Annotated in this window: 98 protein-coding genes, 1 pseudogene and 1 riboswitch (2 of these 100 cut by a window edge); of the genes and pseudogenes, 63 read left to right on the top strand and 36 right to left on the bottom strand. The window is 70.6% G+C overall.

Going from position 1 to position 115343, the window contains the following annotated elements:
• A protein-coding gene (locus AB1K54_RS02465; RefSeq protein ID WP_371201106.1) for a mannose-1-phosphate guanylyltransferase crosses the window boundary here: on the bottom strand, positions 1-911 show its 5' portion. The gene continues 205 nt to the left of window position 1, outside the view; the window shows 911 of its 1116 coding nt (coding positions 1-911); its start codon is at positions 909-911; its stop codon lies off the left edge, out of view.
• A 184-nt stretch (positions 912-1095) separates the two neighbouring features.
• On the opposite strand from AB1K54_RS02465, the gene sdhC reads away from it, so the two are divergent.
• From sdhC to trpS, 8 genes are all read left to right on the top strand, one after another.
• Positions 1096-1530: a succinate dehydrogenase, cytochrome b556 subunit gene (gene sdhC, locus AB1K54_RS02460; RefSeq protein ID WP_371201105.1), complete on the top strand. Its 435-nt coding sequence runs from the start codon at positions 1096-1098 to the stop codon at positions 1528-1530.
• Positions 1530-1976 carry a succinate dehydrogenase hydrophobic membrane anchor subunit gene (locus AB1K54_RS02455; protein ID WP_371201104.1) on the top strand — a complete coding sequence of 149 codons (447 nt, stop codon included), beginning with the start codon at positions 1530-1532 and terminating at the stop codon, positions 1974-1976. Before sdhC ends, AB1K54_RS02455 begins: the two co-directional genes overlap by 1 nt.
• Before the next feature lie 39 nt (positions 1977-2015).
• On the top strand, positions 2016-3842 hold the full coding sequence (gene sdhA, locus AB1K54_RS02450) for a succinate dehydrogenase flavoprotein subunit (protein WP_371201103.1): 1827 nt from the start codon (positions 2016-2018) through the stop codon (positions 3840-3842).
• The gene (locus tag AB1K54_RS02445) at positions 3842-4621 is read left to right on the top strand and encodes a succinate dehydrogenase iron-sulfur subunit (protein WP_371201102.1); all 780 of its coding nucleotides are present in this window, start codon (positions 3842-3844) and stop codon (positions 4619-4621) included. Before sdhA ends, AB1K54_RS02445 begins: the two co-directional genes overlap by 1 nt.
• A 50-nt stretch (positions 4622-4671) precedes the next feature.
• Complete coding sequence (locus AB1K54_RS02440; protein WP_371201101.1) at positions 4672-5910, top strand: sugar MFS transporter; 1239 nt, start codon at positions 4672-4674, stop codon at positions 5908-5910.
• Between the two features lie 62 nt (positions 5911-5972).
• On the top strand, positions 5973-7214 hold the full coding sequence (locus AB1K54_RS02435; RefSeq protein WP_371201100.1) for a YihY/virulence factor BrkB family protein: 1242 nt from the start codon (positions 5973-5975) through the stop codon (positions 7212-7214).
• A 43-nt stretch (positions 7215-7257) separates the two neighbouring features.
• Positions 7258-8106 (top strand): exodeoxyribonuclease III, encoded by an 849-nt coding sequence (locus tag AB1K54_RS02430; protein ID WP_371201099.1) that lies wholly within the window; start codon positions 7258-7260, stop codon positions 8104-8106.
• A gap of 64 nt (positions 8107-8170) precedes the next feature.
• Entirely contained in the window at positions 8171-9181 is a 1011-nt protein-coding gene (gene trpS, locus AB1K54_RS02425) for a tryptophan--tRNA ligase (protein WP_371201098.1), read from the top strand.
• 206 nt (positions 9182-9387) lie between these two features.
• Here trpS and AB1K54_RS02420 read toward each other — a convergent pair whose 3' ends face one another.
• Positions 9388-10128 carry a hypothetical protein gene (locus AB1K54_RS02420; RefSeq protein WP_371201097.1) on the bottom strand — a complete coding sequence of 247 codons (741 nt, stop codon included), beginning with the start codon at positions 10126-10128 and terminating at the stop codon, positions 9388-9390.
• A gap of 401 nt (positions 10129-10529) precedes the next feature.
• Here AB1K54_RS02420 and AB1K54_RS02415 point away from each other — a divergent pair, with 401 nt between their 5' ends.
• Together AB1K54_RS02415 and AB1K54_RS02410 are read left to right on the top strand one after the other, a co-directional pair.
• Positions 10530-11114, top strand: a complete 585-nt coding sequence (locus tag AB1K54_RS02415; RefSeq protein WP_371201096.1) for a GNAT family N-acetyltransferase — start codon at positions 10530-10532, stop codon at positions 11112-11114.
• 58 nt (positions 11115-11172) lie between these two features.
• Positions 11173-12105 (top strand): Fpg/Nei family DNA glycosylase, encoded by a 933-nt coding sequence (locus tag AB1K54_RS02410; protein WP_371201095.1) that lies wholly within the window; start codon positions 11173-11175, stop codon positions 12103-12105.
• A 59-nt stretch (positions 12106-12164) separates the two neighbouring features.
• Here the strand turns inward: AB1K54_RS02410 and glpK are convergent, their stop codons facing one another.
• Both glpK and AB1K54_RS02400 read right to left on the bottom strand, forming a co-directional pair.
• A complete protein-coding gene (gene glpK, locus AB1K54_RS02405) occupies positions 12165-13697 on the bottom strand; it encodes a glycerol kinase GlpK (RefSeq protein ID WP_371201094.1) in 1533 nt (510 codons plus the stop codon).
• A 114-nt stretch (positions 13698-13811) separates the two neighbouring features.
• Entirely contained in the window at positions 13812-15533 is a 1722-nt protein-coding gene (locus AB1K54_RS02400; protein WP_371201093.1) for an FAD-dependent oxidoreductase, read from the bottom strand.
• 380 nt (positions 15534-15913) lie between these two features.
• Between AB1K54_RS02400 and ribD the strand changes: the two genes are divergently transcribed.
• The 6 genes from ribD to AB1K54_RS02370 all read left to right on the top strand — a co-directional run bounded on the left by ribD (position 15914) and on the right by AB1K54_RS02370 (position 21533).
• Positions 15914-16993, top strand: coding sequence for a bifunctional diaminohydroxyphosphoribosylaminopyrimidine deaminase/5-amino-6-(5-phosphoribosylamino)uracil reductase RibD (gene ribD / locus AB1K54_RS02395; RefSeq protein WP_371201092.1), 1080 nt, complete (start codon positions 15914-15916; stop codon positions 16991-16993).
• Positions 16993-17643: a riboflavin synthase gene (locus AB1K54_RS02390; protein ID WP_371201091.1), complete on the top strand. Its 651-nt coding sequence runs from the start codon at positions 16993-16995 to the stop codon at positions 17641-17643. The genes ribD and AB1K54_RS02390 overlap by 1 nt, the downstream gene beginning before the upstream one ends.
• Positions 17640-18923: a GTP cyclohydrolase II gene (ribA, locus tag AB1K54_RS02385; protein WP_371201090.1), complete on the top strand. Its 1284-nt coding sequence runs from the start codon at positions 17640-17642 to the stop codon at positions 18921-18923. Before AB1K54_RS02390 ends, ribA begins: the two co-directional genes overlap by 4 nt.
• Complete coding sequence (ribH, locus tag AB1K54_RS02380; protein WP_371201089.1) at positions 18920-19393, top strand: 6,7-dimethyl-8-ribityllumazine synthase; 474 nt, start codon at positions 18920-18922, stop codon at positions 19391-19393. The genes ribA and ribH overlap by 4 nt, the downstream gene beginning before the upstream one ends.
• Before the next feature lie 80 nt (positions 19394-19473).
• Positions 19474-19827 (top strand): Fe-S protein, encoded by a 354-nt coding sequence (locus AB1K54_RS02375; RefSeq protein WP_371201088.1) that lies wholly within the window; start codon positions 19474-19476, stop codon positions 19825-19827.
• Between the two features lie 242 nt (positions 19828-20069).
• Positions 20070-21533: an MFS transporter gene (locus AB1K54_RS02370; RefSeq protein WP_371201087.1), complete on the top strand. Its 1464-nt coding sequence runs from the start codon at positions 20070-20072 to the stop codon at positions 21531-21533.
• A 99-nt stretch (positions 21534-21632) separates the two neighbouring features.
• Here AB1K54_RS02370 and AB1K54_RS02365 read toward each other — a convergent pair whose 3' ends face one another.
• Genes AB1K54_RS02365 through AB1K54_RS02355 form a run of 3 tightly spaced genes read right to left on the bottom strand, consistent with a single transcriptional unit; the run spans position 21633 to position 24291 of the window.
• Entirely contained in the window at positions 21633-22457 is an 825-nt protein-coding gene (locus AB1K54_RS02365; RefSeq protein ID WP_371201086.1) for an ABC transporter permease, read from the bottom strand.
• Positions 22454-23341, bottom strand: coding sequence for an ABC transporter permease (locus tag AB1K54_RS02360; RefSeq protein ID WP_371201085.1), 888 nt, complete (start codon positions 23339-23341; stop codon positions 22454-22456). Before AB1K54_RS02360 ends, AB1K54_RS02365 begins: the two co-directional genes overlap by 4 nt.
• Positions 23342-23349: 8 nt before the next feature.
• Positions 23350-24291, bottom strand: coding sequence for an ABC transporter ATP-binding protein (locus tag AB1K54_RS02355; RefSeq protein WP_371201084.1), 942 nt, complete (start codon positions 24289-24291; stop codon positions 23350-23352).
• 193 nt (positions 24292-24484) lie between these two features.
• On the opposite strand from AB1K54_RS02355, the gene AB1K54_RS02350 reads away from it, so the two are divergent.
• Positions 24485-25603, top strand: coding sequence for a 5-methyltetrahydropteroyltriglutamate--homocysteine S-methyltransferase (locus AB1K54_RS02350; RefSeq protein ID WP_371201083.1), 1119 nt, complete (start codon positions 24485-24487; stop codon positions 25601-25603).
• Between the two features lie 265 nt (positions 25604-25868).
• On the opposite strand, the gene AB1K54_RS02345 is transcribed toward AB1K54_RS02350, so the two are convergent.
• The 4 genes from AB1K54_RS02345 to AB1K54_RS02330 are packed head-to-tail and all read right to left on the bottom strand — an operon-like array spanning position 25869 to position 29364.
• The gene (locus tag AB1K54_RS02345) at positions 25869-26816 is read right to left on the bottom strand and encodes a VOC family protein (RefSeq protein ID WP_371201082.1); all 948 of its coding nucleotides are present in this window, start codon (positions 26814-26816) and stop codon (positions 25869-25871) included.
• Between the two features lie 28 nt (positions 26817-26844).
• The gene (locus tag AB1K54_RS02340) at positions 26845-27921 is read right to left on the bottom strand and encodes a 4-oxalomesaconate tautomerase (protein ID WP_371201081.1); all 1077 of its coding nucleotides are present in this window, start codon (positions 27919-27921) and stop codon (positions 26845-26847) included.
• Positions 27908-28600 carry a 4-carboxy-4-hydroxy-2-oxoadipate aldolase/oxaloacetate decarboxylase gene (locus AB1K54_RS02335; RefSeq protein ID WP_371201080.1) on the bottom strand — a complete coding sequence of 231 codons (693 nt, stop codon included), beginning with the start codon at positions 28598-28600 and terminating at the stop codon, positions 27908-27910. Before AB1K54_RS02335 ends, AB1K54_RS02340 begins: the two co-directional genes overlap by 14 nt.
• 8 nt (positions 28601-28608) lie before the next feature.
• A complete protein-coding gene (locus AB1K54_RS02330; protein WP_371201079.1) occupies positions 28609-29364 on the bottom strand; it encodes a PIG-L deacetylase family protein in 756 nt (251 codons plus the stop codon).
• A gap of 238 nt (positions 29365-29602) precedes the next feature.
• Between AB1K54_RS02330 and AB1K54_RS02325 the strand changes: the two genes are divergently transcribed.
• Positions 29603-31009 carry an aminomethyl transferase family protein gene (locus AB1K54_RS02325; protein WP_371201078.1) on the top strand — a complete coding sequence of 469 codons (1407 nt, stop codon included), beginning with the start codon at positions 29603-29605 and terminating at the stop codon, positions 31007-31009.
• Between the two features lie 142 nt (positions 31010-31151).
• On the opposite strand, the gene AB1K54_RS02320 is transcribed toward AB1K54_RS02325, so the two are convergent.
• Positions 31152-31928: a DUF1932 domain-containing protein gene (locus AB1K54_RS02320; RefSeq protein WP_371201077.1), complete on the bottom strand. Its 777-nt coding sequence runs from the start codon at positions 31926-31928 to the stop codon at positions 31152-31154.
• Between the two features lie 204 nt (positions 31929-32132).
• Here AB1K54_RS02320 and AB1K54_RS02315 point away from each other — a divergent pair, with 204 nt between their 5' ends.
• Genes AB1K54_RS02315 through AB1K54_RS02295 form a run of 5 tightly spaced genes read left to right on the top strand, consistent with a single transcriptional unit; the run spans position 32133 to position 36833 of the window.
• Entirely contained in the window at positions 32133-32915 is a 783-nt protein-coding gene (locus AB1K54_RS02315; protein WP_371201076.1) for an ABC transporter ATP-binding protein, read from the top strand.
• A complete protein-coding gene (locus AB1K54_RS02310; protein ID WP_371201075.1) occupies positions 32902-33612 on the top strand; it encodes an ABC transporter ATP-binding protein in 711 nt (236 codons plus the stop codon). The genes AB1K54_RS02315 and AB1K54_RS02310 overlap by 14 nt, the downstream gene beginning before the upstream one ends.
• A 1-nt stretch (position 33613) precedes the next feature.
• A complete protein-coding gene (locus AB1K54_RS02305) occupies positions 33614-34495 on the top strand; it encodes a branched-chain amino acid ABC transporter permease (RefSeq protein WP_371201074.1) in 882 nt (293 codons plus the stop codon).
• Positions 34495-35562, top strand: coding sequence for a branched-chain amino acid ABC transporter permease (locus AB1K54_RS02300; protein WP_371201073.1), 1068 nt, complete (start codon positions 34495-34497; stop codon positions 35560-35562). The genes AB1K54_RS02305 and AB1K54_RS02300 overlap by 1 nt, the downstream gene beginning before the upstream one ends.
• 2 nt (positions 35563-35564) lie before the next feature.
• On the top strand, positions 35565-36833 hold the full coding sequence (locus tag AB1K54_RS02295) for an ABC transporter substrate-binding protein (RefSeq protein WP_371201072.1): 1269 nt from the start codon (positions 35565-35567) through the stop codon (positions 36831-36833).
• Between the two features lie 74 nt (positions 36834-36907).
• On the opposite strand, the gene AB1K54_RS02290 is transcribed toward AB1K54_RS02295, so the two are convergent.
• Positions 36908-37561, bottom strand: a complete 654-nt coding sequence (locus AB1K54_RS02290; protein WP_371201071.1) for a GntR family transcriptional regulator — start codon at positions 37559-37561, stop codon at positions 36908-36910.
• A gap of 243 nt (positions 37562-37804) precedes the next feature.
• Here AB1K54_RS02290 and AB1K54_RS02285 point away from each other — a divergent pair, with 243 nt between their 5' ends.
• Positions 37805-39304 (top strand): aldehyde dehydrogenase family protein, encoded by a 1500-nt coding sequence (locus AB1K54_RS02285; protein ID WP_371201070.1) that lies wholly within the window; start codon positions 37805-37807, stop codon positions 39302-39304.
• A gap of 286 nt (positions 39305-39590) precedes the next feature.
• Entirely contained in the window at positions 39591-41600 is a 2010-nt protein-coding gene (locus AB1K54_RS02280) for an ABC transporter transmembrane domain-containing protein (RefSeq protein WP_371201069.1), read from the top strand.
• 137 nt (positions 41601-41737) lie between these two features.
• Here AB1K54_RS02280 and AB1K54_RS02275 read toward each other — a convergent pair whose 3' ends face one another.
• Entirely contained in the window at positions 41738-43600 is a 1863-nt protein-coding gene (locus AB1K54_RS02275; protein WP_371201160.1) for a phosphoenolpyruvate carboxykinase (GTP), read from the bottom strand.
• Positions 43601-43712: 112 nt separating this feature from the next.
• Here AB1K54_RS02275 and AB1K54_RS02270 point away from each other — a divergent pair, with 112 nt between their 5' ends.
• A complete protein-coding gene (locus AB1K54_RS02270) occupies positions 43713-45155 on the top strand; it encodes a helix-turn-helix domain-containing protein (RefSeq protein ID WP_371201068.1) in 1443 nt (480 codons plus the stop codon).
• Positions 45156-45187: 32 nt separating this feature from the next.
• Here AB1K54_RS02270 and AB1K54_RS02265 read toward each other — a convergent pair whose 3' ends face one another.
• Both AB1K54_RS02265 and AB1K54_RS02260 read right to left on the bottom strand, forming a co-directional pair.
• The gene (locus AB1K54_RS02265; RefSeq protein ID WP_371201067.1) at positions 45188-46300 is read right to left on the bottom strand and encodes a winged helix DNA-binding domain-containing protein; all 1113 of its coding nucleotides are present in this window, start codon (positions 46298-46300) and stop codon (positions 45188-45190) included.
• A 56-nt stretch (positions 46301-46356) separates the two neighbouring features.
• A complete protein-coding gene (locus tag AB1K54_RS02260; protein WP_371201066.1) occupies positions 46357-46767 on the bottom strand; it encodes a winged helix-turn-helix transcriptional regulator in 411 nt (136 codons plus the stop codon).
• A 111-nt stretch (positions 46768-46878) separates the two neighbouring features.
• Between AB1K54_RS02260 and AB1K54_RS02255 the strand changes: the two genes are divergently transcribed.
• The 5 genes from AB1K54_RS02255 to AB1K54_RS02235 all read left to right on the top strand — a co-directional run bounded on the left by AB1K54_RS02255 (position 46879) and on the right by AB1K54_RS02235 (position 49863).
• Entirely contained in the window at positions 46879-47247 is a 369-nt protein-coding gene (locus AB1K54_RS02255) for a DoxX family protein (protein WP_371201065.1), read from the top strand.
• A gap of 141 nt (positions 47248-47388) precedes the next feature.
• Positions 47389-48048, top strand: a complete 660-nt coding sequence (gene pnuC, locus AB1K54_RS02250; RefSeq protein WP_371201064.1) for a nicotinamide riboside transporter PnuC — start codon at positions 47389-47391, stop codon at positions 48046-48048.
• On the top strand, positions 48045-49217 hold the full coding sequence (locus AB1K54_RS02245; protein WP_371201063.1) for an AAA family ATPase: 1173 nt from the start codon (positions 48045-48047) through the stop codon (positions 49215-49217). Before pnuC ends, AB1K54_RS02245 begins: the two co-directional genes overlap by 4 nt.
• Positions 49217-49435 (top strand): antitoxin, encoded by a 219-nt coding sequence (locus AB1K54_RS02240; RefSeq protein ID WP_371201062.1) that lies wholly within the window; start codon positions 49217-49219, stop codon positions 49433-49435. Before AB1K54_RS02245 ends, AB1K54_RS02240 begins: the two co-directional genes overlap by 1 nt.
• The gene (locus AB1K54_RS02235; protein ID WP_371201061.1) at positions 49435-49863 is read left to right on the top strand and encodes a TA system VapC family ribonuclease toxin; all 429 of its coding nucleotides are present in this window, start codon (positions 49435-49437) and stop codon (positions 49861-49863) included. Before AB1K54_RS02240 ends, AB1K54_RS02235 begins: the two co-directional genes overlap by 1 nt.
• 243 nt (positions 49864-50106) lie before the next feature.
• Here AB1K54_RS02235 and AB1K54_RS02230 read toward each other — a convergent pair whose 3' ends face one another.
• The 5 genes from AB1K54_RS02230 to AB1K54_RS02210 all read right to left on the bottom strand — a co-directional run bounded on the left by AB1K54_RS02230 (position 50107) and on the right by AB1K54_RS02210 (position 56523).
• Complete coding sequence (locus AB1K54_RS02230) at positions 50107-50811, bottom strand: ABC transporter ATP-binding protein (protein WP_371201060.1); 705 nt, start codon at positions 50809-50811, stop codon at positions 50107-50109.
• Entirely contained in the window at positions 50808-53738 is a 2931-nt protein-coding gene (locus AB1K54_RS02225; RefSeq protein ID WP_371201059.1) for a hypothetical protein, read from the bottom strand. Before AB1K54_RS02225 ends, AB1K54_RS02230 begins: the two co-directional genes overlap by 4 nt.
• Positions 53735-54397, bottom strand: coding sequence for a hypothetical protein (locus AB1K54_RS02220; protein ID WP_371201058.1), 663 nt, complete (start codon positions 54395-54397; stop codon positions 53735-53737). The genes AB1K54_RS02225 and AB1K54_RS02220 overlap by 4 nt, the downstream gene beginning before the upstream one ends.
• On the bottom strand, positions 54394-54924 hold the full coding sequence (locus tag AB1K54_RS02215) for an RNA polymerase sigma factor (RefSeq protein WP_371201057.1): 531 nt from the start codon (positions 54922-54924) through the stop codon (positions 54394-54396). The genes AB1K54_RS02220 and AB1K54_RS02215 overlap by 4 nt, the downstream gene beginning before the upstream one ends.
• Before the next feature lie 129 nt (positions 54925-55053).
• Complete coding sequence (locus tag AB1K54_RS02210) at positions 55054-56523, bottom strand: NAD-dependent succinate-semialdehyde dehydrogenase (protein WP_371201056.1); 1470 nt, start codon at positions 56521-56523, stop codon at positions 55054-55056.
• 278 nt (positions 56524-56801) lie between these two features.
• Here AB1K54_RS02210 and AB1K54_RS02205 point away from each other — a divergent pair, with 278 nt between their 5' ends.
• The 6 genes from AB1K54_RS02205 to AB1K54_RS02180 all read left to right on the top strand — a co-directional run bounded on the left by AB1K54_RS02205 (position 56802) and on the right by AB1K54_RS02180 (position 64785).
• A complete protein-coding gene (locus AB1K54_RS02205) occupies positions 56802-58841 on the top strand; it encodes a primary-amine oxidase (protein ID WP_371201055.1) in 2040 nt (679 codons plus the stop codon).
• A gap of 80 nt (positions 58842-58921) precedes the next feature.
• Positions 58922-59881 carry a helix-turn-helix domain-containing protein gene (locus AB1K54_RS02200; protein ID WP_371201054.1) on the top strand — a complete coding sequence of 320 codons (960 nt, stop codon included), beginning with the start codon at positions 58922-58924 and terminating at the stop codon, positions 59879-59881.
• A gap of 300 nt (positions 59882-60181) precedes the next feature.
• Positions 60182-61345 (top strand): ABC transporter substrate-binding protein, encoded by a 1164-nt coding sequence (locus AB1K54_RS02195; RefSeq protein WP_371201053.1) that lies wholly within the window; start codon positions 60182-60184, stop codon positions 61343-61345.
• Between the two features lie 104 nt (positions 61346-61449).
• The gene (locus tag AB1K54_RS02190; protein ID WP_371201052.1) at positions 61450-62310 is read left to right on the top strand and encodes a branched-chain amino acid ABC transporter permease; all 861 of its coding nucleotides are present in this window, start codon (positions 61450-61452) and stop codon (positions 62308-62310) included.
• A complete protein-coding gene (locus tag AB1K54_RS02185) occupies positions 62297-64090 on the top strand; it encodes an ATP-binding cassette domain-containing protein (protein WP_371201051.1) in 1794 nt (597 codons plus the stop codon). The genes AB1K54_RS02190 and AB1K54_RS02185 overlap by 14 nt, the downstream gene beginning before the upstream one ends.
• Positions 64087-64785: an ABC transporter ATP-binding protein gene (locus tag AB1K54_RS02180; protein WP_371201050.1), complete on the top strand. Its 699-nt coding sequence runs from the start codon at positions 64087-64089 to the stop codon at positions 64783-64785. The genes AB1K54_RS02185 and AB1K54_RS02180 overlap by 4 nt, the downstream gene beginning before the upstream one ends.
• Before the next feature lie 30 nt (positions 64786-64815).
• Here AB1K54_RS02180 and AB1K54_RS02175 read toward each other — a convergent pair whose 3' ends face one another.
• Positions 64816-65628, bottom strand: a complete 813-nt coding sequence (locus tag AB1K54_RS02175) for an SDR family NAD(P)-dependent oxidoreductase (protein WP_371201049.1) — start codon at positions 65626-65628, stop codon at positions 64816-64818.
• Between the two features lie 363 nt (positions 65629-65991).
• Between AB1K54_RS02175 and AB1K54_RS02170 the strand changes: the two genes are divergently transcribed.
• Together AB1K54_RS02170 and AB1K54_RS02165 are read left to right on the top strand one after the other, a co-directional pair.
• A complete protein-coding gene (locus AB1K54_RS02170) occupies positions 65992-66825 on the top strand; it encodes a molybdenum cofactor biosynthesis F family protein (RefSeq protein ID WP_371201048.1) in 834 nt (277 codons plus the stop codon).
• 2 nt (positions 66826-66827) lie between these two features.
• Positions 66828-68471, top strand: a complete 1644-nt coding sequence (locus AB1K54_RS02165) for an amidohydrolase (RefSeq protein ID WP_371201047.1) — start codon at positions 66828-66830, stop codon at positions 68469-68471.
• A gap of 82 nt (positions 68472-68553) precedes the next feature.
• On the opposite strand, the gene AB1K54_RS02160 is transcribed toward AB1K54_RS02165, so the two are convergent.
• Positions 68554-70104, bottom strand: a complete 1551-nt coding sequence (locus AB1K54_RS02160; RefSeq protein WP_371201046.1) for a GMC family oxidoreductase — start codon at positions 70102-70104, stop codon at positions 68554-68556.
• 198 nt (positions 70105-70302) lie between these two features.
• The gene (locus tag AB1K54_RS02155; protein WP_371201045.1) at positions 70303-72189 is read right to left on the bottom strand and encodes an FAD-binding monooxygenase; all 1887 of its coding nucleotides are present in this window, start codon (positions 72187-72189) and stop codon (positions 70303-70305) included.
• A 125-nt stretch (positions 72190-72314) separates the two neighbouring features.
• Between AB1K54_RS02155 and AB1K54_RS02150 the strand changes: the two genes are divergently transcribed.
• From AB1K54_RS02150 to AB1K54_RS02140, 3 genes are all read left to right on the top strand, one after another.
• Positions 72315-73019: an IclR family transcriptional regulator gene (locus tag AB1K54_RS02150; protein WP_371201044.1), complete on the top strand. Its 705-nt coding sequence runs from the start codon at positions 72315-72317 to the stop codon at positions 73017-73019.
• 286 nt (positions 73020-73305) lie between these two features.
• Positions 73306-74973, top strand: coding sequence for a thiamine pyrophosphate-binding protein (locus AB1K54_RS02145; RefSeq protein WP_371201043.1), 1668 nt, complete (start codon positions 73306-73308; stop codon positions 74971-74973).
• 39 nt (positions 74974-75012) lie between these two features.
• The gene (locus AB1K54_RS02140) at positions 75013-76251 is read left to right on the top strand and encodes an endo-1,4-beta-xylanase (protein WP_371201042.1); all 1239 of its coding nucleotides are present in this window, start codon (positions 75013-75015) and stop codon (positions 76249-76251) included.
• Between the two features lie 48 nt (positions 76252-76299).
• Here the strand turns inward: AB1K54_RS02140 and AB1K54_RS02135 are convergent.
• Positions 76300-77526, bottom strand: a pseudogene (locus tag AB1K54_RS02135) (MFS transporter); the annotation flags it as partial.
• Between the two features lie 123 nt (positions 77527-77649).
• Between AB1K54_RS02135 and AB1K54_RS02130 the strand changes: the two are divergent.
• The 11 genes from AB1K54_RS02130 to AB1K54_RS02080 all read left to right on the top strand — a co-directional run bounded on the left by AB1K54_RS02130 (position 77650) and on the right by AB1K54_RS02080 (position 88489).
• Positions 77650-79206 (top strand): fumarylacetoacetate hydrolase family protein, encoded by a 1557-nt coding sequence (locus tag AB1K54_RS02130; RefSeq protein WP_371201041.1) that lies wholly within the window; start codon positions 77650-77652, stop codon positions 79204-79206.
• The gene (locus AB1K54_RS02125; protein WP_371201040.1) at positions 79188-79922 is read left to right on the top strand and encodes a GntR family transcriptional regulator; all 735 of its coding nucleotides are present in this window, start codon (positions 79188-79190) and stop codon (positions 79920-79922) included. Before AB1K54_RS02130 ends, AB1K54_RS02125 begins: the two co-directional genes overlap by 19 nt.
• A gap of 26 nt (positions 79923-79948) precedes the next feature.
• A complete protein-coding gene (gene hpaE, locus AB1K54_RS02120) occupies positions 79949-81475 on the top strand; it encodes a 5-carboxymethyl-2-hydroxymuconate semialdehyde dehydrogenase (RefSeq protein ID WP_371201039.1) in 1527 nt (508 codons plus the stop codon).
• A gap of 45 nt (positions 81476-81520) precedes the next feature.
• The gene (hpaD, locus tag AB1K54_RS02115) at positions 81521-82672 is read left to right on the top strand and encodes a 3,4-dihydroxyphenylacetate 2,3-dioxygenase (RefSeq protein ID WP_371201038.1); all 1152 of its coding nucleotides are present in this window, start codon (positions 81521-81523) and stop codon (positions 82670-82672) included.
• Between the two features lie 144 nt (positions 82673-82816).
• A complete protein-coding gene (locus AB1K54_RS02110; RefSeq protein WP_371201037.1) occupies positions 82817-83602 on the top strand; it encodes a fumarylacetoacetate hydrolase family protein in 786 nt (261 codons plus the stop codon).
• The gene (locus tag AB1K54_RS02105; protein WP_371201036.1) at positions 83587-84390 is read left to right on the top strand and encodes an HpcH/HpaI aldolase/citrate lyase family protein; all 804 of its coding nucleotides are present in this window, start codon (positions 83587-83589) and stop codon (positions 84388-84390) included. Before AB1K54_RS02110 ends, AB1K54_RS02105 begins: the two co-directional genes overlap by 16 nt.
• A 60-nt stretch (positions 84391-84450) precedes the next feature.
• Positions 84451-85248 carry a transglutaminase family protein gene (locus tag AB1K54_RS02100; RefSeq protein ID WP_371201035.1) on the top strand — a complete coding sequence of 266 codons (798 nt, stop codon included), beginning with the start codon at positions 84451-84453 and terminating at the stop codon, positions 85246-85248.
• 70 nt (positions 85249-85318) lie between these two features.
• The gene (locus AB1K54_RS02095) at positions 85319-85867 is read left to right on the top strand and encodes a phage holin family protein (RefSeq protein ID WP_371201034.1); all 549 of its coding nucleotides are present in this window, start codon (positions 85319-85321) and stop codon (positions 85865-85867) included.
• A 165-nt stretch (positions 85868-86032) separates the two neighbouring features.
• Entirely contained in the window at positions 86033-86872 is an 840-nt protein-coding gene (locus AB1K54_RS02090) for a transporter substrate-binding domain-containing protein (protein WP_371201033.1), read from the top strand.
• Between the two features lie 34 nt (positions 86873-86906).
• Positions 86907-87758: an amino acid ABC transporter permease gene (locus AB1K54_RS02085; RefSeq protein WP_371201032.1), complete on the top strand. Its 852-nt coding sequence runs from the start codon at positions 86907-86909 to the stop codon at positions 87756-87758.
• Positions 87755-88489 (top strand): amino acid ABC transporter ATP-binding protein, encoded by a 735-nt coding sequence (locus AB1K54_RS02080; RefSeq protein WP_371201031.1) that lies wholly within the window; start codon positions 87755-87757, stop codon positions 88487-88489. The genes AB1K54_RS02085 and AB1K54_RS02080 overlap by 4 nt, the downstream gene beginning before the upstream one ends.
• 54 nt (positions 88490-88543) lie before the next feature.
• Here the strand turns inward: AB1K54_RS02080 and AB1K54_RS02075 are convergent, their stop codons facing one another.
• Positions 88544-89431 (bottom strand): bifunctional methylenetetrahydrofolate dehydrogenase/methenyltetrahydrofolate cyclohydrolase, encoded by an 888-nt coding sequence (locus tag AB1K54_RS02075; RefSeq protein ID WP_371201030.1) that lies wholly within the window; start codon positions 89429-89431, stop codon positions 88544-88546.
• Positions 89432-89547: 116 nt separating this feature from the next.
• A complete protein-coding gene (gene glyA / locus AB1K54_RS02070; protein ID WP_371201029.1) occupies positions 89548-90822 on the bottom strand; it encodes a serine hydroxymethyltransferase in 1275 nt (424 codons plus the stop codon).
• Positions 90823-90886: 64 nt separating this feature from the next.
• A riboswitch (ZMP/ZTP riboswitch) is annotated at positions 90887-90969 on the bottom strand.
• 58 nt (positions 90970-91027) lie between these two features.
• Between glyA and AB1K54_RS02065 the strand changes: the two genes are divergently transcribed.
• The 6 genes from AB1K54_RS02065 (at position 91028) to AB1K54_RS02040 (ending at position 98324) form a co-directional block, all read left to right on the top strand.
• Positions 91028-92641, top strand: a complete 1614-nt coding sequence (locus AB1K54_RS02065; RefSeq protein ID WP_371201028.1) for a family 20 glycosylhydrolase — start codon at positions 91028-91030, stop codon at positions 92639-92641.
• Positions 92638-93765, top strand: a complete 1128-nt coding sequence (locus AB1K54_RS02060; protein ID WP_371201027.1) for an N-acetylglucosamine-6-phosphate deacetylase — start codon at positions 92638-92640, stop codon at positions 93763-93765. Before AB1K54_RS02065 ends, AB1K54_RS02060 begins: the two co-directional genes overlap by 4 nt.
• A gap of 383 nt (positions 93766-94148) precedes the next feature.
• Positions 94149-95963 (top strand): sigma-70 family RNA polymerase sigma factor, encoded by a 1815-nt coding sequence (locus tag AB1K54_RS02055; protein ID WP_371201026.1) that lies wholly within the window; start codon positions 94149-94151, stop codon positions 95961-95963.
• 161 nt (positions 95964-96124) lie between these two features.
• Complete coding sequence (locus AB1K54_RS02050; RefSeq protein WP_371201025.1) at positions 96125-96502, top strand: YrdB family protein; 378 nt, start codon at positions 96125-96127, stop codon at positions 96500-96502.
• Positions 96499-97929 (top strand): FAD-binding oxidoreductase, encoded by a 1431-nt coding sequence (locus tag AB1K54_RS02045; RefSeq protein ID WP_371201024.1) that lies wholly within the window; start codon positions 96499-96501, stop codon positions 97927-97929. The genes AB1K54_RS02050 and AB1K54_RS02045 overlap by 4 nt, the downstream gene beginning before the upstream one ends.
• Positions 97926-98324: an NUDIX domain-containing protein gene (locus tag AB1K54_RS02040; protein ID WP_371201023.1), complete on the top strand. Its 399-nt coding sequence runs from the start codon at positions 97926-97928 to the stop codon at positions 98322-98324. The genes AB1K54_RS02045 and AB1K54_RS02040 overlap by 4 nt, the downstream gene beginning before the upstream one ends.
• 122 nt (positions 98325-98446) lie before the next feature.
• Here AB1K54_RS02040 and AB1K54_RS02035 read toward each other — a convergent pair whose 3' ends face one another.
• The 6 genes from AB1K54_RS02035 to AB1K54_RS02010 form a co-directional block, all read right to left on the bottom strand.
• Positions 98447-99226 carry a glucosamine-6-phosphate deaminase gene (locus AB1K54_RS02035; protein WP_371201022.1) on the bottom strand — a complete coding sequence of 260 codons (780 nt, stop codon included), beginning with the start codon at positions 99224-99226 and terminating at the stop codon, positions 98447-98449.
• Positions 99227-99273: 47 nt separating this feature from the next.
• Entirely contained in the window at positions 99274-100182 is a 909-nt protein-coding gene (locus AB1K54_RS02030) for an ROK family protein (protein ID WP_371201021.1), read from the bottom strand.
• A 43-nt stretch (positions 100183-100225) separates the two neighbouring features.
• Positions 100226-101137: a carbohydrate ABC transporter permease gene (locus tag AB1K54_RS02025; RefSeq protein ID WP_371201159.1), complete on the bottom strand. Its 912-nt coding sequence runs from the start codon at positions 101135-101137 to the stop codon at positions 100226-100228.
• A gap of 14 nt (positions 101138-101151) precedes the next feature.
• Positions 101152-102150: a carbohydrate ABC transporter permease gene (locus tag AB1K54_RS02020; RefSeq protein ID WP_371201020.1), complete on the bottom strand. Its 999-nt coding sequence runs from the start codon at positions 102148-102150 to the stop codon at positions 101152-101154.
• Between the two features lie 90 nt (positions 102151-102240).
• Entirely contained in the window at positions 102241-103482 is a 1242-nt protein-coding gene (locus tag AB1K54_RS02015) for an extracellular solute-binding protein (protein WP_371201019.1), read from the bottom strand.
• A 76-nt stretch (positions 103483-103558) separates the two neighbouring features.
• On the bottom strand, positions 103559-104758 hold the full coding sequence (locus tag AB1K54_RS02010; protein ID WP_371201018.1) for an ROK family protein: 1200 nt from the start codon (positions 104756-104758) through the stop codon (positions 103559-103561).
• 221 nt (positions 104759-104979) lie between these two features.
• On the opposite strand from AB1K54_RS02010, the gene AB1K54_RS02005 reads away from it, so the two are divergent.
• Positions 104980-106896: a L,D-transpeptidase family protein gene (locus AB1K54_RS02005; protein WP_371201017.1), complete on the top strand. Its 1917-nt coding sequence runs from the start codon at positions 104980-104982 to the stop codon at positions 106894-106896.
• Positions 106897-107143: 247 nt separating this feature from the next.
• A complete protein-coding gene (locus AB1K54_RS02000; RefSeq protein ID WP_371201016.1) occupies positions 107144-108109 on the top strand; it encodes an acetylxylan esterase in 966 nt (321 codons plus the stop codon).
• 70 nt (positions 108110-108179) lie between these two features.
• Here AB1K54_RS02000 and AB1K54_RS01995 read toward each other — a convergent pair whose 3' ends face one another.
• A complete protein-coding gene (locus AB1K54_RS01995) occupies positions 108180-110411 on the bottom strand; it encodes an NADP-dependent isocitrate dehydrogenase (protein WP_371201015.1) in 2232 nt (743 codons plus the stop codon).
• 169 nt (positions 110412-110580) lie between these two features.
• Here AB1K54_RS01995 and AB1K54_RS01990 point away from each other — a divergent pair, with 169 nt between their 5' ends.
• Positions 110581-111033, top strand: coding sequence for an N-acetyltransferase family protein (locus AB1K54_RS01990; protein ID WP_371201014.1), 453 nt, complete (start codon positions 110581-110583; stop codon positions 111031-111033).
• Positions 111030-112478, top strand: a complete 1449-nt coding sequence (locus AB1K54_RS01985) for a GH1 family beta-glucosidase (RefSeq protein ID WP_371201158.1) — start codon at positions 111030-111032, stop codon at positions 112476-112478. The genes AB1K54_RS01990 and AB1K54_RS01985 overlap by 4 nt, the downstream gene beginning before the upstream one ends.
• 49 nt (positions 112479-112527) lie before the next feature.
• On the opposite strand, the gene AB1K54_RS01980 is transcribed toward AB1K54_RS01985, so the two are convergent.
• Both AB1K54_RS01980 and AB1K54_RS01975 read right to left on the bottom strand, forming a co-directional pair.
• The gene (locus tag AB1K54_RS01980) at positions 112528-114345 is read right to left on the bottom strand and encodes an ABC transporter ATP-binding protein (protein WP_371201013.1); all 1818 of its coding nucleotides are present in this window, start codon (positions 114343-114345) and stop codon (positions 112528-112530) included.
• Positions 114342-115343: the 3' portion of an ABC transporter ATP-binding protein gene (locus tag AB1K54_RS01975; RefSeq protein WP_371201012.1), read on the bottom strand. 864 nt of this gene lie beyond the right edge of the window; 1002 of the gene's 1866 nt are visible here — the last part of the coding sequence; its start codon lies off the right edge, out of view; it ends in the stop codon at positions 114342-114344. Before AB1K54_RS01975 ends, AB1K54_RS01980 begins: the two co-directional genes overlap by 4 nt.

Below are 115343 nucleotides of genomic sequence, written 5' to 3'. Positions count from 1 at the left end.
AGCACCGCCAGGTCGTTCTTGCGGCCGTGCGAGTTGAGCTTCGCGAGGCTCGCGAAGTCGCCCACGTCGTCCCAGTCGAAGTGGCCGGGGACGACCGCCAGGCGGCCCTTGGCGGCGGCCGGCTCGGCGACGGAGTAGTCGATGGCGATCTTGTTGAGGGTCGGCCACACGCGGTCGACGACCGGCCCGCGGCGGTCGCGGTCCTCCCACGCCTCTGCGAGGTCCATGAGGCCCGCGTACAGGTGCGGCTCGCTCTCGGCGATCTCGCCCAGCAGCACGTCGGCGCGCGAGATGAACATGCCGGCGTTCCAGAGGTAGGCGCGCGAGGCGAAGTACTCCTTCGCCGTGTCGAGGTCGGGCTTCTCGACGAAGCTCTCCACGATCGCGGCCTCGGGGGCGCCGTCGATCATGAGCTGCTCGGCCTTCTTGATGTAGCCGAAACCGACCGCGGGCTCAGAGGGCTGGATGCCGATCGTGCACACGTACCCCTCGCGCGCCACCGCGACGGCCTGGCGCACCGCCCAGTCGAACAGGTGCGGGACGCGGATGACGTGGTCCGCGGCGAACGAGCCGACGATCACGTCCGGCTCACGGCGCACGAGGATCGCCGCGGCCAGGCCGATCGCGGCCGTGGAGTCCCGCGGCTCCGACTCGAGCACGACGTTGTGGTCGGCGATCTCGGGAAGCTCGGCTTCGACCGCGGCGCGGTGCGCCCGACCGGTCACCACGGCGATGCGGTCCGGCCCCGTGAGCGGCGCCAGACGCTCCCACGTGTCGCGCAGCAGCGTCTGCCCCGAACCGGTCAGGTCGTGCAGGAACTTAGGTGCGTCGGCGCGGGAGAGCGGCCACAGCCGGCTCCCGATGCCGCCGGCAGGGATCACGGCGTAGAAGTCTGGGATAGCCTCGGGCATGGAGCAAGGCTATCCGGGCACGGCGGCCGGATGGATTTATCTCGACATCGAGATAACTTAGGCTGGCCTAATCCCCTCGCCCCAAGCGACGGGAATAGGATGGGCACGCGCATCCGTGCGCCCAGGATCACCCTCGGCAAAGTACGCCCGGGGCATCTCGTATTCATCTCAGGAAGGACGAGTTGTGTCTGCTCCCACGCGCGTCACACCGTCGGTCGCCGAGACGACGTCTCGGACCCCGCGCGGAACGCTGTATCGCGGTCGAGAAGGAATGTGGTCGTGGGTGCTCCACCGCATCACGGGCATCGCGATCTTCTTCTTCCTGCTCGTGCACGTGCTCGACACGGCGCTGATCCGCGTGTCGCCCGACGCGTACGATGCGGTGATCGGCACGTACAAGAACCCGATCATGGGCATCGGCGAGGTCGTGCTCGTGGCGGCGATCGCCTACCACGCGTTCAACGGACTGCGCATCATCCTGGTCGACTTCTGGCCGTGGGCCACGCGCCACCAGCGCCAGCTGTGGTGGGGGGTCATCGGGCTGTGGGCCGTGACGCTGCTGGGCTTCGCGCCGCGACACCTGATGAATGTCTTCTCTACGATCGGAGGGGGTCACTGATGACCGCGATCGCCGATCCCCGCACCCCCGTCGCACCGCGCCGCAAGGGCGGGCCGAACCTCGAGAAGTGGGGCTGGCTCTACATGCGCGCCTCCGGTGTGCTCCTCGTGGTCCTCATCTTCGGCCACCTCTTCGTGAACCTGATGCTCGGCGAGGGCATCCACGGCATCGACTTCGCGTTCGTCGCCGGCAAGTTCGCCACTCCGTTCTGGCAGTGGTGGGACGTCCTCATGCTGTGGCTCGCGCTCATCCACGGCGCCAACGGCATGCGCACGATCGTCAACGACTACGTCACGCACAACGGCACCCGCCGCGTGATGATCTGGGCGCTGTGGATCGCCGCGGCGTTCCTGATCGTGCTGGGCACGCTGGTCGTGTTCACCTTCGACCCGTGCATCGGCCTGACCGACCAGAGCGCCGACTGGCTGCAGGAACTCTGCTCCTGACATCCGGAACCGACAAGAGAACATACGGAAGCACTTCACGTGAGCACCCAGACAGCTGAGTCCGTCGTCAAGAACGGCGTCCACTACCACGAGTTCGACATCGTCATCGTCGGCGCCGGCGGCGCCGGCATGCGCGCGGCGATCGAGGCCGGTCCCGGCGCACGCACCGCCGTCATCACGAAGCTCTACCCGACCCGCTCGCACACGGGAGCCGCGCAGGGCGGCATGGCCGCGGCGCTGGCCAACGTCGAAGAGGACTCGTGGGAGTGGCACACCTTCGACACCGTCAAGGGCGGCGACTACCTCGTCGACCAGGATGCCGCCGAGATCCTCGCGAAAGAGGCGATCGACGCGGTCATCGACCTCGAGAACATGGGTCTGCCCTTCAACCGCACGCCCGAGGGCAAGATCGACCAGCGCCGCTTCGGCGGTCACACGGCCGACCATGGCAAGACGCCGGTGCGCCGCGCGTGCTACGCGGCCGACCGCACGGGCCACATGATCCTGCAGACGCTCTTCCAGAACTGCGTCAAGCTCGGCATCAACTTCTTCAACGAGTTCTACGCCCTCGACCTCATCACGGTGAAGGATGCCGACGGCAAGACGCAGGTCGCCGGCGTCGTGGCCTACGAACTCGCCACCGGCGACCTCCACGTCTTCCACTCGAAGGCCGTCATCTTCGCCACCGGCGGCTTCGGAAAGATCTTCAAGACCACGTCCAACGCGCACACGCTCACCGGCGACGGGGTGGGCATCGTGTGGCGCAAGGGCCTCCCCCTCGAAGACATCGAGTTCTTCCAGTTCCACCCGACCGGCCTGGCCGGTCTCGGCATCCTGCTCACCGAGGGCGCCCGCGGCGAGGGCGCGATCCTGCGCAATGCGTCGGGCGAGCGTTTCATGGAGCGCTACGCGCCGACCATCAAAGACCTGGCTCCGCGTGACATCGTCGCCCGCTGCATGGTCAAAGAGGTCGCCGAGGGTCGAGGCGCCGGCCCGAACAAGGACTACGTGCTGCTGGACTGCACGCACCTGGGCGCCGAGGTGCTCGAGACGAAGCTCCCCGACATCACCGAGTTCGCGCGCACCTACCTGGGCGTGGACCCGGTCGTCGAGCCGGTGCCGGTGATGCCCACCGCGCACTACGCGATGGGCGGCATCCCGACCAACAACAACGGCGAGGTGCTCGCCGACAACGACACCGTCGTGCCCGGGCTGTACGCGGCGGGCGAGTGCGCGTGCGTGTCGGTGCACGGCGCGAACCGCCTCGGCACGAACTCGCTGCTCGACATCAACGTGTTCGGAAAGCGCTCCGGCCGAAACGCCGTCGAGTACGTGCAGAACGCCGAGTTCGTGCCGCTTCCCGAAGACCCGGCGAAGGAGGTCCGCGACATGCTCGAGGGCCTGCGGAACAACCCGGGCACCGAGCGCGTGGCGGTCCTGCGCAAGAAGCTGCAGGACGAGATGGACGCGAACGCCCAGGTGTTCCGCACCGAAGAGACGCTCACCGACGTCATGGGCACGATCCACGACCTGCGCCAGCGCTACAAGGACGTCCACGTCGACGACAAGGGCAAGCGGTACAACACCGACCTGCTCGAGGCCGTCGAACTCGGGTTCCTGCTCGATCTGGCCGAGATCGTCGCCTACGCCGCCCGCAACCGCCGCGAGAGCCGCGGCGGACACATGCGCGAAGACTACCCCGACCGCGACGACGCCAACTACATGCAGCACACGATGGCCTACCTCACCGGCGACGCGCACTCGCCCGATCCCGACGATCACATCCGGCTCGACTGGAAACCGGTCGTGTTCACGAAGAACGAGCAGGGCGAGTTCAACTACCCACCGATGGAGAGGAAGTACTGATGTCGACCGCACTCGTCGATGTGACGGATGCCATCCCGGCATCGGACGCCGTGAACGACAGCGGCATCCAGTCCTTCCTGGTCACGTTCATCATCCGCCGCTTCGACCCCGAGGTCGACGAGGAGCCGCGCTGGGTGGACTACGACGTCGAGCTCTACCCGACCGACCGCGTGCTCGACGCGCTGCACAAGATCAAATGGGAAGTCGACGGCTCGCTCACCTTCCGCCGGTCGTGCGCCCACGGCATCTGCGGCTCGGACGCCATGCGCATCAACGGCCGCAACCGCCTCGCGTGCAAGACGCTGATCAAGGACCTCGACATCTCGAAGCCGATCTACGTCGAGGCGATCAAGGGCCTGCCGCTCGAGAAGGACCTCGTCGTCGACATGGAGCCCTTCTTCGCGTCGTACCGCGAAGTGCAGCCGTTCCTCATCTCGAACACGGCGCCCCAGCCCGGCAAGGAGCGCATCCAGTCGATCGCCAACCGCGAGATCTTCGACGACACCACCAAGTGCATCCTGTGCGCCGCGTGCACGTCGTCGTGCCCGGTGTTCTGGACCGACGGCCAGTACTTCGGCCCGGCCGCGATCGTCAACGCGCACCGCTTCATCTTCGACTCGCGCGACGACGCCGCCGACGTGCGCCTGGACATCCTCAACGACAAAGAGGGCGTCTGGCGCTGCCGCACGACGTTCAACTGCACCGAGGCGTGCCCGCGCGGCATCGAGGTCACCAAGGCCATCGCCGAGGTGAAGCAGGCGGTCCTGCGCGGCCGCTGAGTGACGCACCGCCCCACCCGAAGGCTGCCGATGACGTCAACGCCGCGCGCATGAGCGACCCCGCGCCCACCTCTGCGACCCTCTTGAGGGCCAACGGGGTGCCGCGACGCGCCCGCATCGCGGTGACCGCCGCGTACGCGGCCCAGGGCCTCGGCTACGCCGTCGTCGTGACGTCGCTGCCCGCGTTCAAGCTGCAGCAGGGCATCGACGACACCGTCGTGTCGATCATCATCCTGGGCGTGTGCCTGACTGCGGCGCTCGGCTCGGTGGTCGCCAATGCCGTCGCGGTCCGACGCGGAAGCCGCACGGCGCTGGCGCTCGGACTCGGCATCCAGGCCGCGGCGTTCCTGGCGATCCTGGCCGGTGCGCCCTTTCCGCTGTTCGCCGCCGCGTTCGCCCTCTACGGCATCGGCCTCGGGTGCGTCGACGCCGCCTCGGCGATGCAGGGCGTGCTGGTGCAGCGCGCGTACGGCCGTTCCCTCCTCGGCGGCCTGTTCGCCGCCTACACCGCCGCCGCGATGGCCGGGGCCCTACTGGCGTCGTGGGTGGCGGCATCCGCTCTGCCGGTCTCTTTCGTGATCGCCGTCGCGCTGATCGTCGCGATCGGGGTCGCTTTCGCCGGTGCCCGGCTCTTCGCGCCCGAGATCCCGATCGACCAGGCGCTGGCGCCGGCGGAGCGCACGAAGCTCCCCCGCGCGGGCATCTGGGCGTTCGGCCTCGTGATCCTCGCGGCCTTCGTCGTCGACTCGGGCGTCAGCACGTGGAGCACCGTGTACCTCCACGACCACGTCGGCGCGGCCGGGTGGGCGGCGCCGCTCGGCTATGCCGCGTACCAGTTCGTCATCCTCGTGTCACGGCTTGCAACCGACCGTCTGCTGCCGCTCGCCGGGCGGCGGCGCATGATCACGATCGCCGTGATCGTGTCAGTGATCGGATGCCTCGTCGTGGCGATCCTGCCCCTTCCCGCCGCCGCCGTGGCCGGGTTCGCCCTGGCGGGCGTCGCGGTGGGGGTGCTGGTGCCGGTGACGTTCGGCGCGGCGGGCGAACTCGACCCCGCGCACAGCGACCAGATCATCGCGCGCGTGAACATCTTCAACTACGCCGGAGCCGTCCTCGGCGCCGTCGTGATCGGCCTGCTCGCGGACTGGCCGGGACTCGGTCCGGCGTTCGTGCTTCCGGCGATCGCCCTGGCCGCGGTGCTGCTGGTCGTGCCGCGCTTCCGCACGACGGCTTCGGCAGCGGCGCGGGGTGCGGGGCCGGATGACGCGGCGAGCGATCCGCGGCGCTGAATCGGGGCATCCGCCGCCCGGGCGTGCCGCGTCACGGCCGAATGCGCCGCTATCCTGACGACGTGACGCACGATGCCCCACGCGGTGCCGCGCCCGCCACGCGGGCAGAGGCCGACCGCGCGGCCCGCGAGGAGGAATCGCTGCGGCAGCGGTGGGATGCGACGCAGACAGCGCTCCGGCAGCGCTTCGACCAGCCGATCGAGCGCGCGACCGAGATCACTCGCAAGACGCTCGCCTGGTTCCCGGTGCGGGTGTGGCGGCACTTCCTGCAGCACAACGGGTTCCTCCTCGCGGCAGGTGTGAGCTATCAGGCGCTGTTCGCGGCCTTCGCCGGGGTGTACGTGGCCTTCGCCGTCGTCGGCCTCTGGCTCGGAGGCAGCCCCGAGGCCATCCAGGCGATGATCGATGCGATAAACCTGTACATCCCCGGGCTCATCAGCGAGGACGACACGGGCCTGTTCACCGTCAAGCAGGTCACGCAGATCGCCACCGGCAGCAGCGGCGTGCTGGGAGTGACGGGTCTGATCGCCCTGGGCACCGTCATCTGGACGGCGATCGGGTTCGTCACCTTCGCCCGCCGCGCGGTGCGGGACATCTTCGGGCTTCCGCCCGACCTGCGCAGCTACTTCCTGCTGAAGGCGCGCGACCTGCTCGCGGCGCTCGTCTTCGGCGTCGCGCTGATCGGAGGATCGGCGCTCACCTACGTGGGCACGTGGGCGATCTCGTGGATCTTCGGGATCTTCGGGTGGGATACGAGCTCGACCCTGTACCGCTTCCTCGGCTTCATCGCGACGGTCGCGGTGTCGTTCACCATCTTCTCGATGGCCCTCGGCGCGCTCGTGCGGTTCCTGACCGGCACGTCGCTGCAGTGGCGGCGCATCTGGCCAGGCGCCCTCCTCGGCGGCGGCGCGATCACCGTCCTGCAGCTGGGCGCGGGTCTGCTGCTCAGCTACACGCCGACGAACCCGCTGCTTGCCACCTTTGCGATCTTCATCGGTCTGCTGCTGTGGTTTCGCATCGTGGGCGTGATCATCCTGGTCGCGGCATCCTGGATCGCTGTCGCCGCGAACGACGAGCACGAGGCGCTCATCCCGCAGAGCGAGGCGGAGCGGCTCGCCGCCGAGCACCGGGCTCTCGTGGTCGCCGCGCAGGTGCGGCTGCGCACCGCGCAGCAGGCGCGCGACACGGCGCCGTGGTTTCGCGTGTGGGCCGCCGATCGCGCGGTGCGCCGCGCCGAGGAAGAGCTCGTGCAGGTCGAGGCCTCCGCTCCCCCACCCGCGGAGGGCAAGGGAGTGCGCCGCTGAGGCGGATCAGTCGATGTCGCAGGCCATCGCTAGGCTGGCACGCATGCCTCGCCGCGTACGCATCGCCTCTGTCAACGTCAACGGCATCCGTGCAGCGACCCGCAAGGGCATGCTCGCGTGGCTCGACGAGGCCGAGGTCGACGTGATGGCCCTGCAAGAGGTGCGCGCCACCGCCGACGAACTCGCGGCGGTGCTGCCGGGGTGGCAGCTCGTCAACGACGAGGCGCTGTCCAAGGGCCGGGCCGGGGTGGCGATCGCCAGCCGCGAGGCTGCGATCGACGTGCGCACGGCCCTGAGCCCCGAGCCGCTCGACTCGCACGGACGCTGGATCGAGGCCGACTTCGAGACCGGCGGAGAGCGCGTCACGATCGTTTCGGCGTATGTCCACACGGGCGAGGCCGACACGCCCCGGCAGGATGCGAAGTGGGCCTTCCTCGACGCCATGGAGAAGCGGATGCCTCTGCTCGAGGCATCCAATCCGCTCGCGCTCATCATGGGCGACCTCAACGTCGGGCATCGTGAGCTCGACATCCGCAACTGGAAGGGCAACGTCAAGAAGGCGGGGTTCCTGCCCCGCGAGCGGGCGTACTTCGACCGGTTCCTCGGTTCCGCCGGCACCGCGGTGCAGGCCGTCGACGGCACCACCGGCACCGGCCTCGGCTGGGTCGACGTCGGTCGCCGGTTCGCGGGCGAGGTCGACGGGCCCTACACCTGGTGGTCCATGCGCGGCCGCGCGTTCGACAACGACACCGGGTGGCGCATCGATTACCACCTCGCCACGCCCGCGCTCGCCGAGCGGGCGAGCAACTACCGCGTCGTGCGGGCGCCCTCGTGGGACACCCGGTGGAGCGACCACGCTCCCGTCGTCGCGGACTACAGCCTGGGTCGCTGACTGCTCAAGCCCCGCAAGCGGCGGCGGGTCGGGGCATCCGTCGCCGGTGAATAGGATTGGTCAGGTGACCAGACCGCGCCTCTATTCCGGAATGCAGCCCTCGGCCGACTCGCTTCAGGTCGGCAACTACATCGGGGCCCTGCTGCAGTGGCGCGATCTGCAGGAGTCGTACTCGGCGTTCTTCTCGGTCGTCGACCTGCACGCCCTCACCCAGCCGAACGACCCGGCTGAGCTTCGCGAGAAGACCCGCCGCACCGCCGCGCAGTACATCGCGGCGGGAATCGAGCCGTCGAAGTCCACCCTCTACGTGCAGTCCCACGTGCCCGCGCACGCCGAGCTCGCCTGGATCCTCTCGACGATCACGGGCTTCGGCGAGGCCGGACGCATGACCCAGTTCAAAGACAAGTCGCAGCGCTACGGTGCCGACGCCACCTCGGTCGGGCTCTTCACCTACCCGGTGCTGATGGCCGCCGACATCCTGCTCTATCAGACCGACATCGTGCCGGTCGGCGACGACCAGAAGCAGCACGTCGAACTCACACGCGACCTCGCCGAGCGGTTCAACTCGCGCTATGGCCAGACCTTCCGCGTGCCGATGCCGGTGATCCAGCAGGAGACCGCGCGCATCTACGACCTGCAGAACCCGACGGCGAAGATGTCGAAGTCCGCCGAGTCGGATGCGGGCGTGCTGTGGCTGCTCGACGAGCCGTCGAAGTCCGCGAAGAAGGTCATGCGGGCCGTCACCGACAGTGAGGGCTCGGTGCGCTACGACCGCGAGAACAAGCCCGGCGTCTCGAACCTGCTCGTGATCTACGCAGCCCTCACCGGCCGGCAGATCCCGGCGATCGAGGACGAGTACGCCGGTCGCGGCTACGGCGACTTCAAGAAGGGCCTCGCCGAGGTCGTGGTCTCGGAGTTCGGCCCCGTGCGCTCTCGTGCGCTGGAACTGCTCGACGACCCGGCTGAGCTCGACCGGGTGCTGGCCGTGAACGCCGGCCGCGCCGCCGAGGTCGCCGACCGCACGCTCGCCGACGTGTACGAGAAGGTCGGGCTGCTGCGCCGCGTGCGGTTGTAGTCCCCGGCTCCCCCGCCCCACCCCGTCCCGTCCCACCCGTCCCGTCCCACCCCACCCGTCCCGTCCCGCCCCACCCGTCCCGTCCCACCCGTCCCGCGTGGGGCGCGCACAACGCAGGAACTGCGCGCGTGGCCGCGCCGAGAACGACCGAATCGGCTCGCATTCGACGTTGAATCCTGCGTTGTGCGCGGCAGCCTGACGCGTGGTCATCGCAGAGCGAGAAGCCCCCGGATGGCCGCGACCAGGTCCTCGGGTCGGGTGAAGATCATGGTCGCCGTCGGTCGGATGCAGACCATGCCGAGGGCTGCCAGGGCGAGGTCGCGCGCGCGGTCGCGCTCCTGGATCTCCCAGCCGGAGTGGAACTGCCGGCTGTCGCACTCCACGACGATCCACCCGTCGATCACGAGGTCGACGCGCCCCACGCCAGGAATCTCGCGCTGCACCTCGACGCGGCATCCGAGTGAGCGTGCGATCAAACGGGCGAGCGTCTCGGAACCCGCCTCTGCCCGTCCATCGAGGTGCGCGCGAAGCCTGCCGAACCTCTTGGGCAGGAGGTCGAACAGCGCGTCCAGGTCCCGCGCGTCGATCAGCTTGCGGTTGAGAGCGCTGTCGATCGAAGCGACCAGCGCGCGCGGCGGCTGGCACAAGGCCGAATGGGCGAGCGCTTCGACGACGGGAACCGTGTGGAGGTCTGCGGGCAGGTCCAGCATCCGCCAATGGACGACCGTTCGATCGTGTGCACGATGCAGCCGGTGTCGGCGCGATCCGGGCGAGCGCAGGCGTCCGTCGTGGTGTTCCACCTGCACGTGCGTCGATCCGCTGCTCAGCACGAACACTCCGTGCTCCCGCAACGCCGACAGGCAGTCCAATCGGCCGCCCACCCGCTGCGCCCGCACGACGGCGTCGCTGACGCTGGCCGACACATAGACATCGCGACGCGCACGCACGATGGTCCCCTCGCGCAGTGCCCTCTCGATTCCTCGGCGCGATGCCCCTTGCGCCCGAAGCCACCGGTAGCTGACGGTGCGGGAGCGGGGAATCCCGTGCTCGTCCACGACATGATCCACAACCGACAGCGTCCGCCCTCCCCGAGCGTGTCGGCCCCTTGCAGCCGCGATCTGTGCACTCACCTCGTTCTCCGCGCTCCTGTGGAGGACAGGTCGCGCACCGCGTCACCGGTGCACAACGCAGGAATCGGGGTGCGGTGGGGGTCGGCGAGGCCCACGCGACCTGATCCGAAACCCGAGGTTCCTGCGTTGTGCGCGGGTCGGGGGCGGGTGGGGCGGGGCGGGGCGGGACGGGCGGGGCGGGGCGGGACGGGCGGGGCGGGGCGGGCTAGGGTGACGGGATGGAGCCCGTGGTCCTGCGCACCGAGAGACTCGAGCTGTCGATCCCGAGCGAAGCCGACATCGACCCGATGTTCGAGGCGTGCCAGGATCGAGCGATCCAGCGGTACACGACCGTCCCGTCGCCCTACCTGCGTGAGCACGCCGAGTCGTTCGTCGCCCAGATCCCGAAGGACTGGGAGGCCGGGAACAACCTGACGTGGGGCATCCACGAGGGCGGGCATCTGGTGGGCACCATCGGCCTCTACCGCATCGACGGGCGCGGCGCGGGCGAGATCGGCTACTGGATCGCGCCGTGGGCGCGCCGCCGCGGCGTGCTGAGCGAGGCGGCGGACGCCGTGATCACGTGGGGGTTCGCGGCCGACGGCTGCGGCCTGGCACGGATCGAGTGGCGTGCCGTCGTCGGCAACGCCGGGTCGGCGCGCGCGGCGCGGGCGCTGGGGTTCCGATACGAGGGGATGCTGCGCCAGGCGCTCTGGAACGCGAACGCACCCCGCGACGACGGGTGGGTCGCGGGGCTTCTCGCCGGCGACGACCGCACGCCGCAGCCGTGGCCCGTGCTCGACACCGTCGACGAGGCGGTGTGACCCCACACCCCGGACGAGCACACGAGCAGGCGTCAGCGGCCCGTGGCAGGATGACCACATGCCCGAGATGCCCGAGGTTCAGGGGCTCGTGGACTTCCTCCGCGAGCGGGTGACCGGCCTGCGCGTGGAGCGGGCGACGATCGCGAACATCGCGGCGCTGAAGACGTACGACCCGCCGATCGAGTCGTTGAAGGGCGCCGAGATCACGGGGGTCGCCCGCCACGGCAAATTCGTCGACCTCGCGACGGCGGGCTCCGCACCGGCCGGCTCCGCACCGGCCGACTCCGCACCGGCCGGCCCCGCACCGGCCGATGCCGCCTCCGGCCCGCATCTGGTGTTCCATCTCGCCAAGGCCGGATGGCTGCGATGGTACGACCGGCTGCCGCAGACGATCATCCGCCCCGGCAAGACCCCGATCGCATTGCGGGTCGCGCTGTCGGACGGGTCGGGGTTCGACCTGACCGAGGCCGGCACGAAGAAGTCGCTCGCCGTCTACGTCGTGCGGGGCCCCGCCGAGGTTGCGGGGATCGCCCGTCTCGGGCCCGATCCCCTCGACCCGGGGTTCGACCGCGATGTCTTCGCAGGTCTCATCGCCGGTCGGCGCACGCAGATCAAGGGTGTGCTGCGCGACCAGTCGATCATCGCGGGGGTCGGCAACGCGTACTCCGACGAGATCCTGCACGCGGCGAAGATGTCGCCGTACGCGTTGGCCGCGAGCCTCACCGACGAGGAGGTCGACCGGCTCCACGCCGCGATGACCGCGACGCTCGCCGAGGCGGTGGCCGAGGCATCCGGAAAGCCGCCCGCAGAGCTCAAGGACGCCAAGCGCCGCGGCATGCAGGTGCACGGCCGACGCGGCGAGACCTGCCCGGTGTGCGGCGACACGGTGCGGAGCGTGTTCTTCGCCGACAACTCGCTCGAGTACTGCGCGACGTGCCAGACCGGCGGCAAGATCCTCGCCGACCGGCGGCTGTCTCGGCTGCTGAAGTGATCTCGATACGCCGCGGCTGACGCCGCGGCACTCGATCCGCGGGACGGGCCGCCCGGCGATCAGCTCCCGACGGGCCCGGCCAGCACGTCGTCGTCGACCCAGTCGAGCGCCTTCGACACGGCCTTCTTCCACAACCGATAGCGTCGCTCGCGCTCTTCGGCCGGCATCTGCGGCTCGAAGCGCACGTCCTCGCGCCAGTGCGTGCGCAGCTCGTCGCGGTCGCGCCACACCCCGGTCGCGAGTCCGGCCGCGTACGCGGCGCCGAGCGCGGTCGTCTCGACCACCTTCGGCCGCACGACGGGAACGCCCAGGATGTCGGCCTGGAACTGCATGGCCAGCGCGTCGCGGGTCATCCCGCCGTCGACGCGCAGCTCGTGCAGCGCGCGCCCGGTGTCGGCCACGACGGCCTCGATGACGTCCCGCGTCTGCAGACCCGTGGACTCCAGCGCGGCGCGGGCGATATGCGCCTTGTTGACGTAGCGGGTCATGCCCACCAGCGCTCCGCGCGCATCCGGACGCCAGTAGGGCGCGAACAGCCCCGAGAAGGCGGGCACGAAGTAGGCGCCGCCGTTGTCGGCGACCGACGCCGCGAGCGTCTCGATGTCTTCGGAGCGCTGGATGATCCCGAGGTTGTCGCGCAACCACTGCACCAGCGACCCGGTCACCGCGATCGACCCCTCCAGCGCGTACCGCGCCGACTCGCCGGCGCACCGGTACGCGACGGTCGTGATGAGGCCGCTCGCCGAGCGCACGATCTCGGTGCCGGTGTTCACCAGCAGGAAGTTGCCCGTGCCGTACGTGTTCTTCGACTCGCCGGGGTCGAACGCGGCCTGTCCGAAGGTGGCCGCCTGCTGGTCGCCGAGAATGCCCGCGATCGGCACGCCGTGCAGGGCGTCGGGCAGCTGCGCCTCGCCGACCACCTCGGACGACGAGCGGATCTCGGGCATCATCGCCCGCGGGATGCCCCACACCTCGAGCAGCTCGTCGGACCACTCGAGGGTGCGCAGATCCATGAGCAGCGTGCGCGAGGCGTTCGTGACGTCGGTGACGTGGATGCCGCCGCGCGCGCCGCCGGTCAGGTTCCACACGACCCACGTGTCGGTGGTGCCGAACAGCAGGTCGCCCGCCTCGGCCGCAGCCCGCGCCCCCGGCACGCTGTCGAGGATCCATGCGACCTTCGACGCCGAGAAGTAGGTCGCCAGGGGAAGGCCGGTGGTCTCGGCGAACCGGTCGATCCCGCCGTCGCGCGCGAGCGCGTCGATCGCCGGCTGCGTGCGGGTGTCCTGCCACACCAGGGCGTTGTGCACGGGGCGGCCGGATCGGCGATCCCATACGATCGCGGTCTCGCGCTGATTGGTCACACCGACGGCCGCGACATCGGATGCCGTCGCCCCGGCGCGGGCCAGGGCCGCGGCGATCACCCACTCGGTGTTGGTCCAGATCTCCACCGGATCATGCTCGACGAACCCCGCGTGCGGGAAGATCTGCTCGTGCTCGCGCTGTGCGTTCGACACGATCGCTCCGGCTGCGTCGAACACGATCGCCCGTGTGGAGGTCGTTCCCTGGTCGATCGCCAGCACGTGATCCGCCATCGTTGTCCTCGCCCCCTCGCGTTACCCGGTGGCCAGGCTATCGCTCCCCGCCGCAGGAGCGATCGCGATGCGAGCCGCGGGTTCCCGGCTGTCGTCCCGTCTGGCCGCGCTCGCTCAACGACCCTCTTGCCCTGCGCCCGCCGGTCGCCACGAGGGGTCGGCGGCGTGCACCGCCGCGATGGCGCGCTCGATCTCGGCGGCGCGGGTGGCGGCATCCCACCCCAGCGTCTCTGCCACCGCGTCGGCGATCTCGGACGCGGCCGCTTCTGCACCGCCCGTGAAGGCGAGGCTGGTTCGCCGCAGCAGCAGGTCGTCGAGGTGCACGACGTGCTCGGTGCGGGCGAGGTGCCGCAGCTCGCCGGTGGAGTAGGCGGGCGCCGTCGCGAGCGGCGCGTCGTCGGGGTCGGCAGCCACCGCGGCGATCACCTCGGCCGCGACCGTGCCGTAGCGGTCGAGCAGCACGGCCGCTCTCGTGAACTCGAGGCCCGCGTCGTGTTCGGCCAGCCACGCGCGACGCGCCCGCTCCGTCATCGGGAACCCGCGGCCCCCGCCGATCGCAACCCCGCGCGTCGATCGCCGGCGAGGAACGGCGAGCGCGTCGAGCACGCGGTCGGCGACGTGCGCGGCCGACGCGCGGAAGGTCGTCCACTTGCCGCCGACGAGGCTCAGGACGACCGCTCCCGTCGGCCCGCCCAGCGATCCGCGCTCGATCCGGTAGTCGCGCGACACGAACCCGGGGGCGAGGTCGCCGTGACCGGGCAGCGGACGCACCCCCGCGAAGCGGTAGACGATGCGCGAGCGGTCGACGGCGACCGCCGGTAGCACCTGGCGGATCAGGTCGAAGAAGTAGTCGACCTCTTCCTCGGTGCACACGATCGGGTCCGACATGTCGTGCTCGAGGTCGGTCGTGCCGACGAGCACACGGCCCTTGAGGGGGTAGATGAGCACGATGCGCCCGTCGCTGTGCTCGAAGAACAGCTCTCGGCCACCGGTCGCGGCCAGCAGCTGCGGGTCGTCGAGCACGATGTGCGAGCCCTTCGTGCCGCCCATGAACCGGGTCGGCTCGCCGAGGGCCGCGCCGGTGAGGTCGGTCCAGGGGCCTGACGCGTTGACGATGACGGATGCCGCGAACGCGGTCTGTTCGCCGGACTCCGCATCGCGCAGCACGACGCGACCGCCGCGCACGCCCACCGCCTCGACGTAGTTGGCCGCCCTCGCCCACGCGCCTGCTTCGAGCGCGTCGCGCAGCACGTCCAGAGCGAGCCGTTCGGGATCGTGCAGCGAGGCGTCCCAGTAGGTCGCGGTGTAGCGGATGTCGGGGTTCAGCTGCGGGAGGTCCCGCAGCGAGCGCCGACGCCCGTCGAAGCTGTGCCGCGGCACCCTGCCGCCGCCCCGCGAGAACGAGTCGTAGATCACGAGCCCGACCTTGATGAGCAGGGCACCGCGTTCGCGCCGCTTGCCTCTGCCGTGGAGGAGGAAGCGGAGGGGGGCGGACAAGACCCCCGAGAAGGTCGAGAAGATCGGGATCGTCGTCTGCAGCGGACGCACGTAGTGCGGGGCGAGCCGCAGCAGGGCGTTGCGCTCGGTGACCGCCTCGGCGACGAGCCGGAACTCGCCGTTCTCGAGGTAGCGGATGCCGCCGTGGATCATGTGACTCGACGCGGCCGAGGCCCCGCCGGCGAAGTCGGCGCGCTCCACGAGCGCGACGTCGACGCCCTGCATCGCGAGGTCCCGCAGGATCGCGAGCCCGTTGATGCCGCCCCCGATGATCAGCACGTCCGCGTAGGGGCGCTCGGCGAGCGCCTCGAACCGTGCGGGCCCTGGTGGCTGCGGCATCCGTCGCCCTTTCTCTCCCTTTTGTCCAGGCTAGGCCCGTGAGAATCCACCTGGCCGCCGAGAATGCGGCGATCCCCCGAGGTCTCGACGGCCGATGGATTCTCGCGGCGAGGCTGCCGGGCGGAATGAATCCGCCGACGCAGCGTTTGAGTACAATCGAGAGCATCTACGTGCTCCGGGGTCGGTGAGAATCCGAACCGGCGGTGACAGTCCGCGAACCGAAGCCCTCACGGGCCGAGGCTGATCCGGTGCAATTCCGGAACCGACGGTGATGCGACGCGAAGCGTCGCTAGTCCGGATGGGAGGCAGCACGAGCGACGTCGCCGACGTCGCGGCCACGCCTTCCCGCCGGAGCCCGCGATCGATACGAAGGATCGGGCATGACGGTGGCAGCGGCGGAGCGCGACGCGATGCGTCTGGCGCTCGAGCTCTCGCGGCGCGGACCGCGGGGCCTGAATCCCCAGGTGGGCGCGGTCATGCTCTCGCCCGCGGGTGATGTGCTCGCCGAGGGCTGGCATCGCGGCGCCGGCACCGCCCACGCCGAGGTCGACGCGCTGTCGAAGCTGGCACCGGGTGCCGCACGCGGCGCCACCGCGATCGTCACCCTCGAACCGTGCAATCACACCGGGCGCACCGGCCCGTGCGCCGAGGCGCTGATCCGGGCGGGCGTCGCGCGCGTGGTGTACGCGGTCGACGATCCCGGTCCGATGTCGGCCGGCGGGGCGCGTCGCCTGCGCGAGGCGGGCGTCGAGGTCGAGGCGGGAGTGCTCGCCGAGGACGGCGAGGAACTGCTGCACGACTGGCTCACGGTGCAGCGGCTGGGCCGGCCCCACGTGAGCGTGAAGTGGGCGCAGTCCCTCGACGGCCGAGGCGCCGCCCCCGACGGCACCAGCCAGTGGATCACCGGCCCCGCCGCCCGGGCGGACGTGCACGAGCGCCGGTCCCGCGCGGACGCGATCGTGATCGGCACCGGCACGCTCCTGGCCGACGATCCCGCCCTCACCGCGCGCCGCCCGGACGGCACCCTCTACGACCGCCAGCCGCGGCCGGTCGTGCTGGGGGCGCGTGCGATCCCCGACGATGCGGCCGTGCTGCGCCATCCGCTTCCCGTCCTGCACCGCGACGGCGCGAACCTCTTCGGCGAGCACCCCGGCACCAAGCACGCCGGGTCGCTTCTGGCCGAGCTTCGCGGGCTCGGCGTGCAGCGCGTGTTCGTCGAGGGCGGCCCCACCATCGCGTCCGCGTTCGTGCGGGCGGGCCTGGCAGACGAGCTGCTCACCTACCTCGCCCCCACGCTCATCGGCTCGGGGCCCGGCGGCGCGGACCACCCCGCGCTGCGCGCGCTCGGCGTCGAGACGATCGCCGAGCAGAAGCGCCTGCGGCTGGTCGCCGTCGAGCGCCTGGGCGAGGACCTGCTGATCATCTCGCGTCCCGGCGACGCGACCGAAGGAGGCCACTGATGTTCACCGGAATCGTCGAAGAGGTCGGCGAAGTGACCGCGGTAGAGGCCTCGGGCGACGGCGTGCGGCTCACGCTGCGGGCGCCGAAGGCGGTGACGGATGCCGCGCACGGCGACTCGATCTCGGTCTCGGGCGTGTGCCTCACGGTCATCGACCAGGGCACGGACTGGTTCGCCGCCGACGTCATGAGGCAGACCCTCGACATGTCGACCCTCGCGGCGGCCGCACCCGGCGCCCCGGTGAACCTGGAGCGCGCGATGGCCGCGCACGGACGCCTGGGAGGTCACATCGTGCAGGGCCACATCGACGGCACCGGTGAGGTGCTCGAGGTGCGTCCCGGCGACCAGTGGCGGGTGCTTCGCATCGGCCTGCCGCCCGCCCTGGCCCCCCTCGTGGTCGACAAGGGCTCGATCGCGGTGGACGGCGTCTCGCTGACCGTGAGCGCGGCCAGTCCCGCAGGCGACGCCGAGCAGTGGTTCGAGGTGTCGCTCATCCCCGAGACCCTTACGGCCACCACGCTCGGCGCGCTCGCGCCCGGCTCCCGCGTCAACCTCGAGACCGACATCCTGGCGCGCCACGTGCAGCGCCTCCTCGCCTTCCCGCAGACCCCTCCGGCCCCCGCGGCCCCGAACGAAGGAGGCTCCCGATGAGCCTTTCCACCGTCCACGACGCCCTCGATGCGCTCCGTGCCGGACGCCCCGTCATCGTCGCCGACGACGAAGACCGTGAGAACGAGGGCGACATCATCATCTCGGCCGAGCTCGCCACCCCCGAGTGGCTCGCGTGGACGATCCGCTGGTCCAGCGGGTTCCTGTGCGCGCCGATGCCCGCCGAGTGGGCCGACCGGCTCGACCTGCCGCCGATGGTCGCGGTGAACCAGGACTCGCGCGGAACCGCGTACACGGTCAGCGTCGACGCCGCCGACCGCGAGTCGACCGGCATCAGCGCCTCGGACCGCGCGCACACCCTGAACGTGCTCGCCGACCCGACGTCGGGCCCGGACTCGGTCATCCGTCCCGGGCACATCATCCCGCTGCGCGCCGTCCCGGGCGGCGTGCGCGAGCGCGCCGGGCACACCGAGGCGGCCGTCGAGCTCATGCAGCTCGCGGGGCTCTCTCCTGTCGGCGCGATCGGCGAGGTCGTCGCCGAGGACGGCAGCATGATGCGCCTGGCGGGCCTCATCGAGATGGGCGAGCGCGAGGGGGTGCCGGTGATCACGATCGAGCAGCTCATCGCCCATCTCAACGGCGCGCAGCACGACCCGGCCGGGGCGGACCGCCACGCCGCGCACCGCCGCCGCGTGAGCCTGCGCGCCGAGGCGCGCGTGCCCACCTCTCACGGCGAGTTCCGCTTCCTCGCGTACAAGGACCGCGTCACCGGCACCGACCACCTCGCGGTGATCTCGGGCGGACTCGACGCCGACGCGCCGCTCGTGCGCGTGCACTCCGAGTGCCTCACCGGCGAGGCGTTCGACTCGCTCAAGTGCGAGTGCGGGCCCCAGCTGGATGCCGCCCTCGACGCGATCGAACAGGACGGCGGCATCGTCATCTACATGCGCGGGCACGAGGGGCGCGGCATCGGCCTCATCAACAAGCTGCGCGCGTACGCCCTGCAGGAGAACGGCCTGGACACCGTGGACGCGAACCTCGCGCTGGGCCTGCCCGCCGATGCGCGCGACTACGCCGCCGCGGCCGGCATCCTCGCCGACCTCGGCATCGAGCGGGTGCGACTGCTCACCAACAACACCGACAAGGTGACGCAGCTGCGCGATCTCGGACTCGACATCGTCGAGCAGGTGCCGCTGCTGGTCGGCGTCGGCCCGAACAACCACCAGTACCTCGCGACCAAGCGCGACCGCATGGGGCACCTGATCGACGAGGACGAACTGAGCGACGCGCTCGCCCAGATGAAGGAGAACGCCGGACGATGAGCGGCAAGGGAGCGCCGGTCATCGGCGGAACGGATGCCACGGGCCTTCAGATCGTGATCGTCGCCGGCACCTGGCACGAGGTCATCACCGATGGCCTCATCGCCGGCGCCGAGCGCACGCTCGAGGCATCCGGCGCCGACTACCGCCTCGTGCGGGTGCCGGGATCGTTCGAGCTGCCCGTCGTGGCCAAGGCCGCCCTCGACGCGGGGGCGGACGCCGTCGTGGCGCTCGGCGTGATCATCCGGGGCGGAACGCCGCACTTCGAGTACGTGTCGTCGGCGGCCACCGACGGGCTCACGCGGGTCGCGCTCGACACCGGCAAGCCCGTCGGCTTCGGCCTGCTGACCCTCGACGACGAGCAGCAGGGCCTCGACCGGGCCGGCCTCGACGGTTCGAAGGAGGACAAGGGCGCCGAGGCGGCGGATGCCGCCATCCGCACCGCGCTCGTGCTGCGGGAGCTGCGCGGCTGAGGTCGCTCCCCCGCGCCGCGCACTCCGGGTGAGGGCATCCTTGCTGGAATCGCCCGCCCCGCAGGCCTAGCGTGAGCGGCATGGAGATCCTGCGTCACATCGTCGTGCTCGTCCACCTCGTCGGCTTCGCGATCCTGTTCGGCGCGTGGGTCGTCGAACTGGCGACCCGCCGGTACCAGCTCACGCGCCTCATGAACGGGGGGCTTGCGATCGCGGGCGTGGCGGGCCTCATCCTCGCCGCGCCGTGGAGCTTCGCGGACGAGCCGAACTACGTCAAGATCGGCGTCAAGCTCGTGATCCTCATCGTGATCGGGGCACTCCTCGGCATCGGCGCCGGACGCCAGCGCAAGAGCGGCAGCGCCCCGCGCGCGATCTTCTGGCTCGTCGGCATTCTGACGCTCGCCAACGCCGCGATCGCGGTCATCTGGCGCTGACCCGTTCGCTGTCCGTGAGGGATGCCGTCGCGTCGGGTCGGGGCATCCGTGACCGCTCTCATCGACCATAGGCAGCGCGCGGATCAGGCGCTATACTGGCGCGGTCGTCGGGAGACCCCCCGCCCGACGTCACCGGTGCCCGCCCCCGTGTTGACCCCGTGGCACGCCACCCCTGTGCCACGCCGTCACCCGCCGGAACGTCCCAACAGGACGCGCGAGTCTTCTCCCCGACAGGTCCCCCCATGACTTCCACCGCAGCCACCTCCACTGCCACAGAATCCGCACCAGCCCCCACCAACCCCCGCTCCCGAGTCATCCTCGCGAGCCTGGTCGGCACGACGATCGAGTTCTACGACTTCTACGCGTACGCGACCGCCGCCGTCCTCGTCTTTCCCATCCTCTTCTTCCCCACCGGCGACGATACGACGGCACTGCTGGCGTCGTTCGGCGTCTTCGGCGCGGCCATGGTCGCCCGCCCCATCGGCGCGATCGTGTTCGGCCACTTCGGCGACCGGTTCGGCCGCAAAGCGACTCTCGTCGCGTCCCTTCTCACGATGGGCATCGCGACGTTCCTGATCGGGTGCCTGCCCACCTACAACGAGATCGGCTGGTGGGCGGCGCTGCTGCTGCTCGTGCTGCGTCTCTGCCAGGGCTTCGCGCTCGGCGGCGAGTGGTCGGGTGCGGCGCTGGTCGCGACCGAGAACGCGCCGAAGGGCAAGCGCGCCTGGTATGGCACGTTCCCGCAGCTGGGCGCGCCGATCGGCTTCATCATCGCGAACGGGGTCTTCCTCACGATCAACTTCGCACTGCCGCACCCCGACGGCGGCGCGCAGCGCTCCGAGGCGTTCCTGGCGTGGGGATGGCGTGTTCCGTTCCTGTTCTCGGCGATCATGGTCATCATCGGCCTGTGGGTGCGTCTGCGTCTGGTCGAGTCGAGCACCTTCGCGAAGGCCGAGGCGAAGGGCGCCCTCAAGAGGTTCCCGCTGGGCAGCGTCATCCGTCACAACTGGTGGCAGCTCATCCTCGGCACGTTCATCATGCTGGCGACCTACGTGCTCTTCTACCTGATGACCAGCTTCACGCTGTCGTACGGCACCAAGCCCACGCTCGAGGGCGCCCAGACCGCGGCCGAGACCGCCGGCACACCGTTCGACCCGGCCGCGTACGTGCCCGGCCTCGGGTTCGGCTACACCGACTTCGTGATCATGCAGATCATCGGTGTGGTGTTCTTCGGCGTGTTCACGCTGATCTCGGGCCCGCTCGCCGATTCCATCGGCCGCAAGAAGCTGCTCATCTGGGTGACGGCCGGCATCATCGTGTTCGGCCTGATGTTCACCGTGTTCCTCGTGCCGCAGGCCGACCCGAAGTTCACCGGCGCCCTCGTTCAGGCGTGCCTGGTGTTCGGCTTCGTGCTGATGGGCGTGACGTTCGGCCCGATGGGCGCGGTGCTTCCCGAGCTGTTCCCGACGAACACCCGCTACACCGGCTCGGCCATCTCGTACAACGTGTCGTCGATCCTCGGCGCGGCCCTGGCCCCGATCATCGCGGTCGCCCTGTGGGCCGCGGCGGGCGGCTCGCCGTGGCTCGTCGGCGTGTACCTCTCGGGCGCCGGCGTGCTCACCCTCGTCGCGCTGCTGCTGTCGAAAGAGACGAAGGACGTCGACTACGACGAGAACATCGGCCTCGGAGTGACCGGCTCGCTTTAACCCCGTCATCGACCGCAGAAGAGCGGATGCCTCGTGCCGGGGCATCCGCTCTTCTCTTTCGCAGTCGCAGACGACCGCCCCCGCGGCAGGCCCGTGGGCTCAGCCGAGGAAGAGCGCCCGCAGGCGCTTGGTCGTGAACACGAGGCCGAGGCCGATCATCACGACGTAGTAGAGCACGTGCCACAGCATGCCGGGATGCAGCGCCCCGGTCGTGAGGCCGCGGATCAGCTCGACACCGTGCCACAGCGGGAACGCCTGCACGATCACCTGCACCCACTCGGGGTAGACGGTGATCGGGTAGAAGGTCGCCGAGAACAGGAACATCGGCAGCAGCACGAAGTTGATGAGGTCCATCTGCTGGAAGACCTTCATGTAGCTGGTGACCGCCATGCCGACCGCGGCGAACCCGAAGGCGATCATCACCACCGCGGGCAGGGCCAGGATCGCCGTCCAGGCGAGGTTCAGGCCGAACACCTGCATGATCGCCAGGAAGCCCGACGCGTAGACCAGGCCGCGCAGCAGCGCATAGACGATCTCGCCGAGCGCGACGTCGAGCGGCCCGAGCGAGGTCGCGAGCATCGCCTCGTAGAGCTTCGCGTAGTTCATCTTGAAGAAGACGTTCCACGTCGAGTCGTAGATCGCGCCGTTCATGGCCGACACCGCGAGCAGCGCCGGTGCGATGAACGCGGCGTACGGAACGGCCAACCCCGCGGAGGTCTCGACGTCGCCGATGAGGGCGCCGAGGCCGATGCCGAGCGAGGCGAGGTAGAGCACGGGCTCGAAGAAGCCCGACAGCACCACGACCCAGCTCGACGAGCGCGCGGCCACGAGTCCGCGCTGCACGACGGCGCCGGGGTTGCCCGCGTAGAGCGCGCGCACGCCGCCGGTGCGCATCGACGTGTCGGTGGTCGCAGCCGCGGTCATTTCGCCAACCTCCTCGCGAAGACGCGCCGCGCGAGCACATAGCCCACGACGGCGAGCACGACGAGGTATGCGAGGTGCACGGCGAGGAGCGCCGGATCGGTGGGCCGGCCGTACATGAGCGTGCGGCCGAGGTCGGTCGCATGCCACAGCGGCGAGATCCAGCCGATCCACTGCAGCCAGACCGGGAGGGTGTCCAGCGCGTAGAACGTGCCCGAGAACAGGAACATCGGCATGAAGACGAACCTCTGCACCAGCGCGAACTGTCCCTTGTCCTCTTCGATCGAGGCTGCGTACGCCATGAGCGGGGCGCCGAACGCCCACCCGCCGAGCACGCCTACCGCGATCGCGATCCAGCCGGTCTCAGGGGTCAGCAGCGGCCCCGGCGGGAAGACGAGCCCGAACAGCCAGATGAACAGGTAGTAGCCGGCGGATGCCACGACGATGCGCGCGCTCGCCCCCAGCAGCACCCCCGTGGTGATCTGGCCGGGCGAGATCGGCGAGGCGCTGAAGCCGAAGAAGAAGCGCCGCCACTTGAAGCCGTCCATCACCGGGTAGGTGAACTCCTCGGTGCCGACCTGGATCGCCGCGGTCATCAGCAGCGCCGGTGCGACGAACGTCACGTACGGCACCGCCAGGCCCGAGGCATCCGTGATCGGAACCGAGATCAGCGCGGCGAGGCCGAGCGCGAGGCCGAGGAGGTAGAGCACGGGCTGCCCGATCGCGCCGATGACGATGGTCCAGCCGTAGGCGCGCATCGCGCGCACGACGTGCTCGGCGACATAGAGGGCGCCGTTCCCACGGGGTCTTCGGCCCCACTCCATCGCCTCTGCGCGCAGCTCGTCGATCGACGCGTCGACGGCGGCGCGCGGCATCCGTTCGCTCATGCCGTCGCTCATTCGATCAGCGACCTTCCGGTCAGGCGCAGGAACACGTCTTCGAGCGATGAGCGGCGCACGAGCGAGGTCAGAGGTTCCAGGCCCGCGGTCGTGACCCGCTCGAGCGCCTTCTCGCCGTTGTCGGTGTACACCAGGATGCGGTCGGGCAGCACCTCGACACGGTCGCCGATGCCCTGAAGCTGCGGTGCGACCTGTTCGTTGCGGTCGGAGCCGAAGCGCACCTCGAGCACCTCGCGGCTCGAGTGCTCGCGGATGAGCGACGCGGGCGTGCCCTCGGCCATGATGCGGCCCTTGTCTACGACGATGAGCCGGTCGCACAGCTGCTCGGCCTCGTCCATGTAGTGGGTGGTGAGCACGAGGGTCGTGCCGCGCTCTTTGAGGCGGAAGAGGCGGTCCCACAGCACGTGGCGCGCCTGCGGGTCGAGGCCGGTCGTCGGCTCGTCGAGCAGCAGGATGCGCGGGTCGTTGATGAGGCCGCGGGCGATCGTGAGGCGCCGCTTCATGCCGCCCGAGAGCTGGTCGACCTTGCTCTTGGCCTTCTCTTCGAGCTGCGCGAACGCGAGCAGCTCGTCGGCCTTCTGCGCGCAGACCTTGCCGGGCAGGCCGAAGTACCGGCCGTAGATGTAGAGGTTCTCGCGCGCGTTGAGCTCGCCGTCGAGGTTGTCCTGCTGGGGCACGACGCCCAGGCGGGAGCGGATCTCGGGGCCGTACCGGTCGGGGTCGAGCCCCAGGATCGACAGGTCGCCGCTCGTGCGCGTCGAGACGGCGCCCACCATCTTCATCGTCGTGGACTTGCCGGCGCCGTTGGGGCCCAGCAGGCCGAACGACTCGCCGGGCGCGACCTCGAACGAGAGCCCGTCGACCGCGAGGAAGTCGGGCTTGTTCTTGATCTTGTACGCCTTGACGAGGTTCTCGGCTGCGATGACAGGAGCGGGCACCGGACCACCCTAGTCCCGCCTGCCGACACTCGCCGGGCGTGCCGTGCGCTCCCCCGCCCTTCTCGCTTTCGGGCACGTCGCCGCGACGCGGCGCGCGGCGCGGCGTGTTCCGGCGGGTCGCCGGCGAGGGCGGCTGTGTCAGTGGGTGACAGATGCCTCGGCCGCGGCATCCGCCACGCAATAGACTCACGGAATGAGCGTTCGACCCCCGTACCGCGCCGATGTCGTCGGTAGCTTCCTCCGTCCCGCCGCCGTCGCCGAGGCACGGCACGACTTCGCCTCCGGCGACCTCTCCGCGCAGGCGCTGCGCGCCGTCGAAGACGACGCCATCGCAGACCTCGTGCGCAAAGAGGCCGACAACGGCCTCCAGCTCGCCACCGACGGCGAGTTCCGACGCTCGTGGTGGCACTTCGACTTCTTCGGCCTGCTGGACGGCGTCGACATCGTCGAACTCGACCACGGCATCCAGTTCCAGGGCGTGCAGACCCGCCCGCGCGGCATCGAGATCACCGGCAAGATCGGATTCTCGGGCACGCACCCGTTCCTCGACCACTTCCGCGCGCTGAAGGAGGACGCGAAGGCCACCGGCGCGCAGCCGAAGTTCACGATCCCCGCGCCCACGGTGCTCGACTTCCGCCTCGAGCCCGGCCACATCGACCCCTCCTTCTACGACGGCCGCGACGCCATCGTCGACGACCTCGTGCAGGCGTACCGCGACGCCGTCGCCGCGTTCTACGACGCCGGTGCGCGCTACCTGCAGTTCGACGACACCGCGTGGGCCTACCTGTGCTCCGAGGTCGAGCTCGACAAGGCCAAGGAGCGCGGCATCGACACCACCGGCATCGCCGACCGCTACGCGACGCTCCTGAACCGGATCCTCGACGGAAAGCCCGAAGACCTCGTCGTGACGACCCACGTGTGCCGCGGCAACTTCCGCTCCACGTGGATCTCGTCGGGCGGCTATGAGCCGGTCGCCGAGCAGCTGCTGGCGAACACGAACTACGACGGCTACTTCCTCGAGTACGACACCGACCGCGCGGGCGGCTTCGAACCGCTGCGGTTCCTGCCCGCCGGCGACAAGACCGTCGTGCTCGGACTCATCACGTCCAAGAGCGGCGACCTCGAGAACCCCGACGACGTCAAGCGCCGCATCGACGAGGCAGCGAAGTTCGCGCCGCTGGGCCAACTCGCCCTGAGCCCGCAGTGCGGCTTCGCCTCGACCGAAGAGGGCAACGTCCTGACCGAAGACCAGCAGTGGGCCAAGGTCCGCTCGGTCGTCGGCATCGCCGAGGACGTGTGGGGCGACAGCTGACCCGCATCGATCAGTGAGAGGGGCGGATGCACGCGGCATCCGCCCCTCTCTTCATTCCAGGCCCGTCGGTGTGAAGCCGCGCACGAGAACAGGAGATCTCGCGAGAGCAGGACGTTCTGGCCGGAATCGTCCTGTTCTGGTCGAATCCCCTGATTCGGTCACGGCGAAGCCGCGCCGACTCACGGCGGGAAGCCCTCGGAGGGGCAAGGGGGATGCCACGCCGCCCCGGCACCCCCCGGTCTCGGCCCCCGGTCTCGGCCCCTGGTCAGATCAGCGGCGTGCCGTGCGTGTGGAACGACTCGATCGTCTTCATGCCCCACGCCTGGCCCTTCTTGCGCTCCTGTTCGCTCCACTCGACCACAGGCTGGTCGGGATCCAGCAGCAGGCGCGCTCCGGCGTTCGCGAACTCGATGCGGTTGCCGCCCGGCTCCCACACGTAGAGGAAGAACGTCTGGTTGATAGCGTGCTTGTGCGGGCCGGACTCGATGTGGATGCCGTTTTCGAGGAAGATGTCGGCGGCCTTCAGGATGTCTTCACGCGTGTCGGGCGCGAACGCGATGTGGTGCAGGCGGTTGCCGTGCTTGGTCCAGTCGTCGGAGTACACGATGTCGTACGACTTCAGGCTGAAGTGGAACCACCACGCGGCGAACTTGCCGTTGTCCAGGCGGATGCGCTCGGACTCGCGCATGCCGAGCGCGTCGCGCAGGAACTCGCCGTTCGCCTCGACGTCCTTCGCGAGGAAGTTGATGTGGTCCAGGCGTCGGGCGTTCACGCCGTGGCCGGGAAAGCGCGAGGCCTGGTTCTTGAGCGACGGGGCGTCGTCGGTGGCGACATAGCGCTCGGTCTCGTAGTAGATGCCGAACGAGTGCCCGTCGGGGTCGCGGAACGAGTAGGTCGGGCCGGTGCCGACCTCGCCGTCGATCCAGCCCTCGCCGAGTCCGGTCGCCTCGATCGCGGCGACGCGGCGTTCGAGGGCCTCCTGCGACGAGGCGCGCACCGTCGTGCGGCCCACGCCCGCGGCATCCGATGCCGTCAGCTTGATCGTGTAGAGCTGGTACTCGTCCCACGTGCGCAGGTACACCGAGTCGCCCTCTTCGTGCACGGCGCGCATCGAAAGCAGGTCCTCGAAGAACCAGCGGCTCTTGTCGAACGTGGGGGTGAGCAGTTCGACGTTCCCGAGGTGGGCGACGTCGAACGAAGTGGAGTCGGTCATGTGCTGCGTCCTCTCTGACAGCGGTTGGTTAGAGGCGGGGTCGCGCGAACACGACTCCGTCGAAGAGCTTGCGGGCCGTGCGCACCGAGGTCGACGTGCCGTGCCAGACCCCGGCGGAGTCCTGCGAGACGCTCACGCGTGCGTCGAAGACGCCGGACGGATGCTCGATCCCCAGCGCCCCTTCGGCGGGCACGATCGCCAGGTCGGCGCCGACGGCCCCGGGAATGCGGACGCCCGCCGCCACCGAGGCTGCCATGAGCACACCGATCGAGGTGTGCACGCGGTGCGGGATGAACGCGCGGGTCGAGACGGCCCCGCCGCCGCGCGGGGGCGAGAGCAGGAACACCTTCGGGACGGTCTGCGAGGTGACGTCGCCGAGGCCGAACATCGGGCCCGCGGCGAGGCGGATCCGCTCGAGCGCCGCGGCGAGGTCGGGGCGAGCCTCGAGATCGTCCGGAGTCTGGTCACCCGTGACGCCGAACTCGTCGGCGCGCAGCAGCACCACGGGCATGCCGTTGTCGATGAGGGTGGCCTCGTGGCCGTCGATCACATCGACCACACGCCCGGTCGGCAGCAGCGGCGTTGCGCCCGAGGCAAGTTCGAGACAGATGCCGCCGGCGGTGCCGGGAACGCCGTCGATCGCGATGTCGCCGTCGTAGTCGGGGCGGCCTCCGGGGGTCGCGAAGACGGCGGTGGAGACATCCCCCGTGTTCACCAGCCGGATGCGCACGCTCGTGCTGTCGCCGCCCGCCGGGACGAGCCCGCGCTCGAGCGCGAAGGGGCCGACGCCGGCCAGCAGGTTGCCGCACGTCTGCGCCGAACTGATGATCGCCTGGTCGACGACGACCTGCAGGAACAGGTAGTCGACGTCGATGCCCGGCTCGGTCGAGGGCGAGACGACAGCGACCTTCGAGGTGAGCGGGTGCGCGCCGCCGATCCCGTCGATCTGTCGCGGGTCGGGACTGCCCATGATCCGCAGCAGCAGGTCGTCGCGCTCGCCCGCGTCGGCGGGCAGATCGCCCGCGAGAAAGTAGGCGCCCTTCGACGTGCCGCCGCGCATCATCATGCAGCGGATGCCGTCACGCACCGCGTCAGCGACCGCCACGCTCGTATTCCTCTTGCGGCACATACACGACACCGAGGTCGTCGAGCACACCGCGCAGCTGGTTGATATCCATCGAGATCTCGCCGGCCTCGTACCTCGCGCGGTTGCGGGCCTCGCGCTGGGCGCGGGACTGCGACGCGGCGAGCGCCTCCGCAGCGCGCGCCCGCGGCACGATCGTGACGCCGTCGTCGTCGGCGACCACGATGTCGCCCGGGTTCACGATGACGCCGCCGAGCACGACCGGCACGTTCACCGAACCCGCAGTGTCCTTCACGGCGCCCTGCGCCGCGACGTGCGCCGTCCACACCGCAAAGCCCATGCGCCGCAGCTCGGCGGTGTCGCGCACGCCTCCGCTGGTCACGTAGCCGCGCACTCCGCGCACCTGCATCTGCGTCGCCATGAGCTCGCCGATGAACCCGAACGGCGAGTCGGTCGTGGGCACCACGACGATCACGTCGCCCTCCTGCGACTGCTCGATCGCGGCGTGCACCATGAGGTTGTCGCCGGGGGCGACCTGCACGGTGATCGCGGAGCCCGAGATCGCGACATCGTGCTGGATGGGGCGGATGCCGGCGCCCGCGTACCCGATGCGCCCCAGCGCCTCGTGCACGGTCGCCGACCCGAACGCGGCGAGCGCGTCGACGATCTCGCGATCGGCGCGCACGATGTCGGTCACCACGACGTGGCTCATTCGAGCACGCCCGTCACCTGCGGGAAGTAGCGCACGTACGCCTCACCCATCGTCTCGTGCGGCAGACCCAGGTTCGGGCCGGCGTTGCGCTTGACCTGCACACCGCGGCGCACCGCGAGGTCGGTGTAGTACGACCACATGTGCTTCTGAGCGGGCAGGCACTCCATCGCCGCGCGCTTGCGCGGGAACGCCTCGGTGATGTCGAGCAGCACGTCGGGGGTGAAGTCGCACTGCTCGGGCTGGTGCGGCTCGAAGAAGAAGACCGGCGGGGCGCCGATGATGTCGTCCTTGGACGGGAACGTGCCGTCGGAGTTGGCGACGCCGATGGCCTGCGCGAGCACGCGCGCCTGCAGCGCCATGCGGGCCGCGGCGGGGTGGTCGCCGTTGTACGGATCAACCAGCGTGTGGGTCAGCACGACCGAGGGCTGCACGCGGCGCATCACGTCGACGAGCTTCGCGACCGCCTCGGGCGATTCGACGAGCGGGTAGTCGCCGAGGTCGAGGAACTCGATCTCGGCGCCGAGGGCGGTTGCCGCGGCCTCGGCCTCTGCGCGGCGGATGGCTTTGATCTCGTCGAGCGATCTGCCCGCGAGCCACTGGCTGGCCGACTCGCCGCGTTCGCCGTACGAGAGGCAGACGACGATCGCGCGCTCGCCGCGCATCGTGGCGGACGCGATCGCGCCGCCCGCGCGCCACACGAAGTCCCCGGCGTGGGCGCTGACGACCAGCAGCGTGTGGGGGTTCTCGGCCATGGGACTCCTCTGCGACTCTCGCTCACGCCGGCGCGCTTCCGCGCGGAGGAGGCGGGCGCGACCCGCTCGACGTCGAGCGGCGGCACCGCCTCCTGATCTCAGGTAACCACACTGCGGGCGCAGTGGTCAAGAAATTGTCTACAATTTTGTCACCGCAGAATATCCCTCTGGACGTAGGGATATTTTGGACCTAGCATCTGGACAACGCCTCGAACAAGGAAGTCGAAGGAACCCCACAATGACCCGCACCCTGCAAGATCTGCTCGACGAGAAGGGCAACGTCGTCGAGATGCTGCGCGACTCGCAGCTCGGCACCTACATCTACCCGGTCGTGCCGGCCGAGTTCACCAACTGGCGCCGCGAGCAGATCGCCTGGCGCGAGGCCGCGGTGCTCTACGACCAGACGCACCACATGGTCAACTTCTTCGTGTCGGGCCCCGACGCGCTGAAGCTGCTGAGCGACACCGGCATCAACAGCTTCGCGAACTTCCCCGTCAACACCGCGAAGCAGTTCGTGCCGACCGCCTCCAACGGCGGCGTCATCGGCGACGGCATCCTCTTCCACGAGTCCCAGGACGACTACGTCTACGTCGGCCGCGCGCCCGGCGCCAACTGGCTGCAGTTCCACGCCGAAACCGGCGGCTACGACGTCGAGTTCCGCTACGACGACCGCTCCCCCTCGCGCCCCTACGGGCAGGCCGTGCACCGCGAGTACCACCGCTTCCAGATCCAGGGCCCGAACGCGTGGGCCATCATCGAGAAGCTCGCCGGCGGGCCAGTCGAGCAGGTCAAGTTCTTCCACATGGGAGAGCTCACGATCGCCGGCGAGCGCGTGCGCACGCTCCGCCACGGCATGGCCGGCGCCCCCGGCCTGGAGATCTGGGGCCCCTACGAGCACCACGCGAAGATCCGCGACGCCGTGCTCGAGGCCGGTCGCGAGTTCGGCATCGAGCCCTGCGGCTCGCGTGCGTACTCATCGAACACTCTCGAGTCCGGCTGGATCCCCTCGCCGCTGCCCGCCGTCTACACCGGCGGCGACATCGAGCGACGCTACCGCGAGTGGCTGCCCGACAACAGCTACGAGGCGATCAACGCCCTCGCCGGCTCGTTCGTGTCGGACGACATCGACGACTACTACCTCAACCCGTGGGAGCTCGGCTACGGCTCGTTCGTGAAGTTCGACCACGACTTCATCGGCCGCGACGCGCTCGCCGAGATCGACCCCGCCGCGCAGCGCAAGAAGGTCACCCTCGCCTGGAACGACGACGACCTCGCGAAGCTGCTCACCACGGTCATCGACCGCGAGGGCCCCGGCTACCAGTTCTTCGACCTTCCCAACGCCAACTACGGATCGTCGAACTACGACGCCGTCATCGACGAGGACGGCACGACCGTCGGCCTGTCGCTGTTCACCGGTGTCACCGCGAACGAGAAGCGCGGCCTGTCGCTCGCGACTGTCGACGCCGACGTGCCGATCGGCGCAGAGGTCCGCGTCGTGTGGGGTGAGCCGAACGGCGGCTCGCGCAAGGCCACGGTGCAGCCGCACGAGCAGCTCGCGGTGCGCGCGATCGTCAGCCCGGTGCCCTACGCGGTGACCGCGCGCACCGAGTACCACGGTGGCTGGCGCACGGTCGGCGTGCGCTGACTCCCCCGCGATCCTCGTCCTGCCCCGCGGGCATCGCGGGGCAGGACGAGAGCGGGCGGATGCCTGAGCGTGCGGATGCTGCGGGCCGCGGCTTCCGCTCGCCGTCGATTCCGTTCAAAGGAATCGAGGACGCAGCGCGGGATCAGGCCTCGCCGGCGACGACGCGCTCGAACCATGCGACCGTGGCCCGCGTGAGGTCGGCGGGCTGGCCTGTCGCCTCGAGCATCGCGAGTGCGGCGCGCATCTCGTGCTCGCGGCGCACCGCATGACGATGGGTGCCGGCATCCATCGCGTCGATCGTGGCGTGCCCGTCGGCGCTCTCGAGCTCGGCGGCGATCTGGTCGCGCACCCAGTCCTCGAGGCCGGCCGCGCGCGCGGCGGTCATGGTCTCCATCACGAGCGCCGCGAGACCCTTCATGTAGACGCTGCGAAGGAGCTTCCTCCGGGCGGCGTCGCCCGGTTCGCCGTCGATCACCTCGACCGGCGCGCCGAAGGGTCCGATCAGCTCGGAAAAGCGCGTCGCCCCGCCTCCACTGGCAAGCAGCGGCGTTCGAAGCCCCGCGCGCAGCACGGGTGCGAGGATGGCGATGTCGGCCATGGCGATCCCCCGCGCCTGGGCGAGGGAGGCGACGGCGCTCTTGGTCCCGGGCGCGGTCGTGTTGAGGTCGGCGTAGAGCGCGGCAGCCGGTACGTGCGACATCGCCTGGGTCGCGGCATCCACCGCCTCGGAGCCCGGCACGAGACACACGACCACGTCGGCTCCGGCGACAGCGCTCGCCACGTCGTCGTGCTGGGTCACCGCAGGGTCGCCCAGCCGCCGGTTCGGGTCGAAGCCGTGCACCTCGGCACCCGCGGCGGCCAGTCCGCGCGCGTACATGCCGCCGGCCTGACCGAGGCCGAGAATCGCGATCGTCGTCATAAGTCGGTCAGCATAGCCGCCACGCAGCCGTCTCGATCACGATTGTGTGTCGACTCGTCAGAAGTGATCCAAAATTGTTGACAATCGTGGCCCGGGCATGGATATGCTCCATGTGCCCGCATCCCACAACGGCACCGACGAGCGATCACGACTCGCTCCCCCTCCCATCGGCACGACGAAGCGACGATCAGAGAAAGGCAGGCGATGGCCGCACAGTTGACCCTGCGTGATGTAAACCTGCACTTCGGCGGCGTCAAGGTGCTCGAAGAGGTCGGTTTCGAGGTCGAGCCCGGACAGGTGTTCGGACTCGTCGGCCCCAACGGCGCCGGAAAGACGTCGCTGTTCAACTGCATCAGCGGCCACTACAAGCCCAGCTCCGGCTCGATCACGATCGACGGCGCCGAGGTGCTCGGGTCCCCCCCGGCGACGCTGTCGCGTCACGGCCTGGCCCGCACGTTCCAACACCCCGCGCTGCAGCTGCGCGAGACGGTGCTCGAGAACGTCATGCTCGGTGCCCACACACGCCTGCCGGGCGGACCCGTCCCGTGGTCGCTGCGCCTGCCCCGCCAGACCCGCTCCGAGAAGCAGCTGCGCGCCGAGGCGCTCGAGCTGCTCGAACGGTACGGGCTGGACTGGGCGGCGGACCTCCACGCCGACGAGCTGTCGCACGGCCTGCACAAGGGCATCGAGCTGTGCCGCGCGCTGCTCATGCGCCCGCGCCTGCTGCTGCTCGACGAGCCGGCGGCGGGCCTGCCGCACTCCGAGGTGCAGCAGCTCATCGCCACCGTGCAGACCCTCCAGGCCGAGGCCGACGTCACCATCGTGATCGTCGAGCACCACATGGGCCTCATCGCGGCCCTCACCGACCGTGTCGTCGTGCTCGACCACGGCCGCAAGCTGATGGAGGGCACCGCGGCCCAGGCGCAGTCCGATCCGCGCGTGATCGAGGCTTACATCGGAAAGGATGCGGCGGATGACGCTGCTTGAGCTCGACGACGTCACCGCGTCCTACGGCCCGGTGCGCGTGCTCGAGGGAATCTCGCTCTCGGTCCCCGAGGGCGGCGCGGTGGGAATCCTCGGCGCCAACGGCGCGGGCAAGACCACCACGCTGCGGGCGATCAGCGGCATGGTGCGCACCGGCGGCTCGATCACGTTCGACGGCCGCAGCATCGCCGGTCTCAGCCCCGAGCGCGTGGCCGCGCTCGGCATCGCCCACGTGCCCGAGGGTCGCGGCACGCTCGGCGGGCTGACCGTGCGCGAGAACCTGCGAGTGGGCGCCTACCTGCGCAAAGACAGCAAGAGCGTCCCCGGCGACATCGACTACTGTCTCGACCTGTTCCCGCAGCTGCGCAACCGCATCCGCTCGGCGGCGGCGGCGCTGTCCGGCGGCGAGCAGCAGATGCTCGCGATCGCCCGGGCGTTCATGGCCAAGCCCCGCCTGCTGCTGCTGGACGAGGCATCCCTCGGTCTCGCGCCGGGCACGGCCAAGACCGTCTATGAGGCGATCGGGCGACTGCGCAAGGAGTCCGGCATCGCGATGCTCGTCGTCGAGCAGAACGCGAACCTCGCCTTCACCCTCGTCGAGTCGGCGACGGTCCTCGAGACCGGTCGCAACGTGCTCACCGGCTCGACGGCTGAGCTCAAAGGCATGGACGAGATCCGCCGCGCCTACCTGGGAGGCTGAAGTGGGAGTCTTCATCCAACTCGTCGTCGACGGCCTGTCGACCGGGTCGATCTACGCGGCCCTCGCGCTCGCGATCGTGCTGGTCAACCAGTCGACCGGGCTGATCAACTTCGCCCAGGGCGGGCTCGCGGTGCTGTCGGCATACATCGCCTACACGTTCACGCAGTGGGGCGTGCCGCTGATTCTGGCGATCCTGCTCGCGGTCGCGGTGTCGTTCGTGCTCGGCGGCCTCATCGAGCGGTTCCTGATCCGCCGATTCGAAGGCGGCGACCCCGATACCGCGGTCGTGGTCACGATCGGCCTGCTGACGCTGGCCACCGGGGTGTGCGCCTGGATCTGGGGCTACAACAACCGGCAGTTCCCCTCGCTGTTCTCGCTGGACAGCGTGAACATCCTGGGCGCCACCGTGAGCGTGCGTTCGCTCGGGACGATCCTGGCCATCGTCGTGATCATGGGTCTGCTGCAAGTGCTCTTCCTCGGCACCAAGCTCGGTCTGGCGCTGCGCGCCGTGGCCGTCAACCCCCGCTCGTCGGCACTGTCGGGCCTTCCGGTGGGGCGGCTGCTCATGGTCGGATGGGGCCTCGCCGCGGCGCTCGGCGCCGTGGCCGGCGCGCTTGTCGCGCCCCAGCTCACCCTCACCCCCGGAATGATGGACACCGCACTGGTGTACGCCCTCGCCGCGGTCATCATCGGCGGGCTCAACAGTCCGATCGGGGCCGTGGTCGCCGCGTGGGGAATCGGCGTGCTCGAGAACCTGGCGGCCGTGTACGTGCCGTTCATCGGCCACGACCTCAAGATCGCCGTGCCCTTCATCCTCATCTTCGTGATCCTCATCGTGCGTCCGCAGGGTCTGTTCGGACGGAAAGTCGTGGTGCGAGTCTGATGGCTGCTCTGTCCCGCCTGCTCCAGAACCGCTGGGTCCGCATCGGCCTCATCGTCGTCATCGTCGTGGTGGCGCTGCTGCTTCCGCTCGGGCTGCCGATCTTCTGGAACCAGACCCTCACGCGCATCGGCGTGTACGCGGTCGCCGTGCTCGGTCTGAACATCGTCATGGGGTACACCGGCCAGGTCTCGCTCGGCCAGATCTTCTTCGTCGGCGTCGGTGCGTACGCCACGGCCTGGGCTGTCAACGCCGACGTGAACATCGTGCTGGTCTTCCTCCTCGCGGTGCTGATCCCGGCCGTCATGGGCCTTCTCGTGGCGCTGGCCGCCGCGCGGCTGGGCGGGCTCGCGATCGCGATGGTGACGATCGCCCTGCCGATCGTGGGCGTGCCCCTCGCCAAGCGTCTCGACGTGGTCACCGGAGGCTCGCAGGGAACCTCCGCACGCTTCTCGAGCGCCCCCGAGTGGACCGGCCTGTACGACGACCAGTGGCAGCTGTACATCGTGATGCTCATCGCGCTGGTGGTCTTCGTGCTGGCCCGCAACCTCGTGCGAGGCAAGTTCGGGCGCGCCTTCGCGATCGTGAAAGAGAACGAGGCGGTCGCGGCATCCATGGGCATCTCGCCCTACCGCTACAAAGTGCTCGCCTTCACGATCGCCGCCATGTTCGGCGGTGTCGCCGGGTTCCTCTACATGGTCGCCGTGCAGTACACCTCGCCCGAGACCCTGCACTTCGGCCACTCGATCAGCCTCGTCGCCGCGATGGTCATCGGCGGGGCGGCCAGCATCGCGGGGTCTGTGATCGGCGGTGTCTACTACGTGCTCGTTCCGCAGATGACCAACGCGATCGACCCGAACCTGACGGCCATCATCCAGGGTGTCATCCTGCTCGCCGTGCTGTTCGTGCTCCCCGGCGGGCTCGCGGGGCTCCCACGCCTGTTCCGCCGTGCGCGTCGTCACCGCGAGGGCACGTTCACCGGCGCGATCCCCCAGACCCCTCCGACGCCCGGCTCCCACAGCGCGTCGGCGGAGGGAAACGAAAACACAGAGAGGCAAGGTCAGGCATGAACATGCGCAAGACAGGAAGAGGTGTCGTCGGCATCGTCGCCATGGCGTCGGTCGTCGCGCTCGCCCTCACCGGCTGCGCTCGTGGCGGAGACGACACGAGCAGTGAGGCCACCGGCGACGCAGAAGCCAGCGCCAGCCCCGGCATCACCGACACCACGCTGACGTTCGGCATCACGAGCCCGCTCACGGGTCCGACGGCCGGCCCCGGCAACTGCACGGTCGACGGCACGACCGCCTACTTCGGCGTCAAGAACGCCGAAGGCGGCGTCGAGTTCGGCGACGGCAAGACCCGCACCATCGAGATCAAGGCGTACGACGACACGTACGACCCGCAGAAGGCCCTCGCCAACTTCCAGCAGATGGTGGCCGACGACGTGTTCGCCGGCGGCATCGGCCTGGGCACGCCCACCAACCGCGCGTGGCGCGAGGCGGCGATCGACGAGGAGTTCCCGCAGGTGCTCGTCATGTCGGGCGACCCGATCTTCAGCGACCGCGCCGAGAGCCCGTTCCAGCTCGGCTTCGTCCCGATCTACCAGCAGGAGGGCGCCGCGTTCGGCAAGCTGCTGGCCGACTCGGGCGACGAGCACAAGGTCGCGGTGCTGTACCAGAACGACGACTTCGGCAAGGGCTACGTCGAAGGCTTCAAAGAAGCCATCGAGGGTGCCGGCGGCATCGAGATCGTCAAGGAGCTCTCGTACGAGGCCACCGACACCAGCGTCGACGCGCAGATCACCGAGCTCGCCGCGACCGGCGCTGACGTGATCTTCAACGCGATGTCGATCACCCCGCTCGCCATCGCCGCGCTCCAGAAGGCGCAGCAGATCGGCTGGCTGCCCAGTTGGTTCCTGCCCTCCAACACCTCGAGCCCGCCCGCGATCCTCGAGCCGGGCGGCGCCGACGCCTACCCGGGCATCTACACCGTCGCGTTCTCTCAGTCCGCCTCGAGCCCCGCGTTCCAGGACAGCGACGAGGGCAAGGCGTTCCTCGACGCGCTCGCCGAGTACACCAACCAGGAGGGCGTGCCGGCGTTCCCGCACTGCGTGTGGAGCTGGATCGCGGCATCCGTGCTCGACCAGGCGTTCCAGAAGATGGAAGAGCCCACGCGTGAGAGCTTCCTCGCGGCGCTCGAGAGCATCGACGGCTTCGCTGCGCCGTTCATGCTCGAGGGCTCCTCGATCAACACGACCGTCGACGGCAGGCCCGCCGTGTCGGACGTGCTGGTGCAGAAGTTCAACGGCGCGGGGTACGCCAACGTCGAGAGCTTCGGCTGATCGGCTGATCGGCGCTCACAGTGCGGGGCGGGCCTTCGGGTCCGCCCCGCACTGGCGTGCGGCACGTGCGAGCCTCAGTCCAGACCGCGCAGCACCTGGAGGATGCCGTCGAGGTGGACTCGTGTGGCGGCGGCGGCGGCATCCGCGTCCCGCGCGAGAATGGCGTCGATGATCGCGATGTGCTCGGGAGCGGAGGTCGCGGCACGGCCCGGCAGGAACGCGAGACGGAACTGATGGCGCGCCGATTGGGCGCGCAGCCGCTCGAGCAGCTGGGTGGCCGTCTCGTGGTGGGAGTACTCGCGCACGCGGCGGTCGAGCTCCTGGTTCAGCCGCCCGTACTCGACGAGGTCGGACGAGGCGACCGCCCGCTCGATGCCCTCGCGGATGCCGCGCAGCACGCGGGCGCCGTCGTCGTCGAGGCCCTCCGCAGCCTTGCGGGCGCAGAGCTCCTCGAGGCCGATGCGCACCTCGACGATCTCGATCGCCTCGGCGACGGTGATCGCGCGTACGCGCGCGCCGCGGTTGGGCGGCCTTTCGACCAGGCCTTCGCCGGCGAGGTTGAGCAGCGCGAGACGCACCGATGCGCGGGAGGCGTCGAACCGTTCGGAGATGTCGGCTTCGATCAGACGCTGGTTGGGGGCGAACTCGCCGCCGAGGATCGCCTCACGGATCTCTTGCGTCAGATCCGCACGCTCTTCGGTGGCGACCGATTCCGCCGCGTTCGTCATGACAGTCTGCCTCTCTCACCCCGTCTGTGCTTCGTCTTCGTCGACGATCGCCCCGGCTGCCGCGGCGTTGTCGCCGGCACCCGTCTCTCCTCCACAGGGTAGTGCTCCACGGGATTGGTGACGAGATTTGTGAGAATTCTGTCGCCGATATTGCCCTTGCGCTCCGCGAGGCGCACTCTTGAGTGGGCGGGCGCTTTCGATGCGCACGCATCGATTTCCACGACACGAAAGAGGTGGTCGGCGATGACCGACGTGTTGGAGACTTCCGCGAAGGTGCGGACGGGTCTGTTCATCGGTGGGGTGGAGCGGTTCACCGACGAGGTGTTGTCGGTGGCTGATCCGGGCCGGCCGGGAGTCGTCGTGGGCGAGGCGGCGTCGGCGTCGCCGGCGGATGTCGCGGACGCGGTCGCGGCGGCGAAGGCGGCGTTCCCGGGGTGGGCCGCGTCGGGTGCTGCGGGGCGTGCTGAGGCGATGGCCGCGGCGATCGCGGGGATCGCGGATGACCGGGATGCGGATGCGGCGATCCTGTCGCAGGAGAACGGGAAGATCCGCTTCGAGGCGTGGGTGGACGCGCTGGTGTTCGAGATCCGCTGGAACCTGGCGTTGATGCTCGCCGATCAGGTCGATCACGCGCACACGCTGCCGGTGGTGCCGGGCGCGATCCCGGTGTCCACCGAGGTGGCGTATCAGCCGTTGGGTGTGGTCACGGTGATCGTTCCGTTCAACTGGCCGATCGCGATCCTGGGCGCCTCGCTGCCGCATGCGCTGCTGGCGGGGAACACGGCGATCGTGAAGGTGCCGCCGACCACCCCGCTGGCCACGGCCCGGGTGATCCAGCGGGTGGCGGCGAAGCTGCCCGCGGGGGTGCTGAACGTGATCAGCGGTCGCGACGAGAACATGTCCGGGTTGATCCAGAACCCGGATGTCGCGAAGGTGTGCTTCACCGGAAGCGTCAACGGCGGCAAGCGGATCATGGAGATGGCATCCAAGACCCTCACCCGCGTCACCCTGGAACTGGGCGGCAACGACGCGGCGGTGCTGCTTGCCGACGCGATCCTGGATGACACCCATCTGGACCGCCTGTACGCGGCGATCTACGACACCACCGGGCAGATCTGCATGAACGCCAAACGCGTGTTCGTGCACCGTTCCCGCCTGGACGAACTGGTGTCGGGCCTCGAGCAGCGGCTGAACCAGGCCGTGATCGGGTACGGGCTGGACGAGGGCACCACGATGGGTCCGCTGCACCAGCCCGCGCAGAAGGCATTCGTTCAAGAGATCATCCAGGAAGCCAAAGACGCCGGCGCCGACGTGCGCGAATACGGCACCCTGCCCGGCGGAGACCTCGAAGGCGGCAACTTCCTGCGCCCCGCGCTGGTGATCGACCCCGACCCGGCCCTGCGGGTGGTCACCCAGGAACAGTTCGGACCGGTGATCCCGATCATCCCGTTCGACACCGAAGAAGAAGCGGTCGCGTTGGCCAACGACACCTGGGGCGGCCTGTGCGGCTCCGTGTGGACCGCTGACCCGCAATCCGCGCACCGGGTCGGATCGCAACTGGTCTGCGGGTACGTGTGGGTCAACGACCACGGCGCCACCCGCCTGGACCTGCGCGCCCCGTTCGGCGGCATGAAGCAATCCGGCATCGGCCGCGAACAGGGCATCGAAGGCATCCGCGCCTTCCAGGACACCCGCGCCATCGCCACCATCGACCCCGACGCCCTCGCGGCCATGGCACACTGACCCGCCACGAGGACGCCGACCGGAAAAGGCCTGACCCGAACAGGAACCGTTCCAGCACCGGGCCCGGTGCCGCCCCTGCGGCGCCGGGCCCTTCTTCGTCGGTCGCGGCGGAGCACCCCCGCGCCCAAGAGGTGCGGGTGCGCCGGGCGCGCAGCGTGGGGGATTCCCGGCAGGCGATCGCCGCCGCCCTCGGCGTGTGCCGACAGGCCGCCCGCAAGAAGTACGGTCGAAGGTGGACGTTCGGGCGCTCCCCGCCCACGTCCGTCGAACAAGACGAGGTCTCACCATGTCCACCACCGCACCCGCAGCTGCTCGCACGCGCGGTCGCCGACCGAAGGGCGACGGACCCCGCGCCTCGTTCCGCCAGCTGCTCCCCTACCTGTTCGAGCACCGCGGCACCCTCGCCGTCGTGGTCGTCCTGAGCATCGTGAGCGCGGGAGCGTCGCTCGTGCAGCCGCTTCTCGTCGGCCAGGTGATCGCACGCGTGCAGGCGCAGGCCGACCTGGGACTGCTCGTGTGGGCCCTGGTGGGCTTCGTGCTGCTCGCATCGATCATCTCGGGGTGGCAGCACTACCTGCTGCAGCGCACAGGCACGGCGGTCGTGTACTCGAGCCGGCGCCGCCTCATCGCCCGCATCCTGCACCTGCCGATCAGCGAGTTCGACGCACGCCGCACCGGCGACCTCGTCTCGCGCGTCGGCAGCGACACCACGCTGCTCTACGCCGCACTGACCCAGGGACTCGCCGATTCGGTCGGCAACGCCCTGCTCTTCGTGGGCGCACTGGTCGCGATGGCGATCATCGATCCGCTCCTGCTGGGCATCATCGTGATCGTCATCGGCGTGTCCGTCGCGGGTGTGGGCGCCCTGAGCGGCCGCATCCGCTCCGCCTCGACCGAGCAGCAAGAGAAGGTCGGCGCCCTCGCGTCGGGCGTGGAGCGCGCCGTCGGCTCGATCCGCACGGTGCGCGCGTCGGGAGCGACCGAGCGCGAGGTCGACACGGTCACCGGGCAGGCGACCGACGCATACCACGTGGGTGTGCGCATCGCTCGCGTGTCGTCGCTGGTCGTGCCGATCGCAAGCCTCGCCCTGCAGGTCTCGCTCCTGGTGGTGATCGGGCTGGGTGGCTTCCGCGTCGCGACCGGCGCGCTCTCGATCGGAAGCCTCGTCACCTTCATCATGTTCCTTTTCATGCTCATCGCCCCGCTCGGCTCGTTCTTCGGCGCGATGACCTCGGTGAGCCAGGCGCTGGGCGCGCTCGGGCGCATCCAGGAGGTCCTCGACCTGCCCGCCGAGACCGCGCGCGACGCCGAGATCGCGGCATCCGTCACCGCCTCCGCCGGTCTCGATTCGAGGGGATCTGTCGAAACGAGGAGCGATTCGGGGGCCGGCGACCTCGTCTTGCGAGATCCCCTCCCCTCGCGGGGCGCGCACGCTGCCGCGATCGAGTTCCGCGACGTGCATTTCGCGTACCCCGAGGCCGTCGTCGCCGCGCGACGCAAGGCCGAGACCGAGGCGCTCGCGCTGCTCGAGAACGCGCACGTCGACGCCGCCCTGCTCGAGCTTCCCGAGGGAGCGGATGCCTCGGCCGAGGCATCCGTCGACGAAACGTCCGCCCAGGGTGTGCTGCGAGGCGTGTCGTTCCAGGTGCCGCGCGGCTCGCGCGTCGCGCTCGTGGGGCCCTCGGGCGCGGGCAAGAGCACGACGCTCGCACTCATCGAGCGCTTCTACGACCCCACGCACGGCGCGATCCTGCTCGGCGGGCAGGACGTCCGCACGATGGAGCGCGACGCGCTGCGCGCGCAGCTCGGCTATGTCGAGCAGGATGCCCCGACCCTCGCCGGCACGATCGCCGACAACCTGCGGCTCGCCTCGCCCGAGGCATCCGCTGCCGACTGCGAGCGCGTGCTGCACGCCGTCAACCTCACCGAAGTGCTCGAGCGCAATGCGCTCGGCCTGGACGCGCCGGTCGGCGAGTCGGGCGTGATGCTCTCGGGCGGGGAGCGTCAGCGGCTCGCGATCGCGCGCGCGCTGCTGGCCGCTCCCCCGATCCTGCTGCTGGACGAGTCGACGTCATCGCTCGACGGGCTCAACGAGCAGCGCATGCGCGACGCGATCGACGCCGTCGCGCAGGGCCGCACGCTGGTGGTCATCGCCCATCGCCTCTCGACGGTGGTCGACAGCGACCACATCGTCGTGATGGACCATGGCCGCGTCGTCGGACAGGGCACGCATTCCGAGCTCGTCGAGTCGACGCCGCTGTACCGAGACCTCGCAAGGCACCAGCTGCTGGTCTGACCCGCGCGCGCGCTCACCCGCGTGCCGCTCGCAGCCCGTGCTCTCACCCAACCCCCGCATGGTAACCGTGCGGATCGGGTTGCTTCGGTGTGAGCACGGGCCACGCCGCCAAGGGGCGGGACAGTGTCAGGCGCGGGTCAGGCGCGCTGCAGGCGGTAGCGCAACGAGGCGAGCTCGGTCTGCAGCGCCGCGGGGATGCGACCGTCGAACTTCGCGTAGAACTCCTCGGTGAGGTCGGCCTCGCGAAGCCACGACACGGGGTCCACCGCGAACAGCTCGTCGAGGTCGGCCTGCGTGACGTCGGTGCCATCGAGATCGAGGTCCTGAGGACGCGGCAAGCGCCCGATGGGCGAGTCCACCGCCGGCACCTCGCCGTCGATGCGGCGGATGATCCAGTCGATGACGCGCGCGTTGTCGCCGAAGCCCGGCCACAGGAAGCGTCCGTCCGAGCCCTTGCGGAACCAGTTCACCTGGTAGATGCGCGGCGCCCGGTCAAAGCGCAGCTTCTGGCCGACCTCGATCCAGTGGCCGAAGTAGTCGGCCATGTTGTAGCCGCAGAACGGCAGCATCGCGAACGGGTCGCGACGCAGTTCGCCGACCGTGCCCTCGGCCGCCGCGGTGCGCTCGGACGAGATCGTCGAGCCGAGGAAGACGCCGTGAGTCCAGTCCGTCGCCTCGACGACCAGCGGCACGTTCGTGGCGCGCCGACCGCCGAAGAGGATGACATCCAGCGGCACGCCCTGCGGGGCATCCCAGTCGCCGGCGATCTGCGGGCACTGCGCGGCGCTGACGGTGAAGCGCGAGTTCGGGTGGGCGGCCGGGCGACCGGATGCCGGCGTCCACGGCTTGCCCTCCCAGTCGGTGAGCTCTGCCGGCGGCTCGTCGGTGAGGCCCTCCCACCACACGTCGCCGTCGGGGCGCAGCGCCACGTTGGTGAAGATCGTGTTGCCCCACAGCGTCTCGACCGCCGTGACGTTGGTGGATTCTCCGGTGCCGGGCGCGACGCCGAAGAATCCCGCCTCGGGGTTGATCGCCCACAGGCGCCCGTCCTCACCCGGACGCAACCATGCGATGTCATCGCCGAGAGTCTCGACACGCCACCCGGGAATCGTCGGGCGCAGCATCGCGAGGTTCGTCTTTCCGCACGCCGAGGGGAACGCGGCGGCGACGTGGTAGGCGCGGCCCGCCGGGTCGATGACGCGGATGAGGAGCATGTGCTCGGCGAGCCACCCCTCGTCGCGGCCGATCACCGAGGCGATCCGCAGCGCGAAGCACTTCTTGGCCAGGATCGCGTTGCCGCCGTAGCCCGACCCGTACGACCACACCTCGAGGGTCTCGGGGAAGTGCACGATGTACTTCTCGTCGTTGCAGGGCCACTCGACGTCCTGCTCGCCGGGCGCGAGCGGCGCGCCCACGGAGTGGACCGTCTTTACCCAGTGCTTGCCGGCGGCGATCTCGCGCAGAACACCGGCGCCGACACGGGTCATGATCCCGATGGATGCCACGGCGTAGGCGCTGTCGGTGACCTGCACGCCGATGTGCGAGAGGGGTCCGCCCACCGGGCCCATCGAGAAGGGGACGACGTACATCGTGCGGCCGCGCATCGAGCCGGCGAACACGCCCTGGAGGGTCTCCCGCATCTCGGCGGGCTCGGCCCAGTTGTTGGTGGGGCCGGCGTCGATCGCCTTTTCGGACGCGATGAAAGTACGCGCCTCGGTGCGGGCGACGTCGCTCGGGTGCGAGCGGGCGAGGTACGAGCCGGGGCGCCACTCGGGATTCAGCTTGATGAGCTTGCCCTCGGCGACCATCTCGCGCAGCAGCGCGTCGTTCTCGGCGCGCGAGCCGTCGACCCAGTGGACGCGCTCGGGCTGGGTGAGGGCGGCGATCTCGTCGACCCACGCGTACAGCTCGGCCAGGCCGTCCACTTCGGGCTTGAGCCCATAGACGGGGGCGACCGGGCCCTCTTCGCGAGTGCGGGGGAAGGTGTCGGCGATCGCCATGGCGTTCCTCTCGGTCATGATCCGTGTTCTTCCTCCACTATCCGGGTACACAGCGGGCACTTTCGGTCGTTCGGCGCTATAAGAATCTCAATTCTTTCGATATGATCAAGGAATGACCCCGTCTTCGCTCGAGCTCGCGACTCTCGGCCACCGCATCCGGCATCAGCGGGTCTCGCTCGGACTGACCCTCGACGAGCTCGGAGCCAAGGTCGGCGTCGCCGGCAGTCAGCTCAGCCTCATCGAGAACGGCAAGCGCGAACCCAAGCTGTCGCTCCTGCAGGCCATCGCCCAGGCGGCGGGGGTCGACCTGTCCGAACTGCTGTCGGCCGAGCCGCCGAACCACCGCGCCGCACTCGAGATCGAGCTCGAGCGGGCGCAGTCGAGCTCGGTGTTCCGCCAGCTCGGCTTGGCCCCGGTCAAGATCTCCAAGGGCCTCAGCGACGAGACGATCGAGTCGATCCTTGGCCTGCATCGCGAACTGCAGCGCCGCGAGCGCGAGGCGATCGCGACCCCCGAAGAGGCACGCCGCGCGAACACCGAGCAGCGCCTGCGCATGCGCCACATCGACAACTACCTGCCCGACATCGAGAAGCTCGCCGAGAAGCAGCTCAAGTCGGCCGGGCATGTGTCCGGCGCGCTCACGCACCGCACCGTGAGCGTCATGGCCGAGCAGCTCGGCTTCGAGCTGCTCTACGTCAGCGACCTGCCGCACTCCGCCCGGTCGGTCACCGACCTCGAGAACGGCCGGATCTACCTTCCGCCCGCCTCGATCCCCGGCGGCCACGGCCTGCGCTCGATGGCCCTGCAGGCGATGGCGCACCGGCTGCTGGGCCACACGCCTCCGACCGACTACGCCGACTTCCTGCAGCAGCGCCTCGAGATCAACTACTTCGCGGCGTGCTGCCTCATGCCCGAGACGAACTCCGTCGCGTTCCTGCAGCAGGCGAAGAAGGACCGCGACCTCGCCGTCGAGGACTTCCGCGACGCGTTCGGCGTGACGCACGAGGCGGCGGGCATGCGCATGACCAACCTCATGACCAGGCACCTCGGGATTCCGCTGCACTTCCTGCGGGTCGACGGCTCGGGGGCGATCTCACGCGTCTACGAGAACGACGGGCTGCCCCTGCCCGCCGATGTCACCGGAGCCGTGGACGGCCAGATCGCGTGTCGCAAGTGGGCGGCGCGGGCGGCCTTCGAGGAGCAGAACCGCACCACCGAGCACTACCAGTACACCGACACCCCCAGCGGCACGTTCTGGTGCGCGACGCAGACGGGCACGACCTCGGCCGGCGAGTTCTCGATCACGGTCGGAGTGCCGTTCGACGACGCCAAGTGGTGGCGCGGGCGCGAGACTCACAAGCGCGCCGTGTCGACCTGCCCCGACGAGTCGTGCTGCCGGCGCCCGCCGGCAGGGGTCCGCGAGCGCTGGGAGGGCAAAGCCTGGCCGAGCGCCCGCGTGCACATGCAGATGTTCTCGCCGCTCCCCCGCGGCGCGTTCCCCGGCGTCGATGACAGCGAGGTGTACGCGTTCCTCGATCGGCACGCGGAGGGCTGACGGATGCCGCGGCCGAGCGTGCCTCGTGCCGATCAACCTGTGATGAACGCCCGGTAGCGGTCGAGCGCCGCGCCGACCTCGGCGGGGGTCGCGGCATCCGGCACGAACAGCTCGGGGACCGGGTCGTCGGCGTGGCGGGCGACCGCGACCGAATGCGTCCACACCCCGACGATCTCGCCCCGCGCGACGAGGATCGGCCGCACGATGCCGTTCAGGCTCGGGCCGATGACCGACAGGAACCCGGGGGCGCACGGCACCGTGCGGTCGGCGTACGACAGGTAGTACTCCTCGAACGGCGGCAGCGCCATGACCTGCGGCGCGGCCACCGAGCGCCGCGGAGCGGGCGCGCCCAGCACGTACTGCGGCTCGGGCTGATCGTCGACCACACGCAGGCGCTCTGCCGCCCTTTCGGCCGCCGCCCGGGCCTGAGTGAGCGGCAGCGCCGACCACCACGCGAAGTCCCGCGCCCCGGCCGGCCCGTGCGCGGCGATGTACCGCACGAAGAGCTCGGCGAGCGGGTCGGACGGGGTGAAGGAGTCGGTCACCCACTCGTCGAGCAGCACGAGGTACTGCTCGCGCGTCGGGCCCTCGGCGCGCGGCACGACCGGCCCCTGGCACACGACGCCGCGCAGCGAGAGCGCGACGAGAAGGTGGTAGCCGCGCTGCTTCGCCGTCGGCACCCCGTTGGCCTCGAGCACCTCGGCGAGCTCTTTGCGGGTGAGGCGGTTGCCGCCCGCGAGGGCGCTCCGCGCGGCGGCCTCGGCGCGGTCGAGCTGCGCGTCGTCGATCTCCTCGGCGCGACGCACCGTCGCCATCTGACGGTGCTGGCGGTCGGCCGTCAGCGAGAGCACCCAGGCGAGGTCGCGCGCGGGGATGATGTGGATCGTGCCGCGCATCGTCCACGAGCGGACGATCTCGCCGCGGTCGAACGCGGCGTCGACGGTGCTGAGCGCCGGTGCTCCGCGCGTGCGGGAGGCCAGCGCCCATCGGCCGCCCCAGAACTCCTGCCCCTGGGTCGCGAGCATGTGCGCCGCGGCATCGGCCACCGTCGGCGCGGGCGCCGACAGCCGATGGGACCGCAGTCGCTCAGCGCGCACGCGCGCGGCCGCGGCGCCCAGAACGCGTGCGGGGGACGAGGCATCCATCCGCCCATCATGGCGCGGGGTGCCGACATCCGGGCCGCGCAGGGCGGAGCCGGCCGTCAGTGCGCGGCGTCGTACGCGGCGCGCGAGGCCTCGATGCGGGGCTGGTTCGCGATCGCCCATTCGCCGAGCGACGCCGCGATGCCGATCAGGGTGGCGCCGAGCTCGGTGAGCGCGTACTCGACCCGCGGCGGCACCTCGGCGTGCACCGTGCGGGTGATGAGCCCGTCGCGCTCGAGCTGGCGCAGGGTCAGGGTCAGCATGCGCTGCGAGATGCCCGGGATGTGCCGCTGCAGCTCGGTGAACCGAAGGATGCCGTCGCGCAGGGTGACGATCACCAGGAGCGACCATTTGTCGCCGACGCGATCGAGCACGTCGCGGATCGCGCGGCCTTCGTCGAGGGTGCCGCTCGCGCGCAGGCACGTCGTCTCGTAGGCGGTCAGGGGCGTGCTGTCGCCGGGGGCGGTCATGAGATGTCACCTGCTTACATCGATGTGCCTTTTGCATGCGTCCGCATATGAACGCATCATTGGTCAGTTACTGATCGTAACAGACCCCACGATTTTGCTTTAGGAGCACCAATGGTCATCGCCCTCTGGATCGTCAACACGATCCTCGCGCTCATGTTCATCGCCGCCGGCCTCATGAAGACCCTCCGCCCAAAGCCCGCGCTGGCCGCCGCCGGCATGACCTACGTCGAGGACTTCACGAGCCCCTTCATCAAGACCATCGGCGCGCTCGAGGTCGTCGCGGCGTTCGGCCTCATCCTGCCCCTGGTGACCGGCATCGCGGCGATCCTCGCGCCGCTGGCCGCCACCGGGCTCGCGATCATCATGATCGGCGCGACCGTCGTGCACGCGCGCCGCAAGGAGCCGGTCGCGATCGCCGCGGCGCTCACGATCCTCTCGATCGCGAGCGCGGTGCTCGGCTTCCTCGTCGTGCTCGGCTGAGACGGTTCGGGTCGACAGACCTGAGGGGCGGATGCTGCGGCATCCGCCCTTCAGTCGTCGCAGGTGTACTCGGCGCGCGCGGGACGCCGTTAGGTTTGGTGTCTGGATCACCAGGAGAGGACCCGGACGTTGGATGTTGTCTTGCAGGCACTGAGCCACACGATGGTCACGATCGGCGGCCAGCCGATCAGCTGGATCGAGGCGTTCGGCTTCGCCACCGGGGCGCTGTGCGTGTGGGGAGTTGCGCGCGAGTACTCGTGGAATTGGCCCGTGGGCCTCCTGAACAACCTCGCGTTCCTCGTGTTGTTCGCCGGCTTCGGACTCTACGCCGACGCCGCGCTCCAGATCGCGTTCTTCGCGCTCGGCGTCTACGGATGGGTGAAGTGGACTCGTCGCGGTCGCGGTCGCGTTCTGGGCGCGAGCGCCGTCCCGATCCGGCGGACCGGAAGGCGGGCCGCCATTTGCGGCGTAGCGATCGCGATCTCCGCAACAGTGGTGATCGGCCTCGCCCTCGACACATGGACGGACTCCGTGGTGCCCTGGCCCGACGCCTTCATCCTGGCGTTCTCGCTGCTGGCAACCTGGGGCCAGGCTCGCAAGGTCATCGAGCAGTGGTGGGTGTGGATCGCCGTCGACGTCGTCTCGATCCCTCTGTACATCTCCAAAGGCTTGTGGCTGACCGCAACCCTGTACACCGGGTTTCTGCTGCTGTGCTTCTACGGGCTGCGCCGATGGTTGCGGGAAGAGCGCGCGCAGGACGCGACCGCCCTTGAACCCGACGCTACCCCGGTGCCTGCATGACCGATCGGACTGGACACGGTCTCGTCATCGGCAAGTTCTATCCCCCGCATGAGGGCCACCTGGCCCTCATCCGCTTCGCCGCGGCCAGGGTGGAGCGGGTCAGCGTCATCCTGATGGCCTCGGTGTTCGAGTCCATCCCCCTCGACTGGCGGGCGCGGTGGCTCCGCGCGGAGACGGCGGCGCTTCCGGGAGTCCGCGTACTCACGATTGCCTTCGATGCTCCGGTCGACTACGACTCCGAGACCGCATGGCATGCCAACGTCGCGGCGATGAAGGCGGCACTCGACGCCGACGGTGCCCCTCCTGTGACAGCGGTATTCAGCTCGGAGACCTACGGCCGCCAGCTCGCGGAGCACTTCGCTTCGACGCCGGTGCTCTTCGACCCGGATCGACGCGAGCATCGCGTGAGCGGGACGGCGATCCGCGAGAATCTCGTGCAGAACTGGCACTTGGTGGCTCCGAGCGCGCGCCTGGATCTCGCTGTCCGGGTGATCATCGTGGGCGCGGAATCGACAGGGACCACCACCCTCGCGCAGGCGTTGACGGAGCACTATCGCAGCCATGGCTTCCCCCGTATACAGAGCGTCGAGGAATACGGGCGCGAACTCACCTACCGCTTGCAGGGCGAGACGTCCCAGGCGCTCGGGCGCACCGCGGCGGTCGACGAGATCCCGTGGCGTCGCGAGCACTTCGCCGAGGCGGCCGACGCCCAGCATCACCGAGAACAGGGAGCCGCACTCGCTTGCCCGCTGGTGATCGTAGACACGGACGCATTCGCGACCGAGTTGTGGGAACGCCGCTATCTCGGATCCGGATCGGATGCCGCGGCGAGGGCCAACGCCGGTCGCGTCGAACGGCGGGACGTGTACCTCGTGACCGATCACGCCGACGTCCCCTTCGAGCAGGACGGGTGGCGCGACGGCGAGCACATCAGGGCCGAGATGACGGAGTGGTTCACCATCGAGCTCACCCGTCGCGATGCGTCCTGGGTGCTGCTGCGCGGCAGCCACGATGACCGTGAACGGTACGCCCGCGCCCTCATCGACGCGCTGTGGACGCGCAGATCCACGTTCGCGTCTCCCTCGTGGGCGGACCGGACGGAGGTGCGGTCCCTCGCGGAGGGTCGTCGTCTCAACGAGAGATCGTGCAGCGATGCTATGATGCGGTGATGCGCACCACCCTCGACATCGACGATGAGATCCTCGCGGCTGCGCGTGCGATCGCCCGGGCGGACGGCGTCTCGATCGGTGCGGCCCTGTCCCGACTCGCGCGGCAGGGCCTCACCGGGATCGGGCCGATCGATATCGCGTCCGGGTTCCCGACCTTCGCGGTGGAACGCACCAGTCCGCCGATCACGCTCGACCGGGTGAACGAGCACCGCGACTGATGCCGACGTACCTGCTCGACGTCAACGTGCTCATCGCCCTCGCGTGGCCCACGCACGTCCATCATGCGCGGGCGCACGCCTGGCTCGACGGCGTCGACGAGTGGGCGACCACTCCGGTCACCGAGAGCGCGTTCGTACGGCTCTCGACCAACCGTGCAGTCGTGGGCGCAGCGGTTCCGGTCGCGGTCGCGGTGTCGATGCTCAGCGCGATCCGGGCCGCGCCAGGTCACCGGTTCCTGACCGACGGCGCGTCGTTCGCCGATCCGTCCATCGACCTGTCGCGTGTGGCGACCTCGGCGCAGATCACAGACGCGCATCTGGTCGGCCTCGCCGCCGGTGCGAGGTTCGTCCTCGCGACGATGGACGAGGCGCTCACCGAGATGCTCGCCCCGGCGGATCGTCGCCACGTGCTGCTTCTCCCCGGCTGAAGTCGGTCCCTGGGCCGGGACCAGCTGGGCGGCCTTGGCGACCGCACGGTCGTCGATGAGCGGACCGATCGCGACGCCGTCCTCGGTGCCGCGGCCGGTCTTGAGCCCCTGTACGCGCCCGGTGACCCGGCGCGCGAAGCGGTGCTCGGTCTCCTCGTCGTGCTCGGCTGAGCCCGCGCGGGCAGGATCCGAGACGCACAGAACACGCGGAGCGGACGCCCCGGTCCTTCCGCTGCGCCGCGCTCAGGCGAGCGTCGTGCGCGAGTCCGCCGCCGCGATGAGGTGCTCGTCGTGCGATGCGACGAGCACCGCGATGCCGTCGGCGGCAAGGTCGCGCAGCAGCGCGATGAGCTGATCGGCCGTCGCGCGGTCCAGGCTCGCGGTGGGCTCGTCGGCCATGATGACGGCCGGGCCGAGCAGGAGTGCACGGGCGAACGCCACGCGCTGCCGTTCGCCGCCCGAGAGCCGGTCGGGGTAGTGCGTCGCGCGCGAACCGATGCCGAGCCTGTGCAGGATGTCGCGCGCCGGACGCGCGAGCGCGCGCGTGCGCCGCTCCGGCACGGCGGGCAGCAGCACGTTCTCGAGCGCGGTGAGCCCGGGCACGAGGCTGCCGCGCTGATCGAGGTAGCCCACGTGCGTGCGGCGGCGGGTCGTCACGACGTCATCGGACAGGCCCGTGATCTCGAGCCCCTCCCACAGCACGCGACCGGCCGCCGGGGGCACGAGCCCCGCCGCGACGCGCAGAATCGATGTCTTCCCCGAGCCGCTGCGCCCCGCGAGGCAGTGGATCCGCCCTCGCTCGAGCGTGAGGTCGTAGTCCTCGACGATCCGCAGCGGCTCGCCGCCGGGTCGCTCGTACTGGATCGTGACGCCGCGCAACTCGATCGCGGCGCCGCCGAGGTCGGCGGTGGCGGCGGCATCCGTGTCGGAAGCGGTGTCGATGGTCACTGGGCGCCCTTTCTGCGGGTCGAGAACACGAAGAGAGAGGTCACGATCGCGGCGAGGCCGGCGGCGACCGTGAGCGCGACCGGCGAGCCCAGCTCGAGCGCCTGCGCGCCGATCCAGGCCGCCGAGGCCGCGACGACGGTCGCCGGCACCGCGACGACGAGGCCCTCGACCCGTTGTGCGCGCGCGAGTTGCCCGCTCGTCCAGCCGCAGGCGCGCAGCGTCGCCCACTGGTCGGTGCGGCTCGCCAGATCGATGCGCCGCGTCAAGAGCGCGAGCAGGACGCCGGCGGCGATGCCCGCCGCGCCGAGCAGCACCTGCGGGACGAAGAGCCGCCCCAGGGTGAGAAATGCGAGCCCCGACTGGCCCGCCTCGCCCTGGGCGGTCAGGACGACCGACACGAAGGCGGCGCCCGTGATCCCGACGATCGCGATCGCGAGGAGGTGCACAACGGCCGAGAGCGGGTGCGCCACCGCCTGCCGCGCACCGAACGCGGCGACCGTGCGCGCGCCGAACCGGCGGGATGCCGCGAGCCGGGGCATCCGGCTACGTCGTGACTGCGACGCCGCGACCACGGCGCCGACCGAGAAGACCAGCACCGCACCGCCCGCCGCCAGCCCTGCGAAAGCCGCGATGCCTGTACCCCGCGAGATCGCCCAGGCGGCGGCCGCGACCAGAGCGACGATCACCAGTCCGGGCACCTCTTCGAGAGCGAACCACTGGGCGATGCGCGATCGCGTGAATCCGAGCTCCCCCATGACGGCGGCCTGCGAGCGGCGGGCAGGCACTCCGGCGATCTGCACCGCCCCGAGCAGCAGGACGGCCGCCGCGAGCGCGATGCCGAAGATCGCGAACGTCGCCGTCGACACCGACAGCTCCACGCGGGCGGCGGCGCCGAGCTCCGACCACCGCTGCGTCACCGCACCGAGGTCGCCGACCGTCTGCGCACCGTCGGGGTCGGACGTGCCGAACGCGTACCCGCCGACCTGCACGTCGGCGTCGGTGGGCGACGAGCCCGCGACGATGGACGCGTCGAGTCCGAGCCCCTGGATGGCCTGGGCGACCTGGATCACCTTCTCCTGCGCCGCCGGCGTGTACCCCTCAATGCCGCCGACACGCACCCGGATCGCCGAGATCGGACGCTCCGCACCCCAGATGGCGGCGGATTCGAACGAGCCGATCGCAACCGTGCGCGGCGACACAAGGCCGAGGCCCGACAGGCTCGACCCCATCGTCTTGCCCGCATTCGGGCCGTCAGCGATCGTCGTCCCGACCGGCGCGTAGGCGCCGAGCGGGACGAAGTCCGCGGCATCCGTGTCGATGCCCAGCGCGTCCGGGTCGAACGAGCCGACCGGCACGGCCATGATCGAGCGGCTGTCGGTGTTGTCTCGTCGCCAGAGGTCGGTGAGGCCGGTGTAAGCGGACTCCGTGCCGACCTTCTGCGGGCTCGCCGCCAGCAGCGTACCTGCGGGGGCATCCCAATCGAGCGAGGCGATCGAGCGCTCCGGCGCGACGAACCCGCGCTCGTCGAGGGTGAGTCCCGCGGTGGCGTCGAACGCGCCGGCGGTCGGCGCGAGGAGCCGGCTGATCTCGAGGGAGGTCCAGTTCGGCACGGCGTCGGTGATGCTCAGGTCCGCGCCCGGCCACGCGACACCCGGCGCGCGCGCCGCGAACGGGTTGAGCAGGTCCGAGACGTCCGCGACGGCGCTGCCGATCGGCGTGCCCACCGCCTCCGCAGGCAGCGCGTACCCGCTCGTGGCGGCCGCCTCCTCGCGCGCGTCTGCAGACAGTGGCGGCGCGTCGCCGAGGGCCGCCACGTCGATCTTGACCGACAGCTGAGCGGCGGCAGCCGTCGTCGCCAGAAGCGGGACGGCGCGATCCGGGATGCGCGCGCTCACGGTCTCGTTCGCGGCGGTCCACGCGTCGAAGTCGTCGCCGTTCGCCGCGTACAGAGCACGCAGGTCGGCGAGCTGCTCGTGCGACCAGTGCGGAACTCCCGCGGCGCGCGCCTCGGCGGCCGCGCGCACGAGGCGACGGGCGAACTCGTCCGACGACGGCTGCTTCTGTGCCCACGCGTCGACGTCGGCGGACTCGAGCTCGCCGCTCGGGTGCACGGCGATGAGCGGGTCGAGGAAGGAACCCTCCTCGCCGAGCAGCGCCTTCTCGGCGACCGGGTCGACCAGGGTGATACGCGTCATCGCCTGCGGGGCGGCCGGCAGGTCGAACAGGAGCGGCATTCCCTCGTCGCCCATGATTCCCGAGATGCCGCTGCCGTAGAGCACGGTCGCGTCGGCTCGCCACACGTGGCACGTCATGGTCGCGAGGCTCGGATAGAGCGCCGGGTCGGCGAGGTAGTCGCCGTTGCGCCCCGGGTACGACGTCGCACCGGGAGTGCACTCGCCGTCCGTCGCGCGGTGCGGGGCGTCGTCGATCACGACGGTCATCTCGCCCTGGGCGACGGCGCGATCGCCGAGCCCGTCGTTCGTCATGTAGGTGGCGGTGATCCGGTAGGCCTGCGGCACCTCGGCGGCCCGGGGGATGAACCCCCGCGGCATCGCGATGGTCGGAGTGCTGTACCGCAGGCCCGGCACGACGACCTCGCCCACCGGTGCCGCGACCTCCACGCCGGTCACTGCGCGCACCTCGGCGAGGTCGTCGAGCGAGAGGCCCTCGGACGACCTCGCGAGGGTGTTCGGCGGCAGCATCCCGTCGACCGCCCCGACGCCGCCATCGGCGGTGACGACGATGTCGTACAGCCCTCGCCAGTTGTCGTCGAGGGTCGACTGGAGCGCCGCCGCGGCGGCGGACTGCACTCCGGATGCCGCCAGCGCGGTCACGGCGAGAAGACCCAGCGCACCGACGCGCAGCGGCTGGCGCCAGAGCCGAGCGAACGGGCCAGGCAGGCCGCGGCCCACCGATCCGCGGGTCACGACGCGGCCCGTTCGCACGCGAGCGCCTGCTCGGCGGAGGTGAGGTCGCGATCGCGCACGGCGACGACGACGGATGCCGCCTCCCCCGCGCACGCGAGCATGATCGGCATCCCTCCGCTGCCCGACAGGCGACCGAACGAGGCATCGGTCACCGCGACCTGGGGCGCGGGGTTCCCGCTCTCGTCGTCCACCACAAGCGCGGCGGCGACGAACCCCTCGGCGATCTGGACGAGCCGGTCGGGCGTGGCAGCGACGAGCATCGCCTGATCGCGCTCGAGCGCCGACCAGGCCGACGCGCACACGCGCACCTCGTCGGCCGACGCGTCGCCGACGCCCGTGCGATAGCGCAGGGTGAAGTACGCGTCGCGCCCGGTCCCGTCATCCTCGACGCAGCGCAGCACGTGCTCGGCGGTGAGCGCCGCCTGCTGCGCCGGGGTCGCGGGCGCAGCCGAGAGGGCGACCGCGGCGGCGACTGATCCGCTCGCGACCGCGAGCACCGACAGCGCGGCGATCCCGGCGCGTGCGCCCATCCGTCGCCGGCGCGAGAGTTCGTCGATGCGCTCGTCGAGCTGCTCGCCGACAACGGCCAGCGCGGCGTCGAGGTAGATGCCCTCCTTGGGGCGCTCAGGCGCGCCGGGGCGTCGCATCCGCTCGCTCATGCCTCACCCCTCACAGCGAGGCGCACCGCTGCGCGGGCGCGCTCGAGCCGCTTCGCGATCGCCGACACCGATAGGCCGAGGTGTTCGGCCGCCTCCGCATACGAATAGCCCTCGACCAGGCACAGGTGGACGATGCGCTGATCCATGCCGCCGAGCCGCTCGACCGCCTGGCGCACCCAGCTCAGCTCCTCGATCCGCTCCTGTCGCGTGCGATCGCCGGGCAGCAGCGACTCGTCGAGCTCGAAGGCGTCGCGGCGCGCACGCAGCGCGTTGCGCGACAGATTGCGGCACGTCACGAGCAGCCACGGCAGCATCGAGGCGTCCACCAGCCGGATGTCCCGCAGCCGCCGCCACGCGACCACGAAGACCTCCTGTGTGATGTCTTCGGCTTCGCGGTCGTCGCGCATCACGGCCCACGCGTACAGGTACACGGCCTTGCCGTGGCGCGCGTACAGCGCACTGAATGCGCCGCGGTCGCCGCGCTGCGCGAGCCGGATGAGCTCGCGGTCGGAGTCGGTGTCGTACATGTGCCCTCTGCGTCGGGGGAAGTGCCGTCACTCATGAAGTGTCGGCACGGGCGCATTCATGACATCACGTTTTCGCGATCGCAGAATCCACCGCCCCCGGCGGGCACTCGCCCTCCGAGCTATGTCGAATCAGAACGGGTTCGGCGTCAGCGTGTACTTGGTCTGCAGGTACTCGTGGATGCCCTCGGCGCCGCCCTCGCGACCCAGGCCCGACATCTTCCAGCCGCCGAACGGCGCGGCGGCGTTGGAGACGACACCCATGTTCAGGCCCATCATGCCCGTCTCGAGGCGCTCGATCATGCGCTGGCCGCGCGCGAGGTTCTCGGTGAACACGTACGACACGAGGCCGTATTCGGTGTCGTTGGCCAGGCGCACCGCTTCGTCCTCGGTGTCGAACGGGACGATCGCGAGCACCGGGCCGAAGATCTCCTCGCGGAGGATGTCGCTGCCGGCCTGGACGCCGGTGACCACGGTGGGCTCGTAGAACGTGCCGGGGCCATCGATCGCCGACCCGCCCGTGGCGACCGAGGCGCCCCGGGCGACGGCATCCTGAACCAGCTGGGCGGCCTTGGCGACCGCACGGTCGTCGATGAGCGGACCGATCGCGACGCCGTCCTCGGTGCCGCGGCCGATCTTGAGCCCCTGTACGCGCTCGGTGACCCGGCGCGCGAACTCGTCGGCCACACGGCGGTGCACGATGAACCGGTTCGCGGCCGTGCAGGCCTGGCCGATGTTGCGGAACTTCGCCGCCATCGCCCCGTCGACCGCCTTGTCGAGGTCGGCGTCGTCGAACACGACGAACGGCGCGTTGCCGCCGAGTTCCATCGAGGTGCGAAGCACCCCCTGCGCGGCCTGCTTCATGAGGGTCTGACCGACCGGGGTCGAGCCCGTGAACGAGAGCTTGCGCAGGCGCGGGTCGGCGATGATCTCTTCAGACACGGGGCCGGTCTTCGTCGTCGTGACGACGTTCACCACGCCCGCCGGGAGCCCCGCGTCTTCGAGCAGCTTCACGAACAACAGCGTCGTGAGCGGCGTGAGCGCCGCGGGCTTGATGACCACCGTGCAGCCGGCGGCGAGCGCGGGCGCGATCTTGCGAGTGGCCATCGCGAGCGGAAAGTTCCACGGAGTGATCAGGTAGCACGGCCCGACCGGATGCTGCGACACGATCATGCGACCCGTGCCCTCGGGGTTCGCGCCGTACCGACCCTGGATGCGCGGGGCCTCCTCGCTGAACCAGCGCACGAACTCGCCGCCGTACGCGACCTCGCCGCGCGCCTCGGCCAGCGGCTTGCCCATCTCGATCGTCATGAGCAGCGCGAAGTCCTCCTTGCGCTCCTGCAGCAGATCGAACGCACGGCGCAGCAGCTCGCCGCGCTCGCGGGCGGGGGTTGCCGCCCAGCCGGGGAACGCCGCGACGGCGGCATCCATCGCCGCCCTGCCATCGGCCACCGACGCATCGGCGATCGACTTCACGACCTGACCGGTGGCGGGGTCGGACACCGTCAGCGTCGCGCCACCCTCGGCGGGGCGCCATTCGCCCCCGATGAACAGGCCGTCGGGCACGCTCGCCAGCAGGTCGGTCTCGCGGTACTCACTCACAGGGGGACTCCCTCGTCGGTGTGTCGGTACAGAAGTTCAGTGCAGCTAGATCGTATACGATTCCGTCGCACTGTCACCCCCATCTTGCGCCCGTCCCGCGCGCGGCGCGCTCGCCCTCAGGGCGAAGGTGGCCGGCGAGTTCGACAGCCCGTATAAGCAGCGCGATCTCCGCGCACGCCCGCACGGTTCAGCGCGCTGGGACAGATCGCGTGCGCGGTGAGACAAGGCCACGCCCCCGGGCCTGGACCACAATGATCGAGACGATGGAGGAGACCGCAATGACGCATGCCCACGAGCACGCCCACGCCGCGTTCGGCGTCGGGCTGAGCCCGCTCACGACGGTCGCGAGCCCCGAGCCGCAGCACCCGCTCGACCCGCTCACCGCGGCCGAGATCGAGGCGGCGCGCGAGATCCTCGTGCGTGAAGGCCTGCTCGGCGACACCGTCCGGGTGCCGATGCTGCTTGCCGACGAGCCCACGAAGGACGAGCTGGCCGCGTGGACGCCGGGCGAGGCGTTCGACCGGCGCGTCGATGCGACGCTGATGGATGCCGCGACCGGCGCGGTCACCGAGGTCATCGTGTCGGTCGCCCGTGACACGGTCGTGTCGACGCGGGAGCTCGACCCGACGCAGGCGCCGTACGGCCAGCCGCAGTACCTGTTCGAGGAATACGACCGCGCCGCCGAGATCGTGAAGGCCTCCCCCGAATGGCGCGCCGCGATGACCCGCCGCGGACTCGCGGACCGCATCGACCTCGCGTTCTGCTCCCCGCTCGCGCCCGGCTTCGTCGGCCGCGCGAACGAAGTCGGGCGCCGCGTCATCCGCTCGCTCACGTTCCTGCGCGACAGCGAGGACGACATCCCGTGGGCGCATCCCGTCGAAGGCCTCATCGTTCACGTCGACCTCGTGACCAACGAGGTCATCGGCATCGAGGACGAGGGCGACGTGCCGGTCCCGACCGGCAGCGGAAAGTACACGCCGGATGCCGTCGGCCCCGCCCGCACGAGCCTGAAGCCCATCGAGATCACCCAGCCCGAGGGCCCGAGCTTCCGCGTCGCCGGGTCTCTGGTGGAGTGGGAGAACTGGTCCATGCGCGTGGACTTCAACGCGCGCGAGGGACTCGTGCTGCACGACGTGCGCTTCGACGACCGCCCCGTGCTCACGCGCGCGAGCGTTCCCGAGATGGTCGTGCCCTACGGCGACACCTCCAACACGCGCTTCTGGATCAGCTACTTCGACGCAGGCGAGTACCTGCTCGGCAAGAACGGCAACCACCTCGAACTCGGCTGCGACTGCCTCGGCGTGATCCGCTACTTCGACGGCCACGTCGCCGACGACCACGGCCACGCGGTGAGGATCCCGAACGTGGTGTGCATGCACGAAGAGGACTACGGCATCCTGTGGAAGCACACCGAGCCCGGCCTGGTCGGCTCCAACGTGCGCCGCTCCCGCCGCCTGGTCGTGTCGTACTTCTCGACCATCGGCAACTACGACTACGGATTCTTCTGGTACTTCTACCTCGACGGCTCGATCCAGGTCGAGGCGAAGGCCACGGGCATCGTGTTCGTCGGGGCGGGGCATCCGGGCTCGGTGAACCCGCACGCCCCCGAGATCGCACCCGGCGTGTTCGCCCCCGTGCACCAGCACCTGTTCTCAGCGCGCCTGGACGTCGCGATCGACGGCGAGGACAACCAGCTCGTCGAGATCGACGCCGCACGCATCCCGATGGGCGAGCAGAACCCCTTCGGCAACGCGTTCACCTGGACCGAGACGCCCCTGCGCACCGAGTCCGAGGCCCAGCGCGAGGCCGACGCCTCGGTCTCCCGCGTGTGGGAGGTGCGCTCGGCGTCGAAGACCAACTACATCGGAAAGCCCACCGCGTACCACCTGATCCCCCAGCAGACCGCTCTGCTCATGGCCGACCCGGCCTCGTCGGTCACCGCGCGCGCCGCGTTCGCCACCAAGCACCTGTGGGGCACCGCCTACGACCACGACGAGCGCTGGCCCGCCGGCCGATACCCCAACGCGCACCAGGGCGGCGCGGGCCTTCCCGCGTACACCGCCGACGACCGCTCGATCGACGGCGAAGACCTGGTGCTGTGGCACACCTTCGGCCTCACGCACATCCCCCGCCCCGAGGACTGGCCCATCATGCCCGTCGACTACGCCGGATTCTGGTTCAAGCCCTACGGGTTCCTCGACGTCAACCCCGCGATGGACGTCCCCGAGTCCAGCCAGGCGCACCGCGACTCCGCAGCCCCCGCCGGGGGCAGCTGCGGCATGGGTGCTGACTGCACCTGCGAGCACCCGCCCGCGTGACCGGTGGTCCGTGCCGCTGGACGCGGCACGGACCACCGTGAGGCTCCTATGGGATGCTGGTAACTCCTTCAATGATCGAGGTGAGCTCCGTGCACAGCGTCGTGAATCCCGACACGGTCATCACGCGGATCGCGCGAAACATCAGCGACTTCCGCGCTGCCGTGAACGACTCTTTCGTCCCGTTGCAGGTGACAAGCGCCCATCCGGATCGCTTCCAGGCCAGGATCCGAGGGGCCGGCATCGACGGCGTCCATGTGTCCGACATCCGCGCCACCGACCACATCGTCGAGCGCACACCCGAACTGATCGCACGCGGCGATCCGGCGCACTTCAAAGTCAGCCTCATGCTGGCAGGCACCGGGCTGCTGGTGCAGGACGGTCGCGAGGCCGTGCTCAATCCCGGCGATCTGGCGGTGTACGACACCAGCCGGCCGTACTCGCTCGCCTTCGACCAGGACTTCCGCTCGATGGTCGTGATGTTCCCGCGCCACCTGCTCACTCTGCCGCCCGATCTGGTCGGCGACCTCACCGCCGTCGGCATCTCAGGTTCCGAAGGCCTTGGCGGCATCGTCACGCCGTACCTGACTCAGCTCGCCGGCAACCTCGACCTGCTCACCGGCTCCACCGGCGCCCGCCTCGCGCACAGCGCGCTCGACCTCGTGGCCACGGTCTTCGCCCGGGAACTCGATCTGGACGGCGTGTCGGCCAACCCGCATCGCGCCGTGATGCAGCGCATCCGCAGCTATATCGACCGCAACCTCGCCTCGACCGACCTGGATCCCACGTCGATCGCCGCCGCCCACTTCATCTCGACGCGCCACCTGCACGGGCTGTTCCAGGAGCAGGGCACCACCGTGTCCACGTGGATCCGCACCCGCCGGCTCGAGCAATGCCGCCGAGACCTCATCGACCCGGCGCTCGCCGACCGGCCGGTCGCCGCCATCGCCGCGAGGTGGGGCTTCGTGGACGCCGCCCATTTCAGTCGCACGTTCAAGTCGACCTACGGCAGTTCGCCGAGCGAGTTCCGCGCCGGCCACTGATCGTCCGCCGCCCGGTGAACACCGGAGTGCTCCTGGGGCTCACCGGCCGCGCTGCCGCGCGGGCGGGCGCAGCTGCCTGCTGACCTCGGTCTTCCCCCACCCCCACACAGCCGGGGTGAGGCCGCGCGCGGCCTGAGGACGCCCCGGGCCGTGCCCTCCTGGACAACACCCATGCTCCCGCGGCACACCGTGGCCCTCACACGGCCCCTAGCGTCAGATCCACTCCCGCGAACCGCACCCGCGGGTCGGCGTCGCATCGCGCGACGCAGCGTCCTTACCCGACCGGAGAGGCAGACAAGGATGAACAAGAAGCTCTACGCATCGGCAGCCATGGCGGCTGCCGCAGCGCTCGCATTGGCCGGCTGCGCGAACGACGCGGGCGCAGAGGGGTCGCCGATCGTGGTCGGCTCCGTCAACACGATCAGCGGCGCGGCGACATTCCCCGAGGCATCCCGTGCCGCCCAGGCCGTGTTCGACAAGTTCAACGCCGACGGCGGCCTCGACGGGCGCAAGATCGAGTACAAGGTGCTCGACGACAAGGGCGACCCGGCGGCAGCCACTGCCTCCGCCCGCGAACTCGTCGGCAGCGACGAGGCTGTGGCCATGGTCGGCTCGGCAAGCCTCATCGAGTGCGAGCTGAACGCGGACTACTACGCGCAGGAGGGCATCCTCTCGATCCCGGGCATCGGCGTGGACACCGGATGCTTCAACAGCCCGAACATCTCCCCCGCCAACGTCGGCCCCTACAGCGACCTCACCCTCACGCTGATGTACGGCTCAGAGGTGCTCGACATCGACGACATCTGCATCCTGCTCGAGATCGCCGGTTCGACGCGGGCCACCTATCAGGCCGGGATCGACCGCTGGAGCAAGATCACGGGCAAGGAGCCGCTGTACCTGGACGACACGGTGCCCTTCGGCACCAGCGACTACACCCCATACATCGTCAAGGCCCGGCAGGCGGGCTGCCAGGCGGTGGCGGTCAACGGCACCGAGCCCGACGCGATCGGCCAGGTGAAGGCGGCCAACGCCCAAGGCTGGGACGACGTCACGTGGCTGTTCCTGACGAGCGTCTACAGCGAGAACTTCGCCGACGCCGTCGACAACGCAGGAGCCGGCATCTACGTGCCCGCGGAGTTCTACCCGTTCACCGAGGAGAACGACATCAACGCGGACTGGCGCGCGCTCATGGAGGACAACGACATCCCGCTGACGGCGTTCAGCCAGGGCGGATACCTCGCGGCGAAGTACTTCATCGAGGCGATCAGTTCGATCGACGGCGACGTCACCCGCGAATCCGTCGCCGCGGCGATCAAAGCGATGGATCCCATCGAGAACCCGATGGTCGGCGAGCCGTTCGAGTTCGGCGTCGTCCCCACGTCCGGCTGGCCGATCGTGCTGAACAGCGGCACCAACACGTGGGAGCGCGCCGAGGACGACTGGCTGCCGATTCCCGCCCAGTGACCCAGAAGCGGCGGCCGGGTGGACCAGGACCACACCCGGCCGCCGCTCGGACCCCACGGAGCATCTGCCGCGAGGCAACACGGATCGATATCGGAGGATCGAAAATGATCGAAGGCGCCCTCTCCGGGCTCGCCGCCGGCGGCCTGTACGCCGTCCTCGGCGTCTGTCTCGCCCTGATGGCGCGACTGGTCCGGGTCGTCAACTTCGCGCAGGCGGCGACCGGCATGTTCGGCGCGTTCTGCGCCGTGTGGCTCGTCACGCAAGCGGGCCTGCCGATCTGGCTGGCCGCGCTGATCGGCATCCTCGTCGCCGGACTGCTCTCCGCCGCGATCGGCTGGATCGCCGCGACCTGGCTCTCAGAAGCCTCCGTCACCACCCGATCGGCGATGACAGTCGGGCCGCTGCTGCTGCTCGTCGCGCTGTCTTTCATCCTGTTCGGCAACAAGCCCCAGCCGTTCACGCCCATCATCGCGGGGCCTGCGTTCTCGTTCGGCGGGGTCGTGATCAGCCAGGTCGCGCTGTGGACCGTCGGAATGTCGCTTCTCGTGGCGGTCGGGGCGTACCTGGTGCTGACAAAGACGATGATCGGCACCCAGATGCGGGCGCTTTCGGAACGGCCCACCACGGCCGAGCTCCTCGGCATCCGCTCTCGTCCGCTGTCGATCTCGGTGTGGTTCGCCACCGGGGTGGTGAGCGCCATCGTCATCGTCATCGTCGCGCCGTCGCAGTCCAACGACGCGACAAGCCTGTCGATGCTGATCGTTCCCGCCGCAGCGGCGGCGCTGCTCGGCGGCTTCCGCCGACTCGACCTCGCGGTGGTCGGCGGGCTCGTGCTCGGGATGCTCTCGGGGCTGGTCGCGCAGATCCAAGAGGTCGTGTACGTGCGCAACTTCATCCCGTTCTTGTTCATTGTCGTGCTGCTGCTGTGGACACAGCGCAAGGAGGTGTGGGATGCGGCTCGCTGACCGCCCCTGGGTCCGCGTGACCTGGCCGTTCGCCGTCGCCGTCGTCGGGGTCGCGGTCGGCTACGCGTTGAGTCGGGGCCTTTCGGGCTACTTCGTGTTTCTCGCCGTGTCGGCCGTGACCGCGACCATCGCGATCCTGGGCCTGGGCATCGTCACCGGCTCGGCCGGCATGATCGCCCTCTGCCAGCTGACGTTCGCCGCGATCGGCGCATGGATCGTCGCCGGCCTCAGCTACATCGACGCCCCGGGCGGCTTCACCGTGTGGCTCGTCGCCGGGGGCCTCGGCGCGGGCCTCGCGGGAATCCTCGTGGGACTGCCCGCCCTGCGCCTGCGAGGCGTCAACCTGGCGGTGGTGACGCTCGGGTTCGCGGCTGCGGCGGGAGTCACGCTCTTGCAGATTCAGTTCCCCGGCTCCGCCGAGGGCATCGCTGTGCAGCGGCCTCGGCTGTTCTCCAGCGACCGTGACTTCTTCCTGTTCAGCGTGATCGTCCTGGCCCTGTGCGGGCTCGCCGTCTTCTTCCTCCAGCGCGGCCGCTGGGGATCGAGCTGGAAGTCCGTGGCGTTCTCGGAGCGGGGCACCGCCTCAGCCGGCCAGAGCGTGCCCAGAGCCAAGCTCACCGCGTTCGCCATCAGCGCGGCGCTGGGCGGGATCTCAGGCGGACTCATCGCCGGGCAGGTGCAGCTGCCGTTCGCATCGAGCTTCACACCGCTGCAGTCGCTGGCGCTGTACGTCCTCGCGATCATGTCCGGTGCGCACCTCATCGACATGGCGATCTTCGGCGGGATCACCTGGGTGCTCGTCCCCGAGCTGCTCAAACGCTGGGGCGTTCCCCAGGACTGGGCGTTCGTGGTGTTCGGCGCCTTGGGCGTCCAAGCCCTCACCAGCGGCACGAACCTCGGCCAAGGCATCCGCAACCTTGTCTACCGTCGGGCTGACCGGCGCCTGGCCGCAACAGACCCGGAGTCCGCGGAGGCCGGGGCCATGGCATCCGCGGACTCCGGCCCCCCGCCCGGCGAAGCGATCTCGACGGCGACCGTCGCGACGATCGACCCGGTGACGGACGCGAACGCGCCCACGCTCGTCGTGGACGGACTGACCGTGCGCTTCGGCGCTCTGACGGCGCTGGACGAGGTGTCGTTCGAGGTGGCGGCAGGCACGATCATGGGCCTGATCGGTCCGAACGGAGCAGGCAAGTCGACCTTCGTCGACGCGATCAGCGGATTCCTGCCCCGTCACGGCGGTCGCGTGCTGCTGGACGGCGTCGACCTGGCCGGACTCTCGCCGACGCGGCGCGCGCGGCTCGGACTGCGTCGCACGTATCAGCAGGACCGCGTGCCGCCCTCGCTCACCGTCGAGGCGTACGTGCGGTTCGTCGCCCGCAGGCGGATCGAACGCGCCGAGATCGAGCGCACACTGGCCTTCTTCGGTTGCCCTCCGGCGCGGATGCGGCTGTCGGGGATCGACGTGGGCACGCGGCGGCTCGTGGAAGTCGCCGCGAACGTGCTCGCCAAACCACGCCTGCTGATCCTCGACGAGCCCGCGGCCGGGCTGTCGCACGACGAGCACTTGGCGCTCGCGCTGCGACTGCGCGACCTGCCGGCGCGCTTCGGCATCTCGCTGGTGATCATCGAGCACGACCTCGATCTCGTGCGCTCGGTGTGCCCCCGGCTCACGGTGCTCGACTTCGGCAAGGTGCTGGCGTCCGGGCCGCAGTCTGAGGTGCTGCAAGACCCCGCGGTGATCAAGGCATACATGGGCGAGACGGAGCTGCTGCAATGACCGAGGATCTGCTGGAACTGGACGACGTGACGGTGAGCCGGGGCGCCGGGCCGGTCATCTCGCACGTGTCGCTCAGCCTCGCACCGGGCGAGGTGCTGGCGCTGGTCGGGCCCAACGGAGCGGGGAAGACGAGTCTCATCGAATCGATCTCGGGGGTGATCCCGCACTCGGGCGGCAGCATCCGGCTCGGGGGCGAGCGGATCGACAAGCTCTCGCGTGTGGCGCGCGCCCGCCGCGGCATCGTCCACATCGAGCAGGGACGCGCAGTCTTCCCCTCCCTCACGGTACGAGAGAACCTGTCGCTGGCCGCGCGCAGCCCTGCCGAGATCGACGCTGCGCTCGCGCACTTCCCCGAGCTCGAGAAGCGGATCGACTCCCCCGCCGCCCTGCTGTCGGGCGGCGAGCAGCAGATGGTCGTGCTCGCCCGAGCCTTCGCCGCCAAGCCGCGGTTCCTGCTGATCGACGAGATGTCCCTCGGGCTGGCGCCGGTGGTGTTCACACGACTGTTCCCGGTCGTCGCCACCCTCGCCGAGGCGGGCGCGGGCGTGCTGCTCGTGGAGCAGTTCACCGGACTCGCGCTGCAGCTCGCGCGAGAGGCCATCGTCGTGGCCAGCGGCCATGTCACCTTCCAGGGAGACGCCGCCCGGCTGTCCGAGGAGCCGCAGCTGCTGCACGAGGCATACCTCGGCGGCTGAGCGGACGGCCCGCCTGCGCGCCCGGCGCGGTCACATCCCGGCGTGCTCGAATGCGAGCGTCGGCACGTCGACGACGTGCGCGCCGCCGTCGGCGACGAGGACGGCGCCGTTCACGTACGACGACTCGCCCGATCCGAGAAAGCGCACCACCGAGGCGATCTCGCTCGGCACGGCGGCGCGGCGCAGCGGGATGTCGGAGGTGACCGTCGCGTAGGCGTCCTCCCGCGAGGGAAAGCCGGCGTTCGCGGCGAACTCGTCCATCTCGGCGTCGGCCATCGGTGTCTGCACCCACCCCGGGCAGACCGCGTTCACCCGCACGCCGTACTTGCCGTAGTCGCGCGCAAGAGATCTCGTCAGTCCGATGAGCGCATGCTTGCCCACGGTGTATCCGGCAACCGATGACCCCGCGAACAGGCCCGCCAGCGACGAGATGACGACGATCTGGCCCTTCGACTCGACCAGGGCCGGGAGCGCTTCGCGGGACAGCACGAACGCGGTGTTCAGGTTGGCGTGCAGCGCGCAGGCCCACGCGCGGTCGTCAGTGTCTCCGACTGCGGCGAAGCCATGCCCTCCGGCATTGTTGACCAGCACATCCAGGCGCCCGAAGCGCGCAAGCGCGGATGCGACCGCGTCCCGCGCACCGGCCACGTTCGCAACGTCGGCGACGATCGCGAGTGCGCCCACGCGCCGTGCGGCCTCGTCGAGAACGGACTTGCGCCGTCCGACGACGACCACGTGCGCGCCCTCGGCGGCGTACCGTTCGGCGATGGCGGCGCCGATTCCCGTGCCGCCGCCGCTGATCATCACGACTCTTCCAGCGACAGCCGCTCCTGCGTATTTCATCGTGCGTCCTTTCCGGCGAGGAGGCCCGGCCGAACCCGAGGTCCGCTGCGGGCGACGCACCGATCATGCCTCCGCATGCGAGGCAGCGGGGCATTCCCTGCGCTGATGCAACACGCACTCTCGCTCTGCGACAAGGACGCCGCCGGCCGCCCTCTGACAATCGAAGGAGGAGATTCCCCCCTCTCCCCCGCCCTCGGCCGCGCGCCGACCCCGTACGGCAAGGAGCCGCCGTGACCGGACCCGCCCCCAGACCGCGCTGCGCGGCGATGCGCCGGGCGGCGATGCACCGCACACCTCCGCACCGAACGTGTGACACCGCACCGCGCATCAGAGCCTGCCGATACGAACTCAAGGAGACCCACCGTGCCAGCCAATCCGTCCGACACCTCCACCTGGCTGCCGCTGAGGGACCTCGCGCCCGGCTTCGACGCGTGCAGGGCTGACCTGTCGCACGACCTGGACGGGCGCACCTTCACCCTCGTCGACGACCGCGGTACGCGCATCGGGCACACCTTCGGCGCCGGCACGGTCTCGTGGGACTACGTTCCGGGCGCGGGCGATCCCACACCGCCGTCTGCGAAGACCGACGACTGCGAGGTCTTCCTGGTCGATGACGACCTCTACTACGCCCAGTTCCACCACGCCCACGTCCCGAACGAGGCGGTCTCACTGTTCCTCGATCTGCGCAGCGGGTACGCGCTGGCCGTGCTCAGCGTGCTGGGTGAGAGGACCCGGGATCAGGTGGCCGTTCAGCACCTGTTCGGCGTCTCGCGCATCGAGGAGCTCGCGCGCAGCGGCCAGCCTCCCACCCCCACCAGCGAGCTGGTCGGCCGCCGGGCATTGTGGGTGTATTCGAGCGTTCACGCGTACGAGCATGTCTATCTGTCCCCGCACTGGTACACGTGGCAGTGCCTCGCCGGGCCCGAGCAGGGGCTGGCCGACACCGACGAGAACACCGTGTGGCGCATGCGGCCGGGCATCTACGTCTTCACGTGGCGCGAGAAGGTCATCCCGTGCGGATCGGTCACGATCGCCGACCATCGCGACCAGACGGCGCTGCGTTCGCACGGCGTGCTGTTCGGCGCGGACGAAGGCGGAGGCATCGCCGCCCACTTCACCTTCGGGGCGCACGGACGGCTGCTGTCGCAGACGGTCCACCCCGCCCACTACGACCCCTCGAACCCCCGGGAGCGATGAGCATGAGCGCCGATCTTGTCCTCGTCGGAGGTGTCGTGCGCACCGCCGACCGCCGCGCGCCGCACGCGGAGGCCATCGCATTCCGCGACGGACGCGTCGCAGCCGTCGGCTCGTCCGACGACGTGCTGGCCCAGTGCGACGAACGCACCGAGGTGCGCGAGCTCGGGGGCCGCGCGGTCTACCCCGGCTTCGTCGACGTGCACAACCATCACGCGATGGCAGGTCGCGCCGACCTGTACGAGCTGTCACTTCCGGCGGGTCTGTCGGTGGATGAGATCCTCGACCGCGTGCGTCGGCACGCCGCCACGCTGCCCGAGGATGCGTGGATCTCGGGCGGCGCCTACTCGAGCACCCTGATGCCCGAACTGTCGAACTCCGCCGCCCGAGCACGCCTCGACGAGGCGTCGGGCGGGCGCCCCACCGTCCTCATGGAGGACAGCCGCCACAACCGCTGGGCGAACTCGCGCGCGCTGGAGCTCGCCGGCATCGGCCCGGGCCGGATCGGCGAGGCCGGGGTGACTGTTGTCGACCCCGTCGACGGACAGCCCACGGGAATCCTGCTCGAAGCGGCGGGGATCCCGGTCGAGACCGCTCTGGCCCGCAGCGGCGGGCTGACGCCCGAGCAGCACCGGCAGGCCTCGCGTCGCGGGATCGAGCTGCTCAACGGCTACGGCGTGACCGCCTTCCAGGACGCGGCGGTCTCGTGCGAGATCCTGGCCGCGCTGAAGTCGCTCGACGACGCCGGCGAACTGGACGCCTGGGTCGTGACGAGCCTCATCGTCAACGACGACATCTTCGGCTTCGACCCCGTCGGCGAGCCGCTCGTCGCACTCGGCGAGCTGTACCGCACCGAGCACCACCGTCCGGATTTCGTGAAGATCTTCCTGGACGGCGTTCCGCCGGCCCGCACCGCGTCGTTCCTCGAGCCCTACCTGCCCGACGACGTGCACGGTGCCGAATTCTGCGGCAGCACCGCCATGACCGCCGTCGAGCTCGAGGCCTGGCTGCGCTGGATCGCCGCACGCGGCCTCGGCGCCAAGGTGCACTGCACCGGCGATGGCTCCGCGCGCCTGCTGCTGGACGTCGTCGAGCGCCTCCGCGTCGACGGCATCGCTGCGCCGGTGCAGCTCGCACACGGACAGTTCCTCTCCTCCGAAGACATCGGGCGGATGTCGCGCATCGACGTCTCCGCCGACATCTCACCGTTCCTCTGGTTCCCCGGTGAGATACCCGCGGCGCTGGCTCAGGTGCTCGGTCGAGACCGCGCCGAGCACTCGCAGCCGAACCGCGCGCTGCTGGACGCCGGCGCCCTGCTCGCGGGGGGATCGGACTGGCCGGTGAGCGAATCGCCGAACCCGTTGGAGGGCATCCAGGGCCTGGTCACCCGCTCCGATCCCCTGGGCCGTGCTCCGGGGACGCTGTGGCCCCAGCAGGCGATCAGCGCCCAGGAGGCGCTGGAGGTCTTCACGATCAACGCCGCCCGCGCGATGGGGCTCGGCGACGTGACAGGGTCGCTGACGGCGGGCAAGTCCGCCGACTTCGTGATCGTCGACCGCGACTTCGTCGCCGGTCCCCCCGCCGAGATCGTCGCCACGCAGGTGCTCGAGACCTGGGTGCGGGGGCGGCGGGTGCTGCCCGCAGCCTGAGGCCCGCTCGTGGAGTGCCGCGCCGCCTGCGCGACACTCCACGAGGGGCGGCGCCGGTGGGCGGTGTCACGCTGTGGCGACCTCACCGCACCCGAAGGTCTTCCAGCAGGAACCGGGCGCCGAGCTCGCCGATCAGCACCGCGGGTGCGTTGGTGTTGCCGGTCGTGACGCGGGGCATGATCGAGGCGTCGATCACTCGCAGTCCGTCGATCCCGTCGACGCGCAGCCGCGGGTCGACGACGGCTTCGGCATCGACTCCCATGCGGCACGTGCCGACTTGGTGATGGTAGGTCGCGACGGTGCGTCGCACGTAGGCGTCGAGCTCGTCGTCGTCGATCTCGGCACCGGGATACACCTCGACCGCGCCCCATTCCTCGACGAGCGCGGGGCGCCGGCCAATCGCGCGGCACTGCCGCACCGAGGCGACCAGCGAGCGCACATCGTCGGCGTCCGCCAGGGCGCCCAGGTCGATGAGCAGCGGGTCGTCCAGCCGCGCACCCGACAGCCGCAGGGTGCCGCGGCTCTTGGGCGTCACGATCCCGGCCATGAGCGAGAAGCCGTCGTCGCCGACGGGTTCGAGGTTCTCGCCGTACATCGGCACCGAGAAGTGGATCGGCTGCGTGTCGGGCACCTCCAGGTCGGGGAGCGAACGCCAGAACAGGTGGGTCTGAGTGATCGAGACACCGGGCGTGGGCTTTCCGACCGGCTTGCGCTCGGTGCGGAAGATCACCGGCGCCAGAAGGTGATCGTGCAGGTTCCGGCCGACGCCGGGGGCGTCGTGGACGACGGGGATGCCGAGCTCTGCGAGTTCGTCCGCCGGTCCGATGCCCGACCGCAGCAGCACCGCCGGCGAGTCCAGGGCTCCCGCCGACAGAACCACGATGTCGGCCCGCAGTTCGCGGTCCTCGCCGGCCTGCCGATACCGGACCCCCACCGCACGACCGTCCTCGACGATCACCGAGTGGACGTGGCATCCGGTGCGTATGTCGAGGTGTTCGCGGACCGGCTCGAGGTACTCCGTCCAGGTGCTCGCGCGGCGGCCGCGCACCACTGGAGCCTCGCTCGCGGACATCGTCGTGCGCATGGTGACCTGCTGCTGCGAGATGCCGTCGAGTCGCTCGCCGTTGTAGTCGGGATTGTGCGCGAGCCCTTCCTGGACCGCCGCACGGACGATCGAGGCGTGGATGGGCGAGAGCGGGTAGTCGACGGTGACCGGCAGCGGCCCGTCGATGCCCCGCAGCTCCGAGGCGCCGCCCGAGAAGCTCTCGATCGACCGGTACACCGGCAGGACGTCCTTCCAGGCCCAGCCCGTGTTGCCGAGCGAAGCCCAGTGGTCGAAGTCCTGCGGCGCACCGCGCACCCAGATCATCGCGTTGAGTGCGTGCGAACCGCCGAGCACCTTGCCGCGCGGCAGGTGCAGCCGTCGGCCGTCGGCGTGCTCCTGCGGCACCGTGTAGTAGTCCCAGTCGTCCTCGCTGTGCCACAGCTCGCCCATGCGCATCGGGTCGTGGATCGCCGGGTTCGCGTCCTCGCCGCCCGCTTCGAGCAGCGTCACCGCAACGCCCGCGTCGTGGAGCCGGCGCGCGACGACGGCACCGGCCGTCCCGGCGCCCACGACGATCGCGGCGGTCACCGCTCTGCCTTCGGCCCGCGGCCCGAGGCCTTGAGCGCGAACGGTGCGGTCTCATCGAAGACCGGGATGGATTGGGGCATCGGCGTCTCCTTCGGGTCGCGGCGAACACCGGCTCGGCCGGCGGCCCCACTCATTTTGGGCACCGGTCGGGCGAGCCTGTTGTCCGGGAGCGCTTCGCGCATGACCCGTGGCGAACAGTCAGCGCGCGGGCAGCATCGCCGCCTCGAAGAAGGCCGCCAGTTCGTCGGTCGCCTCGAGCGGCAGCACGGCCGCGACGTACTGATCGGGCCGCACCACGACCACGACCCCGTCGCGCGAGAGGCCGCGCTCGTCGAAGATGTCGGTCGTCGTCCACGCGTTCGGGGCGGCGGCGAAGACCTTCTCCCAGTCGGTGAGGCCGAGCGGGCCCGTCTTCGGGAGGAACACCTCGGGCACGCGCGCGATGTCGACGTCGTCGTAGCCCTGCTGGTAGACGACCTTCACGTCGAAGACGGCGTCGGCATCGGCCCCCTCAGGCGTGTGCCGCACGATCGGCGACGCGGGCGAAGCCAGGAAGGCGGCCCACTCCGAGAGAGCGGATGCCTCTCCTGCCACGGGCGCGTCGGCGAAGGCGTAGATCCGCCACCGTCCGTCGGCCTTCGCGTGGTGGCCGAGGTGCACGGCGTTGCCGTCGCACACGCGCACCACCTCGGCGCTCTTGAAGCGCTTGCCGAGGGGGAAGCCCGATGCCGCGGCCTGGTGCGCGGCATCCGTCACGATCATCGACGGCGCGTACTGCGTCATGAAGCCGGACGGAAACTCGGCAGTGCCGAGGTAGAAGGTCGCCAGTTCGGTCGGGTCGGTGATCTCTTCGGGCTTACGGGCCATGAGCGACGACCACTCGCGGTCGAAGTCGATGAGCTGCTGGGCGACCGGCTGCCGTTCGGCCGAGTAGGTCGTCAGCAGCGACGCGGGGCTGAGGCCGGTCAGGACGTGCCCGAGCTTCCAACCGAGGTTGAAGCCGTCCTGCATCGACACGTTCATGCCCTGTCCGGCCTTCGCGCTGTGCGTGTGGCACGCGTCGCCGGTGAGGAACACGTGCGGCTCACGGCCTTCGTCGCCGTCGTCGAAGCGGTCCGTGACGCGGTGCCCGACCTCGTACACGCTGTGCCACGCGACCTGCTTCACGTCGAGCGAGTACGGATGCAGGATCTCGTTGGCCTTGCGGATGATCTCGTCGATCGGCGTCTGCCGCACGCGGTGGTCGTCGTTCTCAGGCACCTCGCCGAGGTCGATGTACATGCGGCTGAGGTAGCCGCCCTCGCGCGGGATGTGCAGGATGTTGCCGGCCTCCGCGTTGATCGCGCATTTGGTGCGCCAGTCCGGGAAGTCGGTGTTGACCAGCACGTCCATGACACCCCATGCGTGCGCCGAGATGCCGCCCAGGTGCTTGCGGCCGATGGCCTCGCGCACACCGCTGCGCGCGCCGTCGCACCCCACGACGTACTTCGCACGGACGGTGCGCTCTGTGTCGGCGCGCTCGCCGGCGGTGTGGCGCACCCGCACCTCGACCGGGAACTCCCCCGCCTCGTGCACCGTGAGGCCGACGAACTCCACGCCGTAGTCAGGCGCGATGCGGCCGGGGCCGTTCAGTGCGGCCTCTGCGAAGTAGTCGAGCACGCGCGCCTGGTTCACGATGAGGTGCGGGAACTCGCTGATCTTGAGGGCGTAGTCCTCGGTGCGGGCTGTGCGAACGATGCTGCCCGGGTTCTCGGGGTCGGGACCCCAGAAGTTCATGTAGGCGATGTTGTACGCCTCGGACACGATGCGCTCTGCGAACCCGAACGCCTGGAACGTCTCGACGGACCGCGGCTGGATGCCGTCGGCCTGCCCCAGCACGAGCCGGCCGTCGCGGCGCTCGATCACGCGGGTCGTGACATCCGGAAACTGCGACAGCTGCGCCGCCAGCAGCATGCCCGCGGGGCCGGAGCCCACGACGAGCACGTCCATCTCATCGGGCAGGTCGGCCGGTCGGTCGATGCCGGTGCCGGCCGCGTTCTGCACGCGGGGCTCGCCCGACACATAGCCATGGTGGTGGAACTGCATCGTTGCTCCTCAGCGTCGAGGTCTTGCAATATGGCACGTCGTGTTCTATATTCGAACTCGTCGTTCTACTATTGAACAGATCGTAGATGAAGCGGATGCCCCGGCGCAACGCCTCGAGGAGGACCATGGCCGAAACACCCGCCCCCGCGTCGCAGACGCTGAGCCGCGGCATCCGGATCCTCGAGATCCTCGCCGACGCACGCGCACCGCTCACGATCGACGACATCGCCGGGCGCCTCGGGGTGCATCGCTCGGTGGCCTATCGGCTGCTTCGCACACTGGAGGACCACGGGCTCGTCGCACGCGACTGGTCCGGCCGCGTCGCCCTCGGTGCGCGGATGGCCGCACTGGCGGCCGGGGTCGCGCACGATCTGCAGGCCGAGGCGCTGCCCGAGCTGACGGCGGTCGCCAACGAGCTGGGCATGACCTGCTTCCTGGCCGTGCTCGACCGCGATGAGTGCATCACGCTCGCGAGCGTCGAGCCGCGGCACGCGATCGCGTCGGTCGCGCAGCGTCCGGGCGCACGGCACTCGATCCTCGTGGGAGCCCCGAGCAAGGCGATCCTGTCGCGACTGGCGCCTTCGGAGTGGCCGGCCGGGGTCTCGGACGCGCTGCGCGCCGACATCGCGGATGCCGCCGCCCGCGGCTTCGCGACGAGTCACGACGAGGTCATCCCCACGGTGCAGGCCGTGGCGGTGCCGCTGCCCCTGCGCGGGCATCGCCCCGCGGCCATCGCGGTCGTGCACGTGGCGGGCCCGGTCGACCCGTCGTCCATCGCCGAGCGCCTCTCGCGCTCGGCAGCCGCGATCACCGAGGCCCTCGGCGGCTGACCCCCCACCCTCACCCCCCAACCCCCCACCCCCCTCCGCCCCGGCCCCGCGCGCACAACGCAGGACCTGCCGCGCCGCGCGGCGAGCACGTCCGCATGATGACGGGCATGCCGCGGCCGGCCACGGCCGATCGTCCTGCGTTGTGCGCGGGGGGTGGGCCTATACTCGGAACGTCCGGCGCGGCGCTGATGCTCCGCCGGTGCTCGAAAAAAGAGCACGCAGCCGCCCGCGAGGCGCGCGAGACACATACGGCCTCATCCTCCGTTCCGTCTCGAAAGGCTTCGCCATGCCCACCGTCTCTGCGCACGTCGCCCTCACCCTCGCCCGCCACATCGACCACGTGTTCGGGGTGATGGGCAACGGCAACGCATACTTCCTCGACGCGCTCCAGCGCCAGACCGACGCGCAGTTCACCGCCGTGCGCCACGAGGCCGGCGGCGTCGTCGCCGCCGACGCCTACCACCGTGCGTCCGGGCGCCTCGCCGCCGCCACCGCCACCTACGGCGCCGGCTTCACCAACACCCTCACCGCGCTCGCCGAGGCCGTCCAGGCGCACGTGCCACTCGTGCTCGTGGTGGGCGACGAGCCGACATCCGGCCCCCGCCCGTGGGATGTCGACCAGATCGCGATGGCGTCGGCTGTCGGCGCGCGCACGTACACGGTCGGGCGAGCCGATGCCGCCGCCACGACGATCATCGCGATCGAGCACGCCCTCACCTACCGCGTGCCGACGGTGCTCGCCATCCCGTACGACGTCGCCCAGCGCGACGCCGGACCCGTGCCGGAGGCGCCCGAACCGCGGCTGCCGGCGGCGTTCGAGCCCGCCGGGTCGTTCGCGCAGGGGGCGATCGCGTCGCTCGCGTCCACCCTCGCGGACGCCCGGCGACCGTTCCTGCTGGCCGGCCGCGGAGCGTGGATCTCAGGCGCCGACCCAGCGCTGGCAGAGCTTGCCGACCTGACCGGCGCGGTGACGGCGTCCACCGCGCTGGGCCGCGGCATCTTCCCGCGCGCAGAGTTCGACCTCGGCGTCACCGGCGGCTTCGGCGCCGCCGGCGCGATGGACCTCGTGCGCCAGGCCGACGTCGTCGTCGTGTTCGGCGCCTCGCTCAACCAGTTCACGATGCGCTTCGGCGACCTGTTCGCCCCGGGCACGCGCGTGTTCCAGGTCGATGTCGCACCGGCCGCCACCCACCCCCACGTCGGCGGCTTCGTGCGGGGGGATGCCGCGGTCGTGGCATCCGCTCTCGTCGGCGCCCTCCGGGCGCAGGGCGCCGCCCCCAGCGGCTGGCGGGAGTCGGTCGACCTCATGCCGCTTCGGGAATACGATCCCGGCGACGACCTCGCCCCCGACGGGCGGCTCGACCCGCGCTCGGTCGCCGCGCGCATCGGCGCGCTGCTGGACAGCACCGCGTCGACCGCCGACCGTGTCGTCGTTTCGGACGGCGGCCACTTCATCGGGTGGGCGAACATGTACTGGCCGGTGGCCTCGCCCGACCGCATGATGATGGTCGGCACGGCCTTCCAGTCGATCGGCCTGGGCTGGCCCTCGGTCGCGGGCGCCGCCTTGGCGAAGCCGGGGTCGACCGTCGTGCTCACCACGGGCGACGGCGGCGGGCTCATGGCGCTCGCCGACCTCGAGACCGCGGTGCGGGTGGCCGGCGGCCGCGGCATGGCCGTGGTGTGGAACGACGCCGCGTACGGCGCCGAGGTGAACCTGTACGGGCTCAAAGGTCTCGCGCGCGAGCCCATGCTGATCCCCGAGGTCGACTTCGCCGCGCTCGCCGGCGGGGTGGGTGCCGAGGGCGTCGTCGTGCAGACTCTCGCCGACCTCGACCGGCTCGCCGCGTGGGCGGCCGAGCCCGTCGACGCGCGCCGGTTCCTCGTGCTGGACTGCCGCATCTCGGGCGAGGTCATCGCGCCGTACCAGCAGGAGATCGTGCGCGTGAACTCCTGAGGCCGCGAGGGTGCGCAGGCCCCGCCGTAGGATCGCGAGGTGAAGACCTTCGACCCTGCCGTCGCGCATCGCGTGGCCGAGGCATCCGTCACCGTGCGCGCTGCTGACCAAACCCTGCTCGCCGACACGGACCTCACCGTCGAGCAGACGCGGCACGCGTTCGGATTCGGCAACATCGGGTTCGACTTCGTGCCCCTCGCGGCGGGCGAGGCGGGCGAAGAGGCCGCAGCGCTCGAGCGTCTCGCCAGGGACTGGCTGGAGCTCTTCAACACCGCGACGCTGCCGTTCTACTGGGGCCGGTACGAGCCGCAGCGCGGGGCGCCGCGGGTCGACGCGCTGCGCTCGACGGCGCGGTGGTTCCGCGACCGCGGGGTGGCGCTCAAGGGGCATCCGCTCGTGTGGCACACCGTGGCGCCGTCGTGGCTGATCGATCTGCCGACGGATGAGACCGAGCGCCTTCTTCGCGAGCGGGTGCGGCGCGAGGTCGCGCAGTTCGCCGGGCTCATCGACACGTGGGACGCGATCAACGAGGTCGTCATCATGCCCGTGTTCGATGCGGAGCCCAACGGCATCACGCCCCTGGCCCGCGCGCGCGGCCGCGTCGCGATGATGCGCCTGGCGTTCGACGAGGCCCGCGCGGCGAACCCGGCCGCGACCCTGCTGCTGAACGACTTCGACCTGTCGAGCGCGTACGAGATCCTGGTCGAGGCGGCGCTGGAGGCGGGCATCCGCATCGACGGGCTGGGGCTGCAGACCCACATGCACCAGGGGTATCGGGGCGAGGAGCGCATGACGGCGATCCTCGACCGCTTCGCGCGCTTCGGGCTGCCGCTGCACCTCACCGAGACCTCGCTCGTGTCGGGCGACCTGATGCCGCCCGAGATCGTCGACCTCAACGACTACCAGGTGCCGTCGTGGCCGTCCACGCCCGAGGGCGAGGCGCGGCAGGCCGACGAGCTCGTGCGCCACTACCGATCGCTCGTGGCGCACCCCGCCGTGGAGTCGATCACGTACTGGGGCATCACGGACGCCGGTGCGTGGCTCGGAGCCCCGATCGGCCTCGTGCGCGCCGACGGCACGCGCAAGCCCTCGTTCGACGCGCTGCGCGCGCTCATCAAGGACGAGTGGTGGCTCTCGCCCACGACGCTGCGCACCGGCTCCGACGGCCGGGTGCAGGTTCGCGGCTTCCGCGGGGACTACCGCATCTCGGCGGGCGGCGCGGCTGCGACGCTGCGCCTCGACGGCGGCCCGGTCGCGGTCACGCTGGACGCCGGATGACGGATGCCCCGCCCCGCCGCGAGGCGTGGGCGGGGCATCCGTCATCTCTCAAGCCTTGGCGAGGCCGTAGATCGGGCTGACCGACTGCTCCTGCTCGTGGTCGGGGCCGAGCGGGATGCCGGAGCGGTCGCGCAGCAGCAGCGTCGCGATGAGGCCGATCACCGTCATTCCGGCGAGGTAGCCCGTGACGGACAGCGTCGAGCCGGTCGCCTGGACGAGCGCGGTCGCGATGGTCGGCGCGAAGGCGCCGCCGAGGATCGCGCCGATCGCGTACGAGATCGAGACGCCCGAGAAGCGGACCGACGCCGGGAAGATCTCGGAGTACAGCGCCGCCTGCGGGCCGTACGTGAAGCCCAGTCCGATCGTGAGGATCGCAAGCCCCAGGAACAGCAGCCAGATGTTCCCCGTGTTCACGAGCGGGAACAGCGTGAACACACCCACCAGCTGCATGATCCAGCCGATGACGTACGTCGTGCGGCGGCCGATGCGGTCCGAGACGAAGCCCGCGACGAGAGTCGACAGGAGCCACGTCACCGCCGAGCCCGCCACCGCCCACAGGACCGGTCCGCGCTCGAGAGCCAGCGGGCCTTCGGGGTTGGTCGAATAGCCCTGGATGTAGCCGCCGGTCGTCATGTAGCCGACGGCGTTGTTGCCGGCGAAGACGAGTGCGGCGATGAGCACCAGCAGGGCGTGCTTGCGGAAGAGCGTGATGATCGGCATGCGCGCCTTCTCTTTGCGCTCGGCGAGTTCGGCGAACACCGGGCTCTCTTCGACGCGGCGCCGGACGTAGTAGCCGACCAGGATCAGCACCACGCTGAGCAGGAACGGCACGCGCCAGCCCCACTCGAGGAAGGCGTCGCCGGGGGCGATCATCGCCATGAGCGCCATGACGCCCGACGCGAGCAGCAGGCCGAGCGGCACGCCGATCTGCGGCGAGGCGCCGAACGCGCCGCGGCGGTTCTTGGGGGCGTGCTCGACGGCCATCAGCACCGCGCCGCCCCATTCGCCGCCGGCCGAGATGCCCTGCAGGATGCGCAGCAGCACGAGCAGAATCGGCGCGGCGATGCCGATCGCCTCGTAGGTGGGCAGCACACCGATCAGCGCCGTGGCGGCGCCCATCAGAATGAGCGTCCACATCAGCACGAGCTTGCGGCCGTACTTGTCGCCGAAGTGGCCGGCAAGGAATGCCCCGAGCGGGCGGAAGAGGAAGCTCACACCGACCGTGGCGAACGCGATGAGCGCGCTGTTCTCGCCGAGCGGGGCGAAGAAGAGCTGCTGTGTGATGTCGACATCTTTGTCTCAACGTCGGCGACTTCTGTGGAAGGTTTGCTCGACGTTCGACGATCATATACGATTTGAAATACGACGCAAGAGACAATCTTCGGGGCGAGGGAGCTCATGTCTGACCAGAACACGACGACGGATGCCGATGACCGGCGATTCTCCGCGCTTCACGCGCGCCCCGGCAAGATCGTCGCTGTCCACCTGAGCTACGCGTCTCGCGCCGATCAGCGCGGCCGTCGCCCGGCCGCCCCGTCGTACTTCTTCAAGCCGTCGAGTTCGGTCGCGGCATCCGGAGGCGTCATCGAGCGCCCCGCCGGAACCGAACTGCTCGCGTTCGAGGGCGAGATCGCCCTCGTCATCGGCACCCCCGCGCGGCGCGTGCCGGCCGACCACGCGTGGGAGCACGTCGCGTGGGTCACCGCGTCCAACGACTTCGGCCTCTACGACCTGCGCGCAGCCGACAAGGGCTCGAACGTGCGCTCCAAGGGCGGTGACGGCTACACCCCGCTCGGTCCCTCACTCATCGACGCGCGCGCGGTCGACCCGGCCGCGCTCAGGCTCCGCACCTGGGTCAACGGCAACCCCGTGCAGGAGGACACGACGGCGGGACTGATCTTCCCGCTCGCGCAGTTCGTGGCCGACCTGTCGCAGCACTTCACCCTCGAGCCGGGCGACGTGATCCTCACCGGCACGCCCGCCGGCTCGTCGGTGGTCGTGCCCGGCGATGTGGTCGAGGTCGAGGTGGACTTCCCCGCCACCGGCGCTTCGTCGGGGCGGCTGGTCACCACGGTCGCACAGGGCGGCGGTCCCGGGTTCGACGCGTCGCTGGGGTCGCTTCCCGCCGTCGACGATCTGCAGCGCGCCGAAGCGTGGGGGTCGCCCGACCTCGTTCCGGCCGCCAGCGCGGGTTCGGCCGGCATCGACCCGTCGGCTGCGCCCACGACGGCCGCGGCGGCAGGCGGTGCGAACCGTCCCGGCCTCTCCCCCGCGCTGCGGGCCAAGCTCCAGGCCGCGCCGGTCGCGGGCCTGTCGCAGCAGCTGCGCAAGCGGGGGCTGAACAACGTCACCATCGACGGGGTGCGGCCGCTGCATCCGTCGGCCAAACTCGTCGGAACCGCCCGCACCCTGCGGTTCGTCCCGGGTCGCGAAGACCTCTTCCAGAGCCACGGCGGCGGCTACAACGCCCAGAAGCGCGCGTTCGACGCGGTCGGCGACGGCGAGGTCATCGTCATCGAGGCCCGCGGCGAGACCGGTTCGGGCACGCTCGGCGACGTCCTGGCGATCCGCGCGCACGCCCGCCGCGCGGCGGGCATCGTCACCGACGGCGGCGTGCGCGACCTCGATGCGGTCACGGCGGTCGGCATCCCGGTGTACACGAGCGGCGCGCACCCGGCGGTGCTGGGCCGCAAGCATGTGCCGTGGGACACGGACGTGACGATCGGATGCGGCGGCACGACCGTCCAGCCCGGGGACGTCATCGTCGGCGACGCCGACGGCGTCATCGTCATCCCGCCCACCCTCGCCGAGGAGGTCGCCGACGCCGCCCTCGTGCAGGAGGAGGAGGATGCGTGGGTCGCCGCCCAAGTCGCCGCGGGGAATCCGGTCGACGGCCTCTTCCCGATGAACGCCGAGTGGAGAGCGAGGTACGACGCATGGCGCGCGGCAAAGTGAGTGTGCTCGACGTCGCGGCCCCGTCCGCCCTCGAGGCAGCCGCCCTTGCCGAGCTCGGAAAGTCGCAGCGGGCCTATGCCTGGGTCAAGGAGCGCATCGCGCGCCAGGAGTTCACTCCGGGCTACCGGCTCGTCCTCGGCACGATCGCCGGCGAGCTCGGCATGAGCGTCGTGCCCGTGCGCGAGGCGGTCCGCCGGCTCGAAGCCGAAGGACTCGTCACCTTCGAGCGCAACGTCGGCGCACGCGTGGCGATGGTCGACGACTCGCAGTACCGCTTCAGCATGCAGGCGCTGTCGATCCTCGAGGGCGCCGCGACCGCGCTCGCGGCGCGCTCGCTCACCGCCGACGATCTGCGGCAGGCTCGAGAGATCAACGCCCGCATGATCGAGACGCTCGACCACTTCGACCCGTCGGCGTTCACCCGCCTGAACCAGCAGTTCCACGCGACGCTGTTCGCGAAATGCGCCAACCCCCGCATGCTCGGGCTGGTCGAGGCCGAATGGGGCAGGCTCGGGCACCTGCGCGAGTCGACGTTCAGCTTCGTGCCCGGCAGGGCGCAGGAGTCGGTGCGCGAGCACGAGACCATCGTCGCCTCCATCGAGCGCGGCGACCCGCTGGAGGCCATCGAGAAGATCGCGCGGCTGCACCGCTCGGCGACCCTCGACGCCTACATGATCCACGAGCACCCGGGCGAGGCGCTCGGCCTGCTCATCTGACAGACCACCCACGGAGGAACGAATCCATGACCGACACCACGCTGTCCGTTCGCCACGTGCCGGCGGACCTTCCCGACCGCATCCAGCACTACATCGACGGCGCCTTCTTCGACTCGGCGGACGCCGACACCTTCGACGTGCTCGACCCGGTCTCCAACGAGGTCTACCTGAAGGCCGCCGCCGGCAAGAAGGCCGACATCGCCCGCGCCGTCGCCGCGGCCAAGCGCGCATTCGACGAGGGACCGTGGCCCCGGATGCTGCCGCGCGAGCGCTCGCGCGTGCTGCACCGCATCGCCGACATCGTCGAGTCGCGCGACGCCCGACTCGCCGAACTCGAGTCGTTCGACTCGGGCCTGCCGATCGCGCAGGCGCTGGGGCAGGCGCGCCGCGCGGCCGAGAACTTCCGGTTCTTCGCGGACCTGATCGTCGCACAGGCCGACGACACCTACAAGGTTCCCGGCCGCCAGATCAACTACGTCAACCGCAAGCCGATCGGCGTCGCCGGCCTCATCACACCGTGGAACACCCCCTTCATGCTCGAGTCGTGGAAGCTCGGCCCGGCCCTGGCCACCGGCAACACCGTCGTGCTCAAGCCCGCCGAGTTCACGCCCCTGTCGGCGTCGCTGTGGGCGGGCATCTTCGAAGAGTCGGGGCTGCCCAAGGGCGTGTTCAACCTGGTGAACGGACTCGGCGAGGACGCCGGTGACGCGCTGGTGAAGCATCCCGACGTCCCGCTCATCTCGTTCACGGGCGAGAGCCGCACGGGGCAGATCATCTTCGGCAACGCGGCGCCCTATCTCAAGGGGCTGTCGATGGAGCTCGGCGGCAAGTCGCCGGCGATCATCTTCGCCGACGCCGACCTCGACGCCGCGATCGACGCCACGATCTTCGGCGTGTTCTCGCTCAACGGCGAGCGCTGCACCGCGGGATCGCGCATCCTCGTGCAGCGGGAGGTCTACGACGAGTTCGTCGAGAAGTACGCCGCGCAGGCCAAGCGCGTGGTCGTCGGCGACCCGCAGGACCCTGCGACCGAGGTCGGCGCGCTGGTGCACCCCGAGCACTACGACAAGGTGATGTCGTACATCGAGATCGGCAAGGGCGAGGGCCGGCTCGTGGCCGGCGGCGGACGCCCTGAGGGCTTCCCGACCGGAAACTACGTCGCGCCGACCGTGTTCGCCGACGTGCCGAAGGACGCCCGCATCTTCCAGGAGGAGATCTTCGGGCCCGTCGTCGCGATCACCCCGTTCGACACCGACGAAGAGGCCCTCGAGCTCGCGAACGGCGTGAAGTACGGCCTGGCCGCCTACGTCTGGACCAACGACCTCAAGCGCGCGCACAACTTCGCGCAGGCTGTCGACGCGGGCATGGTGTGGCTCAACTCGAACAACGTGCGCGACCTTCGCACCCCGTTCGGCGGTGTGAAGGCCTCCGGCCTCGGGCACGAGGGCGGCTACCGCTCGATCGACTTCTACACCAACCAGCAGGCCGTGCACATCACGCTCGGCGCTGTGCACAACCCCACCTTCGGCAAGGGCGGAGCGTCGGCCCACTGAGGCCGGGGCATCCGTCACCGATCGCCCCAGAGAAAGGACACCGATATGACCGACCGCAAAGACATGACCCGCACGTCCTCGGGCTTCGTCGTCAGTCAGGAAGCGCCGATCCACACCGACAACCCCGTCGCGACGCCGACCAGTCCCGCACCCGACATCCTGCGCTGCGCGTACATGGAACTGGTCGTCACCGACCTCGAGGCATCCCGCGAGTTCTATGTCGACGTGCTCGGCCTGACGGTCACCGAGGAGGACGACAACGCAATCCACCTCCGCTCGATCGAGGAGTTCATCCACCACAACCTCGTGCTGCGCAAGGGCCCGATCGCGGCGGTCGCCGCGTTCTCCTACCGCGTGCGCACCCCCGAGGATCTCGACAAGGCGGTGGCGTTCTACACCCAGCTCGGCTGCGACGTGCGCCGCAACCCGGAGGGCTTCACAAAGGGCATCGGCGACTCGGTGCGCGTGGTCGACCCGCTCGGCTTCCCGTACGAGTTCTTCTACGACGTCGAGCATGTCGAGCGGCTCGCCTGGCGCTACGACCTGTACACGCCGGGTGCCCTCGTGCGGCTGGACCACTTCAACCAGGTCACGCCCGACGTGCCGCGCGCGGTCAAGCACTACCAGGACCTCGGGTTCCGCGTCACAGAGGACATCCAGGACGAGGAGGGCACCGTCTACGCCGCGTGGCTGCGCCGCAAGCCGACCGTGCACGACACCGCCGCGACCGGCGGCGACGGCCCGCGCATGCACCACGTCGCGTTCTCGACCCACGAGAAGCACAACATCCTCGCGATCTGCGACAAGCTGGGCGCCCTGCGCCGCTCGGACGCGATCGAGCGCGGCCCCGGACGCCACGGCGTGTCCAACGCCTTCTACCTGTATCTGCGCGACCCCGACGGCCACCGCGTCGAGATCTACACGCAGGACTACTACACCGGCGACCCCGACAACCCCGTCGTGACATGGGACGTGCACGACAACCAGCGCCGCGACTGGTGGGGCAACCCCGTCGTGCCGTCGTGGTACACCGACGCATCGCTCGTGCTCGACCTCGACGGCAACCCGCAGCCCGTCGTCGCGCGCACCGACTCGTCCGAGATGGCGGTGACCATCGGCGCCGACGGCTTCTCGTACACGCGCGCCGAAGAGGGCGCCGCGTCGATGCCCGAGTACAAGCTCGGCAACCAGCTCTAGGTCCCGGCATCCCGATCGTGTCACGAATCGCTGAGGGGTGTCCCGGTCTTCCGGCTGGGACACCCCCGCGAAGCGAGATCCTGCGACACGCTCGGCGGGCCCGCTGACGCCGTCACGCACGACGAAACAGACGAAGGAGAACGGATGCTGCCACCCGAGGTGATCCAGCAGCTCGCCGCCGAGCTCGCCGAGGCCGACCGCACGCACGGGGTGATCCCGCGCATCACCGCGCGCCACCCCGAGGCCGCGGTCGAGGACTCGTACGCGATCCAGGCCGTCTGGCGCGACCAGCAGGTCGCCGCCGGACGCACCCTCGTCGGCCGCAAGATCGGGCTGACCTCGAAGGCGATGCAGCAGGCGACCGGCATCACCGAGCCGGACTACGGCGTCATGTTCGACGACACGGTGTACGAGTCGGGCGCCGACATCCCCGCAGACCACTTCTCGAACGTGCGGATCGAGGTCGAGCTCGCGTTCGTCCTCAGCGCGCCGCTCGAGGGGCCCGACCTCACGCTCGATGACGCCCTCGCGGCCATCGACTACGCGGTGCCGGCGCTCGAGGTGCTCAACTCGCACATCGAGCTCGAAGGCCGCACGATCGTCGACACGATCAGCGACAACGCCGCGTACGGCGCGATGGTGCTCGGCACCACCCGCAGGCGCCCCGACGAGATCGACCTGCGGTGGGTGCCGGGCGTGCTCAGCCGCAACGGCGAGATCGAAGAGACCGGGGTCGCGGCGGGCGTGCTCGGCCACCCCGCCACGGGGGTCGCGTGGCTGGCGAACAAGCTGCACCTGCACGGTGCGCGCCTCGAGGCGGGCGAGATCATCCTGGCGGGGTCCTTCACACGCCCGATGTGGGTCTCGCGCGGCGACGAGGTGCGCTGCGACTATGGGCCGATGGGAGTCATCGAATGCCGCTTCGTCTGAACTCGACGTTCCGCGACGCGCTGGCCTCGGCGGGCCGTCCGCTCGCGGGCATGTGGGTGTGCACGGGCAGTCCGCTGGTCGCCGAGATCTGCGCCGGGGCGGGGCTGGACTGGCTGCTCATCGACATGGAACACGGTCCGAACGGCCTCGAGTCGGTGCTCGCGCAACTGCAGGCGGTCGCCGCCGCGCCGCTGTCGCCGGTCGTGCGCGTGCCGTCCGCAGACGCCGTGACGATCAAGCAGGTGCTCGACCTCGGCGCGCAGAACATCCTGGTGCCGATGGTGTCGTCCGAAGACGAGGCGCGAGCGGTCGTCGAAGCGACGCGGTATCCCCCGCTGGGCCGGCGCGGCGTCGGGTCGGCTCTGGCGCGGTCCGCCCGCTGGAACCGCGTCGAGGACTACCTGCACAACGCCGGCGCCTACGTGTCGCTGTTCGTGCAGGTCGAGTCCGCCCACGCCGTGGAGGCGGCGTCCGAGATCGCGGCGGTCGACGGCGTCGACGGCGTGTTCGTCGGGCCCTCCGACCTCGCAGCCTCGATGGGCGTCATCGGTCAGCAGACGCATCCGGATGTCACCGCAGCGGTCCTGCGCACCTTCGAGGCGGTGCGCGCGGCCGGAAAGCCCGTCGGGGTGAACGCCTTCGACCCGAAGGTCGCCCAGTCGTACCTCGACGCCGGAGCGGACTTCGTGCTCGTCGGCGCCGACGTGGCGCTGCTGGCGCGCGGCTCCGAAGCGCTCGCGGCGCGATGGGTGACAGGCGCAGGCTCCGGCGAGCGCGCGTCGTACTGAGCATCCGCTCGAGCTGTCAAGCGTCATCCGGGCCACACCCGCGTCTGTCATCCTGAGGCGATGCAGAGGGATGTCACCAGCCGAATCGTCCTGAACGTCACCGAGTCGGCCGATCTCGTGTTCGCGATCGCGGTGTCGGGTCACTACGCGTCGCGGACCGAGCAGGTCACAGCGACCCTCGACGGCGGTGCGCTCGAGGTCGCCGAACTCGCCGACGCGCACGGCACGCGCCTGCATCGCGTCGGAAGCCCGCCCGGTGAGCTCGTCGTCGAGTACCGCGCGACGGTCGTGGGCGCGGGCGAGGTCGAGACGGCCGAAGACGTCGACCTGCTGACGTACACGCGTCCGAGCCGGTACGCCGAGTCCGACGCCCTGGCGCCCACCGCGTTCGCGGAGTTCGCGGGCATCGACGATCCGGCGCAGCGCCTGGCCGCGGTGTCGTCGTGGGTGGGCACACGCCTGTCGTACGTGAGCGGTTCGAGCCTTCCCACCGACGGCGCGGTGCGCCCGCTCCTGGGCCGCAAGGGCGTGTGCCGCGACTACGCGCACCTGTGCATCGCGCTGCTGCGCGGGCTCGGGGTGCCCGCGCGCCTCGTCGCGGTGTACGCGCCGGGCCTTGCTCCGATGGACTTCCATGCCGTCGCCGAGGCGTGGGTCAACGGCAGATGGCACGTCGTCGACGCGACCACGCTCGCGCCGCGCTCGACGCTGGTGCGCATCGCGACGGGCCGCGACGCCGCCGACACCGCGTTCCTCAATGTGATGTCCGGCCGGGCGCAGCTCGTCGAGGTCGGTGTGAGCGCCGTCGCCGATGTGCTGCCCGACGACGATCTCACCCGGCTCGTGCGGATCGCGTGACGGGGAACGGATGCCTCCGGCCGCGGCATCCGTCATCGTGTTTTCGCCCGCGGCGTGGCACCCTGAATCCATGAAGAACGGGATCGTGCGCTTCGTCGTGCTGCTGGTGTTCAACATCCTGGTGCTGCTGGTCATCGGATGGTTCACCCCCGCGCACGTCGGCTGGTCGGCGTTGTGGGCGGGCATCGTGCTGACGCTGCTCACGATGTTCGTCAAGCCCCTGCTCACGAGGTGGATCGGCGGGCGGGCCGCGAAGACCGCGGGGCAGCGCACGCGAGCGGGCAACGGCCTGGCGCAGGCGGGTGTGGTGCTGCTGATCGCCGCGATCGTCTGGATCGTCACGGTGCTCGTGAGCGGCGTGAGAGCGGGCCTCAACCCGCTCGCGTACATCCTGCCGCCGATCATCCTGGCCGCGGGCTGGTGGGTGTACGACCTCATCGCCGGGCGCGTCGAATCGCACGCGGGAGCCCTGTACGACAAGGCGACCGGAGCCGGAGGCTCGGTGGCGGGCACGGCGACGCCCCCCATCGCATCGAGCCCCGAGGCGGCCGCCGGCCGCCGTGAGCTGCAGGACGGCCTCACCGACGAGCAGCGTCGCATGCTCGACGATCTGGGCTGACCACCCGGCGCGCACGCCCGGCCCACCCGCGTTCGTCGCGGCTGTGTAACAGTGCGACCCCGCGGCGCCGACCCCGTCCCGGACGGGGGAAGATGGATGGGGCGACCCGCCGACAGCACGAGCGCGTCGCCTTTCCCATCCCGCACCCGAGCACCGGAGGCCGCCATGTCCCGTCGTCGCCCGTTCCTGCGCACCGCCGTCGTCGGTGTCGCCCTTGCCGCGCTCACCCTGACCGGCTGCGCATCCGGGGCTGACGCCGGCGCGCCCGCCGACGAGGGGTACGTCACCCCCGGCAAGCTCACGATCGCGACCGGCGAGCCCGCGTACTTCCCGTACGTGATCGACGACGACCCGACCTCGGGCGAGGGCTTCGAGTCGGCCGTCGCGTACGCCGTCGCCGAAGAGCTCGGCTTCGCGAAGGACGACGTCGTGTGGGTGCGCACCACCTTCGACGCGGCGATCGCCCCCGGGCCGAAGGACTTCGACGTCAACATTCAGCAGTATTCGATCACGCCCGAGCGCGAAGAGAACGTCGACTTCTCGTCGCCGTACTACGAGGCCAGCCAGGCCGTCGTCGCGATCGAGGGCTCCGCGGCAGAAGGCATCGACTCGATCGAGGGCCTCCAGGGCATCGTGCTGGGCGCCATGGTCGGCTCCACGAGCGCGCAGACGATCGAAGAGGTCGTCAAGCCGACCACTCCGGCGCAGCTGTACAACTCGAACGAAGACGCCAAGGCCGCTCTCGAGGCCGGCCAGATCGACGGCCTCGTGCTCGATCTGCCGACGGCGTACTACGCCACCGGCGTCTACATCGACAACTCGTTCATCGTCGGCGAGCTCCCCAGCGGCGGCATCCCCGACCAGTGGGGTCTGCTGCTGGCCAACGACTCGCCGCTCACCGCGCGGGTCACCGCGGCGGTCGACAAGATCCGCGACAACGGCACGCTGGCCGAGATCACCGACCAGTGGCTGGGCTCGGGCGCCGGCGTCACGCTGCTGAAGTGACGGTGATCCCGCCCCGCTCCGCTAGCGTCGGATCGTGACCGGCGACGTGCACACCCCGAGCGCGCTCGAGTTCGAGCGCGCCGCGTACCGACGGCGGCGTTCGACGCGCTCGGTGCTCATCGCGATCGTCTCGACCCTGGTCTTCGCCGCGATCGCGTGGATCACGATCGTCTCGACCCCCGGCTGGCCGGCGGTGCAGCAGATGTACTTCGACCCCGCCACGGCGTGGAAGGCGCTCCCCCGCGTGTGGGAAGGTTTCCTGCTGAACCTGCAAGTGCTCGTCTACTCGCTGATCACGGTGCCGATCTTCGCGACGATCCTGGCACTGCTGCGGACGCTCCCGGGTCCGGTGTTCGTGCCCGTGAGGTTCCTCGCGGCCGCGTACACCGACATCTTCCGCGGCATCCCGCTCATCATCGTGCTCTACCTCGTCGGCTTCGGCATCCCGACGCTGCTGAACACCCGCATCCCGCTGGCCGTGCTCGGCACTGCGGCCATCACGATCACCTACTCGGCATACGTCGGCGAGGTGATCCGCGCGGGCATCGAGGCGGTGCATCCGTCACAGCGCCTCGCGGCACGCGCGATGGGGCTCGGGCACGGGCAGACCCTGCGACACGTGGTGCTGCCGCAGGCCCTGCGCAAGATGACCCCGCCGCTCATGAACGACTTCGTGGCGCTGCAGAAGGACGTCGGTCTCATCTCGATCATCGGGGCGATGGACGCGGTGCGCGCCGCGCAGATCGAGACCTCCCTCGCCTACAACTTCACGCCGTACGTCGTTGCGGCGCTGCTGTTCGTGCTGCTGGCGATTCCGACCATCCGCGTCACCGACTGGTACACCGCCAAGCTGGCACGCCGCGAGCAGATGGGATCGATCGTATGACCGCCCTGCTTCGCGCGAGCGACCTCTGGAAGTCCTTCGGCGAGCGCCCCGTGCTGCGGGGGGTGTCGGTGCAGCTCAACGCGCACGAGGTGGTCGCGGTCATCGGCTCCAGCGGCTCGGGCAAGTCGACCCTGCTGCGCTGCCTGAACCTTCTCGAGACGATCGACGACGGGCAGATCCTGCTCGGCGACGAGGACATCTCCGACCCCCGCGTCGACGCGAACCGGGTGCGCGCGCGCTTCGGCGCCGTCTTCCAGCAGTACAACCTCTTCCCCCATCTGTCGGTGATCGACAACGTCACGCTGGCGGCGAGGGTCGTGCACCGGATGCCGCGCCCCGACGCCGAGGCGAAGGCCATGGCCCTGCTCGAGCGGGTGGGCCTGGCCGACAAGGCGCGCGAGCATCCGGACCGGCTCTCCGGTGGTCAGCAGCAGCGCGCCGCGATCGCGCGCGCGGTCATCACCGACCCCGAACTGCTGCTGCTCGACGAGATCACCTCGGCCCTCGACCCGGAGCTGGTGGGCGACGTGCTCGCGCTCGTGCGCGAGCTCGCCGACGAGGGCGCGACGATCCTGATGGCGACGCACGAGATGGCCTTCGCGCGAGACGTCGCCCACCGCGTGCTGTTTCTCGACCAGGGCCGCGTGGTCGAGCAGGGGCCGCCGGCTCAGGTGTTCGGCGCCGCGCGCGAGGCGCGTACGCGCGAGTTCCTGTCGCGCTTCACGGCGTAGGCCGCGCGGCGGCGCAGAACCCCGCTGATCGGGTGGGTCGGCGAGGCGCTGGGCTCAGCCGGCCTGGCGCTCGGCTGACTCGACGACGTTCGAGACGAGCAGGGCGCGGGTCATCGGCCCCACTCCGCCGGGGTTCGGCGACAGCCACCCGGCGACCTCGGCGACGGCAGGGTCGACGTCGCCCGCGAGCTTGGCCTTGCCCGACTCGGTCGTGCCCACGCGCGTGACGCCCACGTCGAGCACGGCGGCGCCCGGCTTGATCCAGTCGGCCTGCACGAGGTGCGGCTGGCCGACGGCAGCCACGACGATGTCGGCGCGACGCACTTCGGCGGCGAGGTCGGGCGTGCGCGAGTGGGTGATCGTGACGGTCGCGTCGGTGCCCTTGCGGGTGAGCAGCAGCGACAACGGCCGCCCCACGGTGATGCCGCGCCCGATGACGGTGACGTGCTGCCCGGCGATCGGGACGCCGTGGCGGGTGAGCAGCTCGATCACGCCGGCGGGCGTGCACGGCAGCGCAGCCTCGACCGCGGTCTTCGGGTCGACGCCGAGCACGAGTCGTCCGAGGTTGGTCGGGTGCAGGCCGTCGGCGTCCTTGTCGGGGTCGATGAGCTCGAGGATCGCGTTCTCGTCGATGCCCGCAGGAAGCGGCAGCTGCACGATGAACCCGGTGACGGCGGGGTCGGCGTTCAGCGTGCGCACGGCATCCGCGATCTCATCCTGCGTCGCGGTGGCGGGCAGCTCGACCGAGATGGACGCGACGCCGACCTCGGCGCAGTCGCGGTGCTTTCCGGTGACGTACGAGCGCGACGCGGGGTCCTCGCCCACCAGCAGGGTGCCGAGGCCGGGCACGATTCCGCGTTCGGCGAGAGCCTCGACCCGCGCGCGCAGCTCCTCTTTGATGGCCGCCGCGGTCGCGACGCCGTCCAACTTCTGTGCGGTCATGCTGACTCCTCTGTCATCGACGGATGCCGAGGCATCCATATCACTATGTCGATAGGTATTCGCTCTCGCAAGTCCGACTCCGCTCCCCGGCAGGCCGGCGCCGCGGAGCGCACGGACTACTGCTGGAGCCCGGGGTACAGCGGGAAGGCCTCGGCGAGCGCGGCCACACGCGCGCGCAGCGCCTCGATGTCGGCGCCAGGAAGCAGGGCCAGCGCGATGATGTCGGCGACCTCGGTGAACTCGGCGTCGCCGAACCCGCGCGTGGCGAGCGCAGGCGTGCCGATGCGCAGGCCGGAGGTCACCATCGGGGGGCGCGGGTCGTTCGGCACGGCGTTGCGGTTGACCGTGATGCGGATGTCGTGGAGCAGGTCTTCGGCCTGCTTGCCGTCGATCGCCGCGTCGCGCAGGTCGACGAGCACCAGGTGCACGTCGGTGCCGCCCGAGCGCACCGCGATGCCGGCGGCGTGCACGTCGGCCTGCGAGAGGCGCTCGGCGAGGATCGCGGCGCCGCGCACCGTGCGCTCCTGACGCTCGCGGAACTCGGGGGTCGCCGCGAGCTTGAACGCGGTCGCCTTCGCGGCGATCACGTGCATGAGCGGGCCGCCCTGCTGGCCGGGGAAGACGGCCGAGTTGATCTTCTTGGCGATGTCGGCGTCGTTGGTGAGGATGAAGCCCGAGCGCGGGCCGCCGATCGTCTTGTGCACGGTCGACGAGACGACGTGCGCGTGCGGCACGGGGCTGGGGTGCAGGCCCGCCGCGACCAGGCCCGCGAAGTGCGCCATGTCGACCCACAGCAGGGCCCCCACCTCGTCGGCGATCGCCCGGAAGGCGGCGAAGTCGAGTTGGCGGGGGTAGGCCGACCAACCGGCGATGATGACCTTGGGCCGGTGCTCGAGCGCGAGGCGGCGCACCTCGTCCATGTCGATGGTCGAGGTCTCGGGGTCGACGCCGTAGGCGACGATCTCGTACAGGCGACCCGAGAAGTTCGCCTTCATGCCGTGCGTGAGGTGGCCGCCCTGGTCCAGTGCCAGGCCCAGGAGCGTGTCGCCGGGGCGCGCGATCGCGTGCAGCACCGCGGCGTTCGCGGATGCCCCCGAGTGGGGCTGCACGTTGGCGAACTCGGCGCCGAACAGCGCCTTGGCCCGCGCGATCGCGATCTCTTCGGCGACGTCGACCTCTTCGCAGCCGCCGTAGTACCGGCGCCCGGGGTAGCCTTCGGCGTACTTGTTCGTGAGCACCGAGCCCTGCGACTGCAGCACCGCGACGGGCACGAAGTTCTCGGACGCGATCATCTCGAGAAAGCTGCGCTGCCGGGTGAGCTCGCGCTCGAGAACCTCGGCGATCTCGGGGTCGACGTCGGCGAGCGGGGCGTTGAAAAGGGGGTCGGTCATGGCGTCTCCTGGCTTCGGTGGGGTGTACCCGGTGTCGAGGACCGTCGCGCGCGACGGTGTGTCGAGGCCCGGCCCAGGCGTGCGGTCGATGCCAAGTCGGTCGCTCCCCGGTGGTTGCCCACCTCAACGCCAGTCGCGACACCCGAAAGCCTATCCGAAACCCTCCTGATAGGCTGAGCGAACCGGATTTGTTAGGGATCTTTACATGATTCGTCGACGTGGACGAGCCGCCCTCGCGGCAAGCCTCGCGCTCGTCATCGTGCTGGTCGCGTGCGCCCCCGCCCCCGAGAATGGAGACACCGTGCCCGAGCCCACCGTCGTTCCCCTTCCCGCCTCGATCGAGGCGATAGGCGGCGCGCCGTTCGTCCTCGACGATCGCGTGCGCATCGGTGGCGATCCGGATGCCGCAGCCGCGCTCGCAGCGCTGGTCGAGGCCCGTACCGGGCTGAGCGTGGGCGCCTCCTCGTCCGGCGGCGCCGGAATCGAGCTGCGCGTCGACCGCGACGGCGCGGCGGAGTCGTACCGGATCACGGCGGACGAGGCATCCGTCATCATCTCTGGCGCCGACGCGGCGGGACTCTTCTACGGCGTGCAGACCTTCGGGCAGCTCGTCGCGCGCGACGGCGACCGCTGGGTCGTGCCCGCCGTCGAGATCGACGACGCGCCGCGATTCGCGTACCGCGGCGTGATGCTCGATGTCGCGCGGCACTTCTTTCCCGTCGAGACGGTGAAGGCGTACATCGACCGCGCGGCGAGCCTGAAGTTCAACGCGCTGCATCTGCACCTGAGCGACGACCAGGGCTGGCGGCTGCAGCTGGACTCGCGCCCCGAGCTGACCGAGAAGGCGTCGGACACCGAGATCGGCGGCGGCGACGGCGGGTTCTTCACGAAGGACGACTACCGCGAGATCGTCGCGTACGCGGCATCCCGCCACCTGATCGTCGTGCCCGAACTCGACATGCCGAGCCACACCCACGCGGTCGGCCTGGCCTACCCCGAGCTCGCCGAGGACCCGGTCATCACCGACGCGGTGCGCGAGACCGTCGTGCAGTTCCACGGCGCGCTGCCGAAGAAGGGCGAGCCGTACGAGGGGCTCGCGGTCGGGTTCTCGTCGCTGAAGATCCACGATGAGGCGACGTACGACTTCGTCGCCGACGTGTTCGGCGAGCTGGCCGCGATGACCCCCGGCCCCTACCTGCACTTCGGCGGCGACGAGGCGCACGGCACCGCGCCCGAGGACTTCGCCGAGTTCGTCGAGCGCACCAGCCGCATCATCGCCGACCTCGGCAAGACGCCGATCGCATGGCACGAGGCCGGCGCCGCGCCCGATCTGTCCGACGAGACGATCGGCCAGTACTGGGGCTACACCACCCCCACCGACGGCATGGACGACAAGGCGCGCGCGTTCGTGGCGAACGGGTCGAAGGTCATCCTGGCGCCCGCCGACGCGGCGTATCTCGACATGAAGTACGACGCGGGCACCGCCCTCGGCCTGCAGTGGGCGAACGGCCCGACCAGCGTGCGGCGCGCCTACTCGTGGGAGCCCGGCGGGCTGATCGAGGGCATCGGCGACGACGAGATCCTCGGGGTGGAGGCGCCGCTGTGGTCTGAGACGCTGCGCACGGCCTCCGACATCGACGCGATGGCCTTCCCGCGCATTGCCGCGATCGCCGAGGCGGGGTGGTCGCCCGCGACCGGCACGAACCACGAGCGCACGTGGCGGTCGTTCCGAGAGCGCGTCGGGCGTCTCGGCCCGTTGTGGACGAGCCTCGGCATCGGCTTCACCGCCGCCGACGGGATCGTCTGGGTGACCGAATGAGCGTCGACCGCGTCATCCACTCGGCCCTCCTCGGCGGCGAGGCGGACTCCTGGGTCGCGTTCGACGGAGGCGCGGTGGCCGCGCGCGGCTCGGGCCAGGGCTGGCGTGAACTGGCGCCTCGCGACGCCGTCGACGCCGAGAACGGATGCCTCGCCCCCGGCTTCGTCGACATCCACGGGCACGGCGGGGGCGGCGCTTCGTACGACGACGGCGCCGACGCGATCCGCCTCGCCCGCGCGACGCACCTCGCGCACGGCACGACCCGCGCCGTGCTGTCACTGGTCACCGCGTCGATCGACGACCTCGTACGGCGGGTCGGCGTCGTGGCCGACCTGGCCGGCTCCGACCCGACGATCCTCGGGTCGCACCTGGAAGGGCCCTTCCTCGACCCCGCGCACAAGGGCGCGCACACCGAGAGCCTGCTGCGGGCGCCGGACGCGGCATCTGTCGATCGCCTGCTCGAGGCCGGACGGGGCACGATCCGCCAGGTCACGCTCGCACCGGAACTTCCGGGCGCGCTCGAGGCCGTGCGGCGATTGGTCGCAGCGGGCGTCGCGGTCGCAGTCGGGCACACCGATGCCGACGCCGACGCCGCCCGCCGGGCGTTCGACGCCGGGGCGACGATCGTCACGCACGCGTTCAACGCGATGCGCGGCATCCATCACCGGGCGCCCGGTCCGGTGGTCGCGGGCCTCCGCGACCAGCGCGTGACGCTCGAGCTCATCGCCGACGGCGTGCACGTCGACCTCGATCTCATCGCGGTCGCTTTCGACGCGGCCCCCGGGCGCATCGCGCTCGTCACCGACGCGATGGCGGCGGCCGGGGCATCCGACGGCCGGTACCGGCTCGGCGGTCTCGCGGTGACCGTCCACGACGGGGTCGCGCGCCTCGTCGAGGGCGGCTCGATCGCCGGGTCGACCCTGACCCAGGATGCCGCGCTCCGCCTGGTCACGAGCGCCGGCGTGCCGCTGCCGTCCGCGCTGCGAGCGCTCACCGCGACCCCTGCCACCGCCGTCGGCCGCCCCGACCTCGGGCGCCTCGACGTGGGATCACCGGCCGACGCTGTGCTGCTGGACGACGCGCTGCGCGTACGGCGCGTGTGGGTGGGCGGCGCGGCCGCGTGACCCGCGCTCGGCCGCGGTGAGGGCGGTCTTCGCACCCCCGCGCGAAGACCGCCCCTCCCCCATGGCCGGAGACGGCCGGACCTGGCGCCTGCCCCCGAGCGTGCGCCTGGTCCGACCCGTGCCGCCGGCTCGCGCCCGCGCCCCATGCACCGCCGTTCGGCCGCGCCCCCTGGCGGGCACTGAACGACGTCTCTGCCGAGAGAGACGCGAGGGCCAGACATCCATTACGCGACTTGCGAAGAATCCTCCGGCGAAGGTGCGGGGTGTCGCCATCGCGCCGAACCCGTGAGAATGGTGGGAACGCGTAATGCAGCCCGAGCGTTCGCGTCTCTTGTAAGACACCGGTGCCCCGGCCGGTGCTGAGACCCCCGCCGAGACGAGACATGACCGACCACGCCCCCGCGCCCTCGACGTACAGCGACACCACCGACACCGACCTCGTGCTGCGCACGCGCTCGGGTGACCACGAGGCGTTCGCCGAGCTGTGGCGCCGCCACCACCCCTCAGGACTGACCGTCGCGCGCTCGGTCACATCCAGCCTCGACGCCGACGACCTCGTGCAAGAGGCGTACACGCGCATCTACCAGGCGATCCTCCGCGGCGGCGGACCGGCCGGATCGTTCCGGGCGTACCTGTACACGAGCATCCGCAACACCGCCGCATCGTGGGGGCGCGCGCGCCGCGAGGTCGCGATCGACGAGCTCGACACGGTGGAGGACCCCTCGACGGGCGAGCAGGCCGTACAGGACGCCCTCGACCGAAGCATCACCGCGCGCGCGTTCCGCAGCCTTCCGACGCGGTGGCAGGAGGTGCTCTGGTACACCGAGATCGAGCAGTTGAAGCCCGCCGAGGTGGCCCCGCTGCTCGGCATGAAGGCACCCGCGGTCGCGCAGCTCGCCTTCCGCGCGCGTGAAGGGCTGCGTGAGGCGTGGATCCAGGCGCACCTGCGGAGCGTGCGCGACGGGTCCGCGTGCCAGTGGACCATCGAGCGCCTCGGTGCGTACGCACGCTCCAACCTCGGCCGACGCGACCACGGCAAGGTCGAGGCGCACCTGGCAGACTGCGCGCGCTGCGCGATCGTCGCCGAAGAGGCGCAGGAGGTCTCTGGTCGGCTCGCCCTCGTCCTGCTCCCCCTCGTGCTCGGCGCCGCCGGAACGACGGCGTACCTCGCGACGGCGCAGGGCGGCGGCGCGGCGCTCGCCCTCGCCGCGGCAGCGGCGCCGGCGATGCCGGTTGCCGTCACGGCGATCGGCCCCGCGACGGGCGTGGGAGCCACGGCGGCCGGGTCGGCGGGCGCCGCCTCGAGCGGCGCAGCCGTGAGCAGCGCGACCCTCGGCGCCGCGACCGGCGGATCTGCGGCCGGCGGCATCTTGTCGGGCGGCGGTGCGGCTGCCGTGTTCGCCGCCGCCTCGACCGTGGCCGTGGGCGCCGTCATCGCGACGTCGGTCGTGCTCCCCTGGCTGCAGCCGACGCCGAGCGTCACCGACGCGGCGGCCTCGACCGAGTCGGCCGACGAGCACGTCGCGCCCGCGACCCTGCCCGTGCCCGCCGATGCGCCGGACCCGACGGATGCCGCTGCCCTCGAGCCCGCGGATCCGGCGCCCGTCGACCCGGCGCCCATCTCGCCCGCACCGGCGCCCGAGGCACCCGAGGCACCTGTCCCGCCGGCGGCGCCCGCCGAACCCGCGACACCCGATCCCGGCCCCGGGACCCTGCCGACGGAGCCTGGCGAGCCGACGACACCGACCGAGCCCACCGAGCCCACCGAGCCCACCGACCCGACCGAGCCCACCGAGCCCACCGACCCGACCGACCCGACCGATCCGACTGACCCCACAGACCCGACCGACCCGACCGACCCCGAGCCGCTGACCGACGACGCGCTCCCGGAGGGCGTGCCCACGCCCGGCTGGGCGACCGCCGAGTTCTCCGGTCTGCGGCTCACTCTGCACGTCCCGCTGTCGGGCGCGCCGGGTGGGACGGTCGAGGTGCTGCTTGCCGGGAAGGTGAAGCAGCGCATCGTGCTCGACGACGCGGGCGCCGGATCCGCGTCGATCCGCCCGACCCTCGTCGAACTGTTGACCGACGCGCGCGTCGGTCTGCGCTACGTCACCGCCGCCGAGGCCGGCCCGACCGGCTTGACCAGACTCAGCGACCTGATCGATCTGCGCGCGATCCTCGACGCCCTGCGCCACTGACGAGGAACGTCGGAACGCGGGCCCCACCCGCTCATCACCCTCGGCGCCGACCTGGGCGCGTTGCGCGGAGCGGCGTGCCGTGCACGCGGGAGGATGCGTCTGCGCCTTCGAGAAGGCACGGCCCGCCAGGCGCGACCGCGGCGCGACGTAGACTGGAACCCATGCCTGAGACCCCCTCGCCCACGACCCCCGAGCCTGGAACAGTCGGGCGGCTGAGCGGCATCGACATCCTTGCGTTCGTGTGCGAACTGTTCGCCTTCGCGAGCCTCGCGATCTGGGGTTTCGCAGCGTGGGATCTCCCGTGGAACATCGTCTTCGGCGTGGGGGCGCCGCTGGTCGCCGTGCTGTTGTGGGCCCTGTTCGTGTCGCCTCGCGCCGTGCTGCGGGTGCATCCGTTCGCCCGCGCGATCGTCGAGCTGCTGGTGTACGTGTCGGCGACGATCGCGTGGTGGAGTCTCGGCGCGACCTGGGTGGGCCTGGTCTTCGGCGTCGTCGCGGTGGCCGTGGGCGTGATCGCGGGTCGCCGCCGGTTCGCATGAGCGCTGCCGGGACCGCCCCGTACGGCGCTGACGGCGCCGGAGCGGGCGTGAGCGTCGTGGCGTTGCTGCGCGCGGCGCTCGGGGATCGCGTCGACACGAGCCTCGCCGCCCGCGGCGCTGCGCGGGCCGACAAGTCCGGGCACGCGGCATCGGGCATGCCGCTGGCCGTCGTGAACGCGCAGACCGTCGACGAGGTGCGTGAGACGATGCGCATCGCCAGCGCCACCCGCACCCCGGTCGTCGCACGCGGCGCCGGCACCGGGCTCGCCGGAGCGGCGAACACGGGCGACGGCGAGATCTCGCTGTCGCTGCGGGGCATGAACCGCATCCTCGAGGTGCGACCCGACGACCTGCTGGCGGTCGTGGAGCCCGGCATCCTCAACGCCGACCTCAACGCCGCGCTGGCAGAGCACGGCGTGTGGTGGGCGCCCGATCCCGCGAGCCGTGCGATCTCGACCGTCGGCGGCAACATCGCCACCGGGGCGGGGGGCCTGCTGTGCGCGAAGTACGGCGTCGTGCGCGACGCGGTGCTGGGCGTGGACCTCGTGCTCGCCGACGGGCGCCTGCTTCACCTCGGTCATCGCACCGTCAAGGGCGTGACCGGCCTCGACCTCACCTCGCTCGTGATCGGCTCCGAGGGCACGCTCGGCATCGTCGTCGGCGCGACGCTGAAACTGCGCCGCCTCGTGCCGGGCACCGTGTGCACGATCGCAGCGACATTCCCCGACGTGCGGACGGCGGCCGTGGCATCGGCCGCCGTCACGGCCTGCGGTGTGCAGCCGGCGATCATGGAGCTGATGGATGCCGCGTCCCTCGCGGCGGTGCATGCGCTGCTGGGCCTTGCCGCACCGACACCCGGCGCGGCGCAGCTGACGGTGCAGACCGACGGGCCCGCCGCGCAGGCCGAGGCCGACGCGATCGCGGCCGTGCTCAGCGCATCCGGCGGCGTCGTGGCCGTCTCGCACGACCCCGAGGAGGGCGAGCGGCTGCTCGCGATCCGCCGCGCGATGCACCCCGCGATGGAGACCCTCGGCACCACCCTCATCGAAGACGTCTCGGTGCCGCGCAGCGCCCTGCCGGCGATGTTCGACGAGATCGCCCGGGTCGAACGCGAGCACGGCGTCGTGATTCCCACGGTCGCGCACGCGGGCGACGGCAACCTGCACCCCAACTTCGTGTTCGACGCGGAGCCCGACGCCGACGGCGTCGTCGCGGTGCCGGCATACGTGTGGAATGCCGCCGACGACCTGTTCCACGCGGCGCTGCGCCTGGGCGGCACGCTCACCGGCGAGCACGGCGTGGGCGTGCTCAAGCGCCGGTGGCTGGCCGACGAGCTCGGCGACGACCAGTTCGAGCTGCAACGGCAGATCAAGGCCGCCTTCGACCCGCTCGGGATCCTCAACCCGGGCAAGGTGTTCGGCCCGTGATCCCCGAGGTGCACGTCAGCGCGGCGGTCGTGGTCGATGCTGCGGGGCGTGCGCTGGTGGTGCGCAAGCGCGGTGCGCGCGTGTTCCAGCAGCCGGGTGGCAAACCCGATCCGGGAGAGACGGCGCTGCAGGCCGTCGTGCGAGAGGTCGCCGAAGAGACCGGCATCGCCGCGGATGCGGCATCCTTCGTTCCGCTCGGGCGATACACGGATGCCGCAGCCAACGAACCCGGCCACCGCGTCGTGGCCGACGCCTTCCTGCTGCGCGTCGACGCCGTCGACGCGCAGGCGGCGGGCGAGATCGCGCAGCTGCGCTGGATCACCGAGGAAGAGCTCGACGACGTGCCGCTGGCGCCGCTCAGCCGCAACCACCTCATCCGTCACGCCTGGCTCTGAGCGAGGCATCCGTCCCGCCCAAAGCGCCCGCCCGTCACCGCGTCAGGTGATCTCGTCACCGCGGGGGGCTGACGCGGCGCGCGACGCAGCCGACCGCGCGGGCACCGCCCGGCGGAATCCGGCTACAGCCCCTGCCAGTGCGGCTTGTTGGCGTACGCGTAGCGGTAGTAGTCGGCGTGCTCGAGGCGCGATGCGGCGGCCTCGTCGACGACGACGGTCGCGTGCGGGTGCAGCTGGATCGCCGAGCCCGGCAGGGACGCCGACACGGCGCCCTCGATCGCACCGGCGACGGCGGCGGCCTTGCTCTGGCCGAACGCGAGCAGCACCAGGTGCCGGGCGCGAAGGATCGTGCCCAGGCCCTGCGTGACGCAGTGCAGCGGCACCTCCTCGACCGCGTCGAAGAACCGCGCGTTGTCGAGGCGAGTCTGCTCGGTGAGGGTCTTCACTCGCGTGAGCGAGGCGAACGACGACCCGGGCTCGTTGAAGCCGATGTGACCATCGGTGCCGATGCCGAGGATCTGCAGGTCCACGCCTCCGGCCTCGATGATGGCGCGCTCGTAGTCCTCGCCCGCATGCTCGATGCCTTCGAGCGACCCGTCGGGCACGCGGATGCGGGACGGGTCGAGGCCGAGCGGCTCGACCACCTCGCGCTGGATCACGTTGCGGTAGCTCTCGGGATGAGCCGGATCGATCCCGACGTACTCGTCGAGCGCGAAGCCGCGCACCCGCGACACGTCTGTGCCCGGCAGTCGACGGCGCAGCGCCTCGTACACCGGCAGCGGCGTGGAGCCAGTCGCCAGGCCCAGCACCGACTCGGGGTTCGCGCGCACCAGCCGCACGATCTCGTCGGCGACGAGTGCGCCTGCCGCCGCGGCATCCGCGACGATGATGACTTCGGCCATATCAGGACCTTCCTGCGGGATCGGATGGGATGGGTCGCACGCGCGGATCAGACCGGGGCGGTCTCGGCGCCGACGAGGGCTGCGCCGAGAGCAGCGGCAGCAGAGCCCGCCGGAAGCAGTTCCACACGGGATTCTAGATCGAGCGAGCTCATGAAGGCGGATGCCTCGGCGCTCGCGCGCAGCTCCCGCACGACGTCTCCGAGCAGGCGATCCCCCAGCGCGGTGACCCCGCCGCCGAGCACCACCGTGTCGGCATCGACGGTCAGCACGAGCACGCGCACCGCGGCGGCGACCCCGCTCGCCAGGCTGCCGCGCAGCCGGACGGCGGCCTCGTCGCCCGCATCGGCCGCGTCGAAGACGTCCCGGATCGGCAGGGCGCTGGGGCGCGCCCACCGCGCGGCGATCGCGCCGCCGCCGGCGAATGCCTCGATGCAGCCGCGCTGGCCGCACCGGCACAGGGGTCCGTTGGGGTCGACCGAGATGTGGCCGACCTCGCCGGCGGCGCCGCGTGAGCCCCGCCACAGCGCGCCATCGGTCACGATGCCCGCCGCGATCCCGGTGCCGAGGTTGAGGTATGCCATCGTGCCGCTCGCTCCGTGCAGCGCGTATGCGCCCACGGCCGCCGCCTTCACGTCGTTCTCGACGCGCACCGCCACGCCCAGCGCCGGCTCGACGGCGCGCGCGATGTCGAGCGAGTCGACGCCGAGGTTCACCGCATGGGTGACCCGCGTGGTCCCGGGCTCCACCTGCCCCGGCATGCCCACGCCCACCGACCTCACGCGCGACAGGTCGACGCCCGCCTGCGTGCCGAGCGAGCGGACGGCGTCGATGATCGTGCGGGTCACGGCATCCGGCCCCCACCCCGTCGGGGTGCGCAGGCGTGCCGCGATCGTGCCGTCTGACCCGACCGCGACCACCTCGGTCTTGGTCCCCCCGACGTCGAGCCCGACCCTCATCGGCCGGCCTCGGCGTGCGGGGCGGCATGCGTGTGCGAAAACATCAGCCCTTGACCGCCCCTGCGACCAGGCCGCTGGTCATGCGGCTCTGGACGAACAGGAAGAACACGACCACCGGGATCGCCACGAGCGTCGATCCCGCCATGAGCTCGGCCCAGTTGATGCCGCCGTTGGGGTCGAGGAAGGTGCGCAGCCATACCGGCAGCGTCATCGCCTCGGGGCGCGGGTTCAGCACGAGCGCGAACACGAACTCGTTCCACGCCTGGATGAACCCGAAGATCCCCGTGGCGACCAGTCCCGGCGCCAGCAGCGGGAACGTAATGCGCCAGAACGCCTGGGAACGGCTGAGACCGTCGATCATCGCCGCCTCTTCGAGCTCGGCGGGCACGCCGTTGACGAACCCGCGCAGCGTCCAGATCGTGAACGGCAGCACCACGGCGATGTACACCGCCGAAAGACCGATGACCGTGTTGAGCAGGTGCCACCCGTCGATGAGACGGAAGGTCGAGATGATCATCGCCTCGGCCGGGATCATCTGGATGATGAGGATCGCGATGATGAAGGCCGCGCGCGAGCGGAACCGGAACCGCGTCACCGCGAGCGCAGCGAGGAACGCGAACACCAGTGCGATCACGACGGTCGTGAGTGTCACCAGGATCGAGTTGCCCAGCGCCGGCAGGAACGGCGCCCGCGCCGAGGTGAAGATGACGCTGGTGTAGTTGTCCAGCGTGAAGGTCTCGGGCCAGAAGTGCACTTCGCTGCCGCGCACCTGGGCGTTGGGCTGGAACGAGGTGTTCAGCATCCAGTAGAACGGGAAGACGGATGCCGCGAACACCACGATCGCCGCCGCGCCCGCGAGGATCGAGCCCACGCGACGGCGGCCACGGCCGCGGCGGCGAGGAGCGCCGGTCGCGGAAGCGGTCGCGAACGAGCGAGCCGGAGGGGGTGCGGGCATCGAGGTGGTGGTGGTCACAGTGACTCCTCTTTCACGCTCTGACGCACGTAGAAGATCGAGATGGCCACGAGCAGGAGCACGACGATGACCGAGATCGCGCCGCCGACGCCGAAGTCGCCCGACCCGAGCGACACGCGGTAGATGTACACGCCGAGCGTGTTGGTCTGCTCGGCGAGGCCCCCGATCGACTGCAGCGCGTAGATCTGGGTGAACACGCGCAGATCCCAGATGATCTGCAGGATCGTGACGATGACGAGGATCGGCTTGATGTAGGGCACCACGACGAGGAAGAACCTCTTGGCGCCGCCTGCGCCGTCCAGTTGCGCAGCCTCCATCACCTCGTCGGACACCTGGGTGAGGCCGGCGTAGACGGTGAAGGCGACGAAGGGGATGGCGCCCCACACGATGATGATCGCCGCGACGAAGAAGAAGCTGAGGGGTTCGATGAGCCATGAGTGGCCCTGGAACTGCTCGAGGCCGAACCAGTTCACGAGCACATAGTTGAGCACGCCGTACTGGGTGTCGAAGATCCATCCCCACACGATGGTCGCCGACAGGGGCGGCATCGCCCACGCCAGCAGCAGACCGACCGACACGAAGGTTCGAAGCACCGTTCCGAGACGCTGCATGAGCAGCGCGACCAGCACGCCGAGCACCATCGTCGACACGACGCTTACGGCGGCGAAGACGACCGATCGGGCCAGGACCTGCCAGAACTCGGCGTCGGTGAGCACCTCCAGGTAGTTGCCCAGACCCACGAACTCGGGCGGGGCGCCGAAGACCTGGGCGCGCCCGAACTCCTGGAACGACATGATGACCAACTGGATGAGCGGCCAGCCGGTGATCGCCGCGAGGACGATGAGCGAGGGCACCAGCAGCGCGTAGGGGGTGAAACCTCCGGCTGCGAGGAAGCGCCGACGCCGAGGGGACGGCTCGGGCGGCGCCGGGGCGGTGAGCCGCTCGCCGTCGACTGCGCTGACCGCGGGCCCGATGTCGCTGGGCAGCGTGGACATGAGTCCTCCTGATCGTGAGAGCACCGGGCCGGCGACGGTGTCGCACCGCCGGCCCGGTACGGGCGCTGGACGCGAAGGTCCAGCGCTGGGTTAGCCGTTGAGGATGTCTTCGATCTTGGTGTCGACCTCTTCGGCCAGCGACTTCACGTCGCCGCCCTGCGCGATCTTCACGAAGAAGTCCTCGAGGATGCGCGAGGCCTCGACCTCGGCCCAGTTCGGTGACGCCGGGGTGAGCTTGGCGTTGCTGGCGGCCTCGGTGAACGCTTTCGCCTCGGGGGTGTCACCGAGGGTCGAGGCCAGCGACTTGCGCGCCGGGATGAGGCCGTTCTCGCCGTAGATCGTCTGGAAGCCGTCGCTCAGGATGATCTCCAGCGCCGCCTTTGCGAGGTCGGGGTTGGCCGACTTGGCCGAGATGCCGATGTTCGAGCCGCCGGCGAACACCTGGGCGGGGCCGCCCTCGGCGCCGGGCAGCGCGTACACGAACGGAGCGGCCGGCGGGTTGTCGGTCTCGCACGCGCTCGCCAGGCCCAGCGCCCAGTTGGGGGCCGAGAACTGGATCGCCGAGCCCTCACAGTAGGGCGTCCACGGCTCGGCGTTGTCGCCGTCCTTCGGCGCGGCCGACGCGGTCGTCATGAGGTCCTGCACCTGCAGGAGGCCCTTGACCGACTCGGGCGAGCTCAGCTGCGCGTCCCACTCGTCGCCGTCCTGGACGGCGATCTCGCCACCGTTCTCCCAGATGAAGGGGAGCGCGTTGTACCAGTCCTGACCGGCGAAGTAAATGCCCGACTTGCCGGGGTTGGCTGCGGCGAGCTCCTTCGCCTTGGCGATGTAGTCGTCGAGCGTGGCGGGAGCCTCCGTCACGAACGCGGGGTCGGCGAACACGACGCGAGCGCCCGAGTACAGCGGCGGGGCGTAGAACTTGCCGTCGTAGGAGCCTGCCTCCACGAAGCCGGGGAGCAGGTCATCGCCGCCCAGGTCCTCGTAGATGTCGCTGATGTCCAGCAGCGCGCCGACCGACGTGAACGCCGGGGCCTGCGTGTTGCCGAACTCGACGATGTCGGGGCTGTCGGAGCTCGACAGGCTCGTGGTGAGCTTGTCGACGAGGCCATCCCAGGTCTGCTCCTCGATGACGAGGGTCGAGCCGGGGTTCTCCTCCTCGAACGTGTCCTTCAGGTAGTCGCGAGCGTCCTGCGGCGTGTCGGTGCCGACGAGCCACACGCGGATCTGCGCGCCGGCCTCGTCGGCGCTTCCGCTGCCGGTTCCGCCGGCACAGCCGGCCAGGGCAAGCGCCGTTGCGCCCAGGAGGGCGACGGCTCCGAGCGTCTTGTTCATGATTCCCTCGTTCTCTCTTGGTGTTTCCAGGTGTTGGACGGATCAGGCGATCCATCCGGGGGGATGGTCCGCGTGCCTACGACACGCCGAGTTGTCCGGACAGGACCATGACGGCCGCACCGCGCAGGACGATGTCCTCGCCTTGCTCCGTCATCCGCACACGGATCCCGTCGTGGAACTCGGCGAGCGTCCGGGTGCGGAGGGTCTCGGCGGTCGCGTGCGCGAGGGGTCCGCCGAGAAGCTCGGGTGGGCCGGTGAGCACGATCTCCGAGAGATCGAGCACGCCGACGATGGGAGCAAGGGCGATGCCCAGGCGCTCCCCTGCGTCGCGGAGGATGCCCTCGCGGGCGTCGTCGGTCGCCGCCTCGGCCAGGCGCGCGGTCAGCGACGGCACCGAGATCCACGCCTCGAGGCATCCGACCTTGCCGCACGCGCACTCCGGGCCGCCGTCGGTGCCGACGGTCACGTGGCCGATCTCGCCCGCGGCGAAGCGCGCGCCGCGCATGGGCTGGCCGCCGGCGAGCAGGCCCGAGCCGACGCCGCGACCGACCTTCACCAGCAGCACGTCGTCGCCGGCTCCGCCGAGGGTGTACTCGGCCAGGACTGCCGCATTGGCGTCGTTGGCCACCAGCACCGGCAGGTCGAGCGCCGCCTCGAGCTCGCCGCGAAGGTCGAACCCGGCCCACTTGAGGTTGGGGGCGGTGAGGATGACGCCGTGGTCGTCGATGACGCCCGGGGCGCCCACGCCCACGCCGAGCACGGGGGCGTGCGAGTCGGCGACGAGCTCGCGCGCAAGCCCGATGACGGCCTCGATGAGCCGCTCTCCGCTGGGCACGGGGATCGCCCGCCGCGCGACGATGTCGCCGTCGAGGTCGAGCACGGCGCCGAGGAAGACGTCGTTGCCGGACAGATCGATGCCGACGATGCGGTGGCCGGAGCGGTCGAGGTCGACGAGGATCGCGGGCTTTCCGGGGCCGGATGCCTCGCGCACGCCCTTCTCGACGATGAAGCCGTCCGCGATGAGGTCGCCCACCAGATCCGAGATCGTGACGCGGGTCAGACCCGTCTCGCGCGACAGGTCGGCGCGGCTCATGGCGCCGCCGTGGAAGAGCGTCTGGAGCACGAGCGAGCGGTTGTGGGTGCGGGCGTGCTCGGGAAGCACCTTGGTCGCCGAGCGCACCCCGGGAGTGCGGCGGCCGGCGGCGGGGACCGCGGGCTCTTGAGGGTGCGGCGGCTCGAAGGTGGAAGAGCCGCGCTGCACTTCCGATGCAGACATGTTTGTTAGTGAAGCTTACGAACAAACGCCCACGCAACCCCGCGGCCCAGTTTGAACGGAGTCTTTACAAACTCGTAATAATCGACGGATGCCTCCCCTCGCCTGGTGCTGATCGGCTCGACCTCGTCATTTCAGGATCTATGGGGACGATGCCCAGCCCAGGACGGGCCGGGCTCCCGTACCATGGAACACAGGATTCCGCCGAACTGGGGGGTGATGGCGTGACGGATCTCGCCACCAAGACGGGCACTTTCGAGTTGCCCGATGACGACACCGAAGTCCAAGACGTCGCGAACGAGAGCAGCGACGACGCGGACGTCGTCGCGCCCGAAGACGACAGCGTCGACGCCGCGGCACCAGAGGAAGAACCCACCGACTCCGCACCCGACGACGACCCCGCAGCCGCGGAAGACCTCGCAGACACCGACGCATCGGCCGAGGTCGACGAGACTGCGACGCCGCAGGCCCTGACCGAGGTCGAGGACTCCCTCGCCGTCGAAGAGCCCGCCGAGGTCGACGCATCCGCTGAGCCGCAAGAGCCCGTCGAGGTCGAGGCATCCCTTGCCGCCGAAGAGCCCGCCGAGGTCGAACAGCCCGCCGATCCCGAGGATCTCATCGAGACCCCGACCGAGCCGGTCACCCCCTCCGCCCCGGTCGAGAGTGCGCTGCAGACCGCGCCAGCCGACCCCGATGCCGCCACCGCGGCGCTGGGTGCGGCATCGGTCACGCAGTCGGCCCCCGGCGCACCCGCGAACCCCCCGGACGTGCGCTGGGCGCCGTCCGAGCCCGCCCCGCGCAAGAGCCGCAAGGGCTTGTGGATCGGCATCGGCGCGGGAGTCGCCGCGGCCGCCCTGGTCGCCGCGTCGCTCGTGCTGATCGCGCCCGGCACCTCGATCGCCGGTGTCCCTGTCGGCGGCCTGACCCCCGGGGCAGCCGCTGACGCGGTGAGCGCGCGCCTGGCCGAGACGACCCTCGTGCTCACCGGCGCGGGCGAAGGCGCAGAGCTCACCGCCGCCGAGCTGGGCGCGTCGGTGAACGCGCGCGAGCTCGCGAACGAGGCCTTCGGCGCCCACCCCGCGTGGAACCCGACGACCTGGTTCCCGGCGCCCCACAAGGCGGTGGTGCAGGTCGACGCCGATGCCGCGACCGCCGCGCTGCGTCATGCCCTGCCGTCGCTCTACACCGACCCCACAGATGCCGAGCTGACGTTCGACGCCGCGACGGCGTCCTACACCGTCACGCCCGCCATCCCCGGCGTCGGAATCGACGTCGACGCCGTGCGCGCCGCGCTGCAGGAGGCCTTCGACGCGGGCAAGGCCACGGTCGCGTTCGATCCGGTCGAATCCGAGGTGGATGCCTCGACCCCGACCTCGGTCGCCACCGCGACCGCCGCGCGCCTGAACGCGGTGCTCGACACCGCCGGGTTCTACGTCGGCGAGGAGCGCACGGTGCCGCTCGATCGCGCGACGGTCGCGTCGTGGATCACGCTCGGCGACGGGCCTCGCGGCACGTTCTCGATCGACGTGGACGAGAAGGCCATCCAGGCCGTCGTCGACACGCTTCCTGCGGCGGTGGACCGCCCCGCGGTGAACGCGACCGTCATCACCAACAGCGATGGCGACGTGCTCAGCTCGGTGACCTCGGGCGTCGAGGGCCGCACGCTGGGCTCGACCGACGACATCGCATCGGGCTTCGCCGAGCAGATCGCGAACGCGAACGGCGTGTACCAGCTGCCGGTGACGGCGACTGCGTTCACGACCACCTCGCTCGCGCGCAGCGTCGAGGTCAACCTGAGCGAGCAGCGGGTGTACGCCATCGAGAACGGCGTCGTCGTCGCCTCGTCGTATGTGTCGTCGGGCCTTCCCGGGAACGACACCCCCACGGGGCATTTCCAGATCTTCGCGAAGCTCGACTCGCAGAACATGGGCAACCGCGACACCACCAAGGCGCCGTACTACTTCACTGAGAACGTGCCGAACGTGATGTACTTCGACGGTGATGTGGCCCTGCACGGCGCCTACTGGCACAACAACTTCGGCAACCGCATGAGCCACGGCTGCGTGAACCTGCCGCTGGATGTCGCGGCGTTCCTGTTCACCTGGGCCGAGATCGGCACCGACGTGTGGGTGCACTATTGACGCGAGCCGGCTCAATGCCGCGCAGCGGCGTTGAGCCGGCTCGGGTCAAGGTCGAGTAGCCGGCGCAGCCGGCGTATCGAGACCTCCCCCGCCAGCGGCCCCGCCCGCCCGCCCGTCCGCCCGCCCGCGCGCCCTCCCTCGCCCCGCCCGTGGCCCCCGCCCCGCCAACCACCCCCCACCACCCGGCGGTCGGGCAGCCCGGCGCAGCCGGCGCATCGAGACCGCCGGGTTTCGCTAGCGTTGACGCGTGCCGCGTTTCGACCTGAGCCTCGCCGACCTCGAGTCCTACTCCCCCGACATCGGCGTCCCTGACGACTTCGACGCGTTCTGGCGCGACACGATCGCGTCCGCGCGTGCCGCGGGCGGCGAGGTGACGGCGGTGCGGGCATCCACACCGCTGCGCACCGTGGACGTGTTCGACGTGACGTTCCCGGGCTTCGCGGGCGACCCGATCTCAGCGTGGCTCCTGGTGCCCGCCGGTGCCGAACAGCCCCTGCCGGCGGTGGTCGAGTTCCTCGGGTACGGCGGAGGCAGGGGCCTGCCGGTCGAGCGTCTCGCGTGGGCGTCGGCCGGGTACGCGCACCTCGTGATGGACACGCGTGGGCAGGGGTCGCACTGGGGCGGCGGCGGGTCGACGCCCGACCCGCACGGGACGGGGGCATCGGCGGCGGGCTTCATGACCCGCGGCATCGACGATCCCGCCGACTACTACTACCGGCGGGTGTTCACGGATGCCGTGCGCGCCGTCGATGCGGTGCGCACGCTCCCGCAGGTCGACTCGTCGCGGGTCGCCGTCACCGGCACGAGCCAGGGCGGGGGCATCGCGCTGGCCGCGGCCGCCCTGTGCGACGACCTCGTGGCGGTCATGCCCGACGTGCCGTTCCTGTGCCACTTCGAGCGCGCCGTCGGCTTCACCGACCGCGACCCGTATCACGAGGTCGTGCGCTACCTCGCCGTGCACCGCGGCGCGCAGGAGCGGGTGTTCGGCACCCTGTCGTACTTCGACGGCGCGACCATGGCGACCCGCGCGGCGGCTCCCGCACTCTTCTCGGTCGCGCTGCTCGACCCGATCTGCCCGCCCTCGACGGTGTTCGCCGCGTTCAACCGCTACGGCGGCGACGCGCGCATCGAGGTCTACCGCCACAACGAGCACGAGGGCGGCCAGGCCCACCAGTGGGGCGTCCAGGCGGAGTTCCTCGCGGGCCTGGTCTAGCACGGGCCGCACGAAGAGCGGATGCCGCGACCTGGGTCGCGGCATCCGCTCTGGTGCGTGTTGCCGGCTGTCAGCCGCGCTGAGCGCGCAGCCCGTCGATGATGGCGTTGAGCGTCGCCGACGGGCGCATCACAGCCGCGACGAGCTGGGCGTCGGGGCGGTAGTACCCGCCGATGTCGGCGGGCTTGCCCTGCACGGCGAGGAGCTCTTCGACGATCTGCTGCTCGTTCGCGGCGAGCGCCTCGGCGATGGGGGCGAAGGCCGCCGCGAGCTCGGCGTCGGCCTGCTGCTTGGCGAGCTCCTGCGTCCAGTACAGCGCGAGGTAGAAGTGGCTGCCGCGGTTGTCGATCGTGCCGAGCGCACGGCCGGGCGACTTGTCGTTCTCGAGGAACGTGCCGGTCGCGGCATCCAGCGTGTCGGCCAGCACCTGGGCGCGCGCGTTGCCGGTGAACTGCGCGAGGTGCTCGAGCGAGGCCGCCAGCGCGAAGAACTCGCCGAGCGAGTCCCAGCGCAGGTAGTCCTCCTCGAGGAGCTGCTGCACGTGCTTGGGCGCAGAGCCTCCCGCGCCGGTCTCGAACAGGCCGCCGCCGGCGAGCAGCGGCACGATCGAGAGCATCTTCGCCGACGTTCCGACCTCGAGGATCGGGAACAGGTCGGTGAGGTAGTCGCGCAGCACGTTGCCGGTCACCGAGATGGTGTCGAGGCCGTGGCGCATGCGCGCCAGCGTGTAGCGGGTGGCCTCGGCGGGCGAGAGGATCGACAGCTCGATGCCGTGGGTGTCCATCGTGGCCAGGGCCTGGTAGACCTTCGCGATGATCTGGGCGTCGTGCGCGCGATTGACGTCGAGCCAGAACACCGCGGGAACGCCGGTCGCACGCGCGCGGCTGACCGCGAGGCGCACCCAGTCGACCACCGCGATGTACTTGGTCTGCGTCCCGCGCCAAATGTCGCCCTGCTCGACCTCGTGCTCGATGACGACCTCGCCATCGCCGTCGACGACCTGCACGACGCCGGGCGCCGCGATCTCGAACGTCTTGTCGTGGCTGCCGTACTCCTCGGCCGCCTGGGCCATGAGGCCGACGTTCGGCACGGTGCCGATCGTGGCCGGGTCGAGCGGGCCGTTGGCGATCACGTCGTCGATGACAGCCTGGTAGACGCCCGCGTACGACGAGTCCGGGATGACCGCCAGGGTGTCGTCTTCGCCGCCGTCGACGCCCCACAGCTTGCCCCCGTTGCGCACGAGCGCCGGCATCGAGGCGTCGACGATCACGTCGGAGGGCACGTGCAGGTTGGTGATGCCCTTGTCGGAGTTGACGTACGACAGGCGCGCGCCGCTCTCGAGGTCCGCGGTGATCGCCGCGGCGATCTCGTCGCCGCCCTCGACCTCGGAAAGGCCCGCGAGGATCGCACCGAGGCCGTTGTTCGCAGTCAGGCCCGCCTCGGCGAGCTTGTCGCCGTAGCGGTCGAACACGTCGGAGAAGTACGCCTTCACGACATGACCGAAGATGATCGGGTCGCTGACCTTCATCATCGTGGCCTTGAGGTGCACCGAGTACAGCACGTCGTCGGCCTTGGCTGCCTCGAGCGTCTCGGCGAGGAAGGCGTCCAGCGCCTTGGCCGACAGGAACGTCGCGTCGATGATCTCGCGCGGCAGCACCTTGAGCCCCTCCTTGAGCACGGTGACCGTGCCGTCCTGGCCGATGTGCTGGATCGTCAGAACGTCGTCGTGGGCGGCGACCCACGATTTCTCGTTGCCCTTGAAGTCGTCGTGGCTCATCGTCGCGACGCGGGTCTTCGAGCCCTCGGCGAACGGCTTGTTGCGGTGCGGGTGCTTGCGTGCGTAGTTCTTGACCGACAGGGGCGCGCGGCGGTCGCTGTTGCCCTCGCGCAGCACGGGGTTCACGGCCGAGCCCTTGATGCGGTCGTAGCGGGCGCGCACGTCCTTCTGCTCGAGCGTCTCGGGCTCGTCAGGGTAGTCGGGGATGTCGTAGCCCTGCGCCTGCAGTTCGGCGATCGCGGCTTTGAGCTGCGGGATCGACGCCGAGATGTTCGGCAGCTTGATGATGTTCGCCTCGGGCAGCGTCGCGAGGCCGCCGAGTTCGGCGAGCGCGTCGCCGACCTGCTGCTGGGCAGTCAGCCGCTGCGGGAACGCGGCGAGCACACGGCCCGCCAGCGAGATGTCGCGCGTGTCGATGTCGACGCCCGCGTGGCCGGTCACAGCCTGCACGATCGGCAGCAGCGACGCCGTCGCCAGAGCCGGTGCTTCGTCGGTGTACGTGTAGATGATGGTGGAGTCGGTCACCGGTTCCGTCTTTCGTCTCGGGTCGTCCGGCCAGTTTATCCCAGGCGCGAAAGTATCTTGATGTCGAGATAGTTGTCGGACGCTTCGCAGGATGTCGCGCCGGTGAGATGCGCGTAAAGGTCTGTCGCATTCTTGGCCGGATGTCACGCCCACCTACTAGCCTGGGGCCATGTCTGACCTGCGCCTCGTCGAACTGTCCGCCGCCACCATCGTCGCGGTCAACAACATGTCCCTCAAGCCCGGTCAGGAAGAGTTCCTCTCGCCCGTCAGCTACGGGGTCGCAGCCACGGTCGTGAACCCGCAGACGACCTGGCAGCGCGTCGTCCTCGACGGCGACGACGTGGTCGGCTTCGTGAGCGCCAACTTCGACCCGGACTTTCCGCAGGAGCACTTCCGCTCCGTGCTGTGGCGCATCAACGTCGATGCCGACGATCAGGGGCGCGGTGTCGGCCGCTTCGCCGTCGACGGGCTGCTCGCCGAGGCGCGGGCGCGAGGCGTCAAGAGCATCAACGTCATCTACGAAGCCGGCGAGGGCGGCCCCGAGGCGTTCTTCACGCGCGTGGGCTTCACCCCGGTCGGCGAGACCGAGTACGGCGAGGTCATCGCCGAGATCGGCGTCTGAGCCGCGTGACCTCCGCCGTCGTCGGCAGCGCCGACTATCGCGACAGCGGCCTCGTCTTCCCGCCCGGATTCACCTTCGGATCGGCCACCGCCTCGTACCAGATCGAGGGCGCGGCGGCCGAGGATGGCCGCGGACCCTCCATCTGGGACACGTTCTCGAAAACCCCCGGCAAGGTGTGGAACGGCGACACCGGCGACGTCGCGTGCGACCACTACCACCGCTGGGAGTCCGACCTCGACCTCATGACGGACCTCGGCCTGGGCGCCTACCGGTTCTCGATCGCGTGGCCGCGGATCGTGCCCGGCGGGCGCGGCGACGTGAATCAGGCCGGCATCGACTTCTACTCGCGCCTGGTCGACGGGCTGCTCGAGCGGGGCATCCGTCCCGTCGCGACGCTGTATCACTGGGACCTCCCCCAGCCGCTCGAAGACGAGGGCGGCTGGGCCGTGCGCTCCACGACCGACGCGTTCGAGGAATACGCGCGGATCATGGGCGAAGCCCTCGGCGACCGCGTGCACACGTGGACCACGCTCAACGAGCCGTGGTGCTCGGCCTACCTCGGCTACGGGCAGGGCGGGCACGCGCCCGGACGACACGAGCCGGCAGCCGCGCTGGCCGCGGTGCACCACCTGAACCTTGCGCACGGGCGCGCGGTGCAGGCGCTGCGCGAGACCTCGACCGGGACGCCCCAGTACTCGATCACGCTGAACTTCCACGTGCTGCGCGGGCACGGCGACGGCGGCGCCGAGGCGGTCCGCCGCGCGGACGCGCTCGCCAACCGCGCCTTCACCCACCCGCTGCTGAAGGGCCAGTACCCGGCGGACCTGCTCGAGGACACGGCATCCGTCACCGACTGGGCCTTCGTGCAGGACGGCGACCTCCGGGCGATCAACCAGCCGATCGACGTGCTCGGCGTCAACTACTACTCGACCGCGACCGTGGGGCTGTGGGACGGCGCCTCGGCCAAGCAGATGAACGACGGCCACAAGCCCACCGCCGGCGGCACCGCGTGGCCCGGCAGCGCCGACGTGCTCGAGTTCGTCGCGCAGCCCGGCCCCTACACGGCGATGGGGTGGAACATCGCGCCCGAAGGCCTCGAAGAGCTGCTCGTGTCGCTGTCGGAGCAGTTCCCCCACCAGCCGCTCATGGTGACCGAGAACGGGGCCGCGTTCGACGACGTCGTCGCCCCCGACGGCTCGGTGTCCGACCCCGAGCGCCTCGACTACCTGCGCCGCCACTTCACCGCGGCCCACCGCGCGCTCGGGCGCGGCGTCGACCTGCGCGGCTACTTCGTGTGGTCGCTGCTGGACAACTTCGAGTGGGGCTTCGGCTACGCCAAGCGCTTCGGCATCGTGCGCGTGGACTTCGACACGCTCGAGCGCACCGTCAAGGACTCCGGCCGCTGGTACGCCGAACTGGCCAAGACCGGCGCCCTTCCGGCGTAGAAGACGATGACGGATGCCGCGACCGGGGCGGCGGCATCCGTCATCGTCGTCAGACCAGCGATTCGCGCCACGCGCTGTGCAGCTGGGCGAACTTGCCCGTGCCGGAGATGAGCACCTCGGGGGTGTCGTCCTCGATGATGCGGCCGTGCTCCATGACGAGCACGCGGTCGGCGATCGCGACCGTCGACAGGCGGTGGGCGATGATGATCGCGGTGCGGTCGGCCAGCAGCGTCTGCAGGGCGTCCTGGATCATGCGCTCCGACGGGATGTCGAGCGACGCCGTCGCCTCGTCGAGGATCAGCACCGCCGGGTTCGCGAGGAACGCCCGCGCGAACGAGATCAGCTGGCGCTGCCCGGCCGACACGCGCCCGCCGCGCTTGTTCACGTCGGTGTCGTAGCCGTCCGGCAGTCGCTCGATGAAGGCATCGGCCCCCACCGCCTTCGCGGCGGCGATGATCTCGTCGAGCGTCGCGTCGGGCTTGCCGAGTGCGATGTTGTCGGCGACCGTGCCGCTGAACAGGTACGCCTCCTGGGTGACCATGACGATCGCCCGGCGCAGGTCCTTGGGATGCAGCGAGCGAAGGTCGACGCCGTCGAGGGTCACCGCACCCCGCGTCGGGTCGTAGAACCGAGACACGAGCTTGGCGAGCGTGGACTTGCCCGCGGCCGTCGTGCCGACCAGCGCGATGGTCTGACCGGCGGGGATGTCCAGCGTGAAGTCCGGCAGGATGACCTTCTCGTCCGAGTAGCCGAACCGCACGTCTTGGAAGCTCACGTGCCCGCGCGCCGTCCACAGGTCGACGGGCTGCTTCGGGTCGGGCACGGTCGGCTCCTCCTCCAGCACGCCCGACACCTTCTCGAGCGCCGCCGTCGCGGACTGGTACGAGTTCAGGAAGAACGCGACCTCCTGCAGCGGCGCGAAGAAGTTGCGCACGTACAGCACCGCGGCCAGCAGCGTGCCGATCGCGAGCGGGCCGTCGGCGACACGGATGCCGCCCCACAGCACCACCAGGGCGATCGAGACGGATGCCACGGCCATGAGCCCCGGCTCGAACGTGCCGAACAGGCGGATCGAACGCATGTTCACGTCACGGTAGTCGCTGGACAGCTCGCCGAACTCGCCGTCGTTGCGGGGCTCCTTGCGGAATGCCTTGACAGCGCGGATGCCGGTCATCGTCTCGACGAACTTCACGATCACCTTCGCGCTGATCACGCGCGACTCGCGGTACACCACCTGCGAGCGACGGTAGAACCAGCGCATCAGGAAGTACAGCGGCACGCCCATCGCCACGATGATGAGGCCGGACTGCCAATCCAGCAGCAGCAGCGCGATGAGCGTGAACCCGCCGTACAGCACGCCCGACACCAGTTCGTTGAGCCCGCCGTCGAGAAGCTCGCGGATCGTGTCGAGGTCGCTGGTCTGGCGCGAGATGATGCGGCCCGAGGTGTACGACTCGTGGAACTCCAGACTGAGGCGCTGGGTGTGCAGGAAGATGCGCTTGCGCAGATCGAGCATGATCGCCTGCGTGAGGCGCGCGGCGACCACGACGTACCAGCCGATCAGCGCGGCACCGCCCGCCGCCGACACCAGGTACACCGCGACGACGCCGATGGTCGGCATCCAGTTCATCTGATCGATCACGGCCGGAAGCGCGGTGTTGAGCCCGTACGCGATCAGCGCGGGACCGATCACGCGCAGGATCGTCGAGACGACCAGCACCACGCCCGCCAGCACGAGGTGCCCGCGGACGGGTGAGACCAGCGACCCGAGCAGGCGCAGCGAGCGCGCCCGGACCGCGCGGCTCTCTTCGCGCGTGTAGTCCGAGCGGTCCTCGCCGCTGGTTCCGGTGACTGTCGCAGTGCTCATCGGCTCGCCTCCGGCTCTTGCGGGATGGACTGTTCTCGGCCGGCCGCGAAGCCCGGCTCCTGCGCCTGCCGGAGCGCGATCTCGAGACTCGAGATCACGTGCCGGTAGTGCTCGCTGGTGCGCAGCAGCTCAGAGTGGGTGCCGACCGCGGTGATGCGGCCGGCCTCGAGCAGAGCCACGCGATCGGCGAGGGTCACCGTCGAGGGCCGGTGGGCCACGACGAGGGCGGTCGTCGCGTGCAGCACCTCGCGCAGCGCGTCCTCGACGAGCGCCTCGGTGTCGACGTCGAGCGCCGACAGCGGATCGTCCAGCACGAGCACCGCCGGGCGGGCGGCGACGGCGCGCGCGAGCGCGAGGCGCTGACGCTGCCCGCCCGAGAGCGACAGCCCCTCTTCGCCGATGATCGTGTCGACGCCGTTGGGCAGGTCGTCGACGAAGCCCGCCTGCGCCACGGCGAGCGCCTCGCGCAGCACCGCCTCGGCCTCGGCACTGCCCGGCTCGAGATCCTCGCGGCCGAGCAGCACGTTGTCGCGCACGGACTGCGAGAACAGCGTCGCGTCCTCGAAGGCCATGCCCACGTGGGTGCGCAGCTGCGTGAGGGTGAGGTCGCGCACGTCGACGCCGTCGAGCGTCACGCGCCCGCCGGTCACGTCGTACAGCCGCGACGGCAGCGTGGTGAGGGTCGTCTTGCCCGAGCCGGTGAGGCCCACCAGCGCCATCGTCTCGCCCGGATGCAGCACCAGGTCGATGCCGTCGAGCAGGTCGCGCTCGCTGGGCGCGGCATCCTGATACCGGAAGCGCACGCCCTCGAACGCGAGCTCGCCCCGCGGCTTGTCGACCACGATCGGATGCGGCGGGTCGGTGATCGGGTTGTCTTCGTCGAACACCTCGAAGATGCGGTCGGTCGCGGTGCGCGCGTCGAGCAGGAACGAGAACAGGAACCCGATGGACTCCATCGGCCAGCGCAGCACCGTCGCCATCGCGAAGAACGCGAACAG

This window comes from Microbacterium sp. BWT-B31 (assembly GCF_041379855.1).
Lineage (GTDB): Bacteria > Actinomycetota > Actinomycetes > Actinomycetales > Microbacteriaceae > Microbacterium.
Note: the sequence above shows the minus strand (reverse complement) of the source record. Positions and strands in the feature narration are given on the sequence as shown.

Excerpts from the sequence above, each read along its gene's own strand:
- AB1K54_RS02360 (WP_371201085.1), bottom strand. The coding sequence starts at position 23,341 with ATGAGCGAACGGATGCCGCGCGCCGCCGTCGACGCGTCGATCGACGAG.
- AB1K54_RS02065 (WP_371201028.1), top strand. The coding sequence starts at position 91,028 with ATGATTCGTCGACGTGGACGAGCCGCCCTCGCGGCAAGCCTCGCGCTC.
- AB1K54_RS02150 (WP_371201044.1), top strand. The coding sequence starts at position 72,315 with ATGGCCGAAACACCCGCCCCCGCGTCGCAGACGCTGAGCCGCGGCATC.
- AB1K54_RS02030 (WP_371201021.1), bottom strand. The coding sequence starts at position 100,182 with ATGAGGGTCGGGCTCGACGTCGGGGGGACCAAGACCGAGGTGGTCGCG.
- glpK (WP_371201094.1), bottom strand. The coding sequence starts at position 13,697 with ATGGCGGATCACGTGCTGGCGATCGACCAGGGAACGACCTCCACACGG.
- AB1K54_RS02415 (WP_371201096.1), top strand. The coding sequence starts at position 10,530 with ATGGAGCCCGTGGTCCTGCGCACCGAGAGACTCGAGCTGTCGATCCCG.
- AB1K54_RS02025 (WP_371201159.1), bottom strand. The coding sequence starts at position 101,137 with ATGCCCGCACCCCCTCCGGCTCGCTCGTTCGCGACCGCTTCCGCGACC.
- ribH (WP_371201089.1), top strand. The coding sequence starts at position 18,920 with ATGAGCGGCAAGGGAGCGCCGGTCATCGGCGGAACGGATGCCACGGGC.
- AB1K54_RS02325 (WP_371201078.1), top strand. The coding sequence starts at position 29,603 with ATGACCCGCACCCTGCAAGATCTGCTCGACGAGAAGGGCAACGTCGTC.
- AB1K54_RS02390 (WP_371201091.1), top strand. The coding sequence starts at position 16,993 with ATGTTCACCGGAATCGTCGAAGAGGTCGGCGAAGTGACCGCGGTAGAG.
- AB1K54_RS02300 (WP_371201073.1), top strand. The coding sequence starts at position 34,495 with ATGGCTGCTCTGTCCCGCCTGCTCCAGAACCGCTGGGTCCGCATCGGC.
- AB1K54_RS02400 (WP_371201093.1), bottom strand. The coding sequence starts at position 15,533 with ATGCCGCAGCCACCAGGGCCCGCACGGTTCGAGGCGCTCGCCGAGCGC.
- AB1K54_RS02205 (WP_371201055.1), top strand. The coding sequence starts at position 56,802 with ATGACGCATGCCCACGAGCACGCCCACGCCGCGTTCGGCGTCGGGCTG.
- AB1K54_RS02215 (WP_371201057.1), bottom strand. The coding sequence starts at position 54,924 with ATGTACGACACCGACTCCGACCGCGAGCTCATCCGGCTCGCGCAGCGC.
- AB1K54_RS02110 (WP_371201037.1), top strand. The coding sequence starts at position 82,817 with ATGCTGCCACCCGAGGTGATCCAGCAGCTCGCCGCCGAGCTCGCCGAG.
- AB1K54_RS02235 (WP_371201061.1), top strand. The coding sequence starts at position 49,435 with ATGCCGACGTACCTGCTCGACGTCAACGTGCTCATCGCCCTCGCGTGG.
- AB1K54_RS02145 (WP_371201043.1), top strand. The coding sequence starts at position 73,306 with ATGCCCACCGTCTCTGCGCACGTCGCCCTCACCCTCGCCCGCCACATC.
- AB1K54_RS02365 (WP_371201086.1), bottom strand. The coding sequence starts at position 22,457 with ATGACCGCGGCTGCGACCACCGACACGTCGATGCGCACCGGCGGCGTG.
- hpaD (WP_371201038.1), top strand. The coding sequence starts at position 81,521 with ATGACCGACCGCAAAGACATGACCCGCACGTCCTCGGGCTTCGTCGTC.
- AB1K54_RS02020 (WP_371201020.1), bottom strand. The coding sequence starts at position 102,150 with ATGTCCACGCTGCCCAGCGACATCGGGCCCGCGGTCAGCGCAGTCGAC.
- AB1K54_RS02100 (WP_371201035.1), top strand. The coding sequence starts at position 84,451 with ATGCAGAGGGATGTCACCAGCCGAATCGTCCTGAACGTCACCGAGTCG.
- AB1K54_RS02045 (WP_371201024.1), top strand. The coding sequence starts at position 96,499 with ATGAGCGCTGCCGGGACCGCCCCGTACGGCGCTGACGGCGCCGGAGCG.
- AB1K54_RS02260 (WP_371201066.1), bottom strand. The coding sequence starts at position 46,767 with ATGACCGCCCCCGGCGACAGCACGCCCCTGACCGCCTACGAGACGACG.
- AB1K54_RS02180 (WP_371201050.1), top strand. The coding sequence starts at position 64,087 with ATGACCGAGGATCTGCTGGAACTGGACGACGTGACGGTGAGCCGGGGC.
- AB1K54_RS02075 (WP_371201030.1), bottom strand. The coding sequence starts at position 89,431 with ATGACCGCACAGAAGTTGGACGGCGTCGCGACCGCGGCGGCCATCAAA.
- AB1K54_RS02175 (WP_371201049.1), bottom strand. The coding sequence starts at position 65,628 with ATGAAATACGCAGGAGCGGCTGTCGCTGGAAGAGTCGTGATGATCAGC.
- AB1K54_RS02245 (WP_371201063.1), top strand. The coding sequence starts at position 48,045 with ATGACCGATCGGACTGGACACGGTCTCGTCATCGGCAAGTTCTATCCC.
- AB1K54_RS02195 (WP_371201053.1), top strand. The coding sequence starts at position 60,182 with ATGAACAAGAAGCTCTACGCATCGGCAGCCATGGCGGCTGCCGCAGCG.
- AB1K54_RS02155 (WP_371201045.1), bottom strand. The coding sequence starts at position 72,189 with ATGCAGTTCCACCACCATGGCTATGTGTCGGGCGAGCCCCGCGTGCAG.
- AB1K54_RS02265 (WP_371201067.1), bottom strand. The coding sequence starts at position 46,300 with ATGGATGCCTCGTCCCCCGCACGCGTTCTGGGCGCCGCGGCCGCGCGC.
- AB1K54_RS02240 (WP_371201062.1), top strand. The coding sequence starts at position 49,217 with ATGCGCACCACCCTCGACATCGACGATGAGATCCTCGCGGCTGCGCGT.
- glyA (WP_371201029.1), bottom strand. The coding sequence starts at position 90,822 with ATGACCGACCCCCTTTTCAACGCCCCGCTCGCCGACGTCGACCCCGAG.
- AB1K54_RS02370 (WP_371201087.1), top strand. The coding sequence starts at position 20,070 with ATGACTTCCACCGCAGCCACCTCCACTGCCACAGAATCCGCACCAGCC.
- AB1K54_RS02295 (WP_371201072.1), top strand. The coding sequence starts at position 35,565 with ATGCGCAAGACAGGAAGAGGTGTCGTCGGCATCGTCGCCATGGCGTCG.
- AB1K54_RS01990 (WP_371201014.1), top strand. The coding sequence starts at position 110,581 with ATGTCTGACCTGCGCCTCGTCGAACTGTCCGCCGCCACCATCGTCGCG.
- AB1K54_RS02320 (WP_371201077.1), bottom strand. The coding sequence starts at position 31,928 with ATGACGACGATCGCGATTCTCGGCCTCGGTCAGGCCGGCGGCATGTAC.
- AB1K54_RS02445 (WP_371201102.1), top strand. The coding sequence starts at position 3,842 with ATGTCGACCGCACTCGTCGATGTGACGGATGCCATCCCGGCATCGGAC.
- AB1K54_RS02330 (WP_371201079.1), bottom strand. The coding sequence starts at position 29,364 with ATGGCCGAGAACCCCCACACGCTGCTGGTCGTCAGCGCCCACGCCGGG.
- AB1K54_RS02455 (WP_371201104.1), top strand. The coding sequence starts at position 1,530 with ATGACCGCGATCGCCGATCCCCGCACCCCCGTCGCACCGCGCCGCAAG.
- AB1K54_RS02055 (WP_371201026.1), top strand. The coding sequence starts at position 94,149 with ATGACCGACCACGCCCCCGCGCCCTCGACGTACAGCGACACCACCGAC.
- AB1K54_RS02430 (WP_371201099.1), top strand. The coding sequence starts at position 7,258 with ATGCCTCGCCGCGTACGCATCGCCTCTGTCAACGTCAACGGCATCCGT.
- ribA (WP_371201090.1), top strand. The coding sequence starts at position 17,640 with ATGAGCCTTTCCACCGTCCACGACGCCCTCGATGCGCTCCGTGCCGGA.
- AB1K54_RS02350 (WP_371201083.1), top strand. The coding sequence starts at position 24,485 with ATGAGCGTTCGACCCCCGTACCGCGCCGATGTCGTCGGTAGCTTCCTC.
- hpaE (WP_371201039.1), top strand. The coding sequence starts at position 79,949 with ATGACCGACACCACGCTGTCCGTTCGCCACGTGCCGGCGGACCTTCCC.
- AB1K54_RS02375 (WP_371201088.1), top strand. The coding sequence starts at position 19,474 with ATGGAGATCCTGCGTCACATCGTCGTGCTCGTCCACCTCGTCGGCTTC.
- AB1K54_RS02280 (WP_371201069.1), top strand. The coding sequence starts at position 39,591 with ATGTCCACCACCGCACCCGCAGCTGCTCGCACGCGCGGTCGCCGACCG.
- AB1K54_RS02080 (WP_371201031.1), top strand. The coding sequence starts at position 87,755 with ATGACCGCCCTGCTTCGCGCGAGCGACCTCTGGAAGTCCTTCGGCGAG.
- AB1K54_RS02035 (WP_371201022.1), bottom strand. The coding sequence starts at position 99,226 with ATGGCCGAAGTCATCATCGTCGCGGATGCCGCGGCGGCAGGCGCACTC.
- ribD (WP_371201092.1), top strand. The coding sequence starts at position 15,914 with ATGACGGTGGCAGCGGCGGAGCGCGACGCGATGCGTCTGGCGCTCGAG.
- AB1K54_RS02275 (WP_371201160.1), bottom strand. The coding sequence starts at position 43,600 with ATGGCGATCGCCGACACCTTCCCCCGCACTCGCGAAGAGGGCCCGGTC.
- AB1K54_RS01980 (WP_371201013.1), bottom strand. The coding sequence starts at position 114,345 with ATGAGCACTGCGACAGTCACCGGAACCAGCGGCGAGGACCGCTCGGAC.
- AB1K54_RS02310 (WP_371201075.1), top strand. The coding sequence starts at position 32,902 with ATGACGCTGCTTGAGCTCGACGACGTCACCGCGTCCTACGGCCCGGTG.
- AB1K54_RS02190 (WP_371201052.1), top strand. The coding sequence starts at position 61,450 with ATGATCGAAGGCGCCCTCTCCGGGCTCGCCGCCGGCGGCCTGTACGCC.
- AB1K54_RS02220 (WP_371201058.1), bottom strand. The coding sequence starts at position 54,397 with ATGAGCGAGCGGATGCGACGCCCCGGCGCGCCTGAGCGCCCCAAGGAG.
- AB1K54_RS02315 (WP_371201076.1), top strand. The coding sequence starts at position 32,133 with ATGGCCGCACAGTTGACCCTGCGTGATGTAAACCTGCACTTCGGCGGC.
- AB1K54_RS02255 (WP_371201065.1), top strand. The coding sequence starts at position 46,879 with ATGGTCATCGCCCTCTGGATCGTCAACACGATCCTCGCGCTCATGTTC.
- AB1K54_RS02130 (WP_371201041.1), top strand. The coding sequence starts at position 77,650 with ATGTCTGACCAGAACACGACGACGGATGCCGATGACCGGCGATTCTCC.
- AB1K54_RS02440 (WP_371201101.1), top strand. The coding sequence starts at position 4,672 with ATGAGCGACCCCGCGCCCACCTCTGCGACCCTCTTGAGGGCCAACGGG.
- AB1K54_RS02015 (WP_371201019.1), bottom strand. The coding sequence starts at position 103,482 with ATGAACAAGACGCTCGGAGCCGTCGCCCTCCTGGGCGCAACGGCGCTT.
- AB1K54_RS02185 (WP_371201051.1), top strand. The coding sequence starts at position 62,297 with ATGCGGCTCGCTGACCGCCCCTGGGTCCGCGTGACCTGGCCGTTCGCC.
- AB1K54_RS02285 (WP_371201070.1), top strand. The coding sequence starts at position 37,805 with ATGACCGACGTGTTGGAGACTTCCGCGAAGGTGCGGACGGGTCTGTTC.
- AB1K54_RS02060 (WP_371201027.1), top strand. The coding sequence starts at position 92,638 with ATGAGCGTCGACCGCGTCATCCACTCGGCCCTCCTCGGCGGCGAGGCG.
- AB1K54_RS02165 (WP_371201047.1), top strand. The coding sequence starts at position 66,828 with ATGAGCGCCGATCTTGTCCTCGTCGGAGGTGTCGTGCGCACCGCCGAC.
- AB1K54_RS02050 (WP_371201025.1), top strand. The coding sequence starts at position 96,125 with ATGCCTGAGACCCCCTCGCCCACGACCCCCGAGCCTGGAACAGTCGGG.
- AB1K54_RS02345 (WP_371201082.1), bottom strand. The coding sequence starts at position 26,816 with ATGACCGACTCCACTTCGTTCGACGTCGCCCACCTCGGGAACGTCGAA.
- AB1K54_RS02290 (WP_371201071.1), bottom strand. The coding sequence starts at position 37,561 with ATGACGAACGCGGCGGAATCGGTCGCCACCGAAGAGCGTGCGGATCTG.
- AB1K54_RS02125 (WP_371201040.1), top strand. The coding sequence starts at position 79,188 with ATGGCGCGCGGCAAAGTGAGTGTGCTCGACGTCGCGGCCCCGTCCGCC.
- AB1K54_RS02270 (WP_371201068.1), top strand. The coding sequence starts at position 43,713 with ATGACCCCGTCTTCGCTCGAGCTCGCGACTCTCGGCCACCGCATCCGG.
- AB1K54_RS02090 (WP_371201033.1), top strand. The coding sequence starts at position 86,033 with ATGTCCCGTCGTCGCCCGTTCCTGCGCACCGCCGTCGTCGGTGTCGCC.
- AB1K54_RS02095 (WP_371201034.1), top strand. The coding sequence starts at position 85,319 with ATGAAGAACGGGATCGTGCGCTTCGTCGTGCTGCTGGTGTTCAACATC.
- AB1K54_RS02010 (WP_371201018.1), bottom strand. The coding sequence starts at position 104,758 with ATGTCTGCATCGGAAGTGCAGCGCGGCTCTTCCACCTTCGAGCCGCCG.
- AB1K54_RS02410 (WP_371201095.1), top strand. The coding sequence starts at position 11,173 with ATGCCCGAGATGCCCGAGGTTCAGGGGCTCGTGGACTTCCTCCGCGAG.
- AB1K54_RS02105 (WP_371201036.1), top strand. The coding sequence starts at position 83,587 with ATGCCGCTTCGTCTGAACTCGACGTTCCGCGACGCGCTGGCCTCGGCG.